The sequence below is a fragment of the Streptomyces sp. NPDC056503 genome (assembly GCF_042794995.1).
Lineage (GTDB): Bacteria > Actinomycetota > Actinomycetes > Streptomycetales > Streptomycetaceae > Streptomyces.
In genome coordinates this window covers 1-113,243 of the sequence record NZ_JBHTST010000003.1, presented here as the reverse complement: position 1 = coordinate 113,243, position 113,243 = coordinate 1, and the positions used below count along the sequence as shown (strand labels likewise).

At 73.0% G+C, this 113,243-nt stretch carries 102 protein-coding genes and 1 riboswitch (1 of these 103 running past the window's edge); of the genes, 35 read left to right on the top strand and 67 right to left on the bottom strand.

Features of this window, described 5'->3' with window-relative positions:
* The 3 genes from ACFQ8C_RS01845 to ACFQ8C_RS01835 all read left to right on the top strand — a co-directional run.
* Window positions 1–763 carry the 3' portion of a hypothetical protein gene (locus tag ACFQ8C_RS01845; RefSeq protein ID WP_383451179.1) on the top strand. 1,502 nt of this gene lie to the left of the window's left edge, so only the last 763 of its 2,265 coding nucleotides appear in the window; the start codon falls outside the window, past its left edge; it ends in the stop codon at window positions 761–763.
* Between the two features lie 75 nt (window positions 764–838).
* A complete protein-coding gene (locus ACFQ8C_RS01840) occupies window positions 839–1,378 on the top strand; it encodes a hypothetical protein (RefSeq protein ID WP_383451176.1) in 540 nt (179 codons plus the stop codon).
* A 155-nt stretch (window positions 1,379–1,533) separates the two neighbouring features.
* Entirely contained in the window at window positions 1,534–1,974 is a 441-nt protein-coding gene (locus tag ACFQ8C_RS01835) for a hypothetical protein (protein WP_383451174.1), read from the top strand.
* An 82-nt stretch (window positions 1,975–2,056) separates the two neighbouring features.
* On the opposite strand, the gene ACFQ8C_RS01830 is transcribed toward ACFQ8C_RS01835, so the two are convergent.
* The 7 genes from ACFQ8C_RS01830 to eccB form a co-directional block, all read right to left on the bottom strand.
* On the bottom strand, window positions 2,057–2,353 hold the full coding sequence (locus ACFQ8C_RS01830) for a WXG100 family type VII secretion target (protein ID WP_383451171.1): 297 nt from the start codon (window positions 2,351–2,353) through the stop codon (window positions 2,057–2,059).
* A 63-nt stretch (window positions 2,354–2,416) separates the two neighbouring features.
* On the bottom strand, window positions 2,417–2,779 hold the full coding sequence (locus ACFQ8C_RS01825; RefSeq protein WP_043230526.1) for a WXG100 family type VII secretion target: 363 nt from the start codon (window positions 2,777–2,779) through the stop codon (window positions 2,417–2,419).
* Between the two features lie 83 nt (window positions 2,780–2,862).
* Window positions 2,863–4,170, bottom strand: coding sequence for a S8 family serine peptidase (locus ACFQ8C_RS01820; RefSeq protein ID WP_383451168.1), 1,308 nt, complete (start codon window positions 4,168–4,170; stop codon window positions 2,863–2,865).
* A gap of 25 nt (window positions 4,171–4,195) precedes the next feature.
* On the bottom strand, window positions 4,196–6,004 hold the full coding sequence (locus ACFQ8C_RS01815) for a hypothetical protein (RefSeq protein WP_383451165.1): 1,809 nt from the start codon (window positions 6,002–6,004) through the stop codon (window positions 4,196–4,198).
* Between the two features lie 6 nt (window positions 6,005–6,010).
* On the bottom strand, window positions 6,011–6,460 hold the full coding sequence (locus ACFQ8C_RS01810) for a hypothetical protein (protein WP_383451162.1): 450 nt from the start codon (window positions 6,458–6,460) through the stop codon (window positions 6,011–6,013).
* Between the two features lie 212 nt (window positions 6,461–6,672).
* Complete coding sequence (mycP, locus tag ACFQ8C_RS01805) at window positions 6,673–7,920, bottom strand: type VII secretion-associated serine protease mycosin (protein ID WP_383451160.1); 1,248 nt, start codon at window positions 7,918–7,920, stop codon at window positions 6,673–6,675.
* Window positions 7,917–9,440, bottom strand: coding sequence for a type VII secretion protein EccB (gene eccB, locus ACFQ8C_RS01800; RefSeq protein WP_383451157.1), 1,524 nt, complete (start codon window positions 9,438–9,440; stop codon window positions 7,917–7,919). The genes mycP and eccB overlap by 4 nt, the downstream gene beginning before the upstream one ends.
* A 181-nt stretch (window positions 9,441–9,621) precedes the next feature.
* Between eccB and eccE the strand changes: the two genes are divergently transcribed.
* From eccE to ACFQ8C_RS01755, 9 genes are all read left to right on the top strand, one after another.
* Complete coding sequence (eccE, locus tag ACFQ8C_RS01795) at window positions 9,622–10,983, top strand: type VII secretion protein EccE (protein ID WP_383451154.1); 1,362 nt, start codon at window positions 9,622–9,624, stop codon at window positions 10,981–10,983.
* On the top strand, window positions 10,980–11,699 hold the full coding sequence (locus tag ACFQ8C_RS01790) for a hypothetical protein (protein WP_383451151.1): 720 nt from the start codon (window positions 10,980–10,982) through the stop codon (window positions 11,697–11,699). Before eccE ends, ACFQ8C_RS01790 begins: the two co-directional genes overlap by 4 nt.
* Before the next feature lie 201 nt (window positions 11,700–11,900).
* Window positions 11,901–12,134, top strand: coding sequence for a DUF397 domain-containing protein (locus ACFQ8C_RS01785; RefSeq protein WP_030496562.1), 234 nt, complete (start codon window positions 11,901–11,903; stop codon window positions 12,132–12,134).
* A gap of 446 nt (window positions 12,135–12,580) precedes the next feature.
* Window positions 12,581–15,808: an SCO5717 family growth-regulating ATPase gene (locus ACFQ8C_RS01780; protein WP_383451147.1), complete on the top strand. Its 3,228-nt coding sequence runs from the start codon at window positions 12,581–12,583 to the stop codon at window positions 15,806–15,808.
* A gap of 200 nt (window positions 15,809–16,008) precedes the next feature.
* Window positions 16,009–17,868, top strand: a complete 1,860-nt coding sequence (locus ACFQ8C_RS01775) for an ABC transporter substrate-binding protein (RefSeq protein WP_383451229.1) — start codon at window positions 16,009–16,011, stop codon at window positions 17,866–17,868.
* 2 nt (window positions 17,869–17,870) lie between these two features.
* On the top strand, window positions 17,871–18,932 hold the full coding sequence (locus tag ACFQ8C_RS01770) for an ABC transporter permease (protein ID WP_383451144.1): 1,062 nt from the start codon (window positions 17,871–17,873) through the stop codon (window positions 18,930–18,932).
* Window positions 18,929–19,813, top strand: a complete 885-nt coding sequence (locus ACFQ8C_RS01765; protein ID WP_383451142.1) for an ABC transporter permease — start codon at window positions 18,929–18,931, stop codon at window positions 19,811–19,813. The genes ACFQ8C_RS01770 and ACFQ8C_RS01765 overlap by 4 nt, the downstream gene beginning before the upstream one ends.
* On the top strand, window positions 19,810–20,778 hold the full coding sequence (locus tag ACFQ8C_RS01760) for an ABC transporter ATP-binding protein (RefSeq protein WP_383451139.1): 969 nt from the start codon (window positions 19,810–19,812) through the stop codon (window positions 20,776–20,778). The genes ACFQ8C_RS01765 and ACFQ8C_RS01760 overlap by 4 nt, the downstream gene beginning before the upstream one ends.
* Window positions 20,775–21,749 (top strand): oligopeptide/dipeptide ABC transporter ATP-binding protein, encoded by a 975-nt coding sequence (locus tag ACFQ8C_RS01755; RefSeq protein WP_383451136.1) that lies wholly within the window; start codon window positions 20,775–20,777, stop codon window positions 21,747–21,749. Before ACFQ8C_RS01760 ends, ACFQ8C_RS01755 begins: the two co-directional genes overlap by 4 nt.
* A gap of 32 nt (window positions 21,750–21,781) precedes the next feature.
* On the opposite strand, the gene ACFQ8C_RS01750 is transcribed toward ACFQ8C_RS01755, so the two are convergent.
* From ACFQ8C_RS01750 to rimP, 9 genes are all read right to left on the bottom strand, one after another.
* Window positions 21,782–22,741, bottom strand: a complete 960-nt coding sequence (locus tag ACFQ8C_RS01750) for a bifunctional riboflavin kinase/FAD synthetase (protein WP_383451133.1) — start codon at window positions 22,739–22,741, stop codon at window positions 21,782–21,784.
* 50 nt (window positions 22,742–22,791) lie between these two features.
* Window positions 22,792–26,151: a trypsin-like peptidase domain-containing protein gene (locus ACFQ8C_RS01745; protein ID WP_383451131.1), complete on the bottom strand. Its 3,360-nt coding sequence runs from the start codon at window positions 26,149–26,151 to the stop codon at window positions 22,792–22,794.
* 245 nt (window positions 26,152–26,396) lie between these two features.
* Complete coding sequence (gene truB, locus ACFQ8C_RS01740; RefSeq protein WP_383451128.1) at window positions 26,397–27,296, bottom strand: tRNA pseudouridine(55) synthase TruB; 900 nt, start codon at window positions 27,294–27,296, stop codon at window positions 26,397–26,399.
* On the bottom strand, window positions 27,293–27,733 hold the full coding sequence (gene rbfA / locus ACFQ8C_RS01735) for a 30S ribosome-binding factor RbfA (protein WP_383451125.1): 441 nt from the start codon (window positions 27,731–27,733) through the stop codon (window positions 27,293–27,295). The genes truB and rbfA overlap by 4 nt, the downstream gene beginning before the upstream one ends.
* A 29-nt stretch (window positions 27,734–27,762) precedes the next feature.
* Window positions 27,763–28,056, bottom strand: a complete 294-nt coding sequence (locus tag ACFQ8C_RS01730) for a DUF503 domain-containing protein (protein WP_031008504.1) — start codon at window positions 28,054–28,056, stop codon at window positions 27,763–27,765.
* 138 nt (window positions 28,057–28,194) lie between these two features.
* Window positions 28,195–31,296, bottom strand: coding sequence for a translation initiation factor IF-2 (infB, locus tag ACFQ8C_RS01725; RefSeq protein ID WP_383451122.1), 3,102 nt, complete (start codon window positions 31,294–31,296; stop codon window positions 28,195–28,197).
* 149 nt (window positions 31,297–31,445) lie between these two features.
* Window positions 31,446–31,736: a YlxR family protein gene (locus ACFQ8C_RS01720; RefSeq protein WP_383451119.1), complete on the bottom strand. Its 291-nt coding sequence runs from the start codon at window positions 31,734–31,736 to the stop codon at window positions 31,446–31,448.
* A 95-nt stretch (window positions 31,737–31,831) separates the two neighbouring features.
* The gene (gene nusA, locus ACFQ8C_RS01715) at window positions 31,832–32,827 is read right to left on the bottom strand and encodes a transcription termination factor NusA (protein WP_383451117.1); all 996 of its coding nucleotides are present in this window, start codon (window positions 32,825–32,827) and stop codon (window positions 31,832–31,834) included.
* A gap of 2 nt (window positions 32,828–32,829) precedes the next feature.
* Entirely contained in the window at window positions 32,830–33,327 is a 498-nt protein-coding gene (rimP, locus tag ACFQ8C_RS01710; protein WP_383451114.1) for a ribosome maturation factor RimP, read from the bottom strand.
* A gap of 191 nt (window positions 33,328–33,518) precedes the next feature.
* Here rimP and ACFQ8C_RS01705 point away from each other — a divergent pair, with 191 nt between their 5' ends.
* The 4 genes from ACFQ8C_RS01705 to ACFQ8C_RS01690 all read left to right on the top strand — a co-directional run bounded on the left by ACFQ8C_RS01705 (window position 33,519) and on the right by ACFQ8C_RS01690 (window position 36,471).
* Window positions 33,519–34,124 (top strand): hypothetical protein, encoded by a 606-nt coding sequence (locus ACFQ8C_RS01705; protein WP_383451111.1) that lies wholly within the window; start codon window positions 33,519–33,521, stop codon window positions 34,122–34,124.
* Window positions 34,121–34,537: a ferritin-like domain-containing protein gene (locus ACFQ8C_RS01700; RefSeq protein WP_383451109.1), complete on the top strand. Its 417-nt coding sequence runs from the start codon at window positions 34,121–34,123 to the stop codon at window positions 34,535–34,537. The genes ACFQ8C_RS01705 and ACFQ8C_RS01700 overlap by 4 nt, the downstream gene beginning before the upstream one ends.
* A gap of 55 nt (window positions 34,538–34,592) precedes the next feature.
* Window positions 34,593–35,492, top strand: a complete 900-nt coding sequence (locus tag ACFQ8C_RS01695) for an aminoglycoside phosphotransferase family protein (RefSeq protein ID WP_383451106.1) — start codon at window positions 34,593–34,595, stop codon at window positions 35,490–35,492.
* 76 nt (window positions 35,493–35,568) lie between these two features.
* Entirely contained in the window at window positions 35,569–36,471 is a 903-nt protein-coding gene (locus tag ACFQ8C_RS01690) for a slipin family protein (RefSeq protein ID WP_383451104.1), read from the top strand.
* Between the two features lie 186 nt (window positions 36,472–36,657).
* On the opposite strand, the gene ACFQ8C_RS01685 is transcribed toward ACFQ8C_RS01690, so the two are convergent.
* The 12 genes from ACFQ8C_RS01685 to ACFQ8C_RS01630 all read right to left on the bottom strand — a co-directional run bounded on the left by ACFQ8C_RS01685 (window position 36,658) and on the right by ACFQ8C_RS01630 (window position 53,797).
* The gene (locus ACFQ8C_RS01685; protein WP_383451101.1) at window positions 36,658–38,358 is read right to left on the bottom strand and encodes a proline--tRNA ligase; all 1,701 of its coding nucleotides are present in this window, start codon (window positions 38,356–38,358) and stop codon (window positions 36,658–36,660) included.
* 72 nt (window positions 38,359–38,430) lie between these two features.
* Window positions 38,431–38,976: a GNAT family N-acetyltransferase gene (locus ACFQ8C_RS01680; protein ID WP_383451099.1), complete on the bottom strand. Its 546-nt coding sequence runs from the start codon at window positions 38,974–38,976 to the stop codon at window positions 38,431–38,433.
* Window positions 38,977–39,018: 42 nt separating this feature from the next.
* The gene (locus tag ACFQ8C_RS01675) at window positions 39,019–39,864 is read right to left on the bottom strand and encodes a GNAT family N-acetyltransferase (protein ID WP_383451097.1); all 846 of its coding nucleotides are present in this window, start codon (window positions 39,862–39,864) and stop codon (window positions 39,019–39,021) included.
* 122 nt (window positions 39,865–39,986) lie between these two features.
* Entirely contained in the window at window positions 39,987–41,144 is a 1,158-nt protein-coding gene (gene ispG, locus ACFQ8C_RS01670) for a flavodoxin-dependent (E)-4-hydroxy-3-methylbut-2-enyl-diphosphate synthase (RefSeq protein ID WP_383451094.1), read from the bottom strand.
* Window positions 41,145–41,248: 104 nt separating this feature from the next.
* Window positions 41,249–42,556 (bottom strand): M50 family metallopeptidase, encoded by a 1,308-nt coding sequence (locus ACFQ8C_RS01665; protein WP_383451091.1) that lies wholly within the window; start codon window positions 42,554–42,556, stop codon window positions 41,249–41,251.
* A complete protein-coding gene (dxr, locus tag ACFQ8C_RS01660; RefSeq protein ID WP_383451089.1) occupies window positions 42,553–43,803 on the bottom strand; it encodes a 1-deoxy-D-xylulose-5-phosphate reductoisomerase in 1,251 nt (416 codons plus the stop codon). Before dxr ends, ACFQ8C_RS01665 begins: the two co-directional genes overlap by 4 nt.
* A gap of 34 nt (window positions 43,804–43,837) precedes the next feature.
* Window positions 43,838–45,094, bottom strand: coding sequence for a 3-phosphoshikimate 1-carboxyvinyltransferase (gene aroA, locus ACFQ8C_RS01655; RefSeq protein ID WP_383451086.1), 1,257 nt, complete (start codon window positions 45,092–45,094; stop codon window positions 43,838–43,840).
* A gap of 187 nt (window positions 45,095–45,281) precedes the next feature.
* Window positions 45,282–46,727 (bottom strand): aldehyde dehydrogenase family protein, encoded by a 1,446-nt coding sequence (locus tag ACFQ8C_RS01650; protein WP_383451084.1) that lies wholly within the window; start codon window positions 46,725–46,727, stop codon window positions 45,282–45,284.
* Window positions 46,728–46,898: 171 nt separating this feature from the next.
* Window positions 46,899–48,455, bottom strand: coding sequence for a PQQ-binding-like beta-propeller repeat protein (locus ACFQ8C_RS01645; RefSeq protein WP_383451081.1), 1,557 nt, complete (start codon window positions 48,453–48,455; stop codon window positions 46,899–46,901).
* Between the two features lie 77 nt (window positions 48,456–48,532).
* Entirely contained in the window at window positions 48,533–49,516 is a 984-nt protein-coding gene (locus ACFQ8C_RS01640; protein WP_383451078.1) for an EamA family transporter, read from the bottom strand.
* A gap of 207 nt (window positions 49,517–49,723) precedes the next feature.
* Complete coding sequence (locus tag ACFQ8C_RS01635; RefSeq protein WP_383451076.1) at window positions 49,724–51,277, bottom strand: PucR family transcriptional regulator; 1,554 nt, start codon at window positions 51,275–51,277, stop codon at window positions 49,724–49,726.
* 126 nt (window positions 51,278–51,403) lie between these two features.
* Window positions 51,404–53,797, bottom strand: coding sequence for an ATP/GTP-binding protein (locus ACFQ8C_RS01630; protein ID WP_383451074.1), 2,394 nt, complete (start codon window positions 53,795–53,797; stop codon window positions 51,404–51,406).
* A 247-nt stretch (window positions 53,798–54,044) separates the two neighbouring features.
* Between ACFQ8C_RS01630 and gabT the strand changes: the two genes are divergently transcribed.
* The 4 genes from gabT (at window position 54,045) to ACFQ8C_RS01610 (ending at window position 59,974) form a co-directional block, all read left to right on the top strand.
* Window positions 54,045–55,379: a 4-aminobutyrate--2-oxoglutarate transaminase gene (gene gabT, locus ACFQ8C_RS01625; RefSeq protein ID WP_383451073.1), complete on the top strand. Its 1,335-nt coding sequence runs from the start codon at window positions 54,045–54,047 to the stop codon at window positions 55,377–55,379.
* Between the two features lie 323 nt (window positions 55,380–55,702).
* Complete coding sequence (locus tag ACFQ8C_RS01620; RefSeq protein ID WP_383451070.1) at window positions 55,703–56,290, top strand: phosphatase PAP2 family protein; 588 nt, start codon at window positions 55,703–55,705, stop codon at window positions 56,288–56,290.
* Window positions 56,233–58,701 (top strand): McrB family protein, encoded by a 2,469-nt coding sequence (locus ACFQ8C_RS01615; RefSeq protein WP_383451069.1) that lies wholly within the window; start codon window positions 56,233–56,235, stop codon window positions 58,699–58,701. The genes ACFQ8C_RS01620 and ACFQ8C_RS01615 overlap by 58 nt, the downstream gene beginning before the upstream one ends.
* Window positions 58,691–59,974 carry an McrC family protein gene (locus tag ACFQ8C_RS01610; RefSeq protein ID WP_383451067.1) on the top strand — a complete coding sequence of 428 codons (1,284 nt, stop codon included), beginning with the start codon at window positions 58,691–58,693 and terminating at the stop codon, window positions 59,972–59,974. Before ACFQ8C_RS01615 ends, ACFQ8C_RS01610 begins: the two co-directional genes overlap by 11 nt.
* A 21-nt stretch (window positions 59,975–59,995) precedes the next feature.
* On the opposite strand, the gene ACFQ8C_RS01605 is transcribed toward ACFQ8C_RS01610, so the two are convergent.
* The 8 genes from ACFQ8C_RS01605 to ACFQ8C_RS01570 all read right to left on the bottom strand — a co-directional run bounded on the left by ACFQ8C_RS01605 (window position 59,996) and on the right by ACFQ8C_RS01570 (window position 69,737).
* Entirely contained in the window at window positions 59,996–61,750 is a 1,755-nt protein-coding gene (locus ACFQ8C_RS01605) for a chitinase (RefSeq protein ID WP_383451226.1), read from the bottom strand.
* A gap of 186 nt (window positions 61,751–61,936) precedes the next feature.
* Complete coding sequence (locus tag ACFQ8C_RS01600) at window positions 61,937–62,419, bottom strand: hypothetical protein (protein ID WP_383451064.1); 483 nt, start codon at window positions 62,417–62,419, stop codon at window positions 61,937–61,939.
* Window positions 62,420–62,555: 136 nt separating this feature from the next.
* Window positions 62,556–63,974, bottom strand: a complete 1,419-nt coding sequence (locus ACFQ8C_RS01595; RefSeq protein ID WP_383451062.1) for an NAD(P)/FAD-dependent oxidoreductase — start codon at window positions 63,972–63,974, stop codon at window positions 62,556–62,558.
* Between the two features lie 37 nt (window positions 63,975–64,011).
* A complete protein-coding gene (locus ACFQ8C_RS01590) occupies window positions 64,012–64,806 on the bottom strand; it encodes an ABC transporter permease (RefSeq protein ID WP_383451059.1) in 795 nt (264 codons plus the stop codon).
* Window positions 64,806–65,738: an ABC transporter permease gene (locus ACFQ8C_RS01585; RefSeq protein ID WP_383451056.1), complete on the bottom strand. Its 933-nt coding sequence runs from the start codon at window positions 65,736–65,738 to the stop codon at window positions 64,806–64,808. The genes ACFQ8C_RS01590 and ACFQ8C_RS01585 overlap by 1 nt, the downstream gene beginning before the upstream one ends.
* A complete protein-coding gene (locus tag ACFQ8C_RS01580) occupies window positions 65,735–66,883 on the bottom strand; it encodes an ABC transporter ATP-binding protein (protein ID WP_383451054.1) in 1,149 nt (382 codons plus the stop codon). Before ACFQ8C_RS01580 ends, ACFQ8C_RS01585 begins: the two co-directional genes overlap by 4 nt.
* Window positions 66,884–66,925: 42 nt before the next feature.
* A complete protein-coding gene (locus tag ACFQ8C_RS01575; protein WP_383451051.1) occupies window positions 66,926–68,173 on the bottom strand; it encodes a PotD/PotF family extracellular solute-binding protein in 1,248 nt (415 codons plus the stop codon).
* A 49-nt stretch (window positions 68,174–68,222) separates the two neighbouring features.
* Window positions 68,223–69,737 (bottom strand): gamma-aminobutyraldehyde dehydrogenase, encoded by a 1,515-nt coding sequence (locus tag ACFQ8C_RS01570; RefSeq protein ID WP_383451049.1) that lies wholly within the window; start codon window positions 69,735–69,737, stop codon window positions 68,223–68,225.
* Between the two features lie 175 nt (window positions 69,738–69,912).
* Here ACFQ8C_RS01570 and ACFQ8C_RS01565 point away from each other — a divergent pair, with 175 nt between their 5' ends.
* Window positions 69,913–70,497, top strand: coding sequence for an NADAR family protein (locus tag ACFQ8C_RS01565; protein ID WP_383451046.1), 585 nt, complete (start codon window positions 69,913–69,915; stop codon window positions 70,495–70,497).
* Here ACFQ8C_RS01565 and ACFQ8C_RS01560 read toward each other — a convergent pair.
* Window positions 70,465–71,160 (bottom strand): DUF4190 domain-containing protein, encoded by a 696-nt coding sequence (locus tag ACFQ8C_RS01560; protein ID WP_383451044.1) that lies wholly within the window; start codon window positions 71,158–71,160, stop codon window positions 70,465–70,467. The genes ACFQ8C_RS01565 and ACFQ8C_RS01560 overlap by 33 nt on opposite strands.
* A 74-nt stretch (window positions 71,161–71,234) precedes the next feature.
* Here ACFQ8C_RS01560 and ACFQ8C_RS01555 point away from each other — a divergent pair, with 74 nt between their 5' ends.
* From ACFQ8C_RS01555 to ACFQ8C_RS01530, 6 genes are all read left to right on the top strand, one after another.
* Window positions 71,235–72,266: an adenosine deaminase gene (locus tag ACFQ8C_RS01555; RefSeq protein ID WP_383451041.1), complete on the top strand. Its 1,032-nt coding sequence runs from the start codon at window positions 71,235–71,237 to the stop codon at window positions 72,264–72,266.
* A gap of 21 nt (window positions 72,267–72,287) precedes the next feature.
* Complete coding sequence (locus tag ACFQ8C_RS01550) at window positions 72,288–72,974, top strand: glycerophosphodiester phosphodiesterase (RefSeq protein WP_383451038.1); 687 nt, start codon at window positions 72,288–72,290, stop codon at window positions 72,972–72,974.
* The gene (locus ACFQ8C_RS01545) at window positions 72,974–73,753 is read left to right on the top strand and encodes an SAM-dependent methyltransferase (RefSeq protein ID WP_383451036.1); all 780 of its coding nucleotides are present in this window, start codon (window positions 72,974–72,976) and stop codon (window positions 73,751–73,753) included. The genes ACFQ8C_RS01550 and ACFQ8C_RS01545 overlap by 1 nt, the downstream gene beginning before the upstream one ends.
* A complete protein-coding gene (locus ACFQ8C_RS01540; protein ID WP_383451032.1) occupies window positions 73,753–74,901 on the top strand; it encodes a sensor histidine kinase in 1,149 nt (382 codons plus the stop codon). The genes ACFQ8C_RS01545 and ACFQ8C_RS01540 overlap by 1 nt, the downstream gene beginning before the upstream one ends.
* Window positions 74,898–75,611 carry a response regulator gene (locus ACFQ8C_RS01535; RefSeq protein WP_383451030.1) on the top strand — a complete coding sequence of 238 codons (714 nt, stop codon included), beginning with the start codon at window positions 74,898–74,900 and terminating at the stop codon, window positions 75,609–75,611. The genes ACFQ8C_RS01540 and ACFQ8C_RS01535 overlap by 4 nt, the downstream gene beginning before the upstream one ends.
* A gap of 96 nt (window positions 75,612–75,707) precedes the next feature.
* Window positions 75,708–76,901 (top strand): serine hydrolase domain-containing protein, encoded by a 1,194-nt coding sequence (locus ACFQ8C_RS01530; protein ID WP_383451028.1) that lies wholly within the window; start codon window positions 75,708–75,710, stop codon window positions 76,899–76,901.
* Between the two features lie 101 nt (window positions 76,902–77,002).
* On the opposite strand, the gene ACFQ8C_RS01525 is transcribed toward ACFQ8C_RS01530, so the two are convergent.
* The 3 genes from ACFQ8C_RS01525 to ACFQ8C_RS01515 form a co-directional block, all read right to left on the bottom strand.
* The gene (locus ACFQ8C_RS01525) at window positions 77,003–77,548 is read right to left on the bottom strand and encodes a hypothetical protein (RefSeq protein ID WP_383451025.1); all 546 of its coding nucleotides are present in this window, start codon (window positions 77,546–77,548) and stop codon (window positions 77,003–77,005) included.
* Window positions 77,549–77,637: 89 nt separating this feature from the next.
* Window positions 77,638–78,801 carry a PotD/PotF family extracellular solute-binding protein gene (locus tag ACFQ8C_RS01520; protein WP_383451023.1) on the bottom strand — a complete coding sequence of 388 codons (1,164 nt, stop codon included), beginning with the start codon at window positions 78,799–78,801 and terminating at the stop codon, window positions 77,638–77,640.
* A 155-nt stretch (window positions 78,802–78,956) separates the two neighbouring features.
* Window positions 78,957–80,393 carry a gamma-aminobutyraldehyde dehydrogenase gene (locus tag ACFQ8C_RS01515; protein WP_383451020.1) on the bottom strand — a complete coding sequence of 479 codons (1,437 nt, stop codon included), beginning with the start codon at window positions 80,391–80,393 and terminating at the stop codon, window positions 78,957–78,959.
* 205 nt (window positions 80,394–80,598) lie between these two features.
* Here ACFQ8C_RS01515 and ACFQ8C_RS01510 point away from each other — a divergent pair, with 205 nt between their 5' ends.
* From ACFQ8C_RS01510 to ACFQ8C_RS01485, 6 genes are all read left to right on the top strand, one after another.
* The gene (locus tag ACFQ8C_RS01510; protein ID WP_383451017.1) at window positions 80,599–81,090 is read left to right on the top strand and encodes an Lrp/AsnC family transcriptional regulator; all 492 of its coding nucleotides are present in this window, start codon (window positions 80,599–80,601) and stop codon (window positions 81,088–81,090) included.
* Window positions 81,075–82,454, top strand: coding sequence for an aspartate aminotransferase family protein (locus ACFQ8C_RS01505; protein WP_383451014.1), 1,380 nt, complete (start codon window positions 81,075–81,077; stop codon window positions 82,452–82,454). Before ACFQ8C_RS01510 ends, ACFQ8C_RS01505 begins: the two co-directional genes overlap by 16 nt.
* Before the next feature lie 202 nt (window positions 82,455–82,656).
* Window positions 82,657–83,385, top strand: coding sequence for an ABC transporter ATP-binding protein (locus tag ACFQ8C_RS01500; RefSeq protein WP_383451012.1), 729 nt, complete (start codon window positions 82,657–82,659; stop codon window positions 83,383–83,385).
* A complete protein-coding gene (locus ACFQ8C_RS01495; protein WP_383451009.1) occupies window positions 83,367–84,515 on the top strand; it encodes a hypothetical protein in 1,149 nt (382 codons plus the stop codon). Before ACFQ8C_RS01500 ends, ACFQ8C_RS01495 begins: the two co-directional genes overlap by 19 nt.
* Before the next feature lie 52 nt (window positions 84,516–84,567).
* Window positions 84,568–85,701 carry an LOG family protein gene (locus ACFQ8C_RS01490; protein WP_383451006.1) on the top strand — a complete coding sequence of 378 codons (1,134 nt, stop codon included), beginning with the start codon at window positions 84,568–84,570 and terminating at the stop codon, window positions 85,699–85,701.
* A gap of 42 nt (window positions 85,702–85,743) precedes the next feature.
* Window positions 85,744–86,736, top strand: coding sequence for a hypothetical protein (locus ACFQ8C_RS01485; RefSeq protein ID WP_383451004.1), 993 nt, complete (start codon window positions 85,744–85,746; stop codon window positions 86,734–86,736).
* On the opposite strand, the gene ACFQ8C_RS01480 is transcribed toward ACFQ8C_RS01485, so the two are convergent.
* The 9 genes from ACFQ8C_RS01480 to rpsB all read right to left on the bottom strand — a co-directional run bounded on the left by ACFQ8C_RS01480 (window position 86,721) and on the right by rpsB (window position 96,464).
* Entirely contained in the window at window positions 86,721–87,797 is a 1,077-nt protein-coding gene (locus tag ACFQ8C_RS01480) for an ABC transporter ATP-binding protein (RefSeq protein ID WP_383451001.1), read from the bottom strand. The genes ACFQ8C_RS01485 and ACFQ8C_RS01480 overlap by 16 nt on opposite strands.
* The gene (locus tag ACFQ8C_RS01475) at window positions 87,797–89,410 is read right to left on the bottom strand and encodes an ABC transporter permease (RefSeq protein WP_383451224.1); all 1,614 of its coding nucleotides are present in this window, start codon (window positions 89,408–89,410) and stop codon (window positions 87,797–87,799) included. The genes ACFQ8C_RS01480 and ACFQ8C_RS01475 overlap by 1 nt, the downstream gene beginning before the upstream one ends.
* A 38-nt stretch (window positions 89,411–89,448) precedes the next feature.
* A complete protein-coding gene (locus ACFQ8C_RS01470; protein ID WP_383450998.1) occupies window positions 89,449–90,534 on the bottom strand; it encodes a thiamine ABC transporter substrate binding subunit in 1,086 nt (361 codons plus the stop codon).
* 82 nt (window positions 90,535–90,616) lie between these two features.
* Window positions 90,617–90,726, bottom strand: a riboswitch (TPP riboswitch).
* A gap of 29 nt (window positions 90,727–90,755) precedes the next feature.
* A complete protein-coding gene (rlmN, locus tag ACFQ8C_RS01465; protein WP_383450996.1) occupies window positions 90,756–91,862 on the bottom strand; it encodes a 23S rRNA (adenine(2503)-C(2))-methyltransferase RlmN in 1,107 nt (368 codons plus the stop codon).
* A 79-nt stretch (window positions 91,863–91,941) separates the two neighbouring features.
* Window positions 91,942–93,051, bottom strand: a complete 1,110-nt coding sequence (locus ACFQ8C_RS01460; protein WP_383450993.1) for a phosphatidate cytidylyltransferase — start codon at window positions 93,049–93,051, stop codon at window positions 91,942–91,944.
* A complete protein-coding gene (frr, locus tag ACFQ8C_RS01455; RefSeq protein WP_189981032.1) occupies window positions 93,051–93,608 on the bottom strand; it encodes a ribosome recycling factor in 558 nt (185 codons plus the stop codon). Before frr ends, ACFQ8C_RS01460 begins: the two co-directional genes overlap by 1 nt.
* A 50-nt stretch (window positions 93,609–93,658) precedes the next feature.
* A complete protein-coding gene (gene pyrH / locus ACFQ8C_RS01450; protein ID WP_383450990.1) occupies window positions 93,659–94,426 on the bottom strand; it encodes a UMP kinase in 768 nt (255 codons plus the stop codon).
* A 169-nt stretch (window positions 94,427–94,595) separates the two neighbouring features.
* Window positions 94,596–95,432 carry a translation elongation factor Ts gene (gene tsf, locus ACFQ8C_RS01445; protein WP_383450987.1) on the bottom strand — a complete coding sequence of 279 codons (837 nt, stop codon included), beginning with the start codon at window positions 95,430–95,432 and terminating at the stop codon, window positions 94,596–94,598.
* A 111-nt stretch (window positions 95,433–95,543) separates the two neighbouring features.
* Window positions 95,544–96,464 (bottom strand): 30S ribosomal protein S2, encoded by a 921-nt coding sequence (gene rpsB, locus ACFQ8C_RS01440; RefSeq protein ID WP_383450984.1) that lies wholly within the window; start codon window positions 96,462–96,464, stop codon window positions 95,544–95,546.
* Window positions 96,465–96,719: 255 nt separating this feature from the next.
* Between rpsB and ACFQ8C_RS01435 the strand changes: the two genes are divergently transcribed.
* The gene (locus tag ACFQ8C_RS01435) at window positions 96,720–97,169 is read left to right on the top strand and encodes a M23 family metallopeptidase (RefSeq protein ID WP_383450983.1); all 450 of its coding nucleotides are present in this window, start codon (window positions 96,720–96,722) and stop codon (window positions 97,167–97,169) included.
* An 87-nt stretch (window positions 97,170–97,256) separates the two neighbouring features.
* Here the strand turns inward: ACFQ8C_RS01435 and ACFQ8C_RS01430 are convergent, their stop codons facing one another.
* The 17 genes from ACFQ8C_RS01430 to ACFQ8C_RS01350 all read right to left on the bottom strand — a co-directional run bounded on the left by ACFQ8C_RS01430 (window position 97,257) and on the right by ACFQ8C_RS01350 (window position 110,079).
* Window positions 97,257–97,823 (bottom strand): TetR/AcrR family transcriptional regulator, encoded by a 567-nt coding sequence (locus ACFQ8C_RS01430; protein ID WP_383451221.1) that lies wholly within the window; start codon window positions 97,821–97,823, stop codon window positions 97,257–97,259.
* A 53-nt stretch (window positions 97,824–97,876) separates the two neighbouring features.
* Window positions 97,877–98,713 (bottom strand): RNA polymerase sigma factor WhiG, encoded by an 837-nt coding sequence (gene whiG, locus ACFQ8C_RS01425; protein ID WP_169094468.1) that lies wholly within the window; start codon window positions 98,711–98,713, stop codon window positions 97,877–97,879.
* 239 nt (window positions 98,714–98,952) lie between these two features.
* Window positions 98,953–100,113, bottom strand: coding sequence for a DNA-processing protein DprA (gene dprA, locus ACFQ8C_RS01420; RefSeq protein ID WP_383450980.1), 1,161 nt, complete (start codon window positions 100,111–100,113; stop codon window positions 98,953–98,955).
* Window positions 100,110–101,723, bottom strand: coding sequence for a YifB family Mg chelatase-like AAA ATPase (locus ACFQ8C_RS01415; RefSeq protein ID WP_383450977.1), 1,614 nt, complete (start codon window positions 101,721–101,723; stop codon window positions 100,110–100,112). Before ACFQ8C_RS01415 ends, dprA begins: the two co-directional genes overlap by 4 nt.
* A 1-nt stretch (window position 101,724) precedes the next feature.
* The gene (locus ACFQ8C_RS01410; RefSeq protein WP_383450974.1) at window positions 101,725–102,090 is read right to left on the bottom strand and encodes a YraN family protein; all 366 of its coding nucleotides are present in this window, start codon (window positions 102,088–102,090) and stop codon (window positions 101,725–101,727) included.
* A gap of 115 nt (window positions 102,091–102,205) precedes the next feature.
* On the bottom strand, window positions 102,206–102,514 hold the full coding sequence (locus ACFQ8C_RS01405; RefSeq protein WP_005311352.1) for a DUF2469 domain-containing protein: 309 nt from the start codon (window positions 102,512–102,514) through the stop codon (window positions 102,206–102,208).
* Between the two features lie 55 nt (window positions 102,515–102,569).
* Window positions 102,570–103,079: an NUDIX hydrolase gene (locus ACFQ8C_RS01400; RefSeq protein WP_383450972.1), complete on the bottom strand. Its 510-nt coding sequence runs from the start codon at window positions 103,077–103,079 to the stop codon at window positions 102,570–102,572.
* The gene (lepB, locus tag ACFQ8C_RS01395; RefSeq protein WP_383450970.1) at window positions 103,076–103,831 is read right to left on the bottom strand and encodes a signal peptidase I; all 756 of its coding nucleotides are present in this window, start codon (window positions 103,829–103,831) and stop codon (window positions 103,076–103,078) included. Before lepB (ACFQ8C_RS01395) ends, ACFQ8C_RS01400 begins: the two co-directional genes overlap by 4 nt.
* Before the next feature lie 53 nt (window positions 103,832–103,884).
* Window positions 103,885–104,853: a signal peptidase I gene (gene lepB / locus ACFQ8C_RS01390; protein ID WP_383450968.1), complete on the bottom strand. Its 969-nt coding sequence runs from the start codon at window positions 104,851–104,853 to the stop codon at window positions 103,885–103,887.
* Window positions 104,789–105,802, bottom strand: coding sequence for a signal peptidase I (lepB, locus tag ACFQ8C_RS01385; protein ID WP_383450965.1), 1,014 nt, complete (start codon window positions 105,800–105,802; stop codon window positions 104,789–104,791). The genes lepB (ACFQ8C_RS01390) and lepB (ACFQ8C_RS01385) overlap by 65 nt, the downstream gene beginning before the upstream one ends.
* A complete protein-coding gene (lepB, locus tag ACFQ8C_RS01380; protein WP_383450962.1) occupies window positions 105,795–106,601 on the bottom strand; it encodes a signal peptidase I in 807 nt (268 codons plus the stop codon). The genes lepB (ACFQ8C_RS01385) and lepB (ACFQ8C_RS01380) overlap by 8 nt, the downstream gene beginning before the upstream one ends.
* A 69-nt stretch (window positions 106,602–106,670) precedes the next feature.
* A complete protein-coding gene (gene rplS, locus ACFQ8C_RS01375; RefSeq protein WP_043229374.1) occupies window positions 106,671–107,021 on the bottom strand; it encodes a 50S ribosomal protein L19 in 351 nt (116 codons plus the stop codon).
* Window positions 107,022–107,149: 128 nt separating this feature from the next.
* Window positions 107,150–107,971 (bottom strand): tRNA (guanosine(37)-N1)-methyltransferase TrmD, encoded by an 822-nt coding sequence (gene trmD / locus ACFQ8C_RS01370; RefSeq protein ID WP_383450959.1) that lies wholly within the window; start codon window positions 107,969–107,971, stop codon window positions 107,150–107,152.
* Window positions 107,968–108,579, bottom strand: a complete 612-nt coding sequence (gene rimM, locus ACFQ8C_RS01365; protein ID WP_383450956.1) for a ribosome maturation factor RimM — start codon at window positions 108,577–108,579, stop codon at window positions 107,968–107,970. Before rimM ends, trmD begins: the two co-directional genes overlap by 4 nt.
* Window positions 108,580–108,657: 78 nt before the next feature.
* Complete coding sequence (locus ACFQ8C_RS01360) at window positions 108,658–108,897, bottom strand: RNA-binding protein (RefSeq protein ID WP_005311361.1); 240 nt, start codon at window positions 108,895–108,897, stop codon at window positions 108,658–108,660.
* A gap of 2 nt (window positions 108,898–108,899) precedes the next feature.
* Window positions 108,900–109,331, bottom strand: coding sequence for a 30S ribosomal protein S16 (gene rpsP, locus ACFQ8C_RS01355; RefSeq protein ID WP_383450955.1), 432 nt, complete (start codon window positions 109,329–109,331; stop codon window positions 108,900–108,902).
* Between the two features lie 154 nt (window positions 109,332–109,485).
* A complete protein-coding gene (locus ACFQ8C_RS01350) occupies window positions 109,486–110,079 on the bottom strand; it encodes a hypothetical protein (RefSeq protein ID WP_383450954.1) in 594 nt (197 codons plus the stop codon).
* 352 nt (window positions 110,080–110,431) lie between these two features.
* On the opposite strand from ACFQ8C_RS01350, the gene ACFQ8C_RS01345 reads away from it, so the two are divergent.
* Entirely contained in the window at window positions 110,432–111,157 is a 726-nt protein-coding gene (locus ACFQ8C_RS01345; RefSeq protein ID WP_383450952.1) for a methyltransferase type 11, read from the top strand.
* 10 nt (window positions 111,158–111,167) lie between these two features.
* On the opposite strand, the gene ftsH is transcribed toward ACFQ8C_RS01345, so the two are convergent.
* Window positions 111,168–113,129, bottom strand: a complete 1,962-nt coding sequence (gene ftsH / locus ACFQ8C_RS01340; protein WP_383450949.1) for an ATP-dependent zinc metalloprotease FtsH — start codon at window positions 113,127–113,129, stop codon at window positions 111,168–111,170.
* Between the last annotated feature and the right edge of the window lie 114 nt (window positions 113,130–113,243).

Here is a 113,243-nt window from a genome sequence, read left to right as displayed (position 1 = left end):
CGAGTACCTCCCCGACGTCAACCGCGCCATGTCCGACGACAGCCGCGGCAACACCGACAAGCTCTTCCCCATCGCGGGCACGCCGGCGGACCTGGACCACGCGGACGTCACGCGCCTCCTGGTCACGCTGGGCCAGGACCCCAAGGCCAACGCGGCCGTCGAGGTAGGCCAGGCCGCGTACCTGGGCAGCCTCATGGACTACCACCTGAACCCGAACACGCCCGAGGACCAGCGGTACCCGCAGTCGCCGCAGACCACCATCGAGGAGATCTCCCGCAAGTCGGCGGAGATCGGCGGCACCCTGGCGGTCGGCCGCCAGGAGGCCATCGTCGGTCCGGCGGCCAAGGAGGCCAAGGACTTCGCGGACTCGGTCGCCCAGCAGAAGAACGCCTGGTCCGGCGCAATCAGTACGGGCATCGGCGTCGGCGTCAGCTTCGTCGCCACCCCGGTCGGCGGCGCGGTCGCCAGCGGGGTCTCCAGCACTATCAGCTCCATGGTGCTGGAGCACATCTTCCAGCAGTCCGAGACGGACGTGCTGAAGGACGCGGGCAAGGACGCGGGCCGGCTGTGGGAGGACAGCAGGGAGAAGAACATCGACATGAGCCAGCTGGCGGCCCAGGAGGCGGCGAAGGCCCACAAGCAGCCGTACGCGGACCAGATCGCGGACTGGGCCAAGTCGGGCACCGAGGACGGTTACAACGACGCCTCGGACAACGCCCGCCACATGGCCGACGACCTGGAGACCGAGATCCAGCCCGGCTGATCTCCCTGCCCGCGGGGGTCGCGCCGCCCGCTGCGGCGCGCCCCCGCTCGCCCGCCCCCGACCAGAAAGCACGTGATGAAGTACGCGAAGACCGTGGCCGCCCTCGCGCTCGTCCTCCTCGCCTCCGGATGCTCCCAGGCGAAGGAGGAGAAGCGGGCCTTCGAGGTGCCGGACTCCCTCTGCGGTACGCCGGTCCCGGCAGAGCTCCTCTCGCCCCTTCTGCCCGCAAGCGGTGACAAGCTTGAGGTGAAACGCCGCCACCCGGACATGAAGGGTGCGCTGAGCTGCGACATCGTCGTGGATGGCACCACCGACCTCGGGGTCGACTGGGAGTGGCGGAAGATCGGGCCCGATCCGGGCAGGATCGCTCGCGAGAACCCGTACGTGAAGCGCGACACGTACGAGAGCGAGGACGGCCGGTACGTCTACGCCGACAGGGGCGGTGTCATCCGCGTGACCTGCGAGCCGGTCGTCGAGCACCGCAAGGGCACCTCGGAACTCTTCGCGAGTGTCCTGGTCTCCAACGAGGGCAGGTCCGACTCCGAGGCCGTGAAGAACCTGCTGGAGGGCTACGCGAAGGCGTTGTCGGCTTCGCCCGAATGCGAGCAGAAGTGACGCCCGAACAGATCGCTCCAGACACCAGCAGCTCCGCGGGCTGCCTTCCGTCCGGAAATCACCACCGTGCAGCACGGTGGGCGTATGTCGTAGCAGCCCTCGCACTCCTCGCCTCCGGGTGCTCCCAGCCGAAGGAGGAGAAGCGGGCCTTCGAGGTGCCGGACTCCCTCTGCGGTACGCCGGTCCCCGCCGAGCTGCTGTCGCCCGCCCTCCCGGCGGGCGGCGAGAAGCTCACCGAGGAACGGAAGGACGGAAACGGCTACTTCAGGTGCACGCTCTCGGTGGACGGCACCAGCGTCCTGGACGCCAAGTGGGATTGGACGGAGGCGGGGAGGACGGCGCGGTCGGTGGCGTACGACAACCCGTACCGGGACCTGGCCGACGTCGAGAGCCAGGACAAGCGGTACGTCTACTCCGACACCGGCGGCGTCAGCCGCGTCACCTGCGAGCCCGTCGTGGCCCACCGCAAGGGGCAGGCCGAACTGTTCGCGACGGTCGCGCTCTCGGACCGTCAGGCGCCCGCCCCCGAGGTGAAGAAGCTGCTCCTCGCCTACGCGGAAGCCCTGTCGGCCTCGGCGGAGTGCGTCCGGAAGTAGACCGGGACCCCTGTCCCGGGAACGCGACAGGGTGGGCGCCTCCCGTGCACGCCCACCCTGTTCGCCGTACTGCGGCTGCGGTTTAGAAGAAGCCCGCGGCGCGCTTGTCGCCCGCCTGGTAGGCCGGGGCGGCCTGGCGGACGGCCTTGGAGATGCCCTGCAGGGCCTGGTGGATCGCGCGCGTCTCCTGGTCCCACTTCGCGTGGGCGCCGTCGGCGGCGGCCTTGGCCTCACCCTCCCAGGTGTTGGAGACCGAGCGGATCTTCGACTGGATGGCCTCCAGGGCCTCGTCCAGGCGCTTCGCCTGCGCGTCGATCTGGTTCGCCGCGTCGTCGAGCGAGGCGTACGTGACGAGCATGATGCCGTCGTTGGCAGCCATGTTCCCTCCGGTTTTCGGTGGTGTCGTTCAGGTGGGGTTGGTGCAGGGACTCCGACCCGGAGGTCAGAGGCCGGCGATGCCCGAACGGGCGGCCTTCTCGGCGCCCGCGTCGCCGGAGAAGCCCGCGGTCACGTCGACGCCGCGCAGGGCCGCCTCGACCTCGTCGTCCGTGTTGCTGGACGTCGTCCGGGTGACCTGGATGGCCTCCTGGAAGTTCAGCATCAGCTTGGCGATCCGCACCATGCCCTGGTTGATCTCGGTCTGCTTGGCGTCGAACGCCCCGGCGCCGATGCCCTTCCAGCGGCCTTCGAGGCTGTCGATGACGCCCTGAAGGGCCGTCAGCTGACCCTTGACGTCATCGAACTTGCGGGTGAGCTCGTCCTGGAAATCCTTGAGACTCTGATCGCCAACCTTCAAGACTGACATGTGTCGCTCTCCCTTTCTCGGGTTCTCTTGTGAGGCTGCGCCCGCAATTCGCGCGGGTGCAGTGAGGTCTGTGTGGGGTGCTGTCAGGCGGTGCGTCGCCGGCGTGCGATGACGACGCCCGCGGCCGCCACGACGACCACGGCAGCGGCGGCGATCCCGATGACGAGGCCGGTGCTGCTGCCGCCGTCCGCGTCCGCGGCCGCGCTCTCCGTGGAGCCTGCCACAGGCGCGCCGGACGTCTGCTTGCCGTCCGGAGCTTGTGTCGAAGCTGTTGCGGACGGGGCGGTCGTCGACGTGCCGGAGGAAGCGGAGGAGGAGGCGGACGCCGTGGCCGACGGCGTCGTACCGGCGGCTCCGCCGGTGGGCTTGTTGGTGAGGGGGCTGATGTTCGGGTCACCCGGCTTGCCCTCGCCCCGCGAGACGTGGGCGTTGGGGCGGACGATGCCGTAACCCAGGTAGTCGCTGACCGTACCCGGCTCCCAACCCTCGCCCCGCGCCGCGGAGTCGAGCATGACGCGCAGGACCTGGTTCGCCGTCCAGTCGGGGTGCATGGACCAGATGAGGGCGGCGGAGGCGGAGGCGAGGGCGGTGGAGAAGCTGGTGCCGTAGGTGACGCAGTACTTCGTCAGGCTCTTGTCGCAGTATCCGGGGATGTCGGTGCCCGGGGCTGCGATGTCGATGGCTTCGCCGTGCTGTGAGTACTCGGCCACCGAGCCGTCCCGGTCGGTCGCCGCGACGGCGACGGCTTCGGGATAACTCGCCGGGTACTGCGGCTTGTTGCCCTTGGCCGCGTTGTTGCCCGCACCGGCGAAGACCAACTTGCCCTTGTTCTGGGCGTACTTGACCGCTTCCCGGATGCCCTCGTTGTAGTAGTCGGAGGCGAAGGAGACGTTGATGATCTGCACGTCGCTGTCGGCAGCGGCTTTGATCGACTCCTCCATGTCGAAGGCGTTGACGGCTTGCTCGTTCTGGCGCTCGGTGTCGGCCACGCGGTACGGAATGACCTTGGCGTCCGGTGCGAGCCCTCTGAGGCCACCGCCCGCACCTGATCCGACGATCAGCTCGGCGATGGACGTGCCGTGGCCGGAGTAGTCGTCCGTCTCGTCGCCCTTGGACTCGGACGCGTCCCACCCCTTCAGGACCTTGCCCTTGAGCGAGGGGGTGTCCGGATCGACGCCGGAGTCGATGACGGCGACCGTGATGCCCTTACCGGTCGCCTTCTTCCAGATCTCCTCGGCCTTCATGGCATCCAGGTACCACTGCTGCGACCGCGCGTCGGCAGCGACCGCCGTCGGAGCGACCCCGACGAGCGACGTCGTCAGCACCGCGATCGCCGTGGTGCCGAGGAATGCCCGTCGGAGCCTGCCGCTCTCGATCATTCGTGCCGTCATCCTGACTTCCGAGCCTTCCGAGTGGTTAGTCGATCACCGGCGGTACAGCACCGCGCCGACGGTTCGTCCAGGTCTCTTCGTCTTCCGTCAGGTAGTCGGGACGCGAAGAGCCGTCGCGGTCCTGTTCGTCACGGTCCGGGCGCTGGCTTCCGCGGCCGCCCATGCCCCGGGGCGACCCGACCACTCCGTTGGAGCTGGGGGTGCCTCGTCCGGCGGGACGCGGCGTCCCCTTGGCGTTGTTGGCGCCGACCACTCCGGCCTGGCTGGGGCGTGCGCCCGCCGTACGGCCCGCGGCCGGGCCCTCGCTGCCGACGACCGTGCCCTTCGGGATCCGCGAACCGGTGCTCCCGCCGGTGGTGCGCTGCGGGGTGCCGCCCGTGATGGGGTTGGCCTTGCCGCCGCCGGTACGCCCCGTTGCAGGCTGCTGCCCGGGCCGGCCGGTCTGCGGCGTCGAGCGGCCTGCCTGCGTGGACTGGGAGGTGGCCGGCGGTCCGCCCGCGCGCCCCATGGGGTTGTTGGTGCGGCCCGTCGTCTGGGAGCTCGTCGGGTTGCCCGGTCGACCCGTCATGGGCGAGTTCGTGGGGTTGCCCGTACGGCCCGTCATCGGCGAGCTCGTGGGGTTGCCCGTACGGCCCATCGTCTGCGGTCCCGTCTTCGGGCCGCCCGCACGGCCGACGGCCGGAGAGGTCGTCGGTCCGACAGGCCGGCCGAAGCCCGTGCGGCCGGTGGCCGTACGGGAAACCGGCGGGTTCCCGGTGACCTTGGGTCCTCCGGTGCGCGGCGGGGTGCCGAGCGTGACCGGCGGAGGCATGCCGGGGCCGGTCGGGGGCGGGGTGTTCGTGGGCACGGTCGGCGTGGGCGGGGTGTTCGGAAGAGTGGGCGCCGGAGGCGTCTTGACCGTGTCGATCTGGACCCTGGTGTCCTTGTCCTGCTCCCGGATCCCGTCGGAACCGTCGAGCTGGTCGCCGGTACGGGGCACCGTCTGCGTGGCGCGGTCCTCGCTGGCGCTGATGGACCCGGACGACTCCCTCGACAGACCGTCGCGGGAGGAGCCGGAGGAGCTGGACCCCGACCCCCCGCCTCCGAAGACGTCTCCGGCCGGCGGCGGCACCGCTGCCCTGTAAGCCTCCGGCGGCTTGGGCATCTCCTGGCCTTCCAGGGTGCTCTGCGAGACCGCGTAGAACGACGCCAGGCGGTTCATCTGGTTGATGGCCTCCTGGCGGTCCTTCTCCACCGCGACGGCCTTCTGGTACTCCTCCTTCTTCTCGGTCTTCTCCAGCTCCGAGAATTCCGAGGGCTTCCGCTGGTCGGCGCGGGTGTCGCGCGGCGGGACCGCGCTGCGGACCGAGGTCAGGCCGTCGTTGGCGACCTTCATCTGGGTGCCGACGGCGTTGGCGACCTTGCCGATGCCCCAGGCGTAGTTCGCGACCTCGGAGCCGTACCGCTGGAACTCGACGGCGGCGGTGCCCTCCCACTCGACGCTGCCGACGAACGTGGTCAGCGCCTTCGCGGCCGCGTTGAGCTCAGTGGTGGCCTTCACCAGGGCGTCGCCGGCGGAGGACAGCTGGGACGGCTGCGCGCTTTCGAGGAGGTCGAGCATCGCGTTGAGGCGGTGGCCCTCGAAGGACGTCTCGCCGTAGACGCTTCCCTTGGGCCTGAGGCGGACGTCGCCGAAGAAGGGGAGGCGGATGTCGTCCAGGGTCTCCAGGACGTTCGTGGCCTGGTACTTGGCCTGGATGTCGGCCGTGTCCTTCGCCTGCTGCTGCTCCTGCGGCGTCAGGTTCGACGGCGGGGGCGTGCTGGGGTTCGGGTTCGTCGTCTTCTCGTCACTCATGGTGCGTCACCCGATTCCTTCCGTCGCGGTGTCGGTCTGGCCGCGGCGCGCGGCCGGCTGCGCCGGGTCCTTGCCGCGGGCCTGCTCCTCGCGCTCGATGGCCTCGGCGCGCTCCTGGCTCAGTCGGGCCTGGATGTCGTGGAACTGGCGCCGCTGGTCCTCTTCCACGTTGTCGTAGCCGACGTCGGCCGCGTGGACGCCGATCTGGAGGAGTTCGATCTGGCCGCTGAGGGACTTGGAGAGCGACACCAGCGAGGCGTGGACGCGCTCGTACTCGGTGAAGAAGCCGTCCGCCTCGGCGAAGGGGATGCCGGTGCCGAACGCCGCGCGCGTCACGCGGTTCCCGTTCAGCTCGGAGGCGCCGCCGGCGCCCTTCTCCAGGTTCTCGACGACGTGCTCGATGTCCCGCTGGAACTTCCGCAGCGCGTCGACTCCGCGCTGAAGGTCACTCGCCATGACCGCCCCCGTCACCCGTCACGTGAAACACGAGCCAATCCTCCCCGTTTGCTCCTGCTGTCCTGCATTGCGATCGTGGAGACTCGCCATCCACGCTCACGCGCGTACCACTCTAGTGATTGCGACTGACAGCCCCAAGTCTCTTGTTCGTCACGAGACTTCTACAGTTCGATTCTTCACGCGACGCTATCAGGCGTGTGCGTCTGCAATGATCACCGGGCCGTCGCCGCCGCGCCGCGCCTGCGGCGGTGGTCCCGGACCGCCACCGCGGATCCCGCGATCGCCGCGACCAGCACTCCTCCGCTGACCACGACGTAGGTCGCCAGGCGGGCGGCGCGCTGTTCCGGGGTCTCCCCGATGTGGACGGCGGCGGGGGTGGGTGCCTCGGCGCGGGTGAGGCCTTCGCGGGCCACGGGCTGCTCGATGGGCTTGTCGTCCTCGGTCAGGGCCCTGACGGGGTCGACGACGCCCCAGCCGACGAGGCGGTCGTGGCCCGCCACGGAGCGTTCGGCGGTCTGCTGGATCTGGGCGACGATCTGCTTCTGGGTCCACTTGTCGTGCTTCGCCTTGATCAGGGCGGCGAGGCCGGCGACGTAGGGGGCGGAGAAGCTGGTGCCGTTGTCGGCGCAGTGGCCGCCGCCGGGGACCGTGGAGACCATGTCGACGCCGGGCGCGGCCACGCCGACGAAGTCGCCGGACTGGGAGAACTGGGCGCGTTCGTTGTTGCGGTCGGACGCGGCGACGGCGAGGACGCCCGGGTACGAGGCGGGGTAGGTGGCCTTGACGTTGCCGCCGAGGCCGTCGTTGCCCGCCGAGGCGACGATGACGATGTTCTTGTCCAGGGCGGCTTGGACGGCCTGTTCCAGGAGCGGGGTGGGCTTCACCGCGTCCGCCGTGTCCTGGGAGATGTTGATCACGTGCGCCTCTTTGGCGATGGCGTGGCGGATCGCCGTCGCCAGCGTCGTCGTGGTGCCGTTGCCGTCGGCGTCGTTCTGCTGGATGGGGATGATCGTGGCGTCCGGGGCCAGGCCGACGAAGCCGGTGCCCTTGGCGGGGCGGGCGGCGATGATGCCGGCGACCTTGGTGCCGTGGCCGACGGTGTCGGTGGTGCCGTTCTCCTTGCCGCGCTTCAGCTTGTAGCCGTTGGCGTCCTTGGCCTCCTTCGGGATCAGGTTGATCCCGCTCCGGGCGTCGACGGCCTTGGCCAGCTGGGGGTTCCTGACGTCGACGCCGGTGTCGATGACGGCGACGCGGACGCCCTTGCCGGTGGACTGCGCCCAGAGTTCGTCGAGTTGGACGCGCTGGAGGGACCAGGGCCGGCCCTCGTACTTCTTGTTCGGGAAGTTGCACTGACCGCCGTCGTCGGCCGCCGCGGTGGAGAGCGGGAGGCCGAGGGCGCAGAGCGTCGTCGCGGCGGCGACCAGGAGGGGGCGCCCGAGCGGGCGCGGGGGCGTCCTCACGAGCCCTGCGGCTGACGTGCGCCGCCGGTGGAGAGGCGGGGGCCGGTGGGCAGGAAGGTGGACCACTCGGCGGGGACGGGCAGCGGCTCGATGTTCTTGTAGCCGAGGCGGTTCTGGGCCTGCTGGGCCTCGGCCCGCCGGGCCTGCTTCTCCTCCTCGGAGCCGGAGGAGCCGATGCCGGAGTCGTCGGTGGCGGTGTCGCCGTTGGACTGCATGGCGTAGCGCAGGCCGGTGTCGGTGACGAGGAAGAGGAAGCCGCTGGCGGTGGTGGAGCCCTTGAACTGGCGGAAGAGCTGGCCGGATCCCGGGGTGACGTAGGCGCTGCTGGAGCCGGTCGGCAGGGTCGCGGGGAAGTCCTTGCCCGCCCAGGTGCTGAGGGTGGTCGCGCCGTTGTCCTCGTCGACCGCGCGGAGCACGTTGCAGACGGTGTTGCGGCTGCCTTCGCCGGTGCCCGCCTCGTTGACGGGGACGGGGACGGCCTCCGGCCACTTCTTGTCCTTGCCGAAGGCGCCGCCGGGCTGGAAGGCGCCGCCGCTGACGGAGGTGGCCTGGCCGGCCTGGCCGAGGGCGACGAGTTGGCGGCTGTTGAGGAGCAGCTTGGCGGTGAAGTCCGAGACGGGGGCGACCCGGTCCTGGAGCACGACGTACATCTGCTTCCTGGTGCCGTCGGTCGCGGAGAGCACCATGCCGACCTTGCCGACCTCGGGCGGCAGGCCGCTGACGCCCGCGGCGGCGCCGGGCTCGCCGGGGAGCTTCGGGAAGGAGATGGTGTCGCCCTTGTGGAGGGTCTTCAGCCAGGGGTCCGAGACGCGCTGGGCGGCGCGGCCCTGGCCGACGAGCTGGCGGAGCAGCAGTTCGTCCTTCTCGACGGGGTACGCGGTCCCCTTGGCGTCGACGACGTAGCGGGTGCGGTCCGGGCCCTCGACGTAGAGGAGTTGGCCGCCGGTGAGCCGCTCGGGGCCGTCGGTCCTGGCCTCCTCGCGCGCGGCGAGGACGAAGGCGGCCTTCTGGATGGCGCGGCCGCCTTCGCCGGGGCGTTCGCAGACGGCCCAGCGCTTGGCGGCGCCGGCCTCCTTGGGGTCGGGGAGCCGGTCGGGGGCGTAGGGGATGCCGAGGGTGGCGCCGTGCGGGATCTTGCCGCTGTCGAGCACCGACTCGGCGACGGTGATGATCTTGTCCTTGTCGGGGTCGAGGAGCAGCTTCGCCGACGACATGTTGAGGACGGGGTGGAGCTGGAGCTTGTCGCCGGTCTTGAGGACCACGTACCGGGTGGTCGACTTGTCGGCGATGATGACGTTCTGCCCGGGCTTGTCCCAGTCCTTGGGGGCGACGGGTTTGAACATGCCCCAGGCCCCGAAGACGGCGAGGACCACCACGCCGACGATGGCGCCCGGCACCACCGCGCGCAGCGGGCGCGGCGCGCCCTCCTCGGAACCCGTCGAGTTCGGCTGCACGAACTGCGCGACCAATCTCCGCTTCGCGAAGGTGTAGGCGTTCAGTTCGTCCCGTCGTGATGCCATCTGATGTGTCGTCCCTCTCCCCGCCGGCCGACCAGGTTGCCACACTCGGCGGGTCCTTCCGCCGGCCCGCCGCCCCCTACTATGCCTGGCGGCACCCGTGTCTCACCGCTCAGGTAGGGTGATCGCCCGGTCAACGCCCATGGGAATTCGGCTATTACGGACACGAGGGGGCAACGCGGCGATGGGTACGGCGACGCGTGCGCGCGACGGGCGGCGGACCAGCGGCCGAGCGCCTCAATCTTCCCGACGGCAACGCAGCAACGAGCGTGGTGAGGCACGCCCCGGCGCCCCTGGCCCCGGGGCCGCCCAGGCCGTCCCCGCGACGACGACGCTGCGCCCGCTGTCGCGCACCGGCCGGGTCGGCCCCGTCCATCTCCGTCAGCTCGTGCTGGTGGAGGCGGCGCTCGCGCTGGTGGCCGTCGGCTTCGTGATGGGCGGGCTCTGGCTGGTCCCGACGTGCGTGGTCGCCGGTGTCCTGGTGCTCCTCGCGGTGATACGCCGCCGCGGCCAGGCCGTGCAGGACTGGATGGGGACGGCGCTCGCGCTCCGCTCGCGCCGGCGCGACACCGCTCCCTCGGCGCCCGACGCGGACCCGGCCCTCGCCCCCGTCACCGAGAGCGTGCGGGGCTTCGGCGCCAGCCCGTACGTCGACCGCAACCACCGCACCGTCGGCATGCTGGGCGACGGCTCGTTCCTGACCGCCGTGTTGCGCGTCGAGGCGAGCGGTTCCGCGCTGCGGCCGGTCTTCGGCGCCCGCGCCTTCCCGCTGACCCTCCTCGGCGACGCCCTGGAGGTCGACGACATCGTGGTCGAGTCGGTCCAGCTGGTGCAGCAGGTCCGCCCCGCCCCGGCGCCGCACCTCCCCCAGCAGGCCGTGGCCCGGCTCTCGTACACCCCCCTCCAGGAGCGGACCGGGGCGCCCGCGCTGCGGCTGACCTGGGTGGCGGTGAAGCTGGACCCGGAGCGCTGCAAGGAGGCGGTCGCCGCGCGCGGCGGCGGCCTGGAGGGCGCGCAGCGCTGCCTGGTGCGGATCGCGGACCATCTGGCGAGCCGGATCACCGGCGCCGGTTTCCAGGCGGTCGTCCTGGACCAGGAGGAAGTCAACTCGACGATCGCGACGGCGGCCTGCACGAGCCCGCACGCGGCCGCGCGGGCGGGCCGGGCGGACGCCGCGCCGCAGCGGCGGACGGCCGAGACCTCCCGGGTCTGGCGGTGCGACGACCGCTGGCACACCACGTACGCGGTCGGGCGCTGGCCCGAGTTGGGGCGGGGCGCGGCCCCGCTGCCGCGGCTGGTCTCGCTGCTGACCTCGGTCCCCGCGTACGCCACGACCTTCAGCCTCACCGTCCGGCGCGGGACGCGCCAGGGCACGATGGAGATCGGCGGCCACGTCCGGGTCACCGGCGGCTCCGACAACGAACTGGTCCGGGTGCGCCGGACGCTGGAGCAGGCGGCGCGCACCGCGAAGGTCGGCCTGCTGCGGCTGGACCGCGAACAGCTGCCGGGCGTACTGGCGACGATGCCTCTCGGGGGTGCGCGATGACGGGCCGTGGTGGAGCGGTGAAGGGGCTGCGCGGTCTGATCGGCCCGCGGCACGCGGGGCACACCGTCCCGGCGGCCGAACTGGGCGCGCTCTCCCTCCCGGTGGGCGACGACGGCGTGGTGATCGGCGAGGACTCCGAGGGGCGCTCGCAGCTGGTGGGCTTCCACCGCTCGACGCCGTACGACGTCCTGCTGATCGGCGGTCTGTGGACGGCCCAGGTGCTGGCGCTGCGCGCCGCCGCCACCGGCTCGCGGGTCGTGGTGGAGACCGGCCGGCCGCACGCCTGGGTGGGACTCGCGCAGGCGGCGGGCGCGGGCCTGGAGTGCATCACGCTCCATGACGTGGGCCGGGTCCCGCCGCTGGGCGCGACCGTCGGCAGCCCGGCCGTCGTGGTGCGGGACTGCGGCATGCGGCCGCCGCGCGGGCGGGTCGTCTCCTCGCCGTGGCAGTCGGTGCTGACCCTGCTGCCGTACCTCAGCCCGGTCGCCCCGCGGCTGATGCGCGCGGCCACGCTCGTCGGCATCCAGCGGGTCTCGCCCCAGGAGGCCCAGCAGACCGGGCGCATCCTGGGGCTGACGCGGACCGAGGTCGACGCGCTCCCGACGCTCGCGGACGGCGTGACGCTGTGGTGCGCGGGCGGCGAGCGGCACTGGGTCATCACCAACGCCACGGACGCGGAGTCGGGCCTGCTGGGCACGGCCCGCCGCATGGACTGACGGAGCCGCCCCCACCGGCCGCGTGGCCTGGGGCGACCCCCGGCCGCGTGGACCGACGGGCCTCCGCCCGCGATCGTCCGAAGCGGCCCCCGCGCGGGGCCGGTTTCCCTAGTATTTCTCCTGGTGGCACGGGCGGGGCCCAACTCCCCCACGCCACGGGACACATGGTCCGCCGACAGGCCGTGAACGAAAGGAACTCCCATGGGGAGCGCGCAGGAGAAGGACGAGTTGTACGCCCTCGACATCTCGGACGTCGAGTGGATCGGCGCCCCCGGCACGAGCCCGGACGAGGAGCGCGTCGAGATCGCCCATCTGCCGAACGGCGCCGTCGCCATGCGTTCCTCGCTGGACCACGGCACCGTGCTGCGGTACACGGAGGCGGAGTGGACGGCGTTCGTGCTCGGCGCGCGGGACGGCGAGTTCGACCTGCGCTGAGCCCGTGGGCCCCGTCCTCCGCCGGTGGGGCCCGTGACGAACCGGCGGTCGGATGCCCGGAACCGGGTGCCCGGCCGCCGGTTCGTCACGTCACCCGTTCGGGCAAGGGGTCAGGTGGCGAGAGGTGAGGTTCGCCAAGCGGTGAGGGCGGGCAGGGCGGGCCGGATTCCACCGTGTCGCACCCTCTCGTACGGTTTCGCCCCGGGCACTTCCTCACGCTCCGCCGTACCGGCGTCACCCTGGCCGCGCCCCCGGCCGGAGCCGCGGCCTCCGGGAGAGGACGGGCCTGCCGCCGTGACGGCGAGGGCGTTTAGGGTGGGTGGGGGCGCGGCGGAGTATCCCTCGGAACGGTCGCCGGGTCCGAGGGGAGAGCCGCCCGACCGGCAGCGAACGGTGGCCCCGACGCACGACGGCACAAGGGTGCTCGACCACACCATGGAGGCAAAGTGAACGGCGATCGCGACGACATCCGCGGGGGCTGGAACGTGCCCGCCGACGAGTCCGACGCGGATCCCGCCGAGATGACGGGCGAGTTCACCATCGACTACACCCCGCCGGCCTGGTACACGCAGAACGCGCCGGGCGGTTCGGGGGGCGTCGGTGCCACTCCCCCGCCGCCGACGGGCGCCCCGCTCCCGGTTCCCGGGGTGCCTCCGGGCGGCCTCCAGCCCGGCTGGACGCACAACCCGCCGCCGCCCGGCCAGGGCCCGGTCCCCGTCCCGGGGCAGGCCCCCGCGCCCGGACCCTACGGGGCGTACGGCCCCGAGGCCGGCGCCCCCGGCATGCCCCCCGCCTACCCGGCGGCCCCCGCGCCCGGAACCCACGGAGGGTACGGGCCCGAGGCCGGTGCCCACGGCGCGCCGCCCGCGTACCCGGCACCCGCGGCCGCGCCCGCGCCCGGCCAGATCCCGGGACAGGCGCCCGCGCCCGGACCGTATCCGGGGTACGGCCCCGAGGCCGGTGCTCCCGGCGTGCCCGCGGCCCCGCCCGCCTACCCGGCCCCCGCGACGCCCTTCGGCGGCGGCGACCTGGAGAGCGGCGCCACCGTGCGCTTCAACCCCGCCGCGCTGCGGCCCGACGGGGCGGCGCAGCCCGCCCCCACCGACCCGGCGGCCGGTCCTCTCCCGGGCTCCCCCGAGGCCGCGGGCCTGGCCCGCGCCGACGTCCCCCCGGTGCCCGTCGCGGACGAGCCCGCTCCGGCCGTCGAGCCGCAGGATCCGCGTACGGACGCGGAGGCGGCCCCGGAGGCCCCCGCCGCCGAGGCGGAGCAGGCCGAGCCGGAGGCCGATGCCGCCACGGCTCCGTCCGACGAGCACGGCGAGCACGACGAGTACGACGGGACCGGGGCCCCGACCGACGCCGAGGCACGGTTCGACACCGAGGCCGAGGCCGGCACCGAGGCCGAGGCGGAGACGGACGCGCGGTCCGCGAGCGCGGAAGACGACGCCGAGGCGCCGGTCGCCGAGGCCGCGCCCTCCGACGCCGCCCCCGACACCGCCCCCGCCGCCGCGCCGCTCCCCGCCGAGGACACCCCGGCTACCCCGGCTACCCCGGTCGACGGGACCGCCGCCCCCGCCGTCCCCGGGGCCTTCCCCGGCGCCCCCGCCACCGGCGGCGCGCTGCCGCCGCTGCCGCCGGACTTCCCGGCCGCCTCCCCCGAGGCCCACCAGGGTCCGCAGGTCCCCGCGCCCGCGCCGCAGTGGCCCGGGCATCCGGCGGCCGCCGCCCCCGGAGCCGTACCGCCGCAGGGCGGGTACGGCTACCCCCAGGGCTCCGCCCTCCCGCCACAGGCCCAGGCGCCCGGCGTGCCCGCCGGGTACGGCTACCCGCACCCCGGCGCGCAGCCGCAGCCCCAGCCCGAGGCCCCCGGCACCCCCGGCCTTCCTCCGCAGGCCCAGGCCCAGGCCCCCGCCGCCACGCCCGCCGGGTACGGCTACCCGCCGCCGCCCGCCGCCGCCCAGGGCGGTTACGGCTACCCGCACCCCGGCGCGCAGCCGCAGGCCCCCGTGCCCGGCGGATACGGCTACCCGCAGGGACCCGGTGCGCCGGGCACGCCGGGCGCGGCGCCCGGCGACCTGCCTCCGCAGGGGCCGGACGGGTACGGCTACCCGCCGGGTGGCGTCGACCCGCGGACCGGGGCGGCCTGGCCGCAGGCGGTCACCCACGACCAGCGCGAGCGGTCCGTGCCGGGGGCCCCGCTCGGGTACACGGCGGCCGTCGAGCTCTCCTCCGACCGGCTGCTGCGCAACAACAAGCAGAAGCCCAAGTCGAGCCGGAACCCCGGCGCGTCCTCCCGTTTCAAGCTGGGCGGCAAGAAGGAGGAGCAGGAGCGGCAGCGGAAGCTGGACCTGATCCGCACGCCGGTCCTCTCCTGCTACCGGATCGCGGTCATCTCGCTGAAGGGCGGCGTCGGCAAGACCACGACGACGACCGCGCTCGGCTCGACCCTGGCCACCGAGCGGCAGGACAAGATCCTGGCGATCGACGCCAACCCGGACGCCGGCACGCTCGGCCGCCGGGTGCGGCGCGAGACCGGGGCGACCATCCGCGACCTGGTGCAGGCGATCCCGTACCTCAACTCGTACATGGACATCCGCCGGTTCACCTCGCAGGCGCCGTCCGGCCTGGAGATCATCGCCAACGACGTGGACCCGGCCGTCTCGACGACCTTCAACGACGAGGACTACCGGCGGGCGATCGACGTCCTCGGCAAGCAGTACCCGGTCATCCTCACCGACTCCGGCACGGGTCTGCTCTACAGCGCCATGCGCGGGGTGCTCGACCTGGCCGATCAGCTGATCATCATCTCCACGCCGTCCGTGGACGGCGCCTCCAGCGCCTCGACGACCCTGGACTGGCTGTCGGCGCACGGGTACGCGGATCTGGTGCAACGCTCGATCACGGTCATCTCGGGGGTCCGCGAGACCGGCAAGATGATCAAGGTCGAGGACATCGTGCAGCACTTCCGCACCCGCTGCCGCGGCGTGATCGTGGTGCCCTTCGACGAGCACCTGGCGGCCGGCGCCGAGGTCGACCTCGACATGATGCGGCCCAAGACCCGGGAGGCGTACTTCGACCTCTCGGCGATGGTGGCCGAGGACTTCGCGCGGGCGCAGCAGGCGCAGGGCCTGTGGACCGGCGACGGCCACGGCGGCCTGCCGCCGCACATGGCGCCGCCGATGCCGGGGCAGTACGCCCCCGGTCAGCCCGCGCCCGGTCAGCCGTACGGCGCTCCGCCCGCGCCCGGTCAGCCGTATCCCGGGCAGCCGATGCCGGGTCAGGCCGCGCCCGGTCAGCCGGGGCAGCCCGCTCCGGGGCAGCCGTACGGCGCTCCGCCCGCGCCGGGCCAGCCGTACCCCGGGCAGCCGATGCCGGGTCAGTACGCGCCCGGTCAGCCGTACCCGCCGCAGGCGCAGGCGCAGCCGTACCCGCAGCCGGGCCAGCCGCCGGTCCCGGGTCAGCCCGGACAGCCGGGGCAAGCCGGATATCCCGGACAGCCGTACGGGCAGCAGCCCTACCCGCCGGCGGCGACTTCCGGCCAGCCGGGGCAGCCGGGGCAGCCCGCGCAGCCGTACGGGCAGCAGCCCGCCGCGGGGCAGCCGTTCGGGCAGCCGCTGCCTCCGCAGACGCCTCCGGGGACTCCCCCGCAGGCGCCGCCAGCCCCTCAGCAGTAGGGCGTCACAGGAGTAGACCAATGAGGCCCCGTACCGGTTCACCGGTACGGGGCCTCCTTGCATTCCCGCAGCCCACACGGGGTTTGAGTCATCGTTGACGACGGCAGACCACCGCTGATACATCTTCGCTTCACTTGACGTCAGCCCAAGATCCACGACTCCACGACAGATCCCCCGACGCGAGGTCACGTCCCATGGTCATGGTCACGAAGGTTCCCTCCCGCCCACTCTCCCGCCGGCCGGACCGGCCCCGCCGGACCGTACGTCTGCTGCTCGCCGCCGGTCTCACCACCGCCTCGCTCGCGGCCCTCCCCGCCACCACCGCCGCCGCCGAGGACGACAAGTCCGGCGGCACGACGCTCACGGTGGCCGTCTCGCAGAGCATCGACTCGCTCAGCCCGTTCCTGGCCCAGAAGCTCACCTCGACCAGCATCCACCGGCTGGCCTACGAGTACCTCACCAACTACGACGCGAAGGACGCCAGGACCGTCCCCGCCTTCGCCACCGAGTGGTCCTCCTCGCCGGACAAGCTGACGTGGACGTACAAGATCCGCGAGGACTCCACCTGGTCCGACGGGAAGCCGGCCACCGCCGAGGACGCGGCCTGGACCTTCAACAAGATGATGACCGACCCGAACGCGGCCACCGCCAACGGCAGCTTCACGGCGAACTTCGCCGAGGTCACCGCCCCCGACCCGGGCACCCTCGTCATCCGGCTGAAGAAGCCGCAGGCGACGATGACCGCGCTCGACGTGCCGATCGTGCCGAAGCACGTGTGGGAGAAGGTCGGCGACTTCTCGAAGTTCAACAACGACCGGCAGTTCCCGATCGTCGGCAACGGCCCCTTCGTCATCACCGACTTCAAGGTCGACCAGTACCTCAAGCTCAAGCCGAACAAGACCTTCTGGCGGGGCGCACCCAAGTTCGACGAACTGGTCTTCAAGTACTACAAGGACGGCGACGCGGCCGTCGCCGCCCTCCAGAAGGGCGAGGTGTCCTTCGTACCGAACCTGACGCCCGCCCAGGCCGCGGCACTGAAGACGCAGAAGGACATCAAGGTCAACGACGCCCCCGGGCGCCGCTTCTACGCCCTCGCCACCAACCCCGGCGCCCGCGCCAAGGACGGCAAGACCTTCGGGAACGGACACCCGGCCCTCCTCGACCCCGCCGTGCGCAGGGCGCTCTTCCTCTCCGTCGACCGCGCCACCCTCGTCGAGAAGGTCTTCCAGGGGCACGCCGTCGAGGGCGAGGGGTACATCCCGCCCCGCTTCGGCTCCTACTTCTGGAAGCCCGAGGGCGCCCAGAAGCGCGGCTACGACCCGGCCGCCGCCGCGAAGGCGCTCGACGACGCCGGATACGCGAAGAACGGCGAGGGGAAGCGGATCGGCAAGGACGGCAGGCCGCTCTCCTTCCGGATCCTCTGTCACGCCACCGACCCGAACGACAAGGCGGTCGGCAAGTACCTCCAGGAGTGGTGGGGCGAGCTCGGCATCGGCCTGACCGTCGAGTGCATGGACAGCGTCTCCGACCCCTGGGTCAAGGGCGACTACGACCTCGCCTTCGACGGCTGGTCGGTCAACCCCGACCCGGACTACGTCCTCTCCATCCACACCTGCGGCACCCTCCCGGCCACCCCGAAGGACACCGGCGCCACCGACAACTTCATCTGCGACAAGCGGTTCGACGAGCTCTACGCCCAGCAGGCGGTGGAGTACGACACCGCCAAGCGGGCGGACCTGGTCAAGCGGATGCAGTCCCGGCTGTACGACACGGGGTACATGAACGTCATGGCCTATCCCAACGCCCTGGAGGCGTACCGCACCGACCAGATCGCCTCGATCACGACCATGCCCGAGGCCGCGGGCAACCTGTGGGGGCAGGACGGCTACTGGTCCTGGTGGTCGGCCGTGCCAGCCGCCTCCGCGTCCGGCTCCGGGGACGGCTCCGACGCGTCCTCGGCCGGGGTCCTGATCGGCGTCGGGGCGGCCGTGGTCGTCGTCGCCGGCGGACTCGTCCTCTTCCGGATGCGCCGGCGCGCCACCGCCGACGACCGCGAGTAGCGATGACGACGGCAAGCACCCCCGCCGGCGTGGCGCGGGCCGAGGAGGCCCGCGCCACGGACGGCGCATCCCGCACCGGTGTCGCTTCCGGCTACCTCCGCCACGCGGCGGGGAAGCTGGGCGGCGCGCTCGTCTCCCTCTTCGCCGTCCTGGTCACCAGCTTCTTCCTCTTCCGGATCATCCCCGGTGACCCGGTGAAGGCGATGACCCACGGCATCCCCACCTCCGCCGAGCAACTGGCCACCCTGCGCCGTCAGTTCGGCCTCGACCTGCCCCTGTGGCAGCAGTTCACCGACTACTGCGCCAAGGCGCTCGCCGGCGACTTCGGCACCTCCTTCCAGTTCCGCGCCCCGGTCGGCGAGCTGATCGCGGCGAAGCTGCCGGCGACGCTGCTGCTCACCGGGGTCGCCGTGGTGCTCTACTCGGCGCTCGGGCTCTGGCTCGGCACCCGCTCGGCGTGGCGGCACGGCGGCCTCGGCGACCGGGTGAACACCGGCGTCGCGCTCACCCTGTGGTCGGTGCCGTCGTTCTGGCTCGGACTGCTGCTCATCATCGTCTTCTCGGTGGGCATGGGCCCGATCCCCGGGCTCTTCCCGACCGGCGGCATGGAGTCGGGGACGGGCGAGACCGGCTTCGCGTACGTCCTCGACGTCGCCCACCACCTCGTCCTCCCGGTGGTGACGCTGGTCGCGGTCGGCTACGCCCAGACGCTGCTCGTGATGCGGTCCTCGCTCCTCGACGAGATGGGCGGCGACTACCTGACGACCGCCCGGGCGAAGGGCCTCAAGGACGACGAGGTGCGGCGCCGGCACGCGGTGCCCAACGCGCTGCTGCCCACCGTCACCATGGTCTTCATCAACCTGGGCCATGTGGCGGCCGGCTCGATCCTGGTGGAGACGGTCTTCTCCTGGCCGGGGCTCGGCGGACTCTTCTACCAGGCGCTCAGCGTGCCCGACCTCCCGCTCGTCCAGGGCCTGTTCGTCGTCTTCGCCGGAGCGATGATCCTGATGAACCTCCTCGCCGACCTGCTCTATCCGCTGCTCGACCCCCGGGTGGGCCGATGACCTCTCTCGCATGGGAGCGCCGCAAGGGCTCCGCGGCGCGCTTCTGGCAGGCGTACCGGAACCACCGGGCGGGCCTGTACGGGCTGGCCGGGCTGGCGCTGATCGCCCTGCTCGCGCTCACCGCGCCGCTGACCGTCGGCGCCGACGTCCAGTCGGTGACCAACGCGCCCGGTACGGCCCTGGAGCCGCCGAGCGCCGAGTTCCCCCTCGGCACCGACCAGTTCGGCCGCTCGCTGCTCGGCCTGCTGATCTGGGGCGCCCGGATCTCACTGCTCGTGGGGCTGCTCGCGGCCACGCTGTCCGTCGCCATCGGCACCCTCGTCGGGGTCCTCGCCGGCCACTACGGCGGCTGGCTCTCCACGGTCGTCATGCGGATCACCGACTGGTTCCTGGTGATGCCGACGCTGGTCCTGGCGATCGTGCTGGCCACCGTGATGTCCCGGTCGATGTGGACGGTGGTGCTCGCCATCGGGGTCACCTCCTGGCCCACCACCGCCCGGCTCGTGCGGGCGCAGACGATCGCCGTCGAGTCCCGTCCGTACATCGAGCGGGCCACCGCGCTCGGCGGCGGGCACCGGCACGTCATGGCCCGGCACGTGCTGCCCAACGTGATGCCGCTGGTGCTCGCGCAGACCACGCTCGGCATCTCCACCGCGATCCTCACCGAGGCCACCCTCGCCTTCCTCGGACTCGGCGACCCGACGGTGGTGTCCTGGGGCGGGATGCTCCAGGACGCCCGCGAGGCCGGCGCGGTCTCCTCCGGGCACTGGTGGTACCTGGCCCCGCCCGGGATCGCGATCGCGCTGGTCGCGCTCGCCTTCACGCTCTGCGGCCGGGCCGTCGAATCCGTGCTCAACCCGAGGCTGGGGGTGGGGCGTTGAGCCTCCTGGAGATCAGGGACCTGAGGGTCACGTACGGCTCGGGGGCCGCGGCCGTACCCGCCGTGCGCGGGGTCGACCTCAGCCTGGAGGCCGGGTCGAAGCTGGGCGTGGCCGGGGAGTCCGGCTGCGGGAAGTCGACGCTGGCGCTCGCCCTGCTGCGGCTGCTGCCCGCGACCGCCCGGCTCGAAGGGGAGATCCTCCTCGACGGGGAGGACGTCCTCGCCATGAAGTGGGGGCGGCTGCGGGCGGTCCGCTGGGCGGGCGCCTCGATCGTCTTCCAGGGCGCGATGCACTCGCTGAACGCGGTCCGCCGGATCGGCGACCAGATCGCCGAGCCGCTCCTGGTGCACAGGCGGGCCACCCCGGCCGAGGCCCGCAAGCGGGTCGCCGCCCTCCTCGAACAGGTGGGCCTCCCGGCCTCCCGGGCCGCCGGCTATCCGCACGAGCTCTCCGGCGGACAGCGCCAGCGCGTGATGATCGCGATGGCGCTCGCCTGCGAGCCCCGGCTGATCGTCGCCGACGAGCCGACCACCGCCCTCGACGTGATGATCCAGGCGCAGATCCTGCGGCTGATCGAGCGACTCGTCGCCGAGGAGTCCATCGGCCTGATGATGATCAGCCACGACCTGGCGGTCCTCGCCGACACCTGCGACCGGCTCGCCGTCATGTACGCGGGCCGGATCGTCGAGGAGGGCCCGGCCCGCGAGGTGTACGGCTCGGCCGCCCACCCCTACGGGCGGGCGCTGTCCTCGGCCTTCCCCCGGATCGGGGACCCGGCCTCGCGGCGGGCGCCGCGCGGCCTGCCCGGCGACCCGCCGGACCCGGCGGCGCTGCCGGACGGCTGCGCCTTCCACCCCCGCTGCCCGGTGGCGGTGGCGGAGTGCGCCGAGCACGACCAGCAACTGCGGACGGCGGGCGCGGGACACCGGGCCGCCTGCGTCCTCGTGGGAAGGGAAAGCGGATGACCGAGGCTCTGCTGGCGGCGAGCGGGGTGCACGTCACCTTCCCCGGGCGGCGGGGCGCGCCGCCGTCCCGGGCCGTCGACGGAGTGGACCTGGAGATCGGCGCGGGCGAGATCGTGGCCCTGGTCGGCGAGTCCGGCTGCGGCAAGACGACCCTGGCGCGCACGCTCCTCGGCCTGGTGAGGCCCGGGGCCGGCACGGTCTCCTTCGCCGGGCGGCCCCTCGCGTACTCCGGCAGGGCGCTGAAGGCGTACCGGCGCCGCGCCCAGCTCGTCCTCCAGGACCCGAGCGGCTCCCTCAACCCCCGGCACACCGTGTACGAGGCGGTCGCCGAGGGGCTGCGGATCCACGGCTACGAGGGCGACGAGCGGGCGGCGGTCGCGGAGGCGCTCGCCCGGGCCGGGCTGCGGCCGCCCGAGCGGTTCTTCCTGCGCTACCCGCACGAACTCTCCGGCGGGCAGCGCCAGCGGGTGGTGATCGCCGGGGCGCTCGTCCTGGAGCCCGAACTCATCGTCGCGGACGAGCCGGTGGCCTCCCTGGACGCCTCGGTACGCGGCGAGATCCTGGCCCTGCTGCTCCGGCTGCGCGACGAGCTCGGGCTCTCCGCCCTGGTCGTCACCCATGACCTGGGCCTGGCCTGGAACATCGCGGACCGGGTGGCGGTGATGTACCTGGGCCGGGTGGTGGAGACGGGCCCGGTCGAGACGGTGCTGACCGCGCCCCGCCATCCGTACACCCGCGCGCTGCTCTCGGTGCTCCCGGAGTCGGAGGCGCCCCCGGTGGTCCTGACCGGCGAACCGCCGGACCCGGCCCGGATCCCCGGCGGCTGCCGCTTCCACGCCCGCTGCCACGTCCTGGCCTCGGGCGAGGCGGCCCCGGTCGCCGACCGCTGCCGCACCGAGCCCCTGCCGGTCCTCCGCGCGGGCGGCGGCGAGCGGGGGGTGGCCTGCCACTGGGCGGCGGCCGGGGGGTGATCCGGGCGGCGGTGCACGTCACCCGGTGACGGTCACGCCTGTCCGGCGTCGTACTCGGCCGTCATGGCCCGGCACTTGTCCACGTCGCCGGCCATGGCCACGAGGAGGTCGTCGAGGGTGTCGAACTTGAGCATGCCGCGCACGTAGGCGAGGAAGTCGACGGTGACGTGGAGGCCGTACAGGTCGAGGCCCTCGCGGTCGATCGCGTACGCCTCCACCGTCCGCTCCGTGCCGTCGAACTGCGGGTTGGTGCCGACGGAGATCGCCGCCGGCATCCGCTCGCCGTTCGCGGTCAGCCAGCCGGCGTAGACGCCGTCGGCGGGGATCGCGGTGTGCGGCAGGGTCTCCACGTTGGCCGTGGGGAAGCCCAGTTCACGGCCGCGCTGGGCGCCGCGCACGACGATGCCCTCGACCCGGTGCGGGCGGCCGAGGATCTCGGCGGCGCCGGTCATGTCGCCCTCGGCGACGAGCCGGCGGGTGAGGGTGGAGGAGAAGGGCTGTCCGCCGCCGGCGGCGCCGCTCACGTACAGGTCGATCACCTCGACCTCGTAGTCGTAGGTGGCGCCCAGCTCGGTGAGGTACTCCACGTTGCCCGCGGCGCGGTGGCCGAAGCGGAAGTTGGGGCCCTCGATGACGGCCCGGGCGTGCAGCTTGTCGACGAGCACCTTGACGATGAAGTCGGCCGGCGACAGCTGCGAGAACTCCGCCGTGAACGGCAGCACGAGGACGGCGTCCACGCCGAGTTCGGCCATCAGCCCGGCGCGCCGGTGGTGCGGGGCGAGCAGCGGCGGGTGGCTGCCGGGGCGCACCACCTCGGAGGGGTGCGGGTCGAAGGTGACCACGACGGCGGGGACGCCCAGCTCGCGGGCGCGCTCGACGGCCCGCCCGATGATCAGCTGGTGCCCGCGGTGCACACCGTCGTAGGAGCCGATGGTGACGACGCTGCGCCCCCAGTCCTGGGGGATGTCCTCCAAGCCACGCCAGCGCTGCACTGTGACCGCTCCTCGTCCGCCTGTTCGCCCTGTGCGCCCATTACGCAGGTCTAAGACTGCCATGCCCACGCCCGTCGGTCCGCATCGGCATGGGCGGAGCCGGGTGTTCGCGGCGCGGGCACGGCCCCCGCGAGCAGCGCGGCGAAGGCCGGGTGGTCGGCGGCGAGCGCGGCGAGCAGCCGGTCGCGGCGGGCCGCGCCGCCCGGGTCGCGGGCGTGGAGGACGGCGGTACGGGCCAGCAGCGCGCGGTTGCGCGGGAGCGAGCGGCGGGCCGCGCCCTCGGCGGCGGCGGTCAGCAGCGCGTCCGCCACGGCGGGGTCGCCGGGCCCGGTCGCGTACGTCTCGTGGTCGAGGAGCACGTCGAGGAGTTCGGCCCGCAGATGGCGGGAGGCGCCGCTGCCCGGGGCGGCGAGCACGGGCGCGAGCGCGCGCCGGACGGCGGCGGGCGGGCCGTGGATCAGCCCGACCACCAGCGGGAAGAGCACGGCGCGGGCGGTCGGCCCCTCCTCGAACCGCAGGTCGACGTAGCCGGCGACGTGCCCCGCGCCCTCGGGGTGGCGGCTCGCGTACTCCCGGACGAGGCCGGCGATCCGCCGGGTGAGTCCGGGCGCGTCGACCGCGGCGAGGGCCCGCAGCGCGCCGCCCGGGTCGCGGCCCTGGTCCAGCCGTTCCCGGAAGGCGCCGAGGACGGCCTCGGGGTGCTCGGCCAGCGCCCCGGCGAGCGCGTCGGCGGGCACCCGGGGATCGGCGAGGGCGCGCGCCAGGTACGCGGCCCGGGTGTACGGGTCCCGGACGAGGACGCCGAGCGCGGCCCCGTGCAGCCCCCGGTCGGCGGCCCGGCCGAGCAGCGCGCCCGCCGCGTACCGCAGCAGCTCCCGCTCCTGCCCGTCCTGTCCGCGCGCGGCGAGCAGGGTGCCGTAGACGGCCGCGGCGACGCGCCGCTCCGGCCTCCCGTCGTCGTGCGCCCACCGGTCCACCGCCCGGCAGAGCGCCGCCGGCTCGTCGTCGACGAGCGCCCCGAGCAGTCCCTCGGCGAGCGGGTGCGCGGTGGCGACCAGCGCCTCGCAGAGGTCGTCGGCGGCGAGCCCCCGGTGCGCGTGCAGCAGCTCCCGCGCGACCGTGCCCACGCTGGCGTACGGCCGCGGGGGCAGGCCCCGTCCGTCCGTGAACCAGCGGCAGAGCAGGGGCTGGATCTCCCGGGTCCTGGCGACGAGCAGCTCTTCGGCGAGGGCGAGGAAGCGCGGCGGGTCGGCGGTGACGAGCCGGCGCAGCAGGTCGAGTCGCTCGTCCTCGCCGACGGCGAGCCGTCCCCACCACTCCGGCCCGAAGGGCTCGAAGGCCCCCGCCCGGGCCGCGCCCTCTCCCACCCGGTCGGCGAGCCGGCGCAGCACGGGCAGGTACGGCCGAGGGTCGCCGACCCTGTCGAGGGTCCGCGCGAGCAGCGTGCGCGCCCACCACACGGCGTCCTCGGGCGCCTCGTCCCCGAAGCCCGCCAGGGCTCCGGCGAGCCGGCCGAGCGGCGGCGCCAGGGCCGCGGGGCCGCCTTCCCGGTGCACCAGCAGCAGCGCCTGGAGAAGGATCCCGACCCGGTGCCGGGGCACGGGCGGCCGCTCCGGCACCGGGGCCGGCCGCCGGGCGTCGGCCCCGGGATCCGCGGGTTCCGCGGCCTCGTCGGGGCGGCCGTGGACCAGGGCGTCGAGGGCCGTGCCGAGGTCCAGGTGGGCGGCCTGGAGCCAGTCGGCGAGTTCCTCGTGGGCGAAGCGGTAGCCGGTTCCGGCGGGGACGAGGAGGCCTTCGGTGAGGACGGCGGAGGCCCAGCCGTCGCGCCAGGGGAAGAGGTCCTCGAAGGAGGCGCGGTCGAGGAGGCCGTGGCCGGGGCCCAGGCAGCGCCGGGCGGCCTCGTGGACCTGGCCGGTGACGCGGGCGGCGAGCCGGCGGACGGCGCGGCCGCCGGGCAGCGGGCGGGCGTCCGCGGCGATCCGGACCGCGATCCGCAGGCACATCAGGTCCAGGTGCGCCGTGAAGATCTCGGCCCGTCCGGGCCGGCCGGGCACCTCGCCGGGGAGCGCGGCCCGCACCTCGGCGAGCAGCCGCAGGGCCAGCGGGTGCCGGGCGTCGGCCGCGTCGAGGTCGTCGTCCCCGATGCCGTACCCCCGGCGCACGGCCTCGGCCTCGGCCTCGGTGAGGTCGCCGAGCGCCAGCGCGGCGGGGGCGGCGCTCCACAGCGGCGCCGCCTGCTCGGCGTGCTCGGGGCGGCAGGCGAGGGCGAGCCGGACGCCGTGGGCGCGCAGCCAGCGCTCGGTGGCGGCGGTCCAGGCGGCGAGCCGGTGGGCGAGGAGCGGGGGCATCTCCTCGGGGGCGTCGAGGACCACGAGGAGCGGCCGCCCGGCCTCCCGGGCGAGGCCAGCGGCCCGCTCGGCGGTGACGGGGTCGCCGGCGGCCCCGGAGGCGGCGGCGATCCGCGCGGCCTGGTCCAGCACCCGCCCGACGGCCTCGGCGAGCGAGCCGTCGCCCTCCCGGAGGTCGGCGCCGCGCAGCCGGACGGTCGGCGCGGCCGCGGCACCGCGCGCCCGCTCCTCGCAGACCGCGTCGAGCAGGGTGGTGCGCCCGCAGCCGGGCTCGCCGACGACGGTCAGCACGGGGACGCCGGAAGGGCCCTCGCCGGTGGCGAAGCCGGTCACGGCGCGGAAGGCGGTGGGGCGGGCGACCGGGGCCGGCCAGGGGGACGGGTCGCCCGCCGGGAGCGCCGTGGGGGCGGTGAGCTCCAGGAGGGCGGCGAGGTTCAGGTCGGGGCCGTACGCGGGGATCGTGGCGGCGTTGCGGCGCAGCAGCTCGCTCAGGGGGCCGTCGGGGCGGATCGGGACGGCGTGCCCGGCGGCGCGCGGGTCGCCCTGGAGGGCGGTGCCGACGACGCCGAGGACCGTGCCGGTGGCGCTGTCGACGACGGGCCCGCCCGCGGCCGGGCCGCCGAGCCGCAGCGCCTCGGCGCCCTGGGTGCCGATGGCGAGTTCGAGGGCGTCGGGGAGGGCGTGGCAGCGGTCGGTGGCGGTGTACGTGACGGCGGCGGGGCCGAGGACGCGCGCCTCCCGCCAGCCGTGCGCGGCGATCCGGACGTACGTGCCGGGTTCGACGGCCTCCCGGGTGGCGAGCGGCAGCGGGGGCACGCCCAGGCCCTCGGTGCGGATGAGGGCGAGCCCGTGCTCGGGGAGGGGGGTGATGGCGTCCGCCTCGGCGAGCCCGGTCCGCTCCCCCGGTGCGTGCAGCACGACGCGCGTCAGCCCGTCCACGGCCTCGTGACTGGTGACGAGGGTGCCCTCGTGGTCGGCGAGGAATCCGGTGCCGCGTGGCCGGCCCGCCAGATCGCAGATGCGCACCAGCCCCACCGGCTCCGCCAGGTCCCCGCGTCCCATGGTGTGGAGGGTAGGTCGGCTCCGGCCGCCGAAGTGCGCCGACCGGCCAAGGCGCCCCCTCGCACTCCCCCGGTTCACTCCGAGCGCTTCCCCGATGGGGTGAAGAAACGCGAAAGGGCGGGTGCGCCGCGCGCACCCGCCCTTCCATCCGCCAGACCGGCCGGAGCATCCCGACCGCACGCGTCCCGACCGGAGACGACTCGGCCGAAGACGTCCCGGCCGCGGACGTCTCGGCCGAAGACGTCTCAGCCGAAGACGGCCAGGCTCTTCGCCTTGCCCCGCTGGTCCTCCACCAGGGCGAGCAGCTTCCCTTCGGGGCCGAAGACCGCCACCGCCCCCTTGGGGTACTCGGGCATCTCCAGACGCACCCCGTTGAGCAGCAGCCGGGCCCGCTTCTCGTCGACGTCCCAGCGCGGGAACGCCGCCTCCGCGGCCTCGGCGACCGGCATCACGGTCAGCTCCTCCTGGAGCTGGTCGAGGGTGCGGGCGCTGTCGAGCTTGTAGGGGCCGACCCGGGTGCGCCGGAGCGCGGTGAGGTGCCCGCCGACGCCGAGCCCGGCGCCGAGGTCCCGGGCCAGCGCCCGGATGTACGTACCGGAGGAGCAGACCACCGAGACGACGAGGTCGACGACGGGCGTGCCGTCCTCGGCCGTCGCCTCGCGCACGTCGTACACCCGGAAGGAGGAGACGGTGACCGGCCGGGCCGGGATCTCGAACTCCTCGCCGCCGCGCACGCGCGCGTAGGACCGCTTTCCGTCGATCTTGATCGCGGAGACCTTCGACGGGACCTGCATGATCGCCTCGGTCAGCTCCGCGACCCCCGCGTCGATCTGCTCGCGGGTGACCTTCGAAGCGTCGACCGACGCCGTGATCTCGCCCTCGGCGTCGTCCGTGATCGTGGTCTGGCCCAGGCGGATGGTGCCCAGGTACTCCTTCTCGGTCAGCGCGAGGTGACCGAGGAGCTTGGTGGCCCGCTCCACGCCGAGGACGAGGACGCCCGTCGCCATGGGGTCGAGCGTGCCGGCGTGGCCGACGCGACGGGTCTTGGCGATCCCGCGCATCTTGGCCACGACGTCGTGCGAAGTGAAGCCCGACGGCTTGTCGACGATGACAAGCCCGTCGGGCGTCCGGATCTTGTCGCTCATTCGGCGGTGTCGTCCTCGCCCTGCTTCTTGTACGGGTCGGCCTCACCGGCGAAGGTGGCGCCGGAGGAGGCCTGGCGCACCTCCGCGTCGGACGCGCGGGCCTTGTCGAGGAGGTCCTCGATGGTCCGGGCGTTCTCGGGGAGGGCGTCGGCCACGAAGGCCAGGGTGGGGGTGAACTTGGTCCCCGCCGCCCGGCCCACGGCCGAACGGAGGATGCCCTTGGCGCTCTCCAGGCCGGCCGCGGCGCTCGCCCGCTCCTCGTCGTCGCCGTAGACCGTGTAGAAGACCGTGGCCTCCCGCAGGTCACCGGTGACGCGGGTGTCCGTGATGGTCACGTGCGTACCCAGGCGCGGGTCCTTGATGCCGCGCTGCAGCTTCTCGGCGACCACCTCCCGGATGAGGTCCGCCAGCTTCTTCGCCCGCGCGTTGTCGGCCACTGGTCCGTCTCCTTCTTTGCCTTGCTCGTTCAGTCTTCATCAGTGTGGAGCCTTCGGCGCACCGACAGCAGCTCCACCTCGGGCCGGGCGGCCACCAGCCGCTCGCAGCGGTCCAGGACGCCGTTGAGGTGTCCGAGGTCACCCGACACCATCGCGACGCCGATCTCGGCCCGCCGGTGGAGGTTCTGGCCGCTCACCTCCGCCACGCTCACCGAGAACTTCCGCTGGAGCTCGGCGACGATCGGTTTCACGAGGGAGCGTTTCTCCTTGAGCGAATGGACGTCGCCGAGGAGCAGGTCGAAGGACAGAGTCCCCACATACATGTGTGTCCGGATGTCCCGCCGGTTCGGGGTCAGTGGCCCCGCCAACCGCTGGACGGGGACACCGAAACCGTACACGGAACGGCCGGGGCCGATCGACGGAATAACCTCCGCCGACCGGCCCCGGCACTTCACCGCGTGTTACGCGCGCGGCTTCTCGCGCATCTCGTACGTCGCGATGACGTCGTCGATCTTGATGTCGTTGAAGTTTCCGAGGTTGATACCACCCTCGTAGCCTTCGCGGATCTCGGTGACGTCGTCCTTGAAGCGGCGCAGACCCTCGATGTTGAGGTTCTCCGCGATGACCTTGCCGTCGCGGAGGAGGCGCGCCTTGGTGTTGCGCTTGACCTCGCCGGAGCGGATGAGGACACCCGCGATGTTGCCGAGCTTGGAGGAGCGGAAGACCTCGCGGATCTCCGCGGTGCCGAGCTCGACCTCCTCGTACTCCGGCTTGAGCAGACCCTTGAGGGCCGCCTCGATCTCCTCGATCGCCTGGTAGATGACCGAGTAGTACCGGACGTCCACGCCCTCGCGCTCGGCCATCTGCTGCGCACGCCCGGCGGCGCGCACGTTGAAGCCGATCACGATGGCGTCGGAGCCCATCGCCAGGTCGATGTCCGACTCGGTGACGGCACCCACGCCGCGGTGCAGGACGCGGATGTCGACCTCCTCGCCGACGTCCAGCTGGAGCAGGGAGGACTCGAGGGCCTCGACGGAACCGGAAGCGTCACCCTTGATGATCAGGTTCAGCTGCTGGATCTCGCCGGCCTTGAGCACCTTGTCCAGGTCCTCGAGCGAGACGCGGCGGACGCGCTTCGCGAAGGCCGCGTTCCGCTCGCGGGCGGCACGCTTCTCGGCGATCTGGCGGGCGGTGCGGTCCTCGTCGACGACGAGGAAGCTGTCGCCGGCACCCGGGACGTTGGTGAGACCCAGGACGAGGACGGGAGTCGACGGGGTCGCCTCGTCCACGTTGTTGCCCTTGTCGTCGAGCATGGCCCGGACACGGCCGTACGCGTCGCCGGCGACGATCGTGTCACCGATGCGCAGCGTGCCGCGCTGGACCAGGACCGTCGAGACGGCACCGCGACCGCGGTCGAGGTGCGACTCGATGGCGATGCCCTGCGCGTCCTGCTCCGGGTTGGCCCGGAGGTCGAGCGAGGCGTCGGCGGTGAGGATCACGGCCTCCAGCAGGGAGTCGATGTGCAGACCCTGCTTGGCGGAGATGTCGACGAACATGGTGTCGCCGCCGTACTCCTCGGCCACCAGACCGAACTCGGTCAGCTGACCGCGGACCTTGACCGGGTCCGCGCCCTCGACGTCGATCTTGTTGACCGCGACGACGATCGGGACGCCGGCGGCCTTGGCGTGGTTGAGCGCCTCGATCGTCTGCGGCATGACGCCGTCGTTGGCCGCGACCACGAGGATCGCGATGTCGGTCGACTTCGCACCACGGGCACGCATGGCGGTGAACGCCTCGTGACCCGGGGTGTCGATGAAGGTGATGCGACGCTCTTCGCCGTTGACCTCGGTACCGACCTGGTAGGCACCGATGTGCTGGGTGATGCCACCGGCCTCGCCCGCGACGACGTTCGTCTTGCGGATGGCGTCGAGGAGTCGGGTCTTACCGTGGTCGACGTGACCCATGACGGTCACGACCGGCGGACGGGAGACCAGGGCCTCTTCGCCGCCCTCGTCCTCGCCGAACTCGATGTCGAAGGACTCGAGAAGCTCGCGGTCCTCCTCCTCCGGGCTGACGACCTGGACGACGTAGTTCATCTCCTCGGCCAGCATGACCAGCGTGTCGTCGGAGACGGACTGCGTGGCCGTGACCATCTCGCCGAGGTTCATCATGACCGCGACGAGCGACGCCGGGTTGGCGCCGATCTTCTCCGCGAAGTCGGTGAGGGACGCACCGCGCGACAGGCGAATGGTCTCGCCGTTGCCGCGAGGCAGCATCACGCCGCCCACGGACGGGGCCTGCATGGCCTCGTACTCCTGGCGCCTCTGCCGCTTCGACTTGCGACCACGACGCGCGGGACCGCCGGGACGACCGAAGGCGCCCTGCGTGCCACCACGGCCACCCGGGCCGCCGGGACGGCCACCGAAGCCGCCGGGACGACCGCCGAAGCCGCCGCCACCGCCGCCGGGACCACCCGGACGACCGCCGCCGCCACCACCGGGACCACCGGGACGGCCGGCGAAGCCGCCGCCGCCACCGCCGGGACCGGCCGGACGACCGGCGAAGCCGGGACGACCGCCGCCGCCACCGCCGGGACCACCCGGACGACCGCCGGGGCCACCGGGGCCACGACCGCCGGGGCCGGGACGCGGGCCGGCAGCGGGACGCTGCGGCATCATGCCCGGGTTCGGACGGTTACCGCCGGGCGCGCCGCCCGGACGGGGAGCCTGCGGACGCGGCATGCCACCGGGGGTGGGACGCGCGCCGCCGGGGGCACCGGGGCCGCCGGAGCGGGGTGCGCCACCGGGGCCGCCCTGCGGACGCGGGGCGCCCGGAACGGCACCGGGGCCGCCGGGACGCGGGGCACCGCCACCGGGACGGGGCGCCTGCGGGCGCGCCATGCCGGTGGAGCCGCCGGAGGTGAAGGGGTTGTTGCCCGGACGCGGGCCGGCCGGACGCGGGGCGCCCGGACGCGCGGACTGCTGGCCGGGGCGGGGGGCCTGCTGGCCCGGACGCGGCGCGGACTGGCCCGGACGGGCACCGGTCGGACGCTGGCCGGGGGCGGCACCACCGGGACGCTGACCACCGGCGGCCGGAGCCGCCGGAGCGGTCGGAGCAGCCGGAGGCGCGGTGAACTCCGGGTTGGTCGGAGCCGGGGCGGCCGGCGCCGGCTTGGGCGCGGGAGCCGCGGGCCTCGGACCCGGGGTCGGACGCGAGCCGGGGGCGGCCGGCGTCACGGGCTTCTCGGCCGCCGCGGGCTTGGGCGCCGGGGTGGGCGCGCCAGGCTTCGGGGCAGCGGGACGTGCGGCAGCGGGCGCCGAAGGCGCCGGCGCGGCCGGCTTGGGGGCGGGCGCCGCCTTGCGGGGCGCTCCGGGCTTGGCAGCGGTCTTGCCGGCGGAACCGCCGGGACCCTGCAAAGCGTCAGTCAACTTGCGCACGACCGGCGCCTCGATCGTCGAGGACGCCGAACGGACGAATTCACCGAGTTCCTGGAGCTTGGCCATGACGACCTTGCTCTCTACGCCGAACTCCTTGGCGAGTTCGTATACCCGGACCTTAGCCACATCGCTCCTTTATAGGTCCGGTTACCGCCGGACCGTTGCTACTTCATGGGCGTACTCATCGCGTACTCATCGAGTGCTCATCGCAATCTCGACCTACTTCCGACTCGCGAGGTACCTGACCGCACGGTGTTCCGTGCCGTACTTCCTTTTCACTGCGGTGCCGCCTGCGCGGCCTGCTCGATGTGCTCCCGCAGGGCCGCCGTGTCGAGCGGTCCCGGGACCTTGAAGGCCCTCGGGAACGCCCGTCGGCGGACCGCGAGGTCGAGACAGTGCAAGGCGGGGTGCACGTACGCACCCCGGCCGGGCAGCGTACCGCGATGATCGGGGACGCACTCGTCCTTATCCATCGCGATCCGCAGCAGTTCGCTCTTGGCCGCTCGCTCCCGGCATCCCACACAGGTTCGCTCAGGGCACGCGCGGGCATGCGTCCGGCCAGACACGATTAAGTCTACCTCCCCGTACCGACCTCACCCGTTTGGGGCAAAAATCGAACAGCCGTTGGCCAAAAACGATCTCCGACGTGCGGCGGAGCGGCTCAGCCCTCCTCGGCCGGGACCTCGGTGTCCGGACGGATGTCGATCCGCCAACCGGTGAGCCGTGCGGCCAGACGGGCGTTCTGCCCCTCCTTGCCGATGGCCAGGGAGAGCTGGTAGTCGGGGACCGTCACCCGGGCGGACCGGGCGGCGGCGTCGACGACCTCGACCCTGGAGACGCGGGCCGGGGAGAGGGCGTTCGCCACCATCTCCGCCGGGTCGTCCGACCAGTCGACGATGTCGATCTTCTCGCCGAGCAGCTCGGCCATCACGTTCCGCACCCGGCTGCCCATGGGGCCGATGCAGGCGCCCTTGGCGTTCAGGCCCGAACGGGTGGACCGGACCGCGATCTTGGTGCGGTGACCGGCCTCACGCGCGATGGCGGAGATCTCGACGGAACCGTCGGCGATCTCCGGCACCTCCAGGGCGAAGAGCTTCTTCACCAGGTTGGGGTGGGTGCGCGAGAGGGTCACGGACGGACCGCGGACGCCCTTGGCCACCCGGACGACGTACGTGCGCAGCCGCAGACCGTGCGTGTAGTCCTCGCCCGGCACCTGCTCCTGCACCGGAAGGATGGCCTCCAGCTTGTCGTCCAGCTTGACGAGGACGTTCTTCGGGTCCTTGCCCTGCTGCACCACGCCGGCGACGACGTCGCCCTCACGGCGGGCGTACTCGCCGAAGGTCACGTCGTTCTCGGCGTCGCGCAGCCGCTGCTGGATGACCTGGCGGGCGGTGCTCGCCGCGATGCGGCCGAAGTCCGACGGGGTGTCGTCGAACTCCTTGGGCTCCTGCCCCTCCTCCAGGTCGGCCCGGTCCTCCTCGGCCCACACCGTCACGTGCCCGGTGTGGCGGTCCAGCTCCACGCGCGCGTGGCGGCGGGCGGACGGCGTGCGGTGGTAGGCGATGAGGAGGGCCGACTCGATCGCCTCGACCAGCATCTCGAAGGAGATTTCCTTCTCCTGTGCCAAGCCCTTCAGGAGCTTCACGTCGATGTCCACGGCTACGCCTCCTCTTCCTTCTTGTCCTTGCGGTTGAACTCGATCTCGACACGCGCCTTGGCGATCTCGGCGAACTCCACGCGGCGGGCGGTGGCCTTGCGGCCCTTCACGCCCGGGACCTCGGTGTCGAGGCCGTCCTCGTCCACGGCCACGATGCGGGTGACCAGGTCCTCGCCCTCGGTGAGCCGGAGCTTCACCAGCCGTCCGGTGGCCCGGACGTAGTGGCGGTGCTCGGAGAGCGGACGGTCGGCACCCGGGGAGCTGACCTCCAGGACGTACTCGCCGTCGCCCATGGCGTCGGTCTCGTCCAGCTTCGCGGAGATGGCGCGGCTCAGTTCCGCGCAGGCGTCCAGCTCGACGCCCTCGTCCGAGTCGACGACGATCCTCAGCAGTCCTCGGCGGCCGGCCCTGGACACCTCGATCTCTTCCAGATCCAGGTGCTCCGCTTGGACGAGCGGCTCAATGAGTCCGCGCAGCCTGTCGCTCTGGGTGGTGCTCATCCGGGTGACTCCTCGGCCGCGTGTGCTGTTGTGGGTACGTCGCTCGTCGCTGCTTGTCGCTGCGTGTCGGATCAAGGGTATCCGGTCCGGGAGGGTGTTGCCGTCCACCGCACGGGCCCCCGCGGGTACGCTCGCCTGCGGTGATCTTCGACGGGCGGCCGGGAGGGGTCCGGAATGCTGAGGGAGAGAGCGTGACGACGACGGGCAGACGCGCCCTGCTCGTGGCGGGGGCCTCGGCCGCCGCGGCGGCCCTGACCGGATGCACCTCCGAGGACGCGGGGCCGCGGCGCCCCAGCGCGGCGGAGGAGGCGGCGGCCCGCGAGGCCGAACGGGTGGCCCGCGCCGCGGCGGCCCTCCGCCGCCGGGCGGTGACCGCCTCACGGACCCTCCTCGACCGCTACGACGCCGCCCTCGCGGCCCACCCCGCGCTCCACGCGCGCGTGGCCCCCCTGCGCGCCTCGGTCGCCGCCCACGTACGGGCCCTCGGCGAGGGCGACCGCCCGGCGGCCACGCCGGGCACCGCCACCGGCACCGCGACCCCCGCGGCGACCGGCTCGGACACGGGCACGGGCTCCCCCTCCGCGGCACCGACCGCCGGCACGGGCACCGCCGGGAAGGCCGTGCCGGCCGACCCGAAGGCCGCGCTGCGGGAGCTGGCGGGGGCGGCGCGGGCCGCCTCCGACGCGCACACCGCCGAGCTGCTCGCGGCGCCGCCCGAGTACGCCCGGCTGCTCGCCTCCGTGGCCGCCGCGGGCGCCACCCACGCCTACCTCCTCACCGAAGGAGCCCGCCCATGAGCGCCCTCCAGGCGGCCCAGGCCGCCCTCGCCGCCGAGCACGCCGCCGTGTACGGCTACGGGGTCGTCGGCGGCCGGGTCGCCGACGAGCGCCGGGCCGAGGCGACCGCCGGCCACGAGGCGCACCGGGCCCGCCGGGACGCGCTGCGCCGCACCGTCCGCGACCTCGGCGGCACGCCGGTCGCCGCGGCCGCCGCGTACGAGCTGCCGTTCCGGGTGGCCGACCCTGCCGGCGCGGAACGGCTCGCGGCCGTCCTGGAGGACCGGGTCGCCGGGGTCTACTCCGACCTGGTGCGGGCCGGCGACGGCGCCCTGCGCCGCGAGGCGGCCGCCGCGCTCCGGGAGGCGGCGGTCCGCGCGGTGCGGTGGCGCGGCAGCGACGTAACCTTTCCTGGGCTCGCCGAGCGGGTGTGAGTCCGGCCCCCACCAGCTCTGATCACCCCGCCCAAGGAGAAGGAACAAGGCACGTATGGGTTTCGAAGCGCCCCGGCGACTGGTGACGGCGCTCCACGAGAGGTACGGCGAGACCGCCGCGGCCGAGTGGCTCGGTCGGCTCCCCGACCTCGCCGCGCGCGTGCCCGAGGAGGCCGGACTGACCGTCGAGCGGGTGGTGGCCCCCGGCGGGCGCGGCAGTCTGGTGCTGCTCGTCCGCGAGGCCGACGGCACGCCCGCCGCGCTGAAGATCGCGCCGCCGTTCACCCGGCCCGCGCTGGAGCGGGACGCGCTCGCGCACTGGAACGGCTGGGGCGCCGTCCGGCTCCGCGCCGAGGCCCCGGAGGGCGCCCTCGTCCTCGAACGGCTGCACCCGGAGGTGTCCCTCCGCTCGCTCCCCGAGGCCAAGGCGCTCCTGGAGGCGGCCGGGGCCGTACGGAAGCTGTGGGTGGAGCCCGCGGCCGGGCACGGCTTCGAGTCGCTGGCCGAGCGGACCGCCCGGCAGGCCGAGGCGATGCGGCCGTACGGCTCCGACGCCGTCGCCGGCGAGCTCGTCACCACGGCGCTCGGCGCCCGCGAGGAACTGCTCGCCGGTTCAACGGAGGAGTTGCTGCTGCACGGGGACTTCCGGCAGGGCAAGGTCCTCGCCGGCGACCGGACGCCCTGGCTGGCCGTCGGCCCCGACCCCGTCGTCGGCGAGCGCGCCTACGACCTGGCCCGGCTGGTACGGGACCGGGTCGAGGACCTGGTGGCCGCCTCCGCCGGCGCGCCGGCCGCCCGGCGGCGGGTGAACAAGCTGGCCGACTCCCTCGATGTGGACCGTGAGCGGCTGCGCGGCTGGACGCTCTTCCGGGCCGTCGAGTCCGGCACCCGGGCGCTGGCCGGGGGGCGGCGGCAGGAGGCCGAGTGGCTCCTGGAGTTCGCCGGCTGGCTCTGAGTCCCCGGACCGCTCCGAGTTCGCGGACCCCGGGAAGGGGAATACCCTTTTTGTAACCCTTCCTCAGGGGGCCGTGATGATCGAAGAACTCCTGATGGCCGTGGCGGGAGCGGGGCTGGCCGCCGTCGCGTACGTCGCCGCGGCGGCGCGCGTGGTGAAGCAGTACGAGCGGGGCGTCGTCTTCCGCTTCGGCCGGCTGCGGGGCGAGGTGCGGCCGCCCGGCTTCACGATGATCGTCCCGGCGGTGGACCGGCTCCACAAGGTGAACATGCAGATCGTCACGATGCCCGTGCCCGCGCAGGAGGGCATCACCCGGGACAACGTGACGGTCCGGGTCGACGCGGTCGTCTACTTCCGGGTGGTCGACGCGGCGGAGGCGCTGGTGCGGGTCGAGGACTACAAGTTCGCGGTCTCGCAGATGGCGCAGACCTCGCTGCGGTCGATCATCGGCAAGAGCGACCTCGACGACCTGCTGTCCAACCGCGAGAAGCTCAACCAGGGCCTTGAGCTGATGCTCGACTCCCCCGCGATCGGCTGGGGCGTGCAGATCGACCGGGTGGAGATCAAGGACGTGTCCCTGCCCGAGACCATGAAGCGCTCCATGGCCCGGCAGGCGGAGGCGGACCGGGAGCGGCGGGCCCGTCTGATCAACGCGGACGCGGAGCTCCAGGCGTCGAAGAAGCTGACGGAGGCGGCCCACCAGATGGCCGACGCGCCGGCCGCCCTCCAGCTGAGGCTCCTCCAGACGGTGATGGCCGTCGCCGCCGAGAAGAACTCGACCCTGGTGCTCCCGATCCCGGTGGAGCTGCTGCGCTTCCTGGAACGCGCCACGCCGGACGCGTCGGCCGCGCCCGCGCCGCCGGCCGCCGAGGTGCCGGCTCCGCCTCCGCCTCCGGCGCCGCTGCCGCCCGTCGAGGACCTCACGGGCCCCTCCGTGGACCCGGCGCCCCGGAGGACCCGGGGCGACATGGCCGCGTGACCCGACGCCGTCCCCGTGGGCAGGCGTCCCGCAGGGCGGGACGGGTGGGCACGGGGACGACGCCCTCTTCCGGGCCTGGGCTTCCGCGCCTGGGCCCGCACCCGATGTACGGCTCCGTACGGGTGCGGGTCCAGGCACGGGCGCGGAGGCACCCGCGAGAGTGCCGCTACGGGGTGGCGGCGGTGGTCAGGACGTCAGGGTGGCGAGGGCCTCTTCGATGGTGAGCTCTTCGCGCTCGCCGGTGCGGCGGTCCTTCAGTTCGAGGACGCCTTCCGCCGCGCGGCGGCCCGCGACGAGGATCTTCGGGACGCCGATCAGCTCCGCGTCGGTGAACTTGACGCCCGGGGAGACGCCCGCGCGGTCGTCGACCAGGACGCGGAGGCCCGCTGCCGAGAGCTTGTCGGAGACCTCCAGGGCCAGTTCGGTCTGGAGCGCCTTGCCCGCGGCCACGACGTGGACGTCGGCGGGGGCGACCTCGGCCGGCCAGCACAGGCCCTTGTCGTCGGCGGTCTGCTCGGCGAGGGCGGCGACGGCGCGGGAGACGCCGATGCCGTAGGAGCCCATGGTGACGCGGACCGGCTTGCCGTTCTGGCCCAGGACGTCGAGCTTCAGCGCGTCCGCGTACTTGCGGCCGAGCTGGAAGATGTGACCGATCTCGATCGCGCGGTCCAGCTTGAGGCCGGTGCCGCACGTGGGGCACGGGTCGCCCTCCTGGACGACGACGACGTCGACGTACTCCTCGGCCTCGAAGTCGCGGCCCGCGACGACGTTCTTCGCGTGCATGCCCTCCTCGTTGGCGCCGGTGATCCACGCGGTGCCGGGGGCGACCCGCGGGTCGGCGATGTAGCGGACCTTCTCCAGGCCCTGGGGGCCGACGTAACCGCGGACGAGGTCGGGGCGGCCGGCGAAGTCGGCCTCGGTGACGAGCTCGACGGCGGCCGGGGCGAAGTGCGCCTCGACCTTGTCCATGTCGACCTCGCGGTCGCCGGGGACGCCGACGGCGACGATCTCGCCGTCGACCTTCACCAGGAGGTTCTTGAGGGTGGCGGAGGCCGGGACGCCGAGGTGGGCGGCGAGGGTCTCGATGGTGGGGGTGTCGGGGGTGGGGATGGCCTCCAGGGCCGGGACCGCCGAACCGTCGACCGCCTTGACCTCCTGGTACACGGCCTCCGTGTTGGCGGCGAAGTCGCAGTTCGGGCAGTCGGCGAAGGTGTCCTCGCCGGCCTCGGCCGGGGCGAGGAACTCCTCGGACTTGGAGCCGCCCATGGCGCCGGCGGTGGCGGCGCAGATGCGGTAGTCGAGGCCGAGGCGCTCGAAGATCCGCTGGTAGGCCTTGCGGTGCACGCCGTAGGACCGGGCCAGGCCCTCGTCCTCGGTGTCGAAGGAGTAGGAGTCCTTCATCAGGAACTCGCGGCCGCGCAGGATGCCGGCGCGGGGGCGGGCCTCGTCACGGAACTTGGTCTGGATCTGGTACAGGATGACCGGCAGGTCCTTGTAGGACGAGCACTGGTCCTTCACCAGGAGGGTGAAGATCTCCTCGTGGGTCGGGCCGAGGAGGTAGTCGCCGCCCTTGCGGTCCTGGAGGCGGAAGAGCTCGGCGCCGTACTCGTTCCAGCGGCCGGTGGCCTCGTAGGGCTCGCGGGGCAGCAGCGCGGGGAGGGAGACCTCCTGGGCGCCGACGGCGTCCATCTCCTCGCGGACGATCCGCTCGACGTTGGAGAGGACCTTCTTGCCCAGCGGCAGCCAGCTCCAGATGCCGGCGGCGGTGCGGCGGACGTAGCCGGCGCGGACGAGGAGCTTGTGGGAGAGGACCTCGGCGTCCGCCGGGTCGTCGCGCAGCGTCTTCGCCATCAACTGGGACATGCGCTGGACCGGTGCGTTGGCCATGGTTCTCGTACTCCTGCCGGGACGGACAATTGATGGCCCCGAGGTTATCCGGGCCGCCCCGCCCGCGAGAAATCAGTTCCGGCGCGCGAGCGGGAGCGGGGCGCCCATGACGGCGTAGGGCCGCGCGGCGCTCGGGAAGTGGACCCGGCGGGCGAGGTCGGTGTAGCCGAGGGAGCGGTAGAGACCGCGGGCCGGGGACTCGGTGTCGATGGCCGAGAGGATGGAGCGCTTCTCGTCGGCGGTGTCGGTGATGGTGGTGATCAGCCCGCGGCCGAGGCCCAGGCCCTGGAAGTCGGGGTGGACGTGGAGTTCGGTGATGACGAAGGAGGCGTCGAGCCAGTCGGCGGTGCCGGTGGCGCGGAGGTACGGCTCCACCACGGTGGACCACCAGTGGCCGCGGTCGTTGGGCATGCCGTACACGAAGCCGACGAGCCGGCCGCCGGGGGTGAGGGCGCCGTAGGCGCGGGCGCCGGGGTTCATCAGGTGGCGCAGCACGATGTGGCGGCGTACGGCGACCTCCTCGGCGTCGAGGCCGAAGGCGACCGCCTGCACGGCGAGCGCCTCGTCCACCCGGGCGGCGAGGTTGACGGGTCCGATCACGGCCTGTGCGTCGTCCATGCGGCGCACCCTACAAGTGCCCGCCTGCCCAGAACAGCGCGCTCAGAACAGGACGCTCATGAACGCGCCGGTCTCGCGGAAGCCGACCCGGCGGTAGGCGGCACGGGCGGGGGTGTTGTAGTCGTTCACGTACAGGCTGACGACGGGGGCGACGTCGGCGAGGGCGTACTGGAGGACGGCGGCCATGCCGGTCTCGGAGAGGCCCTTGCCCCGGTGCTCGGGGGCGACCCAGACACCCTGGATCTGGCAGGCCTGGCGGGTGGCGGCGCCGATCTCGGCCTTGAAGACGACCTTGCCGTCGTCGATGCGGGCGAAGGAGCGGCCGGCGGCGACGAGTTCGGCGACGCGGGCCTGGTAGAGCAGGCCGCCGTCGCCGGCGAGCGGGGAGACCCCGACCTCCTCGGTGAACATGGCGACGCACGCCGGCATGATCGTTTCCATCTCGTCCTTGCGGACCCGGCGGACGAGCGGGTCGGCCGCGACGGTGGCGGAGGGCTCCTCGGCGACCATGAGGGGCTGGTGGGCGCGGACGTCGCGGGCGGGACCCCAGGAGGGTTCGAGGAGTCGCCACAGCTCGGTGGTGGGGCCGGCCGGGCCGACGATCGAGGAGCAGCGGCGGCCGGTCCTGCGGGCGCGGTCGGCGAAGGCGCGGACGGCCTGGGGGGTGGCGCAGATCGGGACGAGGTTGGCGCCGGAGTAGCAGAGCGAGGTGAGCCGGCCCTCGGTGTACCAGCCCCACATCTCGCCGCCCAGCCGCCAGGGGTCGAGCCCGGCGATCCGTACGCGGGCGGTCACGAAGGCGTTCTCGACGGGGGCGCTCTCCAGAACGGCGAGTGCGGCGCCGAGGTCGGCGGGTTCGAGCACCCGGGTGGTGGTCTGTGTCAACACGAGGGGGCCTCACCGTGCGGGTTCTGCTGATCCTGGCACCTTACCCCCCGGACCTGGGAAGGGCTCCCGCACAGGCGAAACCCCGCCGCCCCGGAGGGCGGCGGGGTTTCCCGGGGGTGTGCTCAGCCGGCGATGGCGACGGTCGGCTCGCCGCTCTCGATGCCGTCCTTCTCCATCTGCTCGGCGATCTTGAGGGCTTCCTCGATGAGGGTCTCGACGATCTTCGACTCGGGAACGGTCTTGATGACCTCGCCCTTGACGAAGATCTGGCCCTTGCCGTTGCCGGAGGCGACGCCGAGGTCGGCCTCGCGGGCCTCGCCGGGGCCGTTGACGACGCAGCCCATGACGGCGACGCGGAGCGGGACGGTCATGCCGTCGAGGCCGGCGGTGACCTCCTCGGCGAGCTTGTAGACGTCGACCTGGGCGCGGCCGCAGGACGGGCAGGAGACGATCTCCAGGCGGCGCTGGCGGAGGTTGAGCGACTCCAGGATCTGGATGCCGACCTTGATCTCCTCGGCCGGCGGGGCGGAGAGCGAGACCCGGATGGTGTCGCCGATGCCCTGGGAGAGGAGCGCGCCGAAGGCGACGGCGGACTTGATGGTGCCCTGGAAGGCGGGGCCGGCCTCGGTGACGCCGAGGTGCAGCGGGTAGTCGCACTGGGCGGCGAGCTGGCGGTAGGCCTCGACCATGACGACCGGGTCGTTGTGCTTGACCGAGATCTTGATGTCGCGGAAGCCGTGCTCCTCGAAGAGGGACGCCTCCCAGAGGGCGGACTCGACGAGCGCCTCGGGGGTGGCCTTGCCGTACTTCTTGAGCAGGCGGGCGTCGAGGGAGCCGGCGTTGACGCCGATGCGGATCGGGACGCGCGCGTCGCCGGCCGCCTTGGCGATCTCCTTGACCTTGTCGTCGAACTGCTTGATGTTGCCCGGGTTGACGCGGACCGCCGCGCAGCCCGCGTCGATCGCGGCGAAGACGTACTTCGGCTGGAAGTGGATGTCGGCGATCACCGGGATCTGCGACTTGCGGGCGATCGTGGCGAGCGCGTCGGCGTCGTCCTGGGTGGGGCAGGCCACGCGGACGATCTGGCAGCCGGAGGCGGTCAGCTCGGCGATCTGCTGGAGGGTGGCACCGATGTCGGACGTGCGGGTCGTCGTCATCGACTGCACCGAGACGGGTGCGTCGCCGCCGACGGCCACGCTGCCGACCTGGATCTGCCGGCTCTTGCGGCGCTCGGCGAGCCGGGTCGGGACGGAGGGGATACCGAGGGAAATCGCGGTCATGAGTCTGTGCAACCTCGAGGTCGTGCGTCGGCGGGCTCGGGCTTCCGAGGTTACCGCCCCTGGGGCGGGGGGCCGGACACGGCGGTGCGCGGCCCCCCTGAGGGCTACGTCAGCTTCACCGGGTTGACGAGGTCGGCGGCGAGGACGAGCAGCGTGAAACAGACGAAGACGCCGGCGACCACGTAGGCGGCGGGCATCAGCTTGGCCACGTCGAACGGGCCGGGGTCGGCGCGCTTGAAGAGCCGGGCGGTGTGGCGGCGGACGGACTCCCACAGGGCGCCCGCGATGTGGCCGCCGTCGAGCGGCAGCAGCGGGAGCATGTTGAAGAGGAACAGCGAGACGTTGAAGTACACCAGCAGGTTCATGAACATGACGAGGATCCGCTCCGGCGGGGCGTCCACGGTCATGAGCTCACCGGTGATGCGGGCGGCGCCGACGACGCCGACCGGGGAGTCCTCGGCGCGCTCGCCGTCGCCGAAGGTGGCGTCCCACAGGCCGGGGATCTTGCCGGGGAGGGCGATGACCGAGTGGACGCCGTTCTCCAGCAGGTCGCCCATGCGCTCGGTGGTGTCGACGAAGGAGAGCGGCGCGACCTCGCTGCTCGCCTGGAAGCCGAGGTAGCCGGCCGGGACGTACGCGACGGGCCGGACGATCTGGCCGTCCTCGTCCTTCTTCAGGACCTCGTTGGAGACCAGGTTCGGGTGCAGGTCGAGGCGCTGCCCGGCCCGCTCGACGGTGATCGTGGCGGGGCCGATGGTGTCCCGGATGCGGTCCGAGAGGGTGTCCCAGTCGGAGACCGGGGTGCCGTTGAAGGCGACGATCGTGTCGCCCTCCCGCAGGCCCGCCTTGAACGCCGGGGAGACCGGGTCGCCCTGCTCGCAGGCGTCGCGGTTGGCGTTCTGCTTGATGACGCACTTCTGGACGCCGGCGACCTTGGTGGTCTGGCCCTCGATGCCGAGGGTCATCAGCGAGCCGTAGAAGAGGCCGAGGGCGAGGACCAGGTTCATGAACGGTCCGGCGAACATGACGATCACGCGCTTCCACGGCTTGCGCGTGTAGAAGAGCCGGGTCTCGTCGCCGGGCTGGAGCTCCTCGTACGACGCCTCGCGGGCGTCCTCGATCATGGAGCGCCAGGGCGAGGTGGAGCGGGCCTCGATCTTGCCGTCCTCGCCGGGCGGGAACATGCCGATCATGCGGATGTAGCCGCCGGCCGGGATGGCCTTGATGCCGTACTCGGTCTCGCCGCGCTTCTTCGACCAGATCGTGGGGCCGAAGCCGACCATGTACTGGGGCACGCGGATGCCGAAGAGCTTGGCCGTGGAGAGGTGGCCGAGCTCGTGCCAGGCGATGGAGACGAGCAGTCCCAGGGCGAACAGGACGATGCCCAGGACGTACAGGAGCGCTTCCGTCATGCGCGTGCCTCCGCGGTTGCCTTCGCTGCGAGCTCTCGGGCCCGGGCCCGGGCCCAGGTCTCCGCTTCCAGGACGTCCGGCACCGTCAGGGAGGTTCCCCCGGTGGGCCGTCCGTGTTCGGTGACGACCGCCGTGACGGTGTCCATGATGCCGTTGAACGGGAGCCGCCCGGCGAGGAACGCCTCGACGCACTCCTCGTTGGCGGCGTTGAAGACGGCGGGGGCGGTGCCGCCCAGCCCGCCGACGTGCCGGGCCAGGTTCACCGACGGGAAGGCCTCGTCGTCGAGCGGGAAGAACTCCCAGGTGGAGGCCTTGGTCCAGTCGAAGGCGGGGGCCGCGTCGGGGACCCGCTCGGGCCAGCCGATGCCGAGGGCGATCGGGCCCCGCATGTCCGGCGGGGTGGCCTGGGCGAGGGTGGAGCCGTCGGTGAACTCGACCATGGAGTGCACGTACGACTGGGGGTGGACGACGACCTCGATGCGGTCGAAGGGGATGTCGTAGAGGAGGTGCGCCTCGATGACCTCCAGGCCCTTGTTGACCAGGGTGGCGCTGTTGACCGTGATGACCGGGCCCATCGCCCAGGTCGGGTGGGCCAGCGCGTCCTCGCGGGTCACGTGGGCGAGGTCCGCCCGGGTGCGGCCGCGGAAGGGGCCGCCGGAGGCGGTGACGACCAGCTTGCGGACGTCGGCGCGGGTGCCGGCGGCGAGCGCCTGGAAGAGGGCGGCGTGCTCGGAGTCGACCGGGATGATCTGGCCGGGCTTCGCGAGCGCCTTCACCAGCGGGCCGCCGACGATCAGCGACTCCTTGTTGGCGAGGGCGAGGGTGCGGCCGGCCTCCAGGGCGGCGAGGGTCGGCGCGAGTCCGATGGAGCCGGTGATGCCGTTGAGCACCGTGTGGCACGGGGAGGCGGCGAGCTCCGCGGCGGCGTCGGGGCCGGCCAGGAGCTCGGGCAGCGGCTCGGAGCCGTACAGCGCCTTCAGCGCGGTACGCAGCTCCTCCACGGTCTCCTCGCGCGCGACGGCGACCTGGGCGACCCGGAGCCGGTGGGCCTGCTCGGCGAGCAGCCCGATCCGGCCCCCGGAGGCGGCCAGGGCGGTGACCCGGAAGCGGTCGGGGTGGCGCAGCACCAGGTCGATGGCCTGGGTGCCGATGGATCCCGTCGAGCCGAGGACGACGATGTCCCGGCGTCCTTCGGAGGGGTCGAAGGCGATGTGCGGATCGGCGAGAGGAGAGGGGCGGTCGCTCATGCCCCCCATTCTTGCCCCAAACGCTGTGGGCTCTTCACGCGGTCCGGGGGAACGCGCCGAATGCTCCGAAGACGCGGTGGAAGTCCGGGAAGGTCTTCTTCACGCAGCCGGGGTCGTCGAAGGTGATGCCGGGGGTGCGCAGGGCGGTGACGGCGAAGGACATGACGATCCGGTGGTCGCCGTGGGTGGCGATCTCGACCGGGCCGGCGGGGGTGCCGGGGTGGATCTCGATCCAGTCGGGTCCGGTGGCCACCGTGACGCCGAGGCGGCGGAGGTTCTCGGCGCAGGCGTCGAGCCGGTCGCACTCCTTGACCCGGGTGTTGGCGACGTCCTCGATGCGGACCGGCCCGTCGGCGAAGGGGGCGAGGGCGGCGAGGGTCGGCATGGTGTCGGAGATGTCGCGCATGTTGACGGTGAGTCCGCGCAGGACGCCGGTGGAGCGGACGGTGGTGGACTCGGCGGTGACCTCGACGGCGGCGCCCATGCGGCGCAGCACCTCGACGAAGGCGAGGTCGCCCTGGAGGGCGCCGGTGCCGAGGCCGGGGACGGTGACGGAGCCCCCGGGCCGGAGGGCCGCGGCGGCGAAGAAGTAGCTGGCCGTGGAGGCGTCGGGCTCGATGCCGTAGGAGCGGGCGCGGTAGCCGGTGGGGGCGACGCGGTAGGTGCGGCCCCGCTCGTCGTCCTCCCGGGCGACCTCGGCGCCGAAGGCGCGCATCATCGCGAGGGTGATCTCGACGTACGGCTCCGAGACCAGGTCGGTGACCGTGATGTCCAGGCCCTCGGCGGTGAGCGGGCCCAGCATCAGCAGGGCCGTCAGGTACTGGGAGGACTGGCCGGCGTCGAGGGTGAGCGCGCCGCCCTTGACGCCGGCGGCGTGCACGGCGAGCGGGTGGTGGCCGTCCTTCCCGCCGTGCCGCAGGTCCACGCCGAGCTCGCGCAGGGCGGTGCTGAGCGGGCCGAGCGGGCGGCGGCGCATCTGGGCGGAGGCGTCGAAGCGGAAGGTGCCGTGGCCGGCGGCGGCGAGGGTGGGCAGGAAGCGTGCGGTGGTGGCGCCGTCGCGGCAGTAGACGTCGGCGTCGGCGGTCCCCGGGCCGGCCGGGCGGCCCTCGATGTGCCAGGCGCCGGGCTCCTGCCGCACGGCGTACCCGAGGGCCCGGAGCCCTTCGGCGAAGCCCTCGGTGTCGTCGGAGAGGAGCGGGCGCAGGAGGGTGGTGGTGCCCTCCGCCGCGGCGGCGAGGAAGAGCGCGCGGGCGGTGACGGACTTGGAGCCGGGGATGTCGATGACGGTCACGCCGGTCATCCTGCCGCGCCGGGCGGGGCGGCCGTCGCGACGTTCCGCTCCGTGGACGGCGGCGGGCCCGGAGGCCGTACCGAGGCCGTACCGCCGCCGTCCGGGCACGCACGAGAGGCGGCCCGAGCCCCCGCACAGTGGGCTCGGACCGCCTGGTCTCGTGGGACGGGTCCCTCGGACGGACCCGTCAGAGGGCGAGGCCGGTGAGGACCAGCACGCGCTCGTAGGTGTAGTCGTCCATGGCGTAGGCGACGCCCTCGCGGCCGGTGCCGGAGCGCTTGGCGCCGCCGTACGGCATCTGGTCGGCGCGGTACGAGGGGACGTCGCCGACGATCACGCCGCCGACCTCCAGGGCGCGGTGGGCGCGGAAGGCGGTCTGCAGGTCGTGGGTGAAGACGCCGGCCTGGAGGCCGAAGTCCGAGTCGTTGACCGCGGCGAAGGCCTCGGCCTCGCCGTCGACCTTCGCGACCGTGAGGACCGGGCCGAAGACCTCGGCGCGGGCCAGGGTGACGTCGGCCGGGAGCTCGGTGAGGACGGTCGGGGCGTAGGTGGCGCCCTCGCGCTTGCCGCCGGCGAGGAGCTTGGCGCCGGCCGCGACGGCCTCGTCGACCCAGGACTCGACGCGCCGGGCGGCGGCCTCGTCGACGAGCGGGCCGACGTCGGTGGCGTCGTCCGCCGGGTCGCCGGTGACCTGGGCCTCGACGGCCGCGACGATCTTCGGCAGCAGGCGGTCGTAGACGGTGGCGTCGGCGATCACGCGCTGCACGGAGATGCAGGACTGGCCGCCCTGGTAGTTGGAGAAGGTCGCGATGCGGGTCGCGGCCCAGTCCAGGTCGGCCTCGGAGGACCAGTCGGCGAGGACGACGGCGGCGGCGTTGCCGCCGAGCTCCAGGGTGCAGTGCTTGTGCGGCACGGAGGCCTGGATGGCGTAGCCGACCTTGTCCGAGCCGGTGAAGGAGATGACCGGGAGGCGCTCGTCCTGGACGAGGGCGGGCATCCGGTCGTTCGGCACGGTGAGGATCGACCAGGAGCCGGCCGGCAGATCGGTCTCGGCCAGGATCTCGCCCAGGACGAGGGAGGAGATCGGGGTGGCCGGGGCCGGCTTGAGGATGATCGGGGCGCCGACGGCGATGGCCGGGGCGACCTTGTGGGCGCTGAGGTTCAGCGGGAAGTTGAAGGGCGCGATGCCGAGGACGACGCCCTTGGGCACGCGGCGGGTGAGGGCGAGGCGGCCCGCGCCGCCGGCCTCGGTGTCCAGGCGCTGGGCCTCGCCGGCGTTCCAGCGGCGGGCCTCCTCGGCGGCGAAACGGAAGACGGAGACGGCGCGGCCGACCTCGCCGCGGGCCCACTTGATGGGCTTGCCGTTCTCGGCGGAGATGATCTGGGCGATCTCCTCGGTGCGCTCGGCGAGCCGCTTCGACACGTGGTCGAGGGCGGCGGCACGCACGTGCGCCGGGGTGGCGGCGAACTCGTCGACGACCGCGTGGGCGGCCGCGACGGCCTCCTCGACCTGGGCCTCGGTGGGCACGGCGACCTTGCCGACCAGACGTCCGTCGTACGAGTTCGTGACGTCGAAGGTGGTGTCGCCGGTGGCCTCGCGGCCGGCGACCCAGAAGGCGTGGGTGGTCGTCATTGCGTGTCCCGGCCCTTTCCGTTTCGGGGTGCGAGCGGTTGCCCGGTGCGGGCGGTTGCTCTCTCCGGACACGTTAGGGCCGGGAACGCGGGCGGGCGTTTGTCCGTGTTGGAGTGGTGGGCGTGGCGGTCTGTCCGCTTCGGCCGAAGAGGCGCCGCGGCCGGGTGCCGGTCAGCGCTCCTCGTAGGCGGAGAAGGGGCGGAAGCCGGCGCCCCGGGCGGGGATCAGCCGCCCGTCGTGCCCGAAGAGGTCCGTGATCTCGCCGAAGGACGCGCCGACCGAGTCGGGGAAGGTGCGCAGGTCGCGCTCCTCCCCGGTGTCGGCGTCGAGGACGAGCAGCCCGTCCTCCCCCTTGCTCGCGTACAGGTCGACCAGGGCGGTGACCCGTCCGCCGGCGACCCGCAGCGCGAGGACGTCCTCCCGGCGTTCGAGCTTCGCGCGCCACAGCCGCTGCCCGGTGCGCAGGTCGAAGGCGCTGATCGTGTCGTGGAACATGGCCTCGACGGCGTAGAGCCGCCCGTACGCGACCAGGGCCTGGGCCGGCGCGTCGGTGGCCAGGTAGTCGATGTCGCCGCCGGAGGCGATACGGCCCTGGGCGCGCCCGTCGGCGGAGAAGGAGAGGACCGTCGGGTATCCCCTCAGGTCGAGGCCGTCGACGCTCACCACGGCGGGGTCGGCGGAGAGGAACGCGGACTCGTTGGCGATCGGCTCGACCACCCGGTCCCGGGAGAGCTCGGTGGTCCAGCGGTGCCGGCCGTCGGCCGGGTCGAAGGCGGCGAGCCGGATGTCCTTCCGCTCGCAGACGACGAGGGCGAGGACCTGGCGCCGCGCCGCGGCGACGCCGTAGGGCACGCAGCCCTTCGGCATGGCGGCCGTCCAGCGCGGCTTGCCGGTGCGCAGGTCGAGGGCGCGCAGGGCGCGGTCCGGGCGGACGTACCCGGCCCGCTCGCCGGCCCCGTCGCCGGACCAGGCGTACGGCCAGTACGCGTCCTCGTCGCGGACGACGGCGAGCCCGCCGCCGACGGCGACGACGTCCTTCTCGTCCCGGATCTCGCCGCCGTCCGGGGTCCGGGCGGCGCGCCACAGCTCGCGCCCGTCCCTCAGGTCGAGGGCGACGACGGTCGCGCACCCCAGGCCGGCCGCGACCGACTCGTCGTCCGGGGTGCCGGGCGTGCCCTGCGCGACCAGGGCGACGCCGTCCTCGGCGGCGCGGCTGACGGAGCAGATCGCGGCGCTCCCGGACGGCGTGTAGCTCCAGCGCCGCGCGCCGGTGCGGGCGTCGAAGCCGGTGACGCCGTGGGAGCGGCTGCTGACGAGGGTGTCGCCGACGGCCCAGGCGCCGTTGCCGGACTCGGAGCGGGCGTCCTCGCGCCCGGCGCTCCAGACCTCGCGCATCGAGTCGCCCGGGAGGTGGCCCTCGCCGGCGAGGACGCCGGCGGTGATGGCCCCGCAGCCGGCGAGGAGGGCGAGGACGAGCCCGCCGACGACGGTGTACCGGACGAACCGGGAGGCGGGCTCCCGCGCGCTGTCGCGGGAGCCGGAGGCGGGGGCCTTGCCGGAGGCTTTCCTGGCGGGGGCGGAGGCGGGGGCCTTGCCGGAGGCTTTCTTGGCGGGGGCCTTGCCGGAACCGGGGGCGGAGGCCTTGCCGGAGCCGGAGGTCTTGCCGGAACCGCCGCTGCCGCGGGTGGAGGTCTCGCCCGCCGCTCTGCCGGCCTTCGTGCCCGTCATCCGGATCCCGCCCCTGTCGCCGTGTTCACGCCCGATCGGTACGAGGGATCAGGGTAGGGCCGGGGCGATCCGCCCCGTCACCCCCTCCGCTCGGTGGAGACGATGAGGCAGACGGCCGCCACGACGATGGCGCCGCCGAGGAGGATCGGCCAGGTCAGGGCCTCGCCGAGGATCAGCGTGCCGAGCAGCACGGCGACGACCGGATTGACGTACGCGTAGGTGGCGGCGAGCGAGACCGGGGCGGACTGGAGCAGCCAGGCGTACGCGGTGAAGGCGATCAGCGAGCCGAAGACGACCAGATAGCCGAGGGCCACCCAGGAGCCGGTGGAGACCGCGCCCGGGTCGAAGCCGCGGTGCTCGCCGCGGAGGAGACCGACGACGATGCCGCCGATACCGCCGGCCAGCATCTCGTACACGCTCGCGGTGAACGGGTTGGCGGGCATCGGGAGACGGGCGGAGGAGACGGTGCCGATCGACCAGAGCAGGGCGGCGAGGACGACGAGCAGCACGCCGCCGATGCCGACGTCCCCGCTGAGCCCGGGAAGGGTGAGGACGGCGAGACCGCCGAGGCCGATCAGGACGCCGCCGTACGCGCCGAGCCCGGGACGCTCGCCCGCGGCGGTGCGCAGCAGCACGACCCAGACGGGGACGACGGCGATGAGGAGGGCGGCGAGGCCGGAGGGGACGGTGGTCTCGGCGAGGTTGACCAGGCCGTTGCCGCCGAGGATGAGGAGGAGGCCGACGAGGGCGGCGGAGCCGAGCCGGCGCCGGTCCACCTTGAGGGCGGCGGGGCCGTGGCGCCAGGCCACGAGCACGGCGAGGAGCAGTCCGGCGACGATGAAGCGGGAGCCGGAGGCGAGGAAGGGCGGGATGGTCTCGACGACGAACCGTATGCCGAGGTAGGTGGAGCCCCAGACGACGTAGACGATGGCGAGGGCGGCCCAGACGGCACCGCTGATACGGCGGGCGGGCGCGGCGGACACGGCGGACGCGGGAAGGGTCGCGGCGGGCTTGGTGTCGGCGGGGGGCGCGGAGGCGGGATCGACGGCGGGGCTTGTCATGAGCAGGAGATTAGGCACTCCGGCCGCTTCCCACCAGGAATTCTGCCCGCCTCCGGGCAGGAACGGGACGGGCGGGAACGGGACGGGCAGGAACGGGACGGGCAGAGACGGGACGGGCAGAGACGGAGACGTACGGGAACGGAGACGTACGGGAACGACGACGAGCAGGACCCCACGCCCTCCTCCCCATGCCCTACGCCCTGCGCCCTACCGCTCCCCCTCCCCCGTCGCCTTGAGCGCCAGCCACAGCTCCATGCGGACGTCCGGGTCGTCGAGCGAACGCCCGAGGATCTCCTCGACGCGCCGCATCCGGTAGCGCAGGGTGTGCCGGTGGACCCCGAGGTCGGCCGCGGCGGCGTCCCACTGCCCGTGCCGGGAGAGCCAGGCGCGCAGGCTGGCGACCAGATCGCCGCGGCCCGTGGCGTCGTGCTCGCGCAGCGCCCGGAGCATGCCGTCGGCGAAGGCCCGTACGGCGTCGTCGGCGAGGAGCGGCAGGACGGAACCGGCCGCCAGATCCTCGTGCTCGACGAGGGCGCGGCCCCGGCGGCGGGCCACCGAGAGGGCCTGCTCGGCCTGCTTGTACGCGGCTGCCGCCGTGCCGGGGCCGGCGGACGCGGAGAGCCCGACGACGACCCCGGCGTCCTCGGCCTCGCGCTCCGCGTACCCGGCGCAGGCGGCGACGACCGCGCCGTCGTCACCGGCGAGGACGACGAGCCGTTCCTCGCCCTCGGGCACGGTCAGCACGGCCTCGCCGGCACGGGCGGCGGCGGCCTCCAGCGCCTCGGCGAGCACGGAGAGCGGGGGTTCGGGCGAGTCGGCGTGGGTGCCGGGCTCGGCGACGAGGATCCGGAAGGGGGCGTCGAGGAGCCCGCCGTAGACGTCGCCCGCGACGGTACGGGCGTGCTCCGGGTGAGCGGCGAGCATCAGGCGCAGCACGGCGCCGCCGAGGCGCTGTTCGGCGGCCTGGAGGGAGCGGGAGCGTTCGGTGGTGAGGGTGAGCAGGGCGATCGCGGAGTGGACCGCGTACCGCTCGGCGGTGCCGAGGGGGGCGGCCGTGCCGACGGCGAGGGCGCCGCGGACCCGGCGGCCGGTCCCGAGCGACTGGAGCTCGACCCGGTCGTCGGTGCCGCCGACGACGGCGCTGGCGGGGGCCGGGCGTTCACGGAGCCGCTCGACGTCCGGGGTGAGCCGGGCGGCGCGGCGGGCCGCCCACTCCGGGGAGACGGCGACGACGGCACCCGAGGCGTCGTAGAGCGCGGACCAGCCGTCGACGTGCGCGGCGAGCCGGGCGACGACCGCGTCCGGACCCTCGGCGAGCGCGGCCCGGGTCAGCTCGCGCTGCGCCTCGAACCCGGCCGTCACGGCCCGGTACTGGTCGGCGGCGATGGCGGCGGAGACGGCCTTGCTGATGGCGAGGAACGGGGTGCGGCGCGGCACTTCGAGCAGCGGCAGGTGTTCGGCCCGGGCGGCTTCGAGCAGCGCGCCCGGGATGTCGTCGTAGTTCACCCCCACGGCGAACCCGAGCCCCACCACCCCCGCGCCGAGCAGCCGCCGCACGTACCGCCGCATCGCCTCCGGGTCCTCGGCGTCGAGCGTCAGACCGGTGGTCAGCAGGAGCTCCCCGCCCTCCATGTACGGCACGGGGTCGGCCAGTTCACTGACGTGCGCCCACCGGACGGGGGTGTCGAGACGGTCCTCCCCCGCCCGGACCAGAAGCCGGAGCGAGGAGTGCTGGACGAGCGAGGCGAGCGTGGGCGGCATCGGAAACCGGCGGACCTTCGAGCGGAGGCCGGACCCGCGAGACCCGCGCCCGGCGACGGAACGCCGCTGGGGAGGGCGGCCCACCCGATTGTGCCAGGCCCCCCGCCCCACCGCGCGGGACCGGGCTCAGGCGCGGAGGTCGACGAGGAGGGGCGGCGTGTGCTCGCCCCGCACGTGGGTGAGGGAGAGGACCGCGTGGCCGGGCGGCACGCCGTGCGCCAGGTCGGAGGCGGACCAGCGCTCCCGCTCCACCTCGCGGACGGTGACCGCGTCGGTGGTGACGGCCTTGCCGGTGACGAGCTTGCGCACGGCGTGTGCCACCCGGGTGAGGGGTTCGTCGGAGCGGACCGTCCGGCTGGTGAAGTCCCGGGCCTCCACCCACTCGGTGCCCCAGGTCTCCGCGAACCGCTTTCCGTCCCAGGTGGTGACGCCGGCGAGGGCGAACCGGCAGCCGACCGCCCCGAACAGCGGGGTCCGCAGGCGCTCGGGGACGTCCTCGACGGTGCGGAGCCCGAGGACGACACCGGCGTGGGCGGAGCGCAGCCGCTGAAGGCCCCGCACGGTCGCGTCGGTCAGGGTGTGGGCGGCGTCGTCGAGGACGAGGCAGGCGAAGCGCGAGCGGTCGGTCCGGTCCACGGCCCGGCCGAGGAACTGGGCGAGCACGAGTCGGGTGAGGAGCCGGGACGCCTCGGCGTGCCCGGCTTCCGGCAGGTCGATCCGGACGCGGACCGGGTGCTCCAGGGCGCGCATGGTGAACGGCGAGGTCGCCCCGGAGGTGTCGAAGAAGCCGGCGAAGGCGGGACGGTCGAGGAGGGCGATCCGGTCGGCGAGCCGGCCCGCCGGGTCTCCGTCGGCGCCCCGCTGCCGTGCCCGGGCGTCGAGTTCGCGGACGAGGGAGGCGTTCCCGGCGGCTTCGAGGGAGGCGCGCAGGGTTCCCAGCAGGGCGGGGTCGCCGTCGAGGAGCTCGCGGAGCTCGGGGACCGAGGGGAACCGGCCGTGGACGGCGTGGAAGGGGCCGAGGAGCTGGGCGAGCGCGGTGGTGGCCCGGCGGGTGTCGGAGGTGTCGCCGGCCAGGACGTCGGCGAGCAGGGCGGCCGCGCGGTCCGGGTCGGAGGTGCCGCCGTACAGGTCGAGGTCGTGCGGCGAGGCGGGGTCGCCGACCCGGATGACGACGTCATAGGCCTCGTCCGGGCCGAGCGGCGCGGTGTCGGATCCGACCACGACGACGGCGGCCTGCCCGGCGAGCGCCTGGAGGGAGAGGGACTCGACGAGGGGGCGGACGAGCCGGGTCGTCTTGCCGCTGCCGGAGGGCCCCACGACGACCATGCCGGTGCCGAGCACCTCGGGGTCGAGGGCGAGGCCGGTGGTGCGGCGCGCGTAGGGGTTGCGGGCGCTGTCCGCGACGGTGCCGAGACGCACCTGCCGGAGCGCCAGGTCGTGCGTGGCGGTCCGGCCGACGAGGAAGCGGGCCCCGGAGGGGTGCAGGAAGGCCGCCGCGCCCCGGGCGAGGACCTCCCGGACGAAGGCCGCCTGCCGCTCGTGGGCCTGGCCCGCGGCCTCCCAGGCGGCCCGGATCCGGGCGTAGTCGACGTCGTTCATCGCCCCGGAGGCCGCCTCCGCGGCGAGCCGCTCGGCCGCCTCGCCGAACCCGGCGGCCCGCAGTTCGTTCCAGGAGGCGAGGTCGGCGCCGCCGGTGACGGGGGGCGGCGCGGCCTCGGGCGTCCCGGCCGGCGGGGTGGCGCGGCGCAGGGCGAGCCAGACGAAGGGGAGCGCGGTCGCGAGGGTGAGCACCAGGGTGGCCGTGTCCTCCATCTCCTGGTTGGCGAAGACCGCGGCGGGCCCGGTCAGGTCGTACGGCAGCATCGAGAGGACGAGGGGGCGGAGCGGCAGCCAGTCGCCGCGGACGAGGGCGATGGTGATCAGGCCCACGACCACGGCGATGACGAACTGCGCCCGGCGTCCGTACGCCCGGACGAGCCGGTTCCAGGCGTAGGGCCAGCGGCCGAAGCGGCCGATGCCGCCGAAGACGCCGGCGAAGAGGACGAAACGGTAGACGGCCAGGGCGATCGGCCCCCCGGTGCCGGGCACGGGCGCACCGCCGAGCGGACGCCACCAGTCGGCGGGGGTGAAGAGCCGGATCGGGACGCTCCAGTAGGGGATGTAGCCGTTGCGGAGCAGCGACCAGAGCAGGACGGCGACGAGGAAGGAGATCGTCGCGCCGGCGAGCACGGTCCGCAGCGGTGTCTCGTCCGGTTCGCGCTCGGGCCGCGGCACGTGCCCGTACCGCCAGACGCCGGGCGCGGCCTCGGGGCGTGGCGCGCGCAGCCAGTCGACGAGCGTGGTGCCGGCTCGCGCGCTGGGCGCGGCCGCCGGCTTGGGCGGTGTGGACCGCGGTGCGGAGAGCGGTGTGGCGCCCGGCATCGGAGGGGCGCCGGCGGGCGGGCCGGACGGGCGGGGGATGTCGGCGTGCGGACGCCCGTCGTGTGTCCTCCGCGAGCCGTGCGTGCCCTCGAACTCCATGTTCCCCTGCCCCCTGGCCCTTCGACTCCGCGGCGCTGTCGTCCGGGCCCAATCTAGAGCCTCGGTCACGGATCGTGCCCCGGATCAGGGCGATGGCACGGAGTCGTCCCGGACAAGTGCGCGTATGGCCGATACGGACAAGGACACGCCGGGACCACTCCCATCCGTAGCATGCGCCGGGCGCGCGGCCGCGCCTAGCCTGCGGAGGAAACCCGCAAGAGCGTCCAGAACACCCCAGGAGCCCCGCATGAACGCTGTCCCGCAGGAGCGGCGCGTCGTCACCGCCATTCCCGGTCCGAAGTCGCAGGAGCTCCAGGCTCGTCGGCTCGACACCGTCGCCGGGGGCGTGGGCTCCACGCTGCCCGTGTTCACCAAGCGCGCGGGCGGCGGGATCATCGAGGACGTCGACGGCAACCTGCTGATCGACTTCGGGTCCGGCATCGCCGTGACGTCCGTGGGCGCCTCCGCCGAGGCCGTCGTGCGCCGCGCCTCCGCGCAGCTGCAGGACTTCACCCACACCTGTTTCATGGTGACGCCGTACGAGGGCTACGTCGAGGTCTGCGAGGCGCTGGCCGAGCTGACCCCGGGCGACCACGCCAAGAAGTCCGCGCTGTTCAACTCCGGCGCCGAGGCCGTCGAGAACGCGGTGAAGATCGCCCGTTCGTACACCAAGCGCCAGGCCGTCGTCGTCTTCGACCACGGCTACCACGGCCGGACGAACCTCACCATGGGCATGACGGCGAAGAACATGCCGTACAAGCAGGGCTTCGGTCCGTTCGCCCCCGAGGTCTACCGCGTGCCGGTCGCCTACGGCTACCGCTGGCCCACCGGTGCCGAGAACGCCGGCCCCGAGGCCGCCGCCCAGGCGATCGACAACATCACCAAGCAGATCGGCGCCGAGAACGTCGCCGCGATCGTCATCGAGCCGGTCCTCGGCGAGGGCGGCTTCATCGAGCCGGCCAAGGGCTTCCTGCCGGCGATCGTGAAGTTCGCCAACGACAACGGCATCGTCTTCGTCGCCGACGAGATCCAGGCCGGCTTCTGTCGCACCGGCCAGTGGTTCGCCTGCGAGGACGAGGGCATCGTCCCGGACCTCATCACCACCGCCAAGGGCATCGCGGGCGGTCTGCCGCTCGCCGCCGTCACCGGCCGCGCCGAGATCATGGACTCCGTCCACGGCGGCGGTCTGGGCGGCACCTACGGCGGCAACCCGGTGGCCTGCGCCGGTGCGCTCGGCGCCATCGAGACGATGAAGGAGCTGGACCTCAACGGCAAGGCCAAGCGCATCGAGGAGGTCATGAAGGCCCGCCTCGCCACGATGCAGGAGAAGTTCCCGGTCATCGGCGACATCCGCGGCCGCGGCGCCATGATCGCCATCGAGCTCGTCAAGGACCCGGCGACGAAGGAGCCGGCCGCCGAGGCCGCCGCCGCGCTCGCCAAGTTCTGCCACAACGAGGGCGTCCTCGTCCTCACCTGCGGCACCTACGGCAACGTGCTGCGCTTCCTCCCGCCGCTGGTCATCGGCGAGGACCTGCTCAACGAGGGTCTGGACGTCATCGAGGCCGCGCTCGCGGCCCTCTGAGGGATGCTTCGGCGCAAAGAGTGAAGACTCTGTGGGGGGCCGATGGCGGGATGCGTTTCCCGCTGTCGGCCCCCCGTCTCGTGCCGTACGGTCGTTCCCAGATGAGAGAGACACCCCGGGCGGAGCCTCCCCGGCACCGCCCGCACCGTGCCGAAGCGCACACCACCGGAGCCTCGCGCTCCGGGATTCCTCACCGATCGGACGGCCGCCCGCCCCACACCCCCCGGGGCGCGCGGCAGCCCGATCCTCTCGGCCGCCCTGGAACCACCCCCCCTGTTCCAGGGCGGCCGGCTCTCTTCTCGGCGCTCGTCGCCCTCGCCGTCGTGACCTGGCAGGTGCTCGTCCACGGCCCCTTGACCAGGCTCGACGAGCGGGTGTCCGCGGCCGTGGTGGACTCGGTCCCCCGGCGCCTCTCCGAACTCGCCTCCGACCTCGGCAACCTGACGGTCGCCCTGCCCGTGCTGGCCGCCGCGATGGCGTACGCCCTCTTCCGCGGCCGCCGCGCGGACGCCCTCTTCGCGGGTCTCGCGATGGCCGCCGTCCCGCTGCTCGTCGTGCCCCTGAAGGAGTGGACGGCGCGGCCCGGTCCGCTCGAACCCTGGGCCCACGGCTACTACCCGTCCGGTCACACGGCGACCGCGATGGTGGCCTACTTCGGTGCCGCGTACCTCGTCTCGAACCGTCTGGTTCCCCTCGCCGCCGTTCTCACCCTGATCACGGGCATCGGCCTGATCGTCCGCGGCTTCCACTGGCCCCTGGACGTCCTCGCCTCCGTCGCCCTCTGCCTCCCGCTGCTGGGCTGGCCGCTTCTCGCGGCGCGGTACGGTCGGGGACGGATCCGGGGAGGGGACGCATGTCGGACGGGGAGCGGCGGTACGCCGTCACGATCGACGGACGGGCCTACGAGCTGAGTCCTTCGTCCGGGGAGGTCGTCCTCCCCGACCACGGGGGCAAGCTCCACCACGCGGCGGCCTGCCGGCACCTGACGGACGCCGCTCGGCTCCCGCGCCGGCCCGATCCCGACGGGCTGACCTGGCGACGGCTGCTCGACGCCGCGGACCCGGCCGCCTTCGCGGTCTCCGCCGGGCTGCTCAACGGCCGGAACCGGCCCGTGACCGGCGTCTGTTCCTGCGCCCTGCGGCCGGTCACCCACAGCCACGCGGAGACCCTGCCGTACTGGCCGGTCGACGACGCCCTGGCGGTCTTCGACCGGGAGCGGTACCGGGCGGCGGTCGAGGCGGCGGACCGGGACGCCGAGCGGATCCGGGCGGAGTTCCCCTGGGAGGAGTGGGCGGAGCTGCCGCTGGAGCGGTACGCGCTCGGACAGCCGGACGTGCCCGGCCACCGGGTGTACAGCTATCTGCTGGAGTTCGGTTCCAAGGCGCTGGGGAGCATCACCGGCGGCACGGCGAAGAAGCACTTCGTCTACCGGCGGAAGCGGACCGGCGCGTGGTGGTTCGACCGGCGGTACGCGGACGTCGCCGCGGCCTGGGAGGACGTGCGGGCCGGGCTGGTCGCCGCCGTCACCGCCGCGCGCGAGGGCCGGGTCGGCGACATCGACGAGATCGCCTCGGTCCGCTCCGGGATCACGGTGGTGGCGAAGACCCTGCGCGTCTACGCCCCGGACGCCGTCCTGCCGGTCTACTCGGACAGCTTCACCCGGCACTACCTGGAGCGGCTCGCGCCGGGCGGTTCGGCGAAGCTCCAGCCCTTCGCCCGCAAGGAGCTGCTGAAGTCGCTGGTGGACGACGACCCGCGGTTCGCCGGCTGGCCGCCGCAGCTGGTCCGGTACTTCCTCGACTGGTGGGCCCCGGCCCGGCGGACCGCGGACCGGACGGTGCGGATCGGGAGCTTCGGTTCTGAGGAGGAGTGGGACGGGTTCGCCGCCGCCGGGCTGGTCCCCGTCGGCGTGGACCTGGTCGGGGACCTGCACGGGTTCGCCGACGAGAAGGAGCTGGCCGACGCGTACGAGGAGGCGTACGCGAGCAGCGCGTGGGCGAGGTCGGGGCCGGCGCCGGCCGTCGACGTCCCGGCTCTGTGGCGCCTGCTCGACCTGCGGGTCGGGGACCGGGTGGTCGCGACCCGGGGCCGCAGCCGGGTCCTGGGGATCGGCCGGGTCACCGGGGACGGCTACGTCTGGCTGCCCGATGCCTCCGTGGGGGCGCTGTCGGGGCACGCGCTGGCCGTGGAGTGGGAGCACGAGTACCCCGGCAGGCTGGACGGGCCGGAGCCCGGCTGGGACACGGAGCTGCTCTCGGAGGTGTCGCCGGACCTCTGGGAGAGGATCCTGGGCCTCCTCCGGGACGGCGACGGGACGGCCGGGGCCCTGCCGCAGCCCGTCGGCTCCGTCGCCCTGCCGCCGCTCGACCCGGCCCTCCAGCGGATCGACGACGCCCTCGAACGCCGGGGCCAGGCCGTGCTGTTCGGGCCGCCCGGCACCGGCAAGACGTACCACGCGCTGCGGTACGCGGTCCGGCGGCTCGGCGAGCTGTCCGCCGACCTGCCGGGGGTGGATCCGCTGGCCGAGCCGGGGAGCGCGGGTTTCGCCGCGACGATCGAGGCGCTGACCGAGGCGGGGCGGCTGACCATGGCCACCTTCCACCCGAGCTACGGCTACGAGGACTTCGTCGAGGGCCTGCGGCCCGTCAAGGGCGCGTCGGGCTTCGTCCTGGAGCCGGTGGACGGCGTCTTCAAGCGCGTGTGCGAGGCGGCCGCCGCCGACCCCGGCCAGCTGTACGTGGTGGTCGTGGACGAGCTGAACCGGGGCAATCTGCCGCGCATCCTGGGCGAGCTGATCACCGTCCTGGAGAAGGACAAGCGGGGGCTGCCCGTCACCCTGCCGCTCACCGGGGCGCCGTTCCGCGTCCCGCCGAACGTGCGCCTCCTCGGCACGATGAACACCGCCGACCGGTCCGTCCGGCTGCTCGACTCGGCCGTCCGCCGCCGCTTCGCCTTCATCGAACTGCTCCCCGACCCGGGCCCGTTGCGCGGCGCCCAGGTGGACCAGCTGGACCTGGCGGTCTTCCTCGACCGGCTCAACGACCGGATCAGGACCAGGCTCGACCGGGAGAAGCAGATCGGGCACGCCTTCCTGTTCTCCGGGGGCGCGCCCGTCTCGACCGCCGCGGAGTTCGCCGCGGTCGTGCGCGGGGAGATCCTGCCGCTGCTCCAGGAGTACGCGTACGACGACTACGGACTGCTGGCCGCGTTCCTCGGCGAGGAGCTGGTCGACGTCGCCGCCCACACGCTGCGGGAGCTCACGGACGAGGACCTCGTCAACCGCCTGTACGAGGAGCTCCAGGTCGGTTCCGGTGGGGAGTGACCGGCCGGCCCCGTTCGAACTGACCGAGTACACCACCCGGGTCTTCGACGGGGTCCGGCTGACGGACGCCGACCGGCGGCTGCTCGACGACGGGTCCCTCGACGCGCGGCTGCGGCTGCGGCAGCTGCGGGGCGGCCGGCTGGAGGTGACGGCCGCCCAGCACGTGGGGACGGTGCGGCTGGAGGCGGCCGAGTTCCGGGTGGTGCCGAAGTACCTCGGCGAGGAGCTCGACGTGCTGCGGATGCTCGACCACGCCCGGGGCGGGACGCCGGTCCCGCTGCCGGCCGCGCGGTCCCTGGCCGGCGGACGGCCGCACCTGCGGGACCTGGTCTGCCTCATGGTCGTCGAGCACGGCGAGCGGCTGCTGCGGCACGGGGTGCGGCGCGACTACGTGACCGTCGAGGACGATCTGCGGGTGGTGCGGGGCCGGCTGCTCCCCGATCGGCAGCTGCTGCGCCACCACGGCCGCCCGGACGTGCTGGCCTGCCGGTTCGAGGAGCACGAGGCGGACGTCGTCGACAACCGGCTCTGCGCGGCGGCCCTCGCGCTGGCCGCCCGGACGGCGCGCGACGACGGGGTGCGGGCCCGGGCCCGGCGGGCGGCGGGGCTGTTCGCGGGGCACGCCCCGACGCCGCTCGGGGACGTACGGGCCGCGCTGGCCTCGGTGGCGTACCACCGGCACAACGAGCACTACCGGTCCGCGCACCTGTGGGCGGGGCTGTTGCTGACGGGCGGGGGCCTCGACGGGCTCTTCTCCGCGGGCCCGCTGGTGTCGCGGGCCTTCCTGATCGACATGAACGCCCTCTTCGAGTCCTTCGTGACCCGGCTCCTGAAGGACGGGGCGGAGGGTTCGGGGACGCGGGTGGAGAGCCAGACCTCGCACGCCTCGGTGCTGTTCGACGAGCGGAGGCGGCGGGGGTACGGCACCGCCCGTCCGGACCTGCTGCTCTCCGGCCGGGGCCGGCGGCTCCCGGTGGACGTCAAGTACAAGCTGTACGGGGAGAGGAAGCTCGCGCCGCAGGACCTCTACCAGGCGTCCTTCTACGCGCACGCGCTCGGTCTGCGGGCGGACGAGGGGCCGCCCGAGTGCGTCCTGGTCCATCCCGCGCCGGCGGGCGCGGAGGGTGCCCGGGTGGCGGTGCGGACGCCGGAGGGGGCGGTCACGGCCCGGGTCCGGGCCGTGCCCCTCGACCTGCGGGCGGCGCTTGCGGAGCTGGGCGGGCCGGACCCCCGTGCCGTGCCGGCCCGCCTGTTCCGCGAGGTGGCGGGGTGAGCCGTCACCCCGCGGAAAGGGTCAGCTCCAGTTGTACGCGTCGAAGTTCCGGCTGAACTCCCACTGGTTGAAGCGGTCCCAGTTGATCGACCAGGTCATCAGGCCGCGCAGCGACGACCAGGTGCCGTGGGTCTGGTAGCTGCCGCAGTTCTGCTTCTTCGTGAGGCAGTCCAGGGCCTTGTTCACCTCGGTGGGGCTGGTGTGGCCGTTGCCGGCCTGGGTGGAGGCCGGGAGGCCGATGGCGACCTGTTCGGGGCGGAGGCCCGGGAAGAAGCGCTCGCTGTTGCCGGCGACCGGGAAGCCGGTGAGCAGCATGTCGGTCATGGCGATGTGGAAGTCGGCGCCGCCCATGGAGTGGTACTGGTTGTCGAGGCCCATGATGGAGCCGGAGTTGTAGTCCTGGACGTGGAGCAGCGTCAGGTCGTCGCGCAGGGCGTGGATGACCGGGAGGTACGCGCCGGCGCGCGGGTCCTGGCCGCCCCAGGGGCCGGAGCCGTAGTACTGGTAGCCGAGCTGGACGAAGAAGGTCTCCGGGGCCATCGTCAGGACGAACTTGGCGCCGTACTTGGCCTTGAGGGTCTTGACCGCCTGGATCAGGTTGACGATCACCGGCGAGGTGGGGTTGCGGAAGTCGGTGTCGCCGGTCTGGAGCGAGAGCGAGTGGCCCTCGAAGTCGATGTCGAGGCCGTCGAGGCCGTACTCGTCGATGATCTTCGAGACGGAGGAGACGAAGGTGTCGCGGGCGGCGGTGGTGGCGAGCTGGACCTGGCCGTTCTGGCCGCCGATGGAGATGAGGACCTTCTTGCCGGCGGCCTGCTTGGCCTTGATGGCGGTCTTGAAGTCGGCCTCGGACTCGACGTTCGGGCACTCGGCGACGGGGCAGAGCTTGAAGCGGATGTCGCCGGAGGTCACCGAGGTGGGCTCGCCGAAGGCGAGGTTGACGACGTCCCAGGAGTCCGGCACGTCGGCCATCCGGGTGTAGCCGGAGCCGTTGGCGAAGCTGGCGTGGAGGTAGCCGACGAGGGCGCGGGCGGGCAGTTCGCCGCCGCCCCCGCCGCCGCCGGAGGTCGTGGTGGCGGTGACGGCGGTGGACCGGGCGGACTCGCCGGCGCTGTTGACCGCCGAGACCTGGAAGGAGTACGCGGTGTTCGGGGTGAGGCCGGTGGCGGTGTACGAGGTGCCGGTGGCCGTGCCGACGGCGGTGCCGCCGCGGTAGACCTTGTACGAGGTGGCTCCGGCGACCGCGGGCCAGGTGAGCGGCACCGAGGTGGAGGTCGGGCTGCCGGCGGCGAGGCCCGTCGGGGTGGCGGGGATCTGGACCGGGTCGCCGCCGGGGCCGTAGAGGGAGAGGTCGTCGGCCTGGTAGGCGGGGGTGCCGTACCAGCCGTGGGTGTAGACCGTGACCGAGGTGGTGGTGGCGCCGGTGGTGAAGGAGGTGCCGAGCTTCTGCCAGTCCGGGGCCGACTGGGTCCAGGCGTATCCGTCGGTGGTGCCGGTGCCGGTGACGCCCAGGTAGACGTAGCTACCGCGGACCCAGCCGCTCAGCGCGTACGTCGAGTTGGGCTTGACGGTGATGGTCTGGGAGCACTTGGCGTTGTCGCTGCCGGCCGGGGTGGCCTGGAGCGCCTTCGTCCCGCCGTGCACGGGCGAGGTGACGACGGCGCCGCTGCCGGCCGTGCAGCTCCAGCCGTCCAGGCCGGCTTCGAAGCCGCCGTTGCGGGCGAGTTCGGCGTCGGCGGCCTGGGCGGCCGGTGAGAGGGCGGCGAGCCCGCCCATGGCGAGCGCGCCCGCCAGGAGCAGGGTGAGGGGTCTGGTGCGGTCCACGACTGCCTCCGGGGGTGGGGGATCGGAGTGGAGCGCGCCACAGCATGGTCCAGACCAATCGAGTGGTCAAGACCTCTGCCGGGATGTGGAGTTGGGAAGTCGGGCGGACCGGGGCCGGGAGACGGCGCGGGGGCGGCCTCAGGAGGCGCTCCCCCCGGGCGGCTCCTCGCGGGCCAGCGCGCCCGCCGCCTCGTGCATGGCCAGTTCGAGCAGCGAGGCGTCGGTGAGGGTGCCGAGGCCGTCCGGGACCACCAGCCAGCGCACTCCCCCGGTCGAACGCCCCGGGTACGGGACGACGATCCAGGTGCCGGGACCGGCGCCGCGCACCCCGGTGCCGAGCCAGCGGGCGGCGGTGCCGGGCGGGACGAAGAAGCCGATCCGGGCGTCGCCGAAGTCGGCGAGGACGGGCCCCGGCCGGTCGACCAGCCGGGTCAGGACGTCGAGGGTGGGATGGCCGAGCTCGCCCGGCAGGATCAGTACGTCCCAGCGCCGGCCGGCCGGCAGCAGGGCGACCCCGTGCGGGTTGCGCTCCCACTCCCAGCGGCAGGCGTCGGGATCCGGTGCGACCGCGGCCAGCCACTCCACCGCGGCCTTGACGCCGGAGGCCCCCGTAGGTGTCATCGTGCGAACTCCTCTCCGTGGGGACGCGCGGAGCTGCGCGTCCACACGGAGAGAGCGCGATCGTTCCCCGCTCTTACGCGGGTTTCCCTACCCATCGGTTGTGATCTGAATCACACCACTGGGGAGGAGGGGAGACTCAGCTGTCGAAGCCGAGGCCCAGCTTGTCCATCGCCTTCAGCCAGAGGTTCCGCCGGCCGCCGTTGGCGTCGGCGCGGGCCAGCGACCACTTGGTGATCCCGATGCCGGCCCAGGCGATCGGCTCGGGCGGGAAGGGCAGCGGCTTGGAGCGGACCATCGCCAGCCCGGTGCGCTCGGTGCGCTCCCCGGCGAGCAGGTCCAGCATCACGTCGGCGCCGAAGCGGGTGGCGCCGACGCCGAGGCCGGTGTAGCCCTGCGCGTACGCCACCTTGCCCTGGTGGGCGGTGCCGAAGAAGGCCGAGAAGCGCGAGCAGGTGTCGATCGCGCCGCCCCAGGCGTGGCTGAAGCGGAGCCCCTCCAGCTGCGGGAAACAGGTGAAGAAGTGCTCGGCCAGCTTGAGGTAGGTCTCCGGGCGGTGGTCCATCTCCGACTGCACCTTGCCGCCGAAGCGGTAGATGGCGTCGTAACCGCCCCAGAGGATGCGGTGGTCCGCCGTGACGCGGAAGTAGTGGAACTGGTTGGCGGAGTCGCCGAGGCCCTGCCTGCCCTTCCAGCCGATGGAGGCCAGCTGCTCCTCGCTCAGCGGCTCGGTGACGAGCGCGTAGTCGTACACCGGGACGGTGTAGTGGCGCAGCCGCTTGACCAGGGACGGGAAGACGTTGGTGCCGAGGGCGACCCGGCGGGCGGCGACCCGCCCGTAGGGGGTGCGGACGGCCATGCCGGCGCCGGCCGAGACCAGGTCGAGGCCCGGAGTGTTCTCGAAGATCCGCACCCCGAGGTCGAGGCAGGCCCTCTTGAGGCCCCAGGCGAGCTTCGCCGGGTGGAGCATGGCGACGCCCTCGCGGTCCCAGAGGCCGCCGAGGAAGGTCGGCGAGTTCACCTCGGCGCGCATGGCGTCCTGGTCGAGGAGGGTCAGACCCTCGGCGAGGCCGAGCCGGTCGGCCTCCTCGTACCACTCGTGGAGCTCCTCGACCTGGTACGCCTCGGTGGCCACGTCGATCTCGCCGGTGCGCTCGAACTCGCAGTCCAGCGCGTAGCGGCCGACGGCCTCCTCGATGGCGTCGAGGTTGGCCGCGCCGAGCCGTTCCAGCTGCGGCAGCTCCCCCGGCCAGCGGGAGAGGCCGTTGCCGAAGCCGTGGGTGAGGGAGGCGGCGCAGAAGCCGCCGTTGCGGCCCGAGGCGGCCCAGCCCACCTCGTGGCCTTCGATCAGCACGACGTCCTGGGAGGGGTCGCGCTCCTTGGCGAGGAGCGCGGTCCACAGTCCGCTGTAACCGCCGCCGATCACGAGGAGATCGCACTTCTCGGTGCCGGTGAGGGCGGGCAGGGCGCCGGGCTTGCCGGGGTCTTCCAGCCAGAAGGGGACGGGCTGGGCGTCGGAGAGAGATTGTGCAGCGAGACGCATGGCGACTGGGGCCATGGTTTCCAACTCCTTCGGTGCCTGAGACGGCTTTCGCTCAGGCTGTTGCTGTCTTCTTGCGCCGGTTCGTAATGATTTGCCCGGCCACGACGATCAGTACCGCGAGGACGAACATCGCGGTGCCGATCACGTTGATCTGAACGGGGGTGCCGCGCTGTGCCGAGCCCCAGACGAACATGGGGAAGGTCACGGTGGAGCCCGCGTTGAAGTTGGTGATGATGAAGTCGTCGAACGAGAGCGCGAAGGCGAGCAGGGCGCCGGCGGCGATGCCGGGCGCGGCGATCGGCAGGGTGACCCGCAGGAAGGTCTGCGCGGGCCCGGCGTAGAGGTCGCGCGCGGCCTCCTCCAGGCGCGGGTCCATGGACATGACCCGGGCCTTGACCGCCGTCACGACGAACGACAGGCAGAACATGATGTGGGCGATGAGGACCGTCCAGAAGCCCAGCTCGATCCCCATGTTGAGGAAGAGGGTGAGCAGCGAGGCGGCCATGACGACCTCGGGCATCGCCATCGGCAGGAAGATCAGCGAGTTGATCGCGCCGCGCGCCCGGAAGCGGTAGCGGACCAGCGCGAAGGCGATCATCGTGCCGAGGACGACGGCGCCGACGGTGGCCCAGGCGGCGAGCTGGAGCGAGAGCGTGAGCGACTCGCACATGTCGGCGACGCCGCAGGGGTCCTTCCAGGCGTCGAGGGAGAACTGCTGCCACGAGTAGTTGAAGCGCCCGTTCGGCTTGTTGAACGAGAACACCATGACCACGACGTTCGGCAGGATCATGTACGCGAGCGTCAGCAGGCCCGCGATGACGACGACGTTCTTGCGCAGCCAGGTCATCAGACGAGGTCCTCCGTTCCCGCCTTGCGGATGTAGACGGTGACCATGAGGAGCACGATCGCCATGAGGATGAAGGACAGGGCGGCGGCCGTCGGGTAGTCGAGGACGCGGAGGAACTGCGACTGGATGACGTTGCCGATCATCTTGGTGTCGGTGGAGCCGAGGAGCTCGGCGTTGACGTAGTCGCCGCTCGCCGGGATGAAGGTGAGCAGGGTGCCGGAGACGACGCCGGGCATCGACAGCGGGAAGGTCACCTTGCGGAAGGTGGTCGCCGGGGAGGCGTAGAGGTCCTGGGCGGCCTCGTGGAGCCGGCCGTCGATCCGCTCCAGGGAGGTGTAGAGCGGCAGGATCATGAACGGCAGGAAGTTGTACGTGAGGCCGCAGACGACCGCCATCGGGGTGGCGAGCACCCGCTCGCCCTCGGTCCAGCCGAGCCAGCCGGTCACGTCGAGGACGTGCAGCGCGTTGAGCGCGTCCACGACGAGGCTGTCGTCGGCGAGGATCGTCTTCCAGGCCAGGGTCCGGATGAGGAAGCTGGTGAAGAAGGGCGCGATCACCAGGACGAGCAGCAGGTTGCGCCAGCGGCCGGCCTTGAAGGCGATGAGGTACGCGAGCGGGTAGCCGAGCAGCAGGCAGAGCGCGGTGGCGGTGCCCGCGTACAGCAGCGAACGCAGCAGCTGCGGCCAGTACTCGGTGAAGGCGTCGACGTACGTCTGGAAGTGCCAGGTGACCTGGAAGCCCTCTTCGAGGGAGCCGGTCTGCACCGAGGTGGAGGCCTGGTAGACGAGCGGCAGCGCGAAGAAGACGACCAGCCAGAGGATGCCGGGGAGCAGCAGCCAGTAGGGGACGAGCCGCTTGCGGGTCGGAGGCTTGCGCAGAACCGGTTCCTCGACCGGTCCCGGCGCCGCTTCCTTGGTCAGGGTGGTGGTCACGAGGCGTCCTCCACCGTCTCCACGCCCGCGTCGATGTCCTGGGCGGCGTCGAGGCCGAAGGTGTGGGCCGGGTTCCAGTGCAGGACGACCTCGGCGCCCGGGCGGAGCCGCGCGTCGCGCTCGATGTTCTGCTCGTAGACCTGGAGCTCCGCTCCGGCCGGCGAGTTCACCACGTACTGGGTGGAGACGCCGATGAAGGAGGAGTCCACGATCCGGCCGGTGACCTTGTTGCGGCCGTCCGCGATCGAGCCGGCGTCGTCGGCGTGCGTCAGCGAGATCTTCTCGGGGCGGACGCCGACGAGGAGCTTGCCGCCCTGGCGGGCGGCGTCGGTACAGCGGTCGCCGGGGACCCTGAGCCTGCCGCCGCCGGCCGTCACGACGACGTCCGCGCCGGTCTCGACGACCTCGGCCTCGATGAGGTTGGAGGTGCCGAGGAAGTTGGCGACGAAGGTGGTCCTCGGGTTCTCGTACAGGTCGGCGGGGGCGCCGAGCTGCTCGACCCGGCCGCCGTTCATGACCGCGACCTGGTCGGCCATGGTCATGGCCTCCTCCTGGTCGTGGGTGACGTGCACGAAGGTGATGCCGACCTCGGTCTGGATCCGCTTGAGCTCCAGCTGCATCTGGCGGCGCAGCTTGAGGTCGAGGGCGCCGAGCGGCTCGTCGAGGAGGAGCACCTGCGGGTGGTTGATCAGGGCGCGGGCGACGGCGACGCGCTGCTGCTGGCCGCCGGAGAGCTGGTGCGGCTTGTGCCGGGCCTTGTCGCCGAGCTGGACGAGCTCCAGCATGTCGTCGACCTGCTTCTTCACCGACTTGATGCCCCGGCGGCGCAGGCCGAAGGCGATGTTCTCGGAGATGTCCATGTGCGGGAAGAGCGCGTAGGACTGGAAGACGGTGTTGACCGGCCGCTTGTAGGGGGGCAGGTCGGTGACGTCCCGGTCGCCGAGGAAGACCGTGCCGGTGGAGGGGTCCTCCAGGCCGGCGATCATGCGCAGGGTGGTGGTCTTGCCGCAGCCGGAGGCGCCGAGCAGGGCGAAGAAGGAGCCCTGCGGGACGGTGAGGTCGAGCGGGTGCACGGCGGTGAAGGAGCCGTAGGTCTTGCTGATCCCGGTGAGTCGGACGTCGCCGCCGGTGGTGTTCTCAGTCATGGGTGGAGGTCCCGGATCTTCGTAAGAGGGTGGACGACGGGCTCAGGCGCCGATGAGCTTGGCGAACTTCTCCTCGTACGCCGTCTCTTCCTCGCTGGTCAGGGAGCGGAAGGCGCGGGACTTCTTGGCCATGGCCTTGTCCGGGAGGATCAGCGTGTTGGCCGCGAGCTCGGGATCGATCTTGGCCAGCTCGTCCTTGACCCCGTCGACGGGGCAGACGTAGTTGATGTAGGCGGCGAGCTGGGCGGCCACCGGGAGCTCGTAGTAGTAGTCGATGAGCTTCTCGGCGTTGGCCTTGTGCCCGGCCTGCGCCGGGACGAGCAGGTTGTCCGTGGAGGTGATGTACCCGGCGTTGGGTATGGCGTACTGGATGTCCGGGTTGTCCGCCTGGAGCTGGATGATGTCGCCGGCCCACGCGAGGCAGGCGGCGAGGTCGCCCTTGTCGAGGTCGGAGGTGTAGTCGTTGCCGGTGAAGCGGCGGATCTGCTTCTTGTCGACGGCCTTCTGGAGGCGGCCGATGGCCGCGTCGTAGTCGGCGTCGGTGAACTTCCCGGGGTCCTTGCCCATGTCGAGCAGGGTCATGCCGACGGTGTCGCGCATCTCGGTGAGGAAGCCGACCCGGCCCTTGAGGGCGGGGTCGTCGAGCAGCTGGCTGACCGAGTCGACCTTCTTCCCGCCGGTCGCCTTGACGTTGTAGGCGATGACGGTGGAGATGCCGGTCCAGGGGTACGAGTAGGAGCGGCCCGGGTCCCAGTCGGGCCGGCGGAACTGCGCGGAGAGGTTGGCGTACGCGTTGGGCAGGTTCGCCGGGTCGAGCTTCTGGGCCCAGCCGAGCCGGATGATGCGGGCGGCGAGCCAGTCGGTGACGCAGACGAGGTCGCGGCCGGTGTCCTGGCCGGCCGCGAGCTGCGGCTTGATCTTGCCGAAGAACTCGACGTTGTCGTTGATGTCCTCGGTGTACTTGACCTTGATCCCGGTGCGTTGGGCGAACGCCTCCAGGGTGGGTCGGGACTTCTCGTCCTCGCTGACGTCCATGTACTCGGTCCAGTTGGAGAAGCTGAGGGTCTTCTCCTTGGCCGACCGGTCGGTGGACGCCGGGCCCTGGCCCTCGCGCTTGGCCGGCGGGATGCCGCAGGCCGTGAGGCCGGCGAGGCCGCCGACCGTGAGCGCGCCCACGCCACCGGCGCGCAGCAGCGAACGGCGGCTGAGGGCACCACGGCCGCTCGTCATGCTGCGCCGGATCGCCGCGAGCTGGGCGGCGGAGAGGCGGTCGGGCTCGTACTGCTCCATGCGCTGTGCCCTTTCGGGATGGTTGCGCCGCTGGTCGGGCGGCTGACGACTATCGGTCCCCGAAGATCGTGCGGTGCCAGTCCTTGGCCGCCACCGCGGTGTTGTCGAACATCACGTGCTTGACCTGCGTGTACTCCTCGAAGGAGTAGGCGGACATGTCCTTTCCGTAGCCGGACGCCTTGTATCCGCCGTGCGGCATCTCGCTGATGATCGGGATGTGGTCGTTCACCCAGACACAGCCGGCCTTGATCTCACGGGTGGCCTTGTTGGCCCGGTAGACGTCGCGGCTCCAGGCGGAGGCGGCGAGGCCGTACGGGGTGTCGTTGGCGAGCCGGATGCCCTCGTCGTCGCCGTCGAAGGGCAGGGCCACCAGGACCGGCCCGAAGATCTCCGACTGCACGACCTCGCTGTCCTGCGGGGCTCCGGTGATCAGGGTGGGCCGATAGTATGCGCCGTTCTCGAGCTCTCCACCAGGGGCTTCGCCTCCGGTGACGACGGTCGCGTAGCCGCGGGCCCGCTCGACGAAGCCGGCGACCCGGTCGCGGTGGACGTGCGAGACCAGCGGGCCGAGGTCGGTGGCCGGGTCGGCGGGGTCGCCGAGCCGGACGGTCTCCATGAGCTCCGCGACCCGGGCGACGAAGGCGTCGAAGAGCGGGCGCTGGACGTAGGCGCGGGTGGCGGCGGTGCAGTCCTGGCCGGTGTTGATGAGCGAGGCGGCGACGGCTCCGTGGGCGGCGGCCTCCAGGTCGGCGTCGTCGAAGACGACGAAGGGGGCCTTCCCGCCGAGCTCCAGGTGGAGCCGCTTCACGGTGGCGGTGGCGACCTCGGCGACCCGCTTGCCGACCGGGGTGGAGCCGGTGAAGGAGGTCATGACGACGTCGGGGTGGCCGACCAGGTGCTCGCCGGCCTCGCGGCCGGTGCCGGTGACGACGTTGACGACGCCGTCGGGGATGCCCGCCTCCTTCGCCGCCTGGGCGAACATCAGCGAGGTGAGGGGGGTCAGCTCGGCGGGCTTCAGGACGATGGTGTTGCCGGCGGCGATCGCCGGGAGGATCTTCCAGGCGGCCATCTGGAGGGGGTAGTTCCAGGGGGCGATGGAGCCGACCACGCCGATCGGCTCGCGCCGGACGTACGAGGTGTGGTCGCCGGAGTACTCGGCGGCGGACTGGCCCTGGAGGTGGCGGGCCGCGCCGGCGAAGAAGGCGGTGTTGTCGATCGTGCCGGGCACGTCGAACTCGGTGGTGAGCCGGATCGGCTTGCCGCACTGGAGGGACTCGGCCCGGGCGAAGTCCTCGGCCTGCTCGGCGAGGATCCCGGCGAGGCGGTGCAGCGCGTCGGAGCGCTCGCCGGGGGTGGCGCCGGCCCAGCCGGGGAAGGCGGCCTTGGCGGCCGCCACGGCCTCGTCGACGTCCGCGGTGGAGGCGAGCGCGTAGGTGAGGACGCTCTCGCCGGTGGCGGGGTCGACGACGCTGTGCGTGTGTCCCGAGGATCCGGGGCGGAGCCGTCCGCCGATGTACTGCGCGCCGTCCGCGAAGCGGTCCGTCACCTGGAAGCGGTTGCCCATGACGCTCTCCGTTGTCCCAGCTCGAATTGAGTGCCGATCCTGACAGAGGGATACGGCTCGAACAAGTGATTCCGTTGTTGCCTTTTGGTTACTCGACGGAATCGGTCGACCAAGTGTCGAGGTCGCGGGAAAATCTTCGTACGGAATGTCTGTCGCGAATGTCAGACTCGCGTGCATGATGACCGTCGAAGAGCTGACACAGCAGGTCAGCAGGGGTGAGAAGGTGAAGTGGCTGCACTTCTGGGGCCACCGTCCGGCCCCGGACGGGCGGCTCACCGCGAGCTGTCTGAGCCAGTGGTGGCCGTCACCCTTCGAAGTCGCCGGTGTGCGTTACGCCACGGCCGAGCACTGGATGATGGCGCGGAAGGCGCGCCTCTTCGGCGACGCCGAGGCGGAGCGGACGGCGCTCGCCGCCCGCACCCCGGCGGAGGCGAAGAACGCCGGCCGGCTGGTCCGCGGCTTCGACGAGACCGTGTGGGCGCGGGAGCGCTCCGGGATCGTGGTGGCCGGCAGCGTCCACAAGTTCGCCTCGGACGAGGGGCTGCGGGGCTTCCTGCTCTCCACCGGGGGCCGCGTCCTGGTGGAGGCGAGTCCGCTGGACCGCGTCTGGGGCATCGGCCTCGCCGCACAGGACTCCGGCGCCCACGACCCGGCCCGCTGGCGCGGGCTCAACCTGCTCGGCTTCGCCCTGATGGAGGCCAGGGAGCGGCTGCGTACGGACGGTGGATCAGCGCGGGGCGCCGGCGACGAGGGCCACTGAGGTCGGCTCCCGCACGTCGCTCTCCTCGTACTCGTCGTAGTTCACGACGGCCCAGACGACGAGGGCGACGACCGCCGCCCCGAGGACGGTGGAGACGATGCCGAGGACGATGCCCGCCGTGGCGACGCCCCCGTTGCCGGCCTCGCCGCGGCGGGCGCGCTTGCGGCCGAGGATGCCGAAGATCAGGGCGAGGACGCCGAGGACGATCGACGGGACGCCGTAGAACCAGAAGAGGCAGGTGCCGATGATCCCGAGCACCATGCCGGCCGTGCCCATGCCGTTGTACTGGCCGGGCATCGGCCCGTACGCCGCGGGGTGGACCGGCGGGTAGCCGTACGCGGTCGGGCCCGCCGACGGGTAGCCGTACGCGGTCGCCGGCGGCGGATAGCCGTAACCGGCCGGACCCGCCGGCGGGTGGCCGTACGCGGGCGGGGGCGCCGGCGCGCCGTAGGCGGCCGGGCCGCCGGGGGCGACGGGCGGCGGCGGCAGCTCCCCGCCGTCCGGACCGCCGGCGGGTATGGAGGTGATCGTCCGCTGGTCGTGGACCGGGGCGTCGGCGGTCGGCCGCTTGCCCAGGTCGACCGGCTCGGCCGGCCGCTCCGGCGGAGCCCACGGGTCGGTGGTCTCCCGGTCCCGCGGGTGCGGCTCTGCGTTCTCGGACACTCGGGGCTCCCTCCCTGGTCCGGTCATGCTACGGCGTCCCGGCGGCCCGCCCCCGACCGGCCTACGATGACCCGATGACCGATCTCCACCCCTTCATCGCGGGCCTGCCCAAGGCCGAGCTGCACGTCCACCACGTGGGCTCCGCCTCGCCGCGGATCGTCTCCGAGCTGGCCGCCCGACACCCGGACTCCAAGGTCCCCACGGACCCGGAGGCGCTGGCCGACTACTTCACCTTCACCGACTTCGCGCACTTCATCGACGTGTACCTCTCCGTCGTGGACCTGGTGCGCACCCCCGAGGACGTCCGGCTGCTGACCTTCGAGGTCGCCCGGGACATGGCCCGGCAGAACATCCGCTACGCCGAGCTGACCATCACCCCGTACTCCTCCACCCGCCGCGGCATCGAGGAGCGCGCCTTCATGGCGGCGATCGAGGACGCCCGCAAGGCGGCGGAGGCCGAGTTCGGCACCGTGCTGCGCTGGTGCTTCGACATCCCCGGCGAGGCCGGTCTGGAGGCCGCCGAGGAGACCGCGCGGCTCGCCGTCACCGACGGCATCCGCCCCGAGGGACTGGTCTCCTTCGGTCTCGGCGGCCCGGAGATCGGGGTGCCGCGCCCGCAGTTCAAGCCGTACTTCGACCGGGCCAGGGCGGCCGGGCTCCGCTCGGTGCCGCACGCCGGCGAGACGACCGGCCCGCAGACGGTCTGGGACGCCATCCGCGACCTGGGCGCCGAGCGCGTCGGCCACGGCACCAGCTCGGTCCAGGACCCGGAGCTCCTCGCGTACCTGGCGGAGCACCGGATCGCCCTGGAGGTCTGCCCGACCTCCAACATCGCGACCCGCGCGGTGGCCACCCTCGACGAGCACCCGATCCGGCGGATGGTCGACGCCGGCGTCCTGGTGACGGTCAACAGCGACGACCCGCCGATGTTCGGCACCGACCTCAACAACGAGTACGCGGTCGCCGCCCGGCTCCTGGAGCTGGACGAGCGCGGGGTCGCCGCGCTCGCGAAGAACGCCGTCGAGGCGTCCTTCCTCGACCCGGCCGGCAAGGAGCGGATCTCCTCCGAGATCGACACGTACACCGAGGAGTGGCTGGCGCGCTGACGCCCGGCGAAGAATGGGGCCATGCGATCCGTCACTGTCGTAGGCCACCGCGGCGACCCGTACCGCGCCCGTGAGAACACCCTCCCCTCGATCGGCTCCGCCTTCGAGCGGGGCGCGGACGCGGTCGAGGTCGACGTCCGCCTCACCAGGGACGGGGTGCCCGTCCTGCTGCACGACGACACCCTGAAGCGGCTGTGGGGCCACGACCGGCCGCTCTCCGCGCTCACCCACGAGCAGCTGCGCGAGCTGACGTACGGCGGGGTGCCGACGCTCCGCGAGGCGCTGCTGGCGGCCGGGGCGCACCGGCTGATGCTCGACCTGCCCGGGGGGAACGAGGACTCGGTGCGGAAGATCGTCGGCACGGTCCGCGAGGCCGGCGCGGGCGAGCGGGTCTACTACTGCGCCGGCGCGGTCGCGATGCTCCAGGTGCGGGCCGCCGACCCGCACGCGGAGATCGCGCTCACCTGGACCTCGCTCGCCCCGCCGCGTCCGGTGCTGCTCGACCGGGTCCGCCCGAAGTGGCTCAACTACCGTTTCGGACTGGTCGGTCCGGCGCTGACCGAGCGGCTGCACCGGGACGGGCTGCTCGTCTCGGCCTGGACGCCGGACACCCGCGGGAGCATGCGTAGGCTGATCGCGAACGGGGTCGACTCGATCACCACGAACCGGGTCGACGTCCTCGCCGCCGTCCTGCGAAAGGCTCCCTGATGAACGACCGGATCCGGACCGACATCGCCCACAACGCCCGGGTGTGGAACTACTGGTTGGGCGGCAAGGACAACTACCCGGTGGACCGGGCCGTCGGCGACCAGGTCACCGCCTTCTACCCGAGCATCGGCGAAGTCGCCCGTGCCGACCGGGCGTTCCTCGGCCGCGTGGTGACCCGGCTCGCCGAGGAGAGCGGCATCCGCCAGTTCCTCGACATCGGCACCGGGCTGCCGACCGCCGACAACACCCACGAGGTGGCGCAGCGGGTCGCGCCGGACGCCAGGATCGTCTACGTCGACAACGACCCGATCGTCCTCACCCACGCCCGCGCCCTGCTGACCAGCTCCCCCGAGGGCGTCACCGAGTACGTCGACGCGGACGCCCACGACCCGGAGAAGATCCTGGCGGCGGCGGGCGAGGTGCTCGACCCGGACCGGCCGGTCGCGGTGCTGATGCTCGGCATCCTCAACTTCGTCATGGACACCGACGAGGCCCGGTCGATCGTGCGGACGCTGATGGACGCGATGCCGTCCGGCAGCCACCTCGTCCTCACCCACCCCACGCTCGAACCGGAGCTGGGCGGCGAGGGCAACAAGGCGGCGATGGCGTTCTGGAACGAGAACGCCACCCCGCCGATCACCGCCCGCACCCGCGCGGAGTTCACCTCCTTCTTCGACGGTCTGGAGCTCCTGGAGCCGGGCGTCGTCTCCTGCGCCCGGTGGGGCGCGCCGGAGGCCGTCGCGGTGGCCCAGTTCGGCGCGGTGGGCCGCAAGCCGTAATGCGGATACGGGGGGTGGGGCAGGCCCGCGAGTGGGGCGCGGCGCATCCGGGAGCCGTGGACGCGGGGATCGCGCTGCTGGTGCAGGCGGCGGTGACGATGCCCTTCGTGGTGCCGCGCCCGCCGGAGCTGGAGCCGGCGACCTGGCCGGCGTACGGCCTGACGGCACTGACCGTGCTGCCGCTGGTGTGGCGGCGCCGGGCGCCGATGGCGGTGCTCCTCGCGGTGCTCGCCGCCAGCGGGGTGTACCGGCTGGCGGTGGACGGTCCCGGCCAGCCGCTGCCCTACCAGGGGCTGGTGTGCGTCTACACGATCGCGGTGCTCGCGCCGCCCTGGCAGCGGGCGGTGACGGCCGCGCTGCTGCTGGTCGCGGTCCCGGTGTCGGTGTGGCTCAACACCCAGTCGGCCCGTGAACTGACCTTCTCGCTCTTCGTGTTCGGCGCCGCCTACGTCTTCGGCCGGCTCACCGACGCGCGGCAGCGGGCGCACCGGGTGGAGGCGGAGCGGGCCGCCGCGCGGGAACGCGCGCGGATCGCCCGGGAGATGCACGACATCCTGTCGCACGCGGTGAGCCTGATGATCGTGCAGGCCGAGGCGGGCCCGGTGGCGGTGCGCCGGGCGCCGGAGCGGGCGGAGGCCGCCTTCGAGGCGATCTCCGCCACCGGACGGGACGCGATGGACCAACTGCGCCGGATGCTGGGCGTGTTGCGGGACGACGACGCCGGGGACGGGCGCTCGCCCCAGCCGGACCTGGCCGGACTGCCCGCCCTGCTCGACCGGGTGCGGTCCGGTGGTCTCGACGTCCGGTACGAGACCTCCGGCGAGGTGACGGGGCTGCCCTCGCCGCTCGCGGCGACCGTCTACCGGATCGTCCAGGAGGCGCTGACCAACACGGTGCGGCACTCCGGGGCGCGGAGCGCGACCGTGCGGATCGAACGGGCCGGCGGACGGCTCACCGCGCTGGTCCGCGACGACGGGCGCGGACCGGCCGCCGGGACGGGCCGCTCGGCGGGCCACGGCCTGACCGGGATACGGGAGCGGGCCGCCGCCCACGGCGGTGCGGCGGACATCGGCCCCGGTCCGGACGGGCGGGGCTTCGAGGTGCGGGCGGTCCTGCCCGTACCGGACGCGGCGGAGGTGCGGGCGTGACGATCCGTGTGGTGGTGGCCGACGACCAGGAGCTGGTCCGCAGCGGCTTCGCGCTGATCCTCGACGTCCAGGACGACATCGAGGTGGTCGCGGAGGTCGCCGACGGGGCGGAGGCGGTGGAGGCGGTGCGCCGGCTCCGGCCGGACGTGGCCCTGCTCGACATCCGGATGCCCCGGATGGACGGCATCGAGGCGTGCCGGACGATCAGCGCGGAGAGCGCCTGCCGGACGGTGATCCTGACGACCTTCGACTCGGACGCGTACGTGTACGAGGCGCTGCACGCGGGCGCGAGCGGCTTCCTCCTGAAGGACGTCCGGCGGGACGACCTGGTGCACGCGGTGCGGGTGGTCGCGGCGGGCGACTCGCTGCTCGCGCCCTCGGTGGCCCGCCGCCTGGTGGAGCAGTACACGGCGGGCGGGCCGCGCCGGACGGTCGCCCCCGACCCGCGCCTGGACGTGCTGACGGGCCGGGAGCGGGAGACGCTGCTGCTGCTCGCGCGGGGCCTGTCGAACGCGGAGATCGCGGCGGAGCTGGTGGTCAGCGAGCACACCGTGAAGACCCACGTGGGCAACGTGCTGGCGAAGCTGGGGCTGCGGGACCGGATCCAGGCGGTCATCTGCGCCTACGAGACGGGCCTGGTGGCGCCGGCGCCTCCCCCGCCGGGGGGAGTGCCGGGGGCCGGTCCCTCCCCCGCTCCGGCGAGGGGCTGAGCGGCGAGGACCGCCGGTGCGGGCGATCCGCCCGAGGGGGCCGCTCCGGAAGGCTGTGGGCATCGCGAACGACAGCCCACAGCCGAGGAGTCCGACATGAACGCGCCCCTGAAGAGGTCCACCCGCACCCTGCTCGCCGCCGCCCTGGCGCTGGGCGTCGCGGCCGGACCGGCCGCCCTCTCCCCCGCCTTCGCGGCGACGGCCCCGGCGGCTTCCGCCCCGGCCCCGGCGGCCCCGGCGACCTCCCCCGACCTGTCGGCGGTGATCGCCGGCCTGCCGCGCGCCGACGCGACGGCGGCCCTGGTGCGGGTCGGCGGCACCGAGGGCTCCTGGCGGGGCAGCGCGGGCGTCCACGACCTGGAGTCGGGCGCGCCGGCCGACCCGGCGGCCCGCTTCCGGGCCGGGTCGGTGACGAAGGTCTTCACGGCGGCGACCGTGCTCCAGCTGGCCGCCGAGGGCCGGATCGACCTGGACCGGACGGCCCGCTCGTACCTGCCGGAGCTGATCCCGGGCCGGTACGCGACGGTGACCGTCCGCCAGCTGCTGAACCACACCCACGGCATCCCGCCGGCGGACCTGCCGGGCGAGACCGTGGAGGAGTGGTACGAGCGCCGCTTCGACGTCCACACCCCCGAGGAGCTGGTCCGCTCGGCGACGGCGAAGCCGCGCGAGTTCCGGCCCGGCACCCGCCAGCACTACCTGAACATCGGCTACACGGTCGCCGGGCTGATCGTGGAGCGGGTGACGGGGGACGCGTACGAGGAGCAGGTGGAGCGCCGGATCCTGCGCCCGCTCGGCCTGCGGGACAGCTACTTCCCCGGCGCGGACCCGGGGATCGAGGGCCCGTACAACCACGGCTACCAGACCATGCGGCTCGACGACGGCACGACCGGCCTGCGGGACGTCTCGGTCTGGGGGGTGACGGACGGCTGGGCGGCCGGGGACCTGGTCTCGACCACGGCGGACCTGGAGCGGTTCACCCGGGCGCTGTTCGCGGGCCGGGTGGTCCGCGGCCCGCTCCTGGAGGAGATGTTCACCCTGCCGCGGGTCGCGGACCTTCGCAGCGGCGATCCGGCCGCCTTCTCGGTGGGCCTGTCGATGAAGCGGCTCGGCGGGCGCGAGGTCTGGGGCAAGACCGGCGGCCGCTGGGGGTACAACGCGGCGATCGCCTCGACCCGCGACGGCTCCCGCACCCTCGTCTACAGCGTCAACTCCACGGACGCCAAGGGCCAGGACACCAACCGGACGGTCCTGTCGCTGATGGTCGGCGCCTACGGCCTGCCGGACTGACCGCCGGGGCGCCCCGGCGAGTACGACCACCGGGGCGCCCGTCCGGTGGGTACGACCACCGGGGGCGCCCCGTCCGGCGGGACGGCCGCCGGGGTGGCGCCCTATCCGGCGGGTACGGCCGCCGGGGGCGCGGCCGGGGCCGTGGCGGCCTCCAGGCGCTTGATCATGCGGCGGACGTGGAGCAGCGGCAGGATGCCGAAGACGCCGAAGGACATGTCGATCACCGACCACCAGAAGGGGATGTCCCGGATCGGCCCGCAGATCAGCGCGAGCGGGATGATCCCGACGCAGGCGATCATGCCGAACTCGACGACCCAGATGTTGCGGACCGGGTCGCGGTAGGGCCCGTAGAAGGCGACGGCGATGACGAGGTGGGCGAAGGCGAGCCAGTCGGTGCCGTAGAGGAGGTACGGGGCTCCGTCCCCGGCCGCCTCGACCCCGCCGGCCACCTTGTGGATCCACTCGGCGAGCCCGGGCAGGGCCTCCGCGACGGGCGCGGCCCATCCGGCCAACGCGGAGTCGAGGTACCGGAGTTCGGTCACGAGGGGGAAGGCGGTGGCCCCGCTCAGGACGAGGCAGACGACGAAGAGGATCAGCCAGGCGCGGATGCGCGCGAGAAGGGCTCTCGGCCCGTTCGTGTCGCTCATGAGGGCAGCGTACGCCCTCCTTGAACGCGTTCAGAAACGGGGGTCGGCCTTCCCCGGCGACGAACGGGTCCGTGCTCGCGCCGGGCGGCTCACAGGCCGACGATCCCGTTCCAGCGCTTGGCCATGTCCTTGCGCTCGGCGGAGGTGATGTCGCGGGCGATGGCGAGGCGGGCGCGCATCTCCTTGTCCGGGAAGACGAGCGGGTCCTCGGCGAGGGCGGCGAGCTCCTCGTCGCCGGAGTCGGCGAGGACGGTCTGCGCGGCCGGGACCGGGCAGACGTAGTTGACCCAGGCGGCCAGTTCGGCGGCGACCTCGGGCTCGTAGTAGTAGTCCACCAGCCGCTCGGCGTTGGCCTTGTGGCGCGCGAGGTTGGGGATCAGCATCGACTCCGCCCACAGCTCGCCGCCCTCCTCGGGGACGACGAACTCGATGTCGGGGTTGTCGGCCTGGAGCTGGATGACGTCGCCGGAGTACGCCTGGCAGGCCAGCACGTCCCCGCTCGACAGGTCCTTGATGTAGTCGTTCCCGGTGAAGCGGCGGATGTGCTTCGCGCGGACCAGCTTCTCGATCTGGTCGCAGACGGTGTGGAAGTCGTCCTCGGTCCAGCGGGTGACGTCCGCGCCGTTGCCCTGCATCAGCAGGGAGATGGACTCGTCGAGACCGGAGAGGAGGGTGACCTTGCCCCGCAGGTCGGCGTCCCACAGCTGGCGCGTGGAGCGCAGTTCCCGGCCGAGCCTGCGCCGGTTGTAGGCGATGCCGGTGATGCCGGACTGCCAGGGCACGGAGTGGAGGCGCCCGGGGTCGAAGACGGGCCGGCGCAGCTGCGGGTCGAGCCGGTCGGCGACGTTGGTCTGGGCGGCGCGGTCCATCTTCTGGACCCAGCCGAGCCGGACGAAGCGGGCCGCCATCCAGTCGCTGACGACGATGAGGTCGCGGTCGACGGGCTGGCCGTTCATCAGGGCCGGGCCGATCTTCCCGAAGAACTCGTCGTTGTCGTTGATCTCCTCGGTGTAGCGGACCGAGATCCCGGTCCGCTCCCGGAAGGCGTCGAGACTGGGCCGCTTGCGCGGATCGTCGTCGTCGGTGTCGATGTAGAGCGGCCAGTTGGCGAAGGTGACGCTGCGCTCGCGGCCCGAGAGGTCCCGTCCGGCGCGCCGGTCCTCGGCGACGTACGCGGGCCTGACGCCGCAGGCGGCGAGGAGGCCGGTGGCGCCGGTGGCGCCGAGGCCCCTCAGGACGGACCGGCGGGGCATGGGTTTCCTGGCGATCGCTCTCACCCGCGCAGCATCCCGCCCGCCTCCGACCTCCCGCAATGGACGGTCCGTCGAGCCGCACGGCACGGCCCCGACACCTTGTCGATCACTGGGTCGACGGGTGCCGGGGCCGGGGCGGGGGACTACCGGGCGGTTCAGCCCAGCGAGGTCATCACGTGCTTGATGCGCGTGTAGTCCTCGAAGCCGTACGCGGAGAGGTCCTTGCCGTAGCCGGACTTCTTGAAGCCGCCGTGCGGCATCTCGGCGACCAGCGGGATGTGGGTGTTGATCCACACGCAGCCGAAGTCGAGCGAGCGGGACATGCGCATGGCGCGCTGGTGGTCCTTGGTCCAGACGGAGGAGGCCAGGGCGTACTCGACGCCGTTGGCGAACTCCAGGGCCTGCGCCTCGTCGGCGAAGGACTGGACGGTGATGACCGGGCCGAAGACCTCGTTCTGGACGATCTCGTCGTCCTGGTTGAGGCCGGAGACGACGGTCGGGGCGTAGAAGTAGCCCTTGTCGCCGACACGGTGGCCGCCGGCCTCGACCTTGGCGTGGGCCGGGAGGCGGTCGATGAAGCCGGAGACCTGCTTCAGCTGGTTGGCGTTGTTGAGCGGGCCGTAGAGCACGTCCTCGTCGTCCGGCTGGCCGGTCTTCGTCTCGGCGGCGGCCTTGGCGAGGGCGGCGACGAACTCGTCGTGGATGGACTCGTGGACGAGCACGCGGGTGGCGGCCGTACAGTCCTGGCCGGCGTTGAAGAAGCCGGCGACCGAGATGTCCTCGACGGCCTTCTCGATGTCGGTGTCCTCGAAGACCACGACGGGGGCCTTGCCGCCCAGCTCCAGGTGGACGCGCTTGACGTCCTTGGCCGCCGACTCGGCGACCTGCATGCCGGCGCGGACGGAGCCGGTGATGGAGGCCATCGCCGGGGTCGGGTGCTCGACCATCGCGCGGCCGGTCTCGCGGTCGCCGCAGATGACGTTGAAGACGCCCTTGGGGACGATCGAGCCGATGATCTCGGCCATCAGGACCGTGGACGCCGGGGTGGTGTCCGAGGGCTTGAGGACGACCGTGTTGCCCGCGGCGAGGGCCGGGGCGAACTTCCACACGGCCATCATCATCGGGTAGTTCCACGGCGCGACCTGCGCGCAGACGCCGACGGGCTCGCGCCGGATGATGGAGGTCATGCCCTCCATGTACTCGCCGGCCGAGCGGCCTTCGAGCAGCCGGGCGGCACCCGCGAAGAAGCGGATCTGGTCCACCATCGGCGGGACCTCCTCGCTCGCGGTGAGGGCGACCGGCTTGCCGGTGTTCTCGACCTCGGCGGCGATGAGCTCCTCGGCGCGCTCCTCGAACGCGTCGGCGATCTTGAGGAGCACCTTCTGGCGCTCGGACGGCGTGGTGTCGCGCCAGGCGGGGAAGGCGGCCGCGGCGGCCTCCATGGCGGCGTCGACGTCGGCCTGGCCGGAGAGCGGGGAGGTCGCGTACACCTCGCCGGTGGCCGGGTTGGTCACCTCGATGGTGCGGCCGTCGGCCGCGTCGCGGAACTCCCCGTCGATGTAGTTACGCAGCCGGCGCAGCTCGGTGGTCACTTGCCACCCCTCCTGTCACGTTCTGTTCCGCACGGCCTTGTGCGGGCGTCCCGATGGGTGAGACACCCCAGCGTACTTGTTCGGCTGACGCTTTCAACAGCCCCGACCCCCCTCGACTTCGGATTCAGTGACATCGAGAGCCCTCTACAACGAATTTCATCGCTCCGGGGTTGCGCGACTGCGCATCTCGGTGCACAGTGAAGGCGTGGCCAGTCGAAGCACAGACTCCAGAACCGGAATCGGTTCGTCCCCTACGGTCGACGCCGTCTCCCTGGCGATCATCGAGCAGCTCCAGGAGGACGGCCGCCGCCCCTACGCCGCCATCGGCAAGGCCGTCGGCCTCTCCGAAGCGGCCGTGCGGCAGCGCGTCCAGAAGCTCCTCGACCAGGGCGTCATGCAGATCGTCGCCGTCACCGACCCGCTCACCGTGGGCCTCAGGCGCCAGGCGATGGTCGGCATCCACGTCGAGGGCGACCTGGATCCGGTCGCGGAGGCGCTGACCGACATGCCCGAATGCGAGTACGTGGTGATGACCGCGGGCTCCTTCGACCTGATGGTGGAGATCGTCTGCGAGGACGACGACCACCTTCTGGACGTCATCAACAAACGGATCCGCACGCTCCCCGGCGTGCGCTCCACCGAGAGCTTCGTTTACCTGAAGCTCAAGAAGCAGACCTATATGTGGGGAACCCGATAACCGTGACCCAGGACCTCTCCAAGACCGCCTACGACCACCTGTGGATGCACTTCACCCGCATGTCGTCGTACGAGAACAGCCCCGTGCCCACCATCGTCCGAGGTGAGGGCACCTACATCTTCGACGACAAGGGCAAGCGCTACCTCGACGGTCTCGCGGGCCTCTTCGTGGTCAACGCCGGTCACGGCCGCCAGGAACTGGCCGAGGTCGCGTACAAGCAGGCCCAGGAGCTCGCGTTCTTCCCCGTGTGGTCGTACGCGCACCCCAAGGCCGTCGAGCTCGCCGAGCGCCTCGCGGACTACGCCCCGGGCGACCTCAACAAGGTCTTCTTCACCACCGGTGGCGGCGAGGCCGTCGAGACCGCGTGGAAGCTCGCCAAGCAGTACTTCAAGCTGCAGGGCAAGCACACCAAGTACAAGGTCATCTCGCGTGCGGTCGCCTACCACGGCACCCCGCAGGGCGCCCTGTCCATCACCGGCCTGCCGGCCCTGAAGGCCCCCTTCGAGCCGCTGGTCCCCGGCGCGCACAAGGTGCCGAACACCAACATCTACCGCGCCCCGATCCACGGCGACGACCCCGAGGCCTTCGGCCGCTGGGCCGCCGACCAGATCGAGCAGCAGATCCTCTTCGAGGGCCCCGACACCGTCGCGGCCGTCTTCCTGGAGCCGGTGCAGAACGCCGGCGGCTGCTTCCCGCCGCCGCCCGGCTACTTCCAGCGCGTCCGCGAGATCTGCGACCAGTACGACGTGCTCCTCGTCTCCGACGAGACGATCTGCGCCTTCGGCCGCCTCGGCACGATGTTCGCCTGTGACAAGTTCGGCTACGTGCCGGACATGATCACCTGCGCCAAGGGCATGACCTCGGGCTACTCCCCGATCGGCGCCTGCATCATCTCGGACCGCATCGCGGAGCCGTTCTACAAGGGCGACAACACCTTCCTCCACGGCTACACCTTCGGTGGCCACCCGGTGTCCTCGGCAGTCGCGATCGCCAACCTGGACATCTTCGACAAGGAAGGCCTCAACCAGCACGTCCTCGACCAGGAGGGCAACTTCTTCGACACCCTGAAGAAGCTGCACGACCTCCCGATCGTCGGCGACGTCCGCGGCAACGGCTTCTTCTACGGCATCGAGCTCGTCAAGGACAAGGTCACCAAGGAGTCCTTCACGGACGAGGAGACCGAGCGCGTCCTGTACGGCTTCCTCTCCAAGGCCCTCTTCGAGAACGGCCTGTACTGCCGCGCCGACGACCGAGGCGACCCGGTCATCCAGCTGGCCCCGCCGCTCATCGCCGACCAGGGCACCTTCGACGAGATCGAGGGCATCCTGCGCTCGGTGCTCACCGAGGCGTGGACCAAGCTCTAGTCCCCCGCCGCCACGCCGCCCTCACGGCGTGACCCCACGGCCCGGGCATGCCGCCATCCGAGTGGATGGCGGCGGCCCGGGCCGCGTGCTGTCCGTACAAACGGATCCGAATACTTACGGTGCCCAGTGACCGACAGGCCCGGCCCTCGTTCCCCCGGACGGGGGAACGGCAAGAATCGGATCCGACATCGAGGTGTACGCGATGGCCCCACCGGACAACGACGTGCTCTGGGCGCGTTCCCTGCACTGCTCCCTGGACGGCACGGAGGCCCTCAGCGGCGTCTCCGTCGGCGTCCGCGAGGGCGAGATCCTCGCCGTGACCGGACCCCGCGGCAGCGGCAAGACCACCCTCCTGCGCTGCCTCTCCGGCGAGCTCACCGCCCAGCAGGGCGAGGTCTGGTTCAACAGCGCGCCCGTCCACACCCTCTCCCCCGCCGGCCGCGAACGGCTCCGCCGCGAACGCTTCGGCTGGATCGGCCCCGAGCCCGGCCTCGTCCCCGAACTCACCGCCTGGGAGAACACCGCCCTGCCGCTGCTGCTCCGCGGCATCCCCCGCCGGGCCGCGAGGACCGCCGCCGGCGAGTGGCTCGACCGCCTCGACATCGGCGCCTGCGCCCGCGTACGCCCGCACGCCCTCACCCGGTCGCAGCTCCAGCGCACCGCCATCGCCCGCGCGCTCACCGCCGCCCCCTCGGTCCTCTTCGCCGACGAACCCACCGCCGCCCTGCACCGGGCCGACGGCGCGCAGGTGCTCCGCACCCTCACCGCCGCCGCCCGCTCGCACGGCATCACCGTGCTCCTCGCCACCCACGACGGCGAGGTCGCGGCGCTCGCCGACCGCACGGTCACCCTGCTCGACGGACGCCGGGCCGGCAGCGTGCCGCCCGCCTCGGGGGCGGAGGGCGTCGCCGCGTGCTCGCTCTCCGTCTAGTCCGCGGCTCCCACCCGCTGGTCCAGCTGCGGCGGCTCCTCGTCGCCACGGCCGCCGCCGGCGTGGGCTTCCTGCTGCTGTGCACCCTCGGCTACGCCGTCGGCCACCCCGAACACGCCGCGACCTCCGCGCTGCGGCTGCTCTGGTGCGCGCTGCCGATCGCCGCCACCGTCCAGTTCGCCGTCGCCGTCGCCCGCACCGACCCGGCCACCCGGCCCCGCCCCGGACTCTCCTCCGTCGGCCTCGGCCCGGCCAGGCTCACCGCCATCGCCGCCGCCTCGACCGCGGTCGCCTGCACCCTGGGCTCCCTGCTCGCCCTCCTCGTCTACCTCCACCTCCGCGGCGACATCACCGGCCTCCCCTTCGACGGGGCGGCCGCCGGACTGCTCGCCGCCGACCAGCCGCTGCCGCTGGCCGCCGCCCTCACCCTGCTCGCGATCGTGCCGGTCGCCGGCGCCACCGCCGCCGGCCTCGCCCTGCGCCCCCGCACCGGCACCCCCGCCCCCGAGGGCGCCGCCCGGCCCGTGCCGAACGGCCTGCCGTGGGGCGTGGCGCTCGTCGCCGTCGGCCTCGCCGTGGAGACGTACGCGGGCCGCGGCGGCGGCGCCGGCGTCGCCCTGCCCGGCCGCTTCGACGGCTCCCCCGCCGGCGTCCTCGCCGGCTGGATCCTCACCGCCACGGGACTCGCGCTCGCCGGCCCCGGCCTCACCCACCTGTGCGGCCGCCTCCTCCAGACCGCCCGCCCCGGAGCCGTCCGCCTCCTCGCGGGACGGGTCCTCATGGACGAGTCCACCCGCGTCGGCCGCCCCCTCGGCGTGGTCTGCGCGGTCCTCTCCGGCACCCTCGCCGCCGCCACCGTGTACGGCGCCGGGGACGGCGGCACCGCCTTCGGACCGCTCACCGGCCTCGGCGCCGGCGTCGTCATGGCCTGCACCACCGCGACCCTCCTCACCGCCGCCCTGGAATCCCGCCAGTGCCGCGCCCACACCACCGAGGCCCTCGTCCGGCTCGGCGCCCCGCCGACCGTGCTGCGCACCGCCGCCCTGCTGCGGGCCGGCGCCCTGCTCGCCGTCTTCCTCCCGCTGACCTGGCTCATCGGCGAACTCGCCGCCCTGCCGCTGACCGCCTGACCGGACGGAAAACCGGCGGGCCCCACCGCCACGGGCCGCCTATCGTGGGCCCATGGCGACGTCCCCACCGCCGCCGCGCCCCCACGGACGCGGCCGCGAGATCCACACCCTGGACGAGTTCGACGCGTCGCTCGCCCGGCCCGGCGGCCTCGCCGGGCTCCGGGTCCAGTCCGTCGACCTCACCGACCGCACCTTCGCCCTCCTCTCCGCCTCCACCACCGCCACCGTCTTCCTCGGCTGCCCCATGGAGCCCGAGGCGGCGGCCAAGGTCCGGGCCGACGGCGCACTGGTCTTCCCGCCCGTCCCCGACCTCCCCTTCGACCCGTACCGCAACCGGCTCTACACCCCCGACGAGCTGTACCGGGACGTCGCCGGCGCCGGCGGCTACGCGACCACCCCCGACGCCCTCTCCTACGCCTGGTTCGGCACCACCCGCGCCGACGGCGACGTCTTCTCCTCCATGCTCCGCTCGATCCACGACGACGCCGTCGGCGACGCCCTCGACGAACACCTCGCCGGCCGGCGGGTCGTCGGCGTCATGGGCGGCCACGCCATGGGCCGGGGCACCGAGGCGTACGCGGGCGCGGCCCGCCTCGGCCGCTCCCTCGCCCGCACCGGGTACACGGTGGCGACCGGCGGCGGCCCCGGCGCGATGGAGGCGGCGAACCTCGGCGCGTACACGGCCCCCTTCGACGACCCGGCCCTCGACGAGGCCCTCGCCCTCCTCGCGAAGACCCCGTCCTTCGCGCCCTCCGTGACGGAATGGGCCCGCGCGGCCTTCGGCGTACGGGCGCTGCTGCCCGGCGGCGGCGACTCGATCGGCATCCCCACCTGGTTCTACGGCCACGAACCGCCCAACGCCTTCGCCGGCCACATAGCCAAGTACTTCGCCAACGCCCTGCGCGAGGACGGCCTCCTGGCCCGCTCCACCGCCGGCGTCGTCTTCCTCCCCGGCGCCGCCGGCACCGTCCAGGAGATCTTCGACAACGCCACCCCCAACTACTACGGATCCCTCGGCGCCCCCACCCCCATGGTCCTCGTCGACCGCGCCCACTGGACCACCCGCCTCCCCGCCTGGCCCCTCCTGGAGACCCTCGCGGCCGGCCGCCCGATGGCCGCCCGGATCGCCCTGGTCGACTCCGTCGACGAGGCCCCGGCGGCGCTGGAAGGGCTGGGCACCGCGTAGATGGACCTCCTCGTGTGCGCGGGCTGCGGAACGGAACTGTCGGTGCCGGTGGAACGCGTCGCGCTGCCCCCGGAGACCCGCGTCCGCGCCGGCCACGAACCCCTGCCGCCGCTCATGGCACCGGGCACCTACGCCGTGGACCCCACCCCCTGGCGCCGGCCGTGGCGCGCCTGGGAGGAGCTGAGCGCGGCGGAAACGGCCGCGTCCGGCCTGTACGCCCCCGTGTACCCCGTCCCCCTCGGCCCGAGGAACCACCTGGTGCTCGCCCCCGGCGACACGCGCGGCACCCGGCTGGTCCCCGAGCGGTGCGAGAGCCACTGCCTGGGCATCGCGGCGGGCGAGGAACCCAACCTGGTGTGCGCCGGCTGCGGCCTGGGCGTCGGCTCACGGGAGGACGACTGCGGACTCTGGCAGACCGTCTGGTACGCCCCCGGCGCCGTGGTCCGCCGCCCCCTGGACGTCCCGGCACCCGCGCCGCCCCCGCCGGACCGGCCCCCTTACGACGGTTCCGACGAGGCCGACCGGGGCGACCTGCGCCTCGCGGCCGCCGCGGGCGCCGCCCTGGCCCGGCTCCTGGCCGCCTCCGGAGGCGCGCCCCTCGCCCTCCCCGCCGGTCCCGTCGCCGAACTCTTCGGCCGCGAGCTGACCCGGCTCCTCCCGGCGGGCCCGCCGACCCGCCGCGTGGCCCTCGCGGCCCCGGACCTCCCCGAGGACCGCGCCGACGTCGTCCTCGTACCGGCCGACCGCCGCACGGGAGAACCGACCCCGCCGAAAGCCCCGCCCGCCCGGCCCGCCGACGCCCCGGTCGCGGTCCCGGTGACCGCCCGCCTCTGGGCCGGCCTGGCGCTCCCCGCCGAGACCTCCCCGATGCCGCTCTCCGGACGGCCGCCGGCCGGCGTGCTCCGCGACGACTACCCGCTGCCGGACCGCCCCGGCCGACTCCGCGGCCCCGACCGGCACACCCTCCGCTGGACCCTGTCCCGGATGCCCGAGGTCCGGCAGCCCTGGCTGCGCGCCCTCTACGACCGGATCTGACCGGCCCCGCCGTCCCCGTGACCACCACGGCCCCCGTCGCCTCCGTCGCCCCCGTCCAGCACGACGACCTCCGCGGCCCGGAAGGCCACCGCCACCTCCGCGCCCTCCTCCGGAACCTCCCGCGGCGGGACCTCCGCCTCCAGCGGCGGACCGTCCGCCGGCCGCAGGACCACCGAGACGTGCCGGCCCCGGAAGGTACGGGACTCGACCCGGCAGGCCAGGCCCTCGCCCGCCACACGGACACCGGCCGGGCGGACCAGCAGCGTCCGCTCCCCCTGGGGCGAACCGTCCGGGACCGGGATCCGGCCCCACACCGTCTCCGCCACCGCCCCGGACACCGTCGCCGCGACGACGTTCTCGAAACCGAGGAACCGGGCCACGAACTCCGAGCCCGGCCGCTGCCACACCTCCACCGGCGTCCCCGACCGCACGATCCGCCCGTCCCGCATCACCACCACCCGGTCCGCGAGCGCGAACGCCTCGCCCTGGTCGTGGGTGACCGCCAGGACCGTCGTGCCGAGCCGCCCGAAGAGCGCCCGCAGCTCCACCACGAGCCGCTCCCGCAGCCCCCGGTCCAACTGCCCCAGCGGCTCGTCCAGCATCAGCAGCCGGGGGCGCGGCGCCAGCGCCCTCGCCAGCGCCACCCGCTGCTGCTCGCCGCCCGACAGCGCGGCGACCGACCGCCGGCCCGCGCCCGGCAGCCCGACCAGGTCGAGCAGCTCCTCGACCCGCGCGGCCCGCTCCCCCTTCGGCACGCCGTGCATCCGCGGCCCGAAGGCCACGTTCCCCGCGACGTCCTTCTGCGGGAACAGCTGGTGGTCCTGGAACATCAGGCCCACCCCGCGCCGGTGCACCGGCACCCCCGCCTGGTCGGCACCACCGAGCAGCACCCGGCCCTCGTCCAGCGCCTGGAGCCCGGCGACCGCGCGCAGCAGCGTCGACTTGCCGGACCCGCTCGGCCCCAGCACGCACACGATCTCGTGCTCGGCGACCTCCAGGTCCACCGCGTCGAGCACCGCCCGCGCCCCGAACCGTACCGTCGCTCCGTCAAGGGTCAGCATCAGAACTCCCCGGTGGTCCGGTCGGTCCGCAGCCGTTCGAGCAGCAGCAGGGAGACCGCGCACACCACCATCAGAATCGTCGACAGGGCCATCGCCTGTCCGTAGTTGAGCTCGCCCGGCCGGCCGAGCAGCCGCGCCACCGCGACCGGCAGGGTCGGGTTGTCGGGACGGGCGATGAAGACGGTCGCCCCGAACTCCCCGAGCGAGACCGCGAAGGCGAACCCGGCCGCGATCAGCAGCGCCCGCCGCACCAGCGGCAGGTCCACCTCGCGCCAGGCCCGCCACGGCGAAGCGCCGAGCACCGCCGCCGCCTCCCGCAGCCGCTGGTCCACCGCCCGCAGCACCGGCAGCATGGTCCGCACCACGAACGGCACCCCGACCAGCGCCTGCGCGAGCGACACGAGGATCCAGCTGGCCCGCAGGTCGAACGGCGGCTCGTCCAGCGTGATGAGGAACCCGAAACCGACCGTCACCGCCGACACCCCCAGCGGCAGCATCAGCAGCGCGTCGAAGCCCCGCACCAGCCGCCCCGCCCGCCGCGTCAGCGCCGCCGCGGCGAGCCCGCCGATCACCACCGCGATGCCCGTGGCCACCACCGCGTACCGCAGCGAGTTCCCCACCGCCTCCAGCGGCGGCACCAGGAACGTCCCGGCCTCGTCGAGCGAGCCGAGCGCCCGGTAGTAGCGGAGCCCGTACCCCTCCGGCGTGGCGAGGGAACGCTCCACCAGCACCCCCAGCGGCAACAGGATCAGCGCCGCCACCGAGGCCAGCACCCCGCCGAGCAGCGCCCACTGCCCGACACCGCGCGGCCGGCGCGCGGTCAGCTCCGGGGAGACCAGCCGCAGCGCCGTCTCCCGCCGCCGTACCGTCCGGGCGTGCACGGCGAGGATCACACCGACCGCCACGAACTGGACCAGCGTCAGCACGGCGGCCGTCCGCAGGTCGAGCAGCCGGGCCGTCTGCCGGTAGATCTCCGCCTCCAGCGTCGTGTACGCGTCCCCGCCGAGGATCTGCACGACGCCGAAGGAGGTGAAGGTGAAGAGGAAGACCATCAGCGCCGCCGCCGACACCGCCGGCACCAGCGCGGGCAGCGTCACCGCCCGCCACGCCGTCCACCGGGACGCGCCGAGCACCCGCGCCGCCTCCTCCTGGCGCGGGTCGAGCTGCGCCCAGAGCCCGCCGACGGTCCGGACGACGACCGCGTAGTTGAAGAAGACGTGCGCGAGGAGGATCGCCCACACGGAGCTGTCCAGCCGCAGCCCCCACAGCTCGTCGGTGAAGCCGCCCCGGCCCACCAGGGCCAGGAACGCCGTGCCGACCAGCACCGTGGGCAGCACGAACGGCACGGTCACGACCGCCCGCAGCACCCCCTTGCCGGGGAAGTCGAAGCGGGCGAAGACATACGCCCCCGGCAGCGCCACCAGCAGCGTCAGCCCCGTGGAGGCGACCGCCTGCCACACGGTGAAGCCGAGCACGTCGAGGATGTCGGAGCGCCCCAGCGTCGTCCCGATCGCGCCGAGGTCCCAGGCGCCGTCGGGCCGCAGCCCGCGCTCGACGATCGAGACCACGGGCCAGGCGAAGAAGAACGCGAAGAACGCGACGGGCAGGGCCATCAGCCCCAGCCGCGCCGCGCTCCCCTTCACCCCACGCCTCACTTGAGGAGCGACGACCACTGCTGGATCCACGCCTCGCGCTTCTCGGCGATCTTCTCCGGCTCCATCGTCTCCGGCTTCTCGACGACCACGCCGTGCTTCGTGAACAGCTCCGGCAGGGTCGCGTCCTTCGCCACCGGGTTCACGAACATCTGGAGCGGCATGTCGTCCTGGAACTTCTTCGACACCAGGAAGTCGATCAGCGCCTTGCCGCCCTCGGGGTTCTTCGCCCCGTTCAGCAGACCGGCGAACTCGATCTGCCGGAAGCAGGTGCCGGTGGACACCCCGGTGGGGGCCTCCTTCGGCTGCGGCTCGGCGTACAGCACCTCGACCGGCGGGCTGGAGGCGTAGGAGACGACCAGCGGGCGGTCGCCCTTGGCCTCCTTGCCGCCGGCCGAGCCGGAGAACTCCTGGTTGTAGGCGAGCTCCCAGCTGTCGACGGTCTTCACGCCGTTCGCCTTCAGCTTCGACCAGTAGTCCTGCCAGCCCGCGTCGCCGTACTTCGCGACGGTGCCGAGGAGGAAGCCGAGGCCCGGGGAGGACCGCTCGGGGTTCTCCACCACGAGGAGGTCCTTGTACTCCGGCTTCGCCAGGTCGTCGAAGGACTGCGGCGGCGCCAGCTTCTTGTCGGCGAAGTACTTCTTGTCGTAGTTGACGCAGATGTCGCCGGTGTCGATCGGGGTGACCCGCTTGTCGAGCTTGAAGCCGGCCGGGATCCGGTCCGCGCCCTTCGCCTCGTACGTCTCGAAGATGCCGTTGTCGACGGCGCGGGAGAGCAGGGTGTTGTCGACGCCGAAGAAGACGTCGCCCTGCGGGGAGCCCTTGGTCAGGATCTCCTTGTTGACGGCCTCGCCCGCGTCACCGGCCTTCAGCACCTTCACGGTGAAGCCGGTCTGCTTCGTGAACTCCGCCAGCACCTCCTTCGAGGCGTTGAAGGAGTCGTGGCTCACGAGGGTCACGGTCTTCGGCGCGGGCTCTCCGGACTTCCCCGCGGCCTCGCGGACGGACTCGGTGGAGCAGGCGGCGAGGCTCGTGACGCCGAGCGCCGCGACCAGCGCGACGGCGGCGGCCTTCCTGGTGTTCATGTGATGTCCTCCTGGGTGGGACCAGGAAGAGACGCGGCCCTGCCCGCGCCCGGGGAGACCGGACGCGGGCAGGGCGCAACAGCTCGAGTTACGACCGAACTTCCTACCCGGAATGACCCGGGCGAGGTTCAGAGGGTCTGCGGTCTACGGTTACCGCACTCTCAGCGCTGTGGCGCTCCCCTGTCGGAATATGCAGGTGTGTTCGAGCACAGGGTACAAGGTCAGCGTTCGGCGGCCGCGAGCTGCCCACAGGCGCCGTCGATCTCCTGGCCCCGGGTGTCCCGCACGGTCACCGGCACGCCGTGCCGGGCGATGGCCTCCACGAAGGCCTTCTCGTCCTCCGGCCGCGACGCGGTCCACTTCGAGCCCGGCGTCGGGTTCAGCGGGATCAGGTTGACGTGCACCCGCTTGCCCTTGAGCAGCCGGCCCAGCAGGTCGCCGCGCCACGCCTGGTCGTTGATGTCCCGGATGAGGGCGTACTCGATGGAGATCCGGCGGCCGGACTTCTCGGCGTACTCCCAGGCCGCGTCCAGCACCTCCCGCACCTTCCAGCGCGTGTTCACCGGCACCAGCGTGTCCCGCAGCTCGTCGTCCGGAGCGTGCAGCGAGACCGCGAGCCGGCACTTGAAGCCCTCGTCGGCGAAGCGCAGCATCGCCGGCACGAGCCCGACCGTGGACACGGTGATCCCGCGCTGCGAGAGCCCCAGCCCGTCGGGCTCGGGATCGGTCAGCCGGCGGATGGAACCGACGACCCGCTTGTAGTTGGCGAGCGGCTCGCCCATCCCCATGAAGACGATGTTCGACAGCCGCGCGGGCCCACCGGGCACCTCGCCGTCGCGCAGCGCGCGCATGCCGTCGACGATCTGGTGCACGATCTCTGCGGTCGACAGGTTCCGGTCGAGACCGGCCTGCCCGGTCGCGCAGAACGGACAGTTCATGCCACAGCCGGCCTGCGAGGAGATGCACATCGTCACCCGGTCCGGGTAGCGCATCAGCACGGACTCGACGAGCGTGCCGTCGTGCAGCCGCCACAGGGTCTTGCGAGTGGTGTCGTCGTCGCACGAGATGTGCCGCACCACCGACATCAGGTCGGGCAGCAGCTCCCCGGCCAGCTTCTCCCGCGAGGCGGCCGGGATGTCGGTCCACTCGGCGGGGTCGTGCGCGTACCGCGCGAAGTAGTGCGTCGACAGCTGCTTGGCGCGGAAGGGCTTCTCGCCGATCGCGGCGACGGCCTCCTTCCGCTCGGCGGGCGAGAGGTCGGCGAGGTGCCGCGGCGGCTTCTTGGCTCCGCGCGGGGCGACGAAAGTGAGTTCTCCGGGCTTGGGCATGGTGATACCAGTGTCGCAGAGATACGAGGAAGGGCCCGCCATCCTGTGGATGACGGGCCCTTCCCCTGGAAACCGCAGGTCAAGCCGTTCCTACGAAGAGCGCCAGCAGCAGCCACACCACCGGCGCCGTCGGCAGCAGCGAGTCCAGGCGATCCATGATTCCGCCGTGCCCGGGGAGCAGCGTCCCCATGTCCTTGATGCCGAGGTCCCGCTTGATCATCGACTCGCCGAGGTCGCCGAGCGTCGCGCTCGCCGCCACCGCGAGACCGAGGACCAGCCCCTGCCACCAGGTGCCGTCGTCGATCAGGAACTGCATGCACAGCGCGCCGGCCGCCATCGCGAAGGCCACCGCGCCGAACAGACCCTCGCGGGTCTTGCCCGGACTGATCCGCGGCGCCAGCTTGTGCTTGCCGAAGCGCCAGCCCACCGCGTACGCCCCGGTGTCGCTGACCACCGTGAGCAGCAGGAAGGTCAGCACCCGCCACGGCCCGTCGTCGGCGGTCAGCAGCATCGCCACGAAGGTCGCCAGGAACGGCACGTAGAACGCGGCGAAGACCCCCGCCGTGACGTCCTTCAGATACCCCTCGGGGGGTTCCGTCATCCGCCAGACGAGGACCGCGAGCGCCGTCAGGGCCATCGCGACCCACGCGCCCTCGGGGCCCCGCACGTAGCCGGCGACGACCATGGCCGCACCGCCGACCGCGAGCGGCACCAGCGGCGCCTTGATCGCCTTGCGCTCCTGGAGCCGGGAGGTCAGCTCCCACAGGCCGACGACCACGGCCACCGCCACCACGCCGACGAAGGCCGGCTTCCAGATGAACAGCGACGCGATGATCACGGCCCCGAGACCGACGCCGACCCCTATCGCGGCACCCAGGTCCCGGCCCGCGCTCTTCTTCTGCCGCGGCGCGGGGGCCGTGGACGGCGGAGGAGGCGGGACGGGGCTGGGCATGGGCTCCTGCGGGTGCTCGTTCGGGGTCTCGTCACGGAACAGGGGACCGCTCGGGTGAGCAGCCCCCCGTCCGTGTCCGTCCTGGAATCCGCCGGCGGGAACGTCGGGCACGATGGGCATGGGGCGAGTCTGCGCCGCCTGGTGCCGATCGCGGGCGGGACCCGCCGGGGCAGGCCCCTGGTCGGGTCCGCCGAGACCTGAACCGGCCGCCGGCGCCCCCCAGGATGAGTCGTTCATCAGACCTCGAGGAGCTCGGCTTCCTTGTGCTTCAGCAGCTCGTCCACCTGCGCGACGTACTTCGCGGTGGTGTCGTCGAGCTCCTTCTCGGCACGGCGGCCCTCGTCCTCGCCGACCTCGCCGTCCTTGACCAGCTTGTCGATGGTCTCCTTCGCCTTGCGGCGCACGGAGCGGATCGAGATCTTGGAGTCCTCGGCCTTGGTCTTGGCGACCTTGATGTAGTCGCGGCGGCGCTCCTCGGTCAGCTCCGGGAAGACCACTCGGATGATGTTGCCGTCGTTGCTCGGGTTGACGCCGAGGTCCGAGTCGCGGATGGCCTGCTCGATGTTGCGCAGCGCGCTCTTGTCGAACGGGGTCACCACGGCCATGCGCGGCTCCGGCACCGAGAACGAGGCCAGCTGGTTGATGGGGGTGATGGCGCCGTAGTAGTCGGCCACGATCTTGTTGAACATCGCCGGGTGCGCACGGCCGGTGCGGATCGCGGCGAAGTCCTCCTTGGCGACCACGACCGCCTTCTCCATCTTCTCCTCGGCCTCGAGGAGGGTCTCTTCGATCACCACATGCTCCTGCGTGTCGTCGCGTTGTGTCGGTTGAGGGCGGGCCTGGGTCAGGCCCGGGTGCCCTGGTCGCTCACGAGTGTGCCGATCTTCTCACCCGTCACGGCGCGCGCGATATTGCCCTCGGCGAGCAGTTCGAAGACGAGGATCGGGAGCTTGTTGTCGCGGCACAGGGTGATGGCGGTGGCGTCGGCGACCTTGAGGTCGCGGGTGATGACCTCGCCGTACTCCAGCGCGTCGAACTTGACCGCCCCGGGGTTGGTCTTCGGGTCGGAGTCGTAGACACCGTCCACGCCGTTCTTGCCCATGAGGAGCGCCTCGGCGTCGATCTCCAGCGCGCGCTGGGCGGCGGTGGTGTCCGTGGAGAAGTACGGCATGCCCATGCCGGCACCGAAGATGACCACGCGGCCCTTCTCCAGGTGGCGCACGGCACGCAGCGGGATGTACGGCTCGGCGACCTGGCCCATGGTGATGGCGGTCTGCACGCGGGAGTCGATGCCCTCCTTCTCCAGGAAGTCCTGGAGGGCGAGGCAGTTCATCACGGTGCCGAGCATGCCCATGTAGTCGGAGCGGGCCCGGTCCATACCGCGCTGCTGGAGCTCGGCGCCTCGGAAGAAGTTGCCGCCGCCGATCACGATCGCGATCTGGGCGCCGTCGCGGACCACGGCCGCGATCTCACGCGCGATGGCGTGCACGACGTCCGGGTCGACACCGAGACCGGTACCGCCGGAGAAGGCTTCCCCGGACAGCTTCAGCATGTAGCGGCCGAGCTTCTTGCCGCTGTTGTCGTCGTGGCCCTGTTCGGCGCCCTGATTCATGGAGATCTCCTCGTACACATACGAAGAAGGCCATTGCCCTGGGTCCTCGTGGGTTTCCCGTACGGCAATGGCCTCCTCGTCACATCTGCGGTCGTCCCGCGCGGGGCGGGACGACTGTCTCAGACCCTACCCGGGTCCGGTGTCCGTCGCTTTCGCGTGGACGACGGACTCAGATGCCGACCTTGATGCGGCTGAAGCGCTTCAGGGTGACACCGGCCTCGTCGAGGACCTGCTGGACGGACTTCTTGTTGTCCAGGGCGTACGGCTGGCCGAGCAGCGTGGCGTCCTTGAAGAAGCCGTTGACGCGACCCTCGACGATCTTGGCGATCGCGGCCTCGGGCTTGCCCTCGGCGCGGGTGGTCTCCTCGGCGATGCGACGCTCGGACTCGACGACCTCGGCCGGGATGTCCTCACGGGTGAGGTACTTCGGCGCGAAGGCGGCGATGTGCTGCGCGACACCCTTGGCGACCGCGGCGTCTTCCTTGTCGAACTCGACGAGGACACCGATCTGCGGCGGGAGGTCGGGCATGGTGCGGTGCATGTACGCGGAGACGTAGCCGTCGGCGTAGGCCGCGAAGCGGTCCAGGACGATCTTCTCGCCGAGGTTGGCGTTGGCCTCGTCCACGTAGGCCTGCACGGTCTTGCCGGCCTCGATCTCGGAGGCGAGCAGGGCCTCGATGTCGGCCGGCTTGGTGGCGGCGACGTGGGCGGCGAGGGCCTCGGCGACGGCGAGGAACTTGTCGCCCTTGGCGACGAAGTCCGTCTCGCACTTCAGCTCGACGATGACGCCGGAGGTGTTGTCGTCGGCGATGAGGGAGACCACGGCGCCGTTCTCGGCGGAGCGGCCCTCGCGCTTGGCGACACCCTTCTGGCCCTTGATGCGCAGGGCCTCGACGGCCTTGTCGACGTCGCCGCCGGCCTCTTCGAGGGCCTTCTTGCAGTCCATCATGCCGGCGCCGGTGAGCTCACGGAGCTTCTTGACGTCAGCGGCGGTGTAGTTCGCCATGAGTCTGTTTCTCTCTCGAAGTCAGAAAGATCTACGAAGATCTACGGCGGGACGGCGGGGGCTTCTTGGGCCCCCGCCGTCACCTCCGTGGTGTTCCGGAGTGCGGAAGGGTCAGGCCTGCTCGGCCGGAGCCTCGGCCTCGGCCTCGGCGGCCGGAGCCTCGACCTCGGCGGCCGGGGTCTCGACCTCGGCCTCGGCCTCGACGGCCTTCTCGGTCTCGGCGGAGGACTGGACCTCGGCGGCCTCGTCCTTCTTCTCGCCCTCGAGCAGGTCGCGCTCCCACTCGGCGAGGGGCTCGCCGGCGGCCTTCTCGCCCGGCTTCGAGTCGCCGGTCGCGGCGCCGGAGCGGGCGATGAGGCCCTCGGCGACGGCGTCGGCGATCACGCGGGTGAGCAGGGTGACGGAGCGGATCGCGTCGTCGTTGCCCGGGATCTTGTAGTCGACCTCGTCGGGGTCACAGTTGGTGTCGAGGATCGCGACGACCGGGATGTTCAGCTTGCGAGCCTCGCCGACGGCGATGTGCTCCTTCTTGGTGTCGACGATCCAGACGGCGCTGGGCACCTTCTGCATCTCGCGGATACCACCGAGGGTCTTCTCCAGCTTGGCCTTCTCGCGCGAGAGGACCAGGAGCTCCTTCTTGGTGAGACCCGACGCCGCGACGTCCTCGAAGTCGATCTGCTCGAGCTCCTTGAGGCGCTGCAGACGCTTGTAGACGGTCGAGAAGTTGGTGAGCATGCCGCCCAGCCAGCGCTGGTTCACGTAGGGCATGCCGACGCGCGTCGCCTGCTCGGCGATGGCCTCCTGGGCCTGCTTCTTCGTACCGACGAACATCACGGAGCCACCGTGGGCGACGGTCTCCTTGACGAACTCGAAGGCGCGGTCGATGTACGACAGCGACTGGAGCAGGTCGATGATGTAGATGCCGTTGCGCTCCGTGAAGATGAAACGCTTCATCTTCGGGTTCCAGCGGCGGGTCTGGTGACCGAAGTGGACGCCGCTCTCCAGCAGCTCCCGCATCGTGACGACGGCCATGGCCATCTCCTTGGGTTTCTCGGTTGTGTTCCTGACGCCCCGGCGCGCCGTGCCACGAAGGACCGAAAGGCGCTGCCACCGCGCTCGTGGAGACGAGTGGCGGGGCGTGCGAAGTCGACCCGGTGACCCGGGTCGCCATAGGAAGTGTACGGGACCCCGGGAGCGCCGGGTGACGACACTGTCCACAGGCCACCGCTTGTCCACAGAAAACAGCCGCCCCCGCCATCGGCCGCCCCGCCCGGGGAGGCTCTCCCCATGCAGCTCACGACCGTCTTCCTCGCCCTCGCCCTGCTCTGGCCGGTGGGCCCGCCGGCCCCCGAGATCCTGCGCGGCTGGCGACCGCCACCCGGCCCGTACGCCGCCGGGCACCGCGGCGTCGACCTCGCCGCACCCCCGGGCACCCCCGTGCTCGCCCCGGCCGCGGGCACCGTCACCTTCGCCGGCCCGGTGGGCGGCCGCGGAGTCGTCACCCTCACCCTCACGGGTACGGGCACTCCCCCACTCCGGACCACCTTCTCCCCGGTGACCCCGCTGACCGCACCGGGCACCCGGGTCGCCGCGGGGACCCCCGTCGCCGAGGCGGCCCCCGGCACGCACTGCGCCGCACCCTGCCTCCATTGGGGCCTGCTGCGCGGCGACGTCTATCTGGACCCGCTCCTGCTGACAGCCCGCCCCCGATCCCGCCTCCTCCCGCTCGACGGGTAACGGCGGACGGGGGCGGGGTGGGGGCGGGGTGGGGAGGGGGTGGCGGGAGGGGAGGGGGAGGGGGGCGGGGGGGGCGGGGCCCCTGGTTCAGGCAGGAGGGCCGGTTACGCCGTGGAGGGCCATGGAGACCGCCGCGTCGGCGATCGCGGCCGGGTCCTCGGCGGCGCCGAGTTCGATACGGCGGACGGCGGCGTCCACCACGCCCTGGAGGAGCATGGCGCCGAGGCGGGGTTCGGGCAGTCCCAGGGCGGCGAGGGCTTCGACGACCATGGCGACGAGGCCGCCGTGGGCGGCCCGGATCTTCTCGCGGGCGCCGTCGTCGAGCTCGCCCGCGGAGATGGCGACGACGGCGCGGTGGCGCCGGTCGCCGACGAGCTCCAGCTGCTTGCGGACGTAGGCGGCGACCTTGTCCTCGGGGGCGTCGGCGCCGGCCATGGCGAATTCGACCTCGGCGGCCCAGACGGGGAAGTCGACCGCGCACAGCTCCTCGACGACGGCTGCGCGGGAGCGGAAGTACTCGTAGACCGACGAGCGGGCGAGGCCGGTGCGCTCGGCGAGCGCGGGGAAGGTCAGCGCCTCCGTCCCGCCCTCGGACAGCAGGGAACGCGCGGCGTCCAGGAGGGCGCCGCGCTGCATGGTCCGGTGCTCGGCCACGGAGGCCGCTCGAATCCTGGGCACGGCTCCACTGTACGACCGGTGCGGCGCGGTCAGCGTCCTACATCGGCCAGCTTGGCGCGGAGCTGCAGGACGGACTTGGTGTGGATCTGGCTGACGCGGCTCTCGGTGACGCCGAGGACGTTGCCGATCTCGGCGAGGGTCAGGCCCTCGTAGTAGTAGAGGGTGACGACGGTCTTCTCGCGTTCGGGGAGCGTGTTGATGGCGCGGGCGAGCAGCCGGCGCAGCTCGCGGTCCTCGGCGACCTCGACGGGGTTGTCGGCGGCCGTGTCCTCCAGGGTGTCCATGAGGGAGAGCCGGTCGCCGCCCTCGCCGCCGACGTGCAGGAGCTCTTCGAGGGCGACGACGTTGGCCAGGGACAACTGGCTGAAGACCGCGTGCAGTTCCTCCAGCTGGATGCCGAGTTCGGCGGCGACCTCGCTCTCGCTGGGGGTGCGGCGGAGCTGGGCTTCCAGGGTGGCGTAGGCGCGCTCGACGTTGCGGGCCTTCTGGCGCACGGAGCGGGGGATCCAGTCGAGGGCGCGCAGCTCGTCGATCATCGCGCCGCGGATGCGGGTGATGGCGTAGGTCTCGAACTTGATGGCGCGCTCGACGTCGAACTTCTCGATGGCGTCGATGAGGCCGAACACCCCGGAGGAGACGAAGTCCGCCTGTTCGACGTTGGACGGCAGGCCGACGCTGACGCGTCCGGCGACGTACTTCACGAGCGGGGAGTAGTGCAGGATCAGCTGCTCCCGCAGTCGCTCGTCACCGGTGGACTTGTACGAGCGCCACAGCTCGTCGAGCGAGGTCGGCGCGGCCGGCCGCACGGTGCCCCGGGCTGCTGGGGGCACCGCAGCGCGGTCAGACCCGGAGGTGTGCTGGGGCATGCGTTGCCTTGAGCCGTTCTGCTGTCGGGTGCGTCGGTCTGGGTGTCCTGTGGGGAATCCTGGTGAGCGTAGCGTGAGTGTGGTGTCGCGGTGAGCGAACGGGAGTGGATGGCGCCGGTCCGGGGGCACGTGGTCGGCCACATCTTCGAACCGGGGCCGTGGCGCGCGTCGGCCCCGCTGGTGCGGCCGAGAGAACTCGGTTGTTCATCGACTTCACCTTTTCACCCGAATGCGCCAGGTCAAGGACCGCCTCGCCGCGCGTTCGACACCGGCTTGCCGGTGTTCGTCAACCTCCATCCGTCGCCGTCCCGTTCGGCGTGGCCGAGGGCGTGGAGTTCGTACAGCCGGGCGAGGGCCTCGTCGGGGGTGGTCCCGGCACGGCGGGCGACCTCCGTGGTGGGGGCCGGTGGGTGGGCCGGGAGGGCTTCGAGGACCTGGGCGGTGGCGGGGGCGAGGAGGTCGCGGGGCAGGACGGGGCCTCGTCGTGCGGGGGCGAGGTCGCCGATGGCTCCGACGAGTTCGACGATCTCGTCGGCGTCGGTCACGAGAGTGGCGCCGTCGCGCAGGAGCTCGTGTACTCCGGCGGAGAGGGCGCTGGTGACGGGGCCGGGGACGCCCATGGTGTGGCGGCCGAGGCGGGTGGCGGCCCGGGCGGTGACCAGGGACCCGCTGCGGTGTCGGGCCTCGACGACGACGGTGCCGCGGGTGAGGGCGGCGATCACCCGGTTGCGGAGGATGAAGCGGCTCGGCGTGGGGTGGCTGCCGGGTGGGAGTTCCCCGATGAGGAGGCCTTGGCCGGCGATCCGGTCGAGGAGGCCGCTGTGGCCGCGGGGATAGGGGGCGTCGACGCCGCTGGCGAGGACGGCGGCGGTGGCTCCGCCGGCGGCGAGGGCGCCCCGGTGGGCGGCGCCGTCGATGCCGTAGGCGGCGCCGGAGACGACGACCCAGCCGTGGCGGCTGAGTCCGGTGGCGAGGTCGGCGGCGGTGTGGGCGCCGTACGGGGTGCAGGCGCGGGCTCCGACGAGGGCGACGGAGCGCAGCGCCCAGGTGCGCAGGGAGGCGGGGCCCCGGGTCCAGAGGCCGAGGGGGCGGGTGTCGCCGAGGTCGTCGAGCTGGGTGGGCCAGTCGGGGTCGCCGGGGACGAGGAAGTGGCCGCCGAGTCGGGTGATGTGGTCGAGGTCGGCTGCGGGCGCGAGGGTGCGGGCGCGGTGGCGCCAGCCGGCGAGGCGGCGGGGTCCGGTGCCGGGGACGGGGGGTTCCCGGGGGTCGCGCAGGAGGGTGAGGAGTCCGTCGGCTCCGTGGGTGCGCAGGGCTCGGCCGGCTTGTTCGTCGCCGGGTTCGACGATGCGGGTGAGGGCGGCGCGGGCGAGGCGTTCGGTGTCCGGCGAGTGGGGGGTCATCGGCGGTCTCCGGTGGTGAGGGGGACGCCTCGGGTGATGCCGGTGCGCAGTTCGAGGGCGTGGGCGAGGTCGTCGTGGCCGGGGCGGTCGTGTCCGGCGAGGTCGGCGATGGTCCAGGCGACGCGGAGGACGCGGTCGAGGCCCCGGGCGGTGAGGAGGCCCCGTTCGATGTCGCGTTCGACGTGGGCGAGGGCACCGGGGGCGGCGAGGTAGCGGGTGCGGAGTTCGTGGCCGGGGATCTCGCTGTTGAGGGTCCAGGGGGTGCCGGTGAGGCGGGCCGTGGCGCGGGCGCGGGCTTCGCGGACGCGGGCGGCGACGACGGCGGTGGGCTCTCCTCTGTCGCCTTGGCCGAGGAGGTCGGCGCGGGTGACGGGTTCGGCTTCGACGCGGAGGTCGACGCGGTCGAGGAGGGGTCCGGAGAGGCGGGCCTGGTAGCGGCGGATGACGGAGGGAGGGCATTCGCAGCCGGCGCCGTGGAGGGTGTGGCGGCCGCAGGGGCAGGGGTTGGCGGCGAGGGCGAGGAGGAAGCGGGCCGGGAGGCGGACGACTCCGGCGGCGCGGGCGATGACGACGTGTCCGGATTCGAGGGGTTGGCGGAGGGCGTCGAGGGTCTTCGTGGAGAACTCGGGGGCCTCGTCCATGAAGAGGACGCCTCGGTGGGCGAGGGAGACGGCGCCGGGCCTGGGGGTGCCGTTCCCGCCGCCGACGAGGGACTGCATGGTGGCGGAGTGGTGGGGTGCGCAGTAGGGGGCGCGGCGGACGAGGGGTTCGCCGGGCGGGAGGATGCCGGCGACGGAGTGGACGGCGGTGACTTCGAGGGATTCCTGGCGGGTGAGGGGCGGGAGGATGCCGGGGAGCCGCTCGGCGAGCATGGTCTTGCCCGCGCCGGGTGGTCCGGTGAGGAGCAGGTGGTGGCCGCCGGCGGCGGCGATCTCCAGGGCGCGGCGGGCGGTGTGCTGGCCGGCGACGTCGGCGAGGTCGGGCCCTTCGCCGGGGTCGGGGGCGAGGCCGGTGCCGATGCCGGCGCCGGGGACGAGGAGTCCGGCGAGCATGGCGTCGGGCCGGCCGTGTTCGGTGGGGTCCTCGTCGGGGACGGGTTCGTCGGCGAGGACGGCGATGAGCTGGCGGAGGGTGCGGACGCCGAGGACGGAGACGCCGGGGACGAGCGAGGCTTCTCCCGCGGTCTGCTCGGGGACGACGACCTGGTGGTAGCCGGCGTCGGCGGCGGCGAGGACGGCGGGGAGGATGCCGCGGACGGGTCGGACCCGTCCGTCGAGGCCGAGTTCGCCGATGAGGACGAGGTCGGCGATGGAGCGGGGGTCGATGCGTTCGGCGGCGCCGAGCACGGCCGCGGCCACCGCGAGGTCGAATCCCGAACCGCTCTTCGGCACGGACGCGGGGCTGAGTCCGACGGTGAGTTTCTTCTGGGGCCATTCGGCGCCGGAGTTGACGACGGCGGCGCGGACGCGGTCGCGGCTCTCGCTGAGGCTCTTGTCGGGGAGGCCGACGAGGGTGAAGGCGGCGACGCCCGGTTCGAGGTCGGCCTGGACCTCGACGACGACGCCTTCGACGCCGACGAGGGCGACGGAGCAGGTGCGGGCGAATCCCATCTCAGGCCACCCCCCGGGCGTGGGTGAGGACGGGGGCGCCGCGTCGGGGGAGGACGATGCCGATGAGGTCGACGCGGACGCCCCCGACGGGTGGCGGGGCGCCGGTGTGGTCGAGCCAGCAGGCGGCGAGGTACAGAAGCCGGGCGGCCTTGCGGGGGGTGACGGCGGCCATGGGGTGCTCGAAGGCGCCGATCCGTCGGGTCTTGACCTCGCAGATGACGAGGGTCTCGCCGTCGCGGGCGACGATGTCGATCTCTCCGGCCCGGCCGTGGCGCCAGTTGCGGGCGAGGATGTGCAGGCCGGTCTCGGTGAGCCGGCGGGCCGCCAGTTCTTCTCCGTACCGTCCGAGTGCTTGGGTCGCGTTCATGGGGACCACCTCCGTCACCGACTGTGACGGAGGTGGTCCTGATCGTGTGCGGGGCTGTGGACGAGTGAGTGGTCCCGGGGAACCGCGTCACTCGCGGGGGTGAAAGGAGCGGAGCTCAGCTGCCGGGCAGTTCGAGGTCGCTCTTGTTGAGCTCCTCGATGTTGACGTCCTTGAAGGTGAGGACGCGGACCTGCTTGACGAACCTGGCCGGCCGGTACATGTCCCAGACCCAGGCGTCGGCCATGCTGACTTCGAAGAAGACCTCGCCCTGGACCGAGTGCACCTGCATCTCGTAGTCGTTGGTGAGGTAGAAGCGCCGCTCGGTCTCGATCACGTATTTGAACAGCCCGACGACGTCGCGGTACTCCCGGTAGAGCTTCAGCTCCATCTCGGTCTCGTACTTCTCGAGGTCCTCGGCGCTCATGGCATGTTCCCCTTCAGCCGTGCGTCCCCCTATTGTGCGCCAGTCGGGCGTGCCCCTAGACGATTTCCGGGGGGAGAACGACGGGCGTGCTCGGGGGTCCCTCGTCGAGCAGCGTGCGCAGCAGCTCGGCGAGCCTGATGGGGTACACGGTCTCATGGGCCGCCGACAGTTCGGCGGAGGTCCACCATCTCAGGCCGGAGAGACTGCGCGTCTCCAGCTCGGTGAGGGCCTGGGGGCCGGGTACGGGGCCGCTGTGGCGGGTGCGGGCGAGGTAGTACCACTCGTCCTGGTCCCAGCGGCGGCCGGCGAAGGGGAAGGAGCAGTGGCGGCGCCACAGGACGGGGCCGAGTTCGACGTCGGTGAGGCCGGTCTCCTCGGCGAGTTCGCGCAGGGCGGCCTGGGCCCGGGTCTCGTCGCCTTCGAGGCCGCCGCCGGGGGTGAACCACCAGGTGTCGCGGGGGTCGTCGGGTTCGTGTCCGTGCATGAGCAGGACGCGGTCGTCGGGGTCGAGCAGGATCACCCGGGCGACCTGCCGGACCTCTCGTCGGTTTCCGCTCTCCGTCATGTCGTCGCCTTCCCGGGGGTGGTCCTGCGGCGCTTGCCCAGCCGCGCGGCGACCGGTCCGTAGGCGGCGCCGCCGAGGATGAGGGCGGCGCCGGCGCCGATGGCGGTGAGCAGGAGGGCGACGGGGCCGGGGGTGGAGACGCCGCCGGGCAGGGCGGCGAAGCCGGCCGGCCGTTCGACGAGGCCGCCGGAGAGCGGCCAGACGACGGAGTCGACGCGGGCGACGACGGTGGAGCGGGGCACGGAGCCCTGGGCCGCGTCCTTCAGGTGGCTGCGGGAGTCGAGCGAGGTGGTGCGGTCGTCGCCGAGGAGGAAGAGGCTGCCGTCGGGGACGGTGGCGTCGAACTCCTCGGGGACGACTCCGCCCGGGCCGCCCGAGCCGGCTCCGAGGTAGGACTCCTCGATCGGGGTGCCGTTGACGGTGAGGCGGCCGTCGGTGCCGCAGCAGGCGACGGTGTCGCCGCCGATGCCGACGACCCGCTTGACCATGGTCGCGCCGCCCCACAGGGGGTCCTCGAAGACGACGATGTCGCCGCGTCGGATCTCGTCGCCGTCGACGCGCTGGGCGAGGACCTTGGAGCCGATCTCGAGGGTGGGGGCCATGGAGCCGGTGGGGACGGTGTAGGGCCGGTAGAGCAGGGCTCCGGCGGCGAAGCCGCCGAGGAAGAGCAGACAGCCGACGGCCACGGCCAGTCCCGACAGCACGCTGCCGAGACGGCCGCGGCCGTCGGTCTTCTTGGTCGTTCCGCTCATGTGCACCCCAGAGGTCCGTCGACGATCTGGGACGGCACCCTACCCGCGCGAAGCTACTCGGCGGTATGGCGTGCGGACCGCTTCTTCCGGCGCCAGAGCACCAGCGGGAGCGCTCCGGCGAGGCCGGCCGCCGCCGGGGCCATCGCCGGGGCGGCGGCCGCGGCCTGGTCGAGCCCGGGCTGGTCGAAGACGTCCGGGATCGGCAGGGTCGCCCAGCGGGTCAGCGGCCAGGCGACGACCACGGCGCGGCCGACGACCTGGTCGTTGGCGACGGTGCCGCCGCCGGGGAGCTCCTGGTGGAAGCGGGAGTCGAGCGAGTTCTGGCGGTTGTCGCCCATGACCCAGATGCGGTCCTGGGGGACCTTGATCGGGCCGAAGGAGTCCTGGCAGGGGACGGAGCCGGGGTAGAGGTAGGCGGTCTCGTCGAGTTCCTTGCCGTTGAGGACGACCTTGCCGCCCTCCTTGCAGGAGACGGTGTCGCCACCGACGGCGATGACCCGCTTGATGAGGTCCTTCTCCTCGGCGGACGGCATCAGGCCGATGAAGCTGAGGAACTTCTGGACCGCGTTCGGCTTGGGGGTCTCCGCGGTCTCCAGCCAGCCGCCCGGGTCGTGGAAGACGACGACCTCGCCGCGCTCGGGCTCGGAGCCGAACCAGGGGGTCAGCTTGTCGACGAGGACGCGGTCGCCCTTCTTCAGGGTGTTCATCATCGATTCCGAGGGAATCGAGAACGCCTGTACCAGGAAGGTCTTGATCAGGAGGGCGAGGATCAGCGCGATGCCGATGAGGAGGGGCAGTTCCTTCCAGAAGGAACGCTGCTTCCTCGGCCGCGCGCCCGTTGCGTCGGTGCCGTCCGTCCCGTCCGCGCCCTCGGTGCCGTCCGGGCCGCCGGTGCGTCCGGGCTCGTCGCCGGACGGCGAGGTCCCGCCGCCGCTGTTGTTCTCTTCCGTCACGTTCTCACCTCTGGCCCCGTCGGCCCTGTCCTCGGGCCCGTCGTGTCCGGAACGTGCGCCGACGGCCACTTCCCCCACATCCACTCCTCACTCCGTGCAACTGCCCGTCCCGGAACAGGGACAGGCCCGCCACTCCCATAACGAGCAGGAGTTCCGCAGGGGTCGGCGGCCAGGGCATTCCGTTCACGTTCCGCGTGGACACACTATGCGACATGCCGAGCGCGGTCCCGGAGGCCGTAGGCCCGTCCGGCACGGCGGCGAAGGTCTCCCGCTCCTCCAGGCCGCTCCAGTGTCCGAGCGGCCAGGCGATCACCACGGCGCGGCCCACGATCCGCTCCTCGGCGATGGTGCCCCGGCCCGGCTCCTCCAGGTGGTAGCGCGAGTCGGCGGAGTCGGAGCGGTGGTCGCCGAGGACGAAGATCCGCCCTGCGGGGACCTTCACCTCGAAGGGGATCGCGGACGGCTTGTCGCCGGGGTTGAGGTAAGGCTCGTCCAGCGGCACGCCGTTGACGGTGATCCGGCCGTCCGTGCCGCAGCAGCGGACGGTGTCGCCGCCGACCGCGATCACCCGCTTGATGAGGTCCCGCTCGTCGGCCGAGGGCATCAGGCCGATGAAGGTCAGCGCCTGCTTGAGCTGCTTGATCCCGATGGGGTCCTCGGCGGTGGGGGCGGTCTCCTGGTGGAGCCAGTTCCCGGGGTCCTTGAAGACCACGACGTCCCCGCGCTGCGGCTTCGAGCCGAACCACGGGGTGAGCTTGTCGACGAGCACCCGGTCCTGGATCCGGATCGTCTGCTCCATGGAGCCGGACGGGATGACGAAGGCCTGGACGAGGAAGGTCTTGAGCACGAGCGCGATCAGTACGGCGACGCCGACGAGGATGGGGATCTCGCGGAGCGCGGAGCGCTGCCGGCGCCGCTTGACCTTCCGGGCCAGCCTGCGGCGTTCGGCGCGGCCGGGGGGCGGTGCCTGCGTCGCCCCGCCCGTCTCGGTGCCGGCCCGGCGGCCGCGGCTACCCATGTCCGCTCCCCCGAGGTCCGAAGGGGTGTCCGCCGGCGGGGGGCGCCGGTACGGAGTCGTACGCGTCGGTCTCGGCGACCGTGCTCCAGCGGCCGAAGGGCCAGACGATCCAGTCGGCGCGGCCGACGACCCGGTCGACGGGGACCACGCCGCCGCCGGGGCTGCCGAGGTGGTCGCGGGAGTCGCTGGACTGGCTGCGGTGGTCGCCCATCACCCAGAGGGTGCCCGGGGGGACGACGATGTCGAAGGGGACGTCGGAGGGCCGGTCGCCGGGGGTGAGGTACGGCTCCTGGACGCGGCTTCCGTTGACGGTGACGCGGCCGTCCTTGTCGCAGCAGACGACGCGGTCGCCGCCGACGCCGACGACCCGCTTCACGAAGTCGGTCTCGTCGGGCGGCGCGAGCCCGAGGGCGGCCGCCGCGTCGTGCAGCAGTCCGGTGACGGGGTTGCCCGCGGGTCCCTCCTGGACGAAGGATCCGGTGCCGTCGAAGACGACGACGTCACCCCGGCGCGGCTCGCTGCCGAAACGGTACGCCAGTTTGTTGACGAGGATCCGGTCCCCGACCTGGAGGGTGGGCTCCATGGAGCCGCTGGGGATCAGGAACGGCTGGGCGACGAAGTGGCTGAGCAGCAGCAGGAAGACCACGCAGGCCGCGCCGACCAGGCCCGTCCTGCGCCAGGAGGGACCGGAGTGCCCGGAAACGCGCACGGAGCGCGACCCGTCGTCCGCGGCGGGATCCACTGGGGGATCCGCCGGGGAAGAGGGGTCGCGCTCCGTGTGCTGTGCTTCGGTGTCCATCGGGGGGTGAGCCTATCCGGCCCGCCTGTACGTGGAGCGTGAAGCCTCGCTCGAGCGGTGAGCCGAAGCTCAGCGGTCGCGCTTCTCCTTGATCTTGGCGGCCTTGCCGCGCAGCTCACGGAGGTAGTAGAGCTTGGCGCGACGGACGTCACCGCGGGTCACGACCTCGATCTTCTCGAAGATCGGGCTGTTCACCGGGAAGGTGCGCTCGACGCCGACGGAGAACGAGACCTTGCGGACGGTGAAGGTCTCGGAGACGCCGGAGCCCTGGCGGCGGATGACGACGCCCTTGAACTGCTGGATACGGGAGCGGTTGCCCTCGATGACGCGCACGTGGACGTTCACGGTGTCGCCGGGACGGAAGGCGGGCAGGTCGGAGCGGAGCGAAGCCGCGTTCACCTGGTCGAGCAGGGAGGCCATGGAGGTCTCTTTCCTCGCCGATGCCACAGGCCATCAGCGGTGACGTACGAATCGATGGAGACGCCGTCCGGTCGATGGCGGGCGGCTCCCCCTGTGGCAGGGGCGCGCGCCGGACGGACGGCAGTCGCCTATTCTTCCACGCCCTCGACCCTGCGCCAAAATCGGCCGCCGGGCTCGGGGGCCCAGCCGAGGATCGAGAGGGTCTCGCGGTCCTTCTTGTCGAAGGCGGCGGGGTCGCAGCGCTCGATGAGGTCGGGCCGGTGGGCGGCGGTGCGGCGGAAGGCCTCGTCGCGGCGCCAGCGGGCGATCTTGCCGTGGTGGCCACTGACCAGCACGTCGGGGATGGCGCGGCCGCGCCACTCCGGGGGCTTGGTGTAGACGGGGCCTTCGAGCAGGTTGGCCATGGCGCCGGGGGCGAAGGAGTCGTCGCGGTGCGACTCGGCGTTGCCGAGGACGCCGGGGAGGAGCCGGGCGACGGCCTCGGTGATCACCAGGACGGCGGCCTCGCCGCCGGCGAGCACGTAGTCGCCGATGGAGACCTCGTAGACCGGGATCCGGGTGGCGTACTCGTCCATCACGCGGCGGTCGATGCCCTCGTAGCGGGCCGGGGTGAAGATCAGCCAGGGCCGCTCGGAGAGCTCGACGGCGAGTTCCTGGGTGAAGGGGCGGCCGCTGGGGGTGGGGACGACGAGGACGGGGCCGTGGGCTCCGTGCTCGTACCCGTCGGCGAGGGTCTGGTCGAGGGCCTCGCCCCAGGGCTCGGTCTTCATGACCATGCCGGGACCGCCGCCGTAGGGGGTGTCGTCGACGGTGTTGTGCCGGTCGTGGGTCCACTGCCGCAGGTCGTGGACGTGGACGTCGAGCTGTCCGCGCGCGCGTGCCTTGCCGACGAGGGAGACGTTCAGCGGTTCGAGGTACTCGGGGAAGATCGTGACGACGTCGAGCCTCATGCGCCGTCACCCTTCCCGGCCGTCTCCTCGGCGTCTCCGTCCGTCTCCTCGCCGTCTTCGTCCGCCTCCTCGGCGTCGCGGGCGGAGGCGATCTCGGCGCGGTCGTCGATGAGGCCGGGCGGCGGGTCGATGAGGGCCCGCTGGTTCTCCAGGTCGATCTCGGTGACGATCTGCTCGACGAAGGGGATCATCAGCTCGGTGCCGTCGGGGCGCTCGACGATGAACAGGTCCTGCGAGGGCAGGTGGGAGATCTCGGTGATCACGCCGATGACGGTGCCGTCGGCGAGGACCACGTCGAGGTCGACGAGCTGGTGGTCGTAGTACTCGTCCTCCTCCTCGGGCAGTTCCTCGGGGTCGACCTCGGCGATGAGGAGGGTGTTGCGGAGCGCTTCGGCGGCGGTGCGGTCGCGGACGCCCTCGAAGCGCAGCAGCAGCCGGCCGCTGTGCACCTTGCCGGACTCGATGGTCAGCGGTCCGGTGGAGGCCGGGTCGGTGAGCAGGACGGCGCCGGGGGCGAGCCGCAGTTCGGGCTCGTCGGTGCGCACCTCCACGGTGACGTCGCCCTTGATCCCGTGGGCGCGGCCGATCCGCGCGACTACCAACTGCACTGGTGAACTCTTCCTGTCGTACGGCAACGGGCCGGGGTGGGCGGTCTGCCCTCCCCGGCCCGTGCCGGTGTCAAACTTTCAGCGGACCTGGTCCACGTCGACGAGGTCGACACGGATGCCACGACCGCCGATGGCGCCCACGACGGTACGCAGCGCACGCGCGGTGCGGCCGTTGCGGCCGATCACCTTGCCGAGGTCGTCGGGGTGGACCCGGACCTCCAGCACGCGGCCGCGGCGCAGGTTGCGCGAGGCGACCTGCACGTCGTCGGGGTTGTCGACGATGCCCTTCACGAGGTGCTCGAGAGCCTCCTCGAGCATGATCAGGCCTCGGTGGTGGACTCGGCCTCGGCCTCGTCCGCCTTCGCCTTCTTGGCCTTCGGGGTGATGGCCTCGCCCTTGTCCTCAGCGCCCTCGAGAGCCTTGGCGAACTCGTCGAAGGTGGCGCGCTTCTCTTCCTTGGTCGCCGGGACGAGCAGCGGCTTCTCCGGGGCGGGGAGGCCCTTGTGCTTCTGCCAGTCGCCGGTGAGCTTCAGGATGGCGAGGACGGGCTCGGTCGGCTGGGCGCCGACGGAGAGCCAGTACTGCGCACGCTCGGAGTCGACCTCGATACGCGACGGGTTGTACGTCGGGTGGTAGAGGCCGATCTCCTCGATCGCGCGGCCGTCACGGCGGGTGCGCGAGTCGGCGACGACGATGCGGTAGTGCGGCTGGCGAATCTTGCCGAGGCGCTTGAGCTTGATCTTGACTGCCACTGGAGTGGTGTCTCCTGGTCTTGACGTGGTGGGGCACTTGAGATGCCACGTGGGGTTGCGGTACTCGGGTGCCCGATGGACGCGTCAGCCGGAGGAGAGAGGGGTCCTGTGCGACTGTCGAGTACAGCTGACCATTGTGCCACACGCCGCCAGGTCAGCCGGCGGCGCCCACCGTCTCGGGGATCCGGAACGGCTTGCCGCAGCCTCCGCACACGATCGGGGCCTGGGCGAGCACCGAGGGGACCACGCGGACGTTGCGTCCGCAGTCGCAGACGGCCTTGACGCGGACGCCGCCGCCCGAGGAGCCGTGCCGGGCGGCCGGTCCGCGGAAGGTGCGCTTGGTGTCGGCGGCCGTGGCGACGGTGTGGGCCTTGAGGGCGCGCTGGAGCCGCTCGATGGTGGGCCGGTAGCGCCGCTTCGCCTCGGGGTTGAGCGTGACCAGGGAGAAGCCGCTGCTGGCGTGCGGCTCCTCGGGATGGTCGAGGCCCATCTCCTCGGCGATCGCGAGGAATCTGCGGTTGTGGTAGCGGCCGGCGCGGGAGGTGTCACGGACACCCCGGGCGGCGGCGATGCCGTGGACTGCCTCGTGGAGCAGTCGCTCGAAGGAGAGTTCGGCGCCACAGGCGGACGAGGACTCTCCGATCAGGGACTCGGGCGCGGCGAGGTCCGGCAGCTCGGGGTGGTGCCGCTGAATGTCGGCCCACGCCTGCGCCAGCTCTGCGGCGAGAACAGGTGGTGTCGTGCTCACGTCGGGTACAACGAGCCGGATCCCCTCCGGGTTCCATTCCGGGGCAACTCAAATATTTTGCACGTACCCGTCAGTCGGTACCCAGGCGTCCACAGCTGGTGCACAGGGCGCATACGCCCCGGCGCGCGGTCATGTCACGCGCGCCGAGGCCGTGTGGGAGGGGACACTACCGGGCCGGTGCCCGAGTTCGGGCACCGGCCCCCCTCCCCCGCCTCCGCCCCGCCGGCCCCCGCCCCGAAGGCCTGGCCCGAACTCGTCGCCGGTCGTCCTGCCCGAGCACTGGACGCCGGACGCGAAGCGCAGTTCCCTGGCTACGGGGGGCTGTCGTCCGGCACGGATTGGGGCCTGATCCATGACACCTACGCTCGTCCCGCACCACCCCGCGCGCGACTGGGCCGAGATCCAGGAACGGATGCTCGTCCCGCTCTACGAGGCGGTCCACGAACGCCTCGGCGTGGGCCCCGGCACCCGCCTGCTCGGCCTGGACTGCGGCACCGGTCTCGCCCTGCTGATGGCGGCGGCCAGGGGCGCCTCGGCCGCCGGGGCGGAGGCGGACCACGCGCGCGGGGAGCTGGCCAGAACCCGGCTCCCCGACTCCGTGACGGTCACCCCCGACGTCCCCGAGGACGGTCCGTACGACGTGATCACCGCCTTCCACGCGGCCGACCGCACGGCCTTCGGGGCGGCCGACCTCACCCGGGCGGCCCAACCGGGCACGGCGGTGGTGCTGGCCGGCTGGGGGCCGCCGGAGCGGTGCGCGACGGAGCCGTTGCTGCGGCTCGCGGACCGGCTGGCCGACCGCCGCCCCTCCCCCCGTACCGACCTGGGCGCGCTCGCCGTCCGGGCCGGGCTGCGGCCGGTCGGCGCGGGCCGGGTCGCCTGCCCCTTCGGGTACGCGGACGAGGCCAGCGCGGTGCGCGGCCTGCTCTCCACCGGCGCCTTCGACGCGGCCGTGCGGGCGACCGACCCCTCGCAGGTGGAGAAGGAGATCGAGGAGGCCCTGGCCCCGTACCGGCGGGCCGACGGCACGGTGTGGATGCCGAACGTCTTCCGTTACGTGGTCGCGCGCGTGGCGTAGGGCGTGCCGCTCAAGCGGGCGGCGGTTCCGGGTTGGGGCCGACGCCCGGCTCGGGGGCGTTCGGGTCGGGGCGCTCGACGCCCGCGGCGCGGTAGGCCGCTTCCTCCTCCAGGGTCTCGTTGGCGAGGAGGGCGGCGGAGAGGGCGTCGAGCTTGTCCCGGTGTTCGTTCAGGAGCCGTACGGCGTCCTCGTAGCACTCGTCGACGATCCGGCGCATCTCGGCGTCGACCGTGTCGAGGGTGGCGGGGGCGGCGGAGAGGCCGTACGCCTGCTGGGCGTCGCCGGGGATGGCGGTGAGCCGGCCGACGGTCTCGCTCATGCCCCAGCGGCCGACCATGCCCCGGGCGATGCTGGTGACCTGTTCGAGGTCGCTCTCGGCGCCGGTGGTGATGACGCCGAAGACGACCCGCTCGGCCGCCATGCCGCCGAGGGCGCCGATGATCCGGCCGCGCAGGTACTCCTCGGTGTAGGCGTACTTGTCGGCGTCGGGGGTGGAGAGGGTGACGCCGAGGGCGCGGCCGCGGGGCACGATGGTGATCTTGCGGACCGGGTCCGCGCCGGGCTGGAGCATGCCGAGCAGGGCGTGGCCGCTCTCGTGGTACGCGGTGCGGCGGCGTTCCTCCTCGGGCATGACGAGCGGGCGTTCGGCGCCGAGCTGGACCTTCTCCAGGGCGTCGGAGAGGTCGGACTGGGTGACGGACCGCTGTTCGCGCTTGACGGCGAGGAGGGCGGCCTCGTTGGCGAGGTTGGCGAGTTCGGCGCCGGTCATGCCGGGGGTGGTGCGGGCGACCTGCTCCAGGTCGACGTCCTTGGCGAGCGGGATCTGCCGGGTGTGGATCCTGAGGATGGCCTCGCGGCCGCCGCGGTCGGGCGGGTTGACGTGGACGATCCGGTCGAAGCGGCCGGGGCGGGTGAGGGCGGGGTCGAGGACGTCGGCCCGGTTGGTGGCGGCGAGGACGATGACGCCCTCGGAGCCGGTGAAGCCGTCCATCTCGGTGAGGATCTGGTTGAGCGTCTGCTCGCGCTCGTCGTGGCCGCCCATGCCGGAGCCGCCGCCGCGGGCCCGTCCGATGGTGTCGATCTCGTCGATGAAGATGATCGCGGGGGCGACCTTGCGGGCCTCGGCGAAGAGCTCGCGGACCCGGGAGGCGCCGACGCCGACGATCATCTCGATGAACTCGGAGGCGGAGGCGGAGAAGAAGGGCACCCCGGCCTCGCCCGCGACGGCCCGCGCGAGGAGCGTCTTGCCGGTGCCGGGAGGGCCGGCGAGGAGGACGCCGCGGGGCATCTTGGCGCCCATCTCGCGGTAGGCCTGCGGGTTCTTCAGGAAGTCGACGACGTCGTTGAGCTCGCCCTCGACCTCGTCGATGCCGGCGACGTCGGCGAAGGTGGTCCGCTTGCCGCCCTCCACCTCGACGGGTTTCGGCGGCTGCTTGCGGCCGAGCATCCCGCCGGCCCCGCCCATGCCGGCGCTCATCCGGCGGGCGATGAGGACCCAGAGGAGGACGAGGAGCAGCATCGGGGCGAGCGAGATCAGTAGATTGGCGAGGAAGGAACGTTCCTGCACCACGGGCTCGGCGGTGACGACGACCTTCTGCTGGGTGAGCTGCGCCCACAGGTCGTCGTCGGCGAAGGCGGGCCGCTGGGTCTGGAACTTGGTGTAGTCGCCCTTGCCGTCGGGCACGGGCTGCTTCTCCTTCAGCTGCCCCTGGATGGCGTCGCCCTTGGAGTAGATCTTGGTGACGTTCCCGGCGGCGACCTGCTTGTCGAACTCGGTGTACGAGATCGTCGGCCCGTCCCCCTCGTTGAAGAACGACAGCACGAGGTTGGCGATCAGGTACACGACGAGGGCGGTGAGGACGAGGCTGCCCCAGCCCCCCGGCATCCGCTTCTTCGGCGACGGAGGCGGCGGAGCCCCTTCCGAGCGCCAGGGCTGGTCGGTCCGGTCGCGCGGGGGTACGGGGTTGGCCACTGGGCTCTCCTCGGGGCGGCAGTGGCCTCAGTATCGAAGACCGCGCCCAAGGCGGCATTCCGGATGGGCCGGGCGGGCGAAGAAGGGCCCGGGGCGGTTTCGTCGATGCGATAC

Coding starts and splice junctions, on each gene's coding strand:
- ACFQ8C_RS01840 (WP_383451176.1), top strand. CDS start 839: ATGAAGTACGCGAAGACCGTGGCCGCCCTCGCGCTCGTCCTCCTCGCC.
- ACFQ8C_RS01830 (WP_383451171.1), bottom strand. CDS start 2,353: ATGGCTGCCAACGACGGCATCATGCTCGTCACGTACGCCTCGCTCGAC.
- ACFQ8C_RS01825 (WP_043230526.1), bottom strand. CDS start 2,779: ATGTCAGTCTTGAAGGTTGGCGATCAGAGTCTCAAGGATTTCCAGGAC.
- ACFQ8C_RS01820 (WP_383451168.1), bottom strand. CDS start 4,170: ATGACGGCACGAATGATCGAGAGCGGCAGGCTCCGACGGGCATTCCTC.
- ACFQ8C_RS01815 (WP_383451165.1), bottom strand. CDS start 6,004: ATGAGTGACGAGAAGACGACGAACCCGAACCCCAGCACGCCCCCGCCG.
- ACFQ8C_RS01810 (WP_383451162.1), bottom strand. CDS start 6,460: ATGGCGAGTGACCTTCAGCGCGGAGTCGACGCGCTGCGGAAGTTCCAG.
- eccB (WP_383451157.1), bottom strand. CDS start 9,440: ATGGCATCACGACGGGACGAACTGAACGCCTACACCTTCGCGAAGCGG.
- eccE (WP_383451154.1), top strand. CDS start 9,622: ATGGGTACGGCGACGCGTGCGCGCGACGGGCGGCGGACCAGCGGCCGA.
- ACFQ8C_RS01790 (WP_383451151.1), top strand. CDS start 10,980: ATGACGGGCCGTGGTGGAGCGGTGAAGGGGCTGCGCGGTCTGATCGGC.
- ACFQ8C_RS01785 (WP_030496562.1), top strand. CDS start 11,901: ATGGGGAGCGCGCAGGAGAAGGACGAGTTGTACGCCCTCGACATCTCG.
- ACFQ8C_RS01775 (WP_383451229.1), top strand. CDS start 16,009: ATGGTCACGAAGGTTCCCTCCCGCCCACTCTCCCGCCGGCCGGACCGG.
- ACFQ8C_RS01770 (WP_383451144.1), top strand. CDS start 17,871: ATGACGACGGCAAGCACCCCCGCCGGCGTGGCGCGGGCCGAGGAGGCC.
- ACFQ8C_RS01765 (WP_383451142.1), top strand. CDS start 18,929: ATGACCTCTCTCGCATGGGAGCGCCGCAAGGGCTCCGCGGCGCGCTTC.
- ACFQ8C_RS01755 (WP_383451136.1), top strand. CDS start 20,775: ATGACCGAGGCTCTGCTGGCGGCGAGCGGGGTGCACGTCACCTTCCCC.
- ACFQ8C_RS01745 (WP_383451131.1), bottom strand. CDS start 26,151: ATGGGACGCGGGGACCTGGCGGAGCCGGTGGGGCTGGTGCGCATCTGC.
- truB (WP_383451128.1), bottom strand. CDS start 27,296: ATGAGCGACAAGATCCGGACGCCCGACGGGCTTGTCATCGTCGACAAG.
- ACFQ8C_RS01730 (WP_031008504.1), bottom strand. CDS start 28,056: ATGTATGTGGGGACTCTGTCCTTCGACCTGCTCCTCGGCGACGTCCAT.
- rimP (WP_383451114.1), bottom strand. CDS start 33,327: ATGAGCACCACCCAGAGCGACAGGCTGCGCGGACTCATTGAGCCGCTC.
- ACFQ8C_RS01700 (WP_383451109.1), top strand. CDS start 34,121: ATGAGCGCCCTCCAGGCGGCCCAGGCCGCCCTCGCCGCCGAGCACGCC.
- ACFQ8C_RS01695 (WP_383451106.1), top strand. CDS start 34,593: ATGGGTTTCGAAGCGCCCCGGCGACTGGTGACGGCGCTCCACGAGAGG.
- ACFQ8C_RS01690 (WP_383451104.1), top strand. CDS start 35,569: ATGATCGAAGAACTCCTGATGGCCGTGGCGGGAGCGGGGCTGGCCGCC.
- ACFQ8C_RS01685 (WP_383451101.1), bottom strand. CDS start 38,358: ATGGCCAACGCACCGGTCCAGCGCATGTCCCAGTTGATGGCGAAGACG.
- ACFQ8C_RS01680 (WP_383451099.1), bottom strand. CDS start 38,976: ATGGACGACGCACAGGCCGTGATCGGACCCGTCAACCTCGCCGCCCGG.
- ispG (WP_383451094.1), bottom strand. CDS start 41,144: ATGACCGCGATTTCCCTCGGTATCCCCTCCGTCCCGACCCGGCTCGCC.
- ACFQ8C_RS01665 (WP_383451091.1), bottom strand. CDS start 42,556: ATGACGGAAGCGCTCCTGTACGTCCTGGGCATCGTCCTGTTCGCCCTG.
- dxr (WP_383451089.1), bottom strand. CDS start 43,803: ATGAGCGACCGCCCCTCTCCTCTCGCCGATCCGCACATCGCCTTCGAC.
- ACFQ8C_RS01650 (WP_383451084.1), bottom strand. CDS start 46,727: ATGACGACCACCCACGCCTTCTGGGTCGCCGGCCGCGAGGCCACCGGC.
- ACFQ8C_RS01645 (WP_383451081.1), bottom strand. CDS start 48,455: ATGACGGGCACGAAGGCCGGCAGAGCGGCGGGCGAGACCTCCACCCGC.
- ACFQ8C_RS01640 (WP_383451078.1), bottom strand. CDS start 49,516: ATGACAAGCCCCGCCGTCGATCCCGCCTCCGCGCCCCCCGCCGACACC.
- ACFQ8C_RS01635 (WP_383451076.1), bottom strand. CDS start 51,277: ATGCCGCCCACGCTCGCCTCGCTCGTCCAGCACTCCTCGCTCCGGCTT.
- ACFQ8C_RS01630 (WP_383451074.1), bottom strand. CDS start 53,797: ATGGAGTTCGAGGGCACGCACGGCTCGCGGAGGACACACGACGGGCGT.
- gabT (WP_383451073.1), top strand. CDS start 54,045: ATGAACGCTGTCCCGCAGGAGCGGCGCGTCGTCACCGCCATTCCCGGT.
- ACFQ8C_RS01615 (WP_383451069.1), top strand. CDS start 56,233: ATGTCGGACGGGGAGCGGCGGTACGCCGTCACGATCGACGGACGGGCC.
- ACFQ8C_RS01605 (WP_383451226.1), bottom strand. CDS start 61,750: ATGGGCGGGCTCGCCGCCCTCTCACCGGCCGCCCAGGCCGCCGACGCC.
- ACFQ8C_RS01600 (WP_383451064.1), bottom strand. CDS start 62,419: ATGACACCTACGGGGGCCTCCGGCGTCAAGGCCGCGGTGGAGTGGCTG.
- ACFQ8C_RS01595 (WP_383451062.1), bottom strand. CDS start 63,974: ATGGCCCCAGTCGCCATGCGTCTCGCTGCACAATCTCTCTCCGACGCC.
- ACFQ8C_RS01590 (WP_383451059.1), bottom strand. CDS start 64,806: ATGACCTGGCTGCGCAAGAACGTCGTCGTCATCGCGGGCCTGCTGACG.
- ACFQ8C_RS01580 (WP_383451054.1), bottom strand. CDS start 66,883: ATGACTGAGAACACCACCGGCGGCGACGTCCGACTCACCGGGATCAGC.
- ACFQ8C_RS01575 (WP_383451051.1), bottom strand. CDS start 68,173: ATGGAGCAGTACGAGCCCGACCGCCTCTCCGCCGCCCAGCTCGCGGCG.
- ACFQ8C_RS01570 (WP_383451049.1), bottom strand. CDS start 69,737: ATGGGCAACCGCTTCCAGGTGACGGACCGCTTCGCGGACGGCGCGCAG.
- ACFQ8C_RS01565 (WP_383451046.1), top strand. CDS start 69,913: ATGATGACCGTCGAAGAGCTGACACAGCAGGTCAGCAGGGGTGAGAAG.
- ACFQ8C_RS01555 (WP_383451041.1), top strand. CDS start 71,235: ATGACCGATCTCCACCCCTTCATCGCGGGCCTGCCCAAGGCCGAGCTG.
- ACFQ8C_RS01550 (WP_383451038.1), top strand. CDS start 72,288: ATGCGATCCGTCACTGTCGTAGGCCACCGCGGCGACCCGTACCGCGCC.
- ACFQ8C_RS01545 (WP_383451036.1), top strand. CDS start 72,974: ATGAACGACCGGATCCGGACCGACATCGCCCACAACGCCCGGGTGTGG.
- ACFQ8C_RS01540 (WP_383451032.1), top strand. CDS start 73,753: ATGCGGATACGGGGGGTGGGGCAGGCCCGCGAGTGGGGCGCGGCGCAT.
- ACFQ8C_RS01530 (WP_383451028.1), top strand. CDS start 75,708: ATGAACGCGCCCCTGAAGAGGTCCACCCGCACCCTGCTCGCCGCCGCC.
- ACFQ8C_RS01525 (WP_383451025.1), bottom strand. CDS start 77,548: ATGAGCGACACGAACGGGCCGAGAGCCCTTCTCGCGCGCATCCGCGCC.
- ACFQ8C_RS01520 (WP_383451023.1), bottom strand. CDS start 78,801: ATGCCCCGCCGGTCCGTCCTGAGGGGCCTCGGCGCCACCGGCGCCACC.
- ACFQ8C_RS01500 (WP_383451012.1), top strand. CDS start 82,657: ATGGCCCCACCGGACAACGACGTGCTCTGGGCGCGTTCCCTGCACTGC.
- ACFQ8C_RS01490 (WP_383451006.1), top strand. CDS start 84,568: ATGGCGACGTCCCCACCGCCGCCGCGCCCCCACGGACGCGGCCGCGAG.
- ACFQ8C_RS01480 (WP_383451001.1), bottom strand. CDS start 87,797: ATGCTGACCCTTGACGGAGCGACGGTACGGTTCGGGGCGCGGGCGGTG.
- ACFQ8C_RS01475 (WP_383451224.1), bottom strand. CDS start 89,410: ATGGCCCTGCCCGTCGCGTTCTTCGCGTTCTTCTTCGCCTGGCCCGTG.
- ACFQ8C_RS01470 (WP_383450998.1), bottom strand. CDS start 90,534: ATGAACACCAGGAAGGCCGCCGCCGTCGCGCTGGTCGCGGCGCTCGGC.
- rlmN (WP_383450996.1), bottom strand. CDS start 91,862: ATGCCCAAGCCCGGAGAACTCACTTTCGTCGCCCCGCGCGGAGCCAAG.
- ACFQ8C_RS01460 (WP_383450993.1), bottom strand. CDS start 93,051: ATGAACGACTCATCCTGGGGGGCGCCGGCGGCCGGTTCAGGTCTCGGC.
- pyrH (WP_383450990.1), bottom strand. CDS start 94,426: ATGAATCAGGGCGCCGAACAGGGCCACGACGACAACAGCGGCAAGAAG.
- tsf (WP_383450987.1), bottom strand. CDS start 95,432: ATGGCGAACTACACCGCCGCTGACGTCAAGAAGCTCCGTGAGCTCACC.
- rpsB (WP_383450984.1), bottom strand. CDS start 96,464: ATGGCCGTCGTCACGATGCGGGAGCTGCTGGAGAGCGGCGTCCACTTC.
- ACFQ8C_RS01435 (WP_383450983.1), top strand. CDS start 96,720: ATGCAGCTCACGACCGTCTTCCTCGCCCTCGCCCTGCTCTGGCCGGTG.
- whiG (WP_169094468.1), bottom strand. CDS start 98,713: ATGCCCCAGCACACCTCCGGGTCTGACCGCGCTGCGGTGCCCCCAGCA.
- dprA (WP_383450980.1), bottom strand. CDS start 100,113: ATGACCCCCCACTCGCCGGACACCGAACGCCTCGCCCGCGCCGCCCTC.
- ACFQ8C_RS01415 (WP_383450977.1), bottom strand. CDS start 101,723: ATGGGATTCGCCCGCACCTGCTCCGTCGCCCTCGTCGGCGTCGAAGGC.
- ACFQ8C_RS01410 (WP_383450974.1), bottom strand. CDS start 102,090: ATGAACGCGACCCAAGCACTCGGACGGTACGGAGAAGAACTGGCGGCC.
- ACFQ8C_RS01405 (WP_005311352.1), bottom strand. CDS start 102,514: ATGAGCGCCGAGGACCTCGAGAAGTACGAGACCGAGATGGAGCTGAAG.
- ACFQ8C_RS01400 (WP_383450972.1), bottom strand. CDS start 103,079: ATGACGGAGAGCGGAAACCGACGAGAGGTCCGGCAGGTCGCCCGGGTG.
- lepB (WP_383450970.1), bottom strand. CDS start 103,831: ATGAGCGGAACGACCAAGAAGACCGACGGCCGCGGCCGTCTCGGCAGC.
- lepB (WP_383450965.1), bottom strand. CDS start 105,802: ATGGGTAGCCGCGGCCGCCGGGCCGGCACCGAGACGGGCGGGGCGACG.
- lepB (WP_383450962.1), bottom strand. CDS start 106,601: ATGGACACCGAAGCACAGCACACGGAGCGCGACCCCTCTTCCCCGGCG.
- rplS (WP_043229374.1), bottom strand. CDS start 107,021: ATGGCCTCCCTGCTCGACCAGGTGAACGCGGCTTCGCTCCGCTCCGAC.
- trmD (WP_383450959.1), bottom strand. CDS start 107,971: ATGAGGCTCGACGTCGTCACGATCTTCCCCGAGTACCTCGAACCGCTG.
- ACFQ8C_RS01360 (WP_005311361.1), bottom strand. CDS start 108,897: ATGCTCGAGGAGGCTCTCGAGCACCTCGTGAAGGGCATCGTCGACAAC.
- ACFQ8C_RS01345 (WP_383450952.1), top strand. CDS start 110,432: ATGACACCTACGCTCGTCCCGCACCACCCCGCGCGCGACTGGGCCGAG.